The 85,813-nt window shown below is 55.3% G+C and carries 97 protein-coding genes and 2 tRNA genes; 24 read left to right on the forward strand and 75 right to left on the reverse strand.

The annotated features are described in order from the left end of the window. The 6 genes from BUA39_RS05310 to BUA39_RS05335 all read right to left on the reverse strand — a co-directional run. Positions 1-115: transposase (locus tag BUA39_RS05310; RefSeq protein WP_479723333.1), on the reverse strand; the 115-nt coding region annotated here is incomplete at its 3' end. A 982-nt stretch (positions 116-1,097) separates the two neighbouring features. Further along, positions 1,098-1,349, reverse strand: coding sequence for a hypothetical protein (locus tag BUA39_RS16700; protein WP_131814568.1), 252 nt, complete (start codon positions 1,347-1,349; stop codon positions 1,098-1,100). A gap of 724 nt (positions 1,350-2,073) precedes the next feature. Continuing rightward, positions 2,074-2,150, reverse strand: a tRNA-Arg gene (locus tag BUA39_RS05320). Positions 2,151-2,212: 62 nt separating this feature from the next. Beyond that, entirely contained in the window at positions 2,213-3,601 is a 1,389-nt protein-coding gene (locus BUA39_RS05325; RefSeq protein WP_072791765.1) for a sensor histidine kinase, read from the reverse strand. Between the two features lie 17 nt (positions 3,602-3,618). After that, the gene (locus BUA39_RS05330) at positions 3,619-5,037 is read right to left on the reverse strand and encodes a dihydrolipoyl dehydrogenase family protein (RefSeq protein WP_072791766.1); all 1,419 of its coding nucleotides are present in this window, start codon (positions 5,035-5,037) and stop codon (positions 3,619-3,621) included. 12 nt (positions 5,038-5,049) lie between these two features. Further along, positions 5,050-5,772 (reverse strand): TVP38/TMEM64 family protein, encoded by a 723-nt coding sequence (locus BUA39_RS05335; RefSeq protein ID WP_072791768.1) that lies wholly within the window; start codon positions 5,770-5,772, stop codon positions 5,050-5,052. Positions 5,773-6,054: 282 nt separating this feature from the next. Between BUA39_RS05335 and rpmH the strand changes: the two genes are divergently transcribed. Genes rpmH through yidD form a run of 3 tightly spaced genes read left to right on the forward strand, consistent with a single transcriptional unit; the run spans position 6,055 to position 6,904 of the window. Continuing rightward, a complete protein-coding gene (rpmH, locus tag BUA39_RS05340; protein ID WP_072791770.1) occupies positions 6,055-6,189 on the forward strand; it encodes a 50S ribosomal protein L34 in 135 nt (44 codons plus the stop codon). A 23-nt stretch (positions 6,190-6,212) separates the two neighbouring features. Further along, complete coding sequence (rnpA, locus tag BUA39_RS05345; protein WP_072791771.1) at positions 6,213-6,656, forward strand: ribonuclease P protein component; 444 nt, start codon at positions 6,213-6,215, stop codon at positions 6,654-6,656. After that, positions 6,653-6,904: a membrane protein insertion efficiency factor YidD gene (gene yidD / locus BUA39_RS05350; protein WP_084604758.1), complete on the forward strand. Its 252-nt coding sequence runs from the start codon at positions 6,653-6,655 to the stop codon at positions 6,902-6,904. The genes rnpA and yidD overlap by 4 nt, the downstream gene beginning before the upstream one ends. Here yidD and BUA39_RS05355 read toward each other — a convergent pair whose 3' ends face one another. The 3 genes from BUA39_RS05355 to BUA39_RS16705 form a co-directional block, all read right to left on the reverse strand. Further along, a complete protein-coding gene (locus BUA39_RS05355; protein ID WP_072791774.1) occupies positions 6,905-7,642 on the reverse strand; it encodes a glycosyltransferase family 25 protein in 738 nt (245 codons plus the stop codon). A 134-nt stretch (positions 7,643-7,776) separates the two neighbouring features. Next, positions 7,777-8,472, reverse strand: a complete 696-nt coding sequence (locus BUA39_RS05360; protein WP_072791776.1) for a hypothetical protein — start codon at positions 8,470-8,472, stop codon at positions 7,777-7,779. Between the two features lie 326 nt (positions 8,473-8,798). Beyond that, a complete protein-coding gene (locus tag BUA39_RS16705; RefSeq protein ID WP_131814569.1) occupies positions 8,799-9,218 on the reverse strand; it encodes a hypothetical protein in 420 nt (139 codons plus the stop codon). On the opposite strand from BUA39_RS16705, the gene ttcA reads away from it, so the two are divergent. The 9 genes from ttcA to BUA39_RS05410 all read left to right on the forward strand — a co-directional run bounded on the left by ttcA (position 9,177) and on the right by BUA39_RS05410 (position 17,123). Next, positions 9,177-10,049: a tRNA 2-thiocytidine(32) synthetase TtcA gene (gene ttcA / locus BUA39_RS05370; protein ID WP_072792659.1), complete on the forward strand. Its 873-nt coding sequence runs from the start codon at positions 9,177-9,179 to the stop codon at positions 10,047-10,049. The genes BUA39_RS16705 and ttcA overlap by 42 nt on opposite strands. A 90-nt stretch (positions 10,050-10,139) precedes the next feature. Continuing rightward, positions 10,140-10,871 carry a hypothetical protein gene (locus tag BUA39_RS05375; protein ID WP_131814570.1) on the forward strand — a complete coding sequence of 244 codons (732 nt, stop codon included), beginning with the start codon at positions 10,140-10,142 and terminating at the stop codon, positions 10,869-10,871. A gap of 134 nt (positions 10,872-11,005) precedes the next feature. Further along, positions 11,006-12,826: a membrane protein insertase YidC gene (gene yidC / locus BUA39_RS05380; RefSeq protein ID WP_072791780.1), complete on the forward strand. Its 1,821-nt coding sequence runs from the start codon at positions 11,006-11,008 to the stop codon at positions 12,824-12,826. Further along, entirely contained in the window at positions 12,823-13,569 is a 747-nt protein-coding gene (locus BUA39_RS05385) for an MOSC domain-containing protein (RefSeq protein ID WP_072791782.1), read from the forward strand. The genes yidC and BUA39_RS05385 overlap by 4 nt, the downstream gene beginning before the upstream one ends. Next, positions 13,569-14,222, forward strand: coding sequence for a ribosome biogenesis GTP-binding protein YihA/YsxC (yihA, locus tag BUA39_RS05390; RefSeq protein WP_072791783.1), 654 nt, complete (start codon positions 13,569-13,571; stop codon positions 14,220-14,222). Before BUA39_RS05385 ends, yihA begins: the two co-directional genes overlap by 1 nt. A 69-nt stretch (positions 14,223-14,291) precedes the next feature. Continuing rightward, on the forward strand, positions 14,292-15,158 hold the full coding sequence (gene argB / locus BUA39_RS05395; RefSeq protein WP_072791785.1) for an acetylglutamate kinase: 867 nt from the start codon (positions 14,292-14,294) through the stop codon (positions 15,156-15,158). Between the two features lie 56 nt (positions 15,159-15,214). Continuing rightward, entirely contained in the window at positions 15,215-16,009 is a 795-nt protein-coding gene (locus tag BUA39_RS05400; protein ID WP_072791786.1) for a sterol desaturase family protein, read from the forward strand. After that, the gene (locus tag BUA39_RS05405) at positions 16,006-16,638 is read left to right on the forward strand and encodes a hypothetical protein (protein ID WP_072791788.1); all 633 of its coding nucleotides are present in this window, start codon (positions 16,006-16,008) and stop codon (positions 16,636-16,638) included. Before BUA39_RS05400 ends, BUA39_RS05405 begins: the two co-directional genes overlap by 4 nt. Next, the gene (locus BUA39_RS05410; RefSeq protein WP_072791789.1) at positions 16,635-17,123 is read left to right on the forward strand and encodes a SixA phosphatase family protein; all 489 of its coding nucleotides are present in this window, start codon (positions 16,635-16,637) and stop codon (positions 17,121-17,123) included. Before BUA39_RS05405 ends, BUA39_RS05410 begins: the two co-directional genes overlap by 4 nt. Before the next feature lie 87 nt (positions 17,124-17,210). Here the strand turns inward: BUA39_RS05410 and BUA39_RS05415 are convergent, their stop codons facing one another. The 11 genes from BUA39_RS05415 to BUA39_RS05465 form a co-directional block, all read right to left on the reverse strand. Continuing rightward, positions 17,211-18,002 (reverse strand): amino acid ABC transporter ATP-binding protein, encoded by a 792-nt coding sequence (locus BUA39_RS05415; RefSeq protein WP_072791791.1) that lies wholly within the window; start codon positions 18,000-18,002, stop codon positions 17,211-17,213. A 12-nt stretch (positions 18,003-18,014) separates the two neighbouring features. Then, positions 18,015-19,301 (reverse strand): amino acid ABC transporter permease, encoded by a 1,287-nt coding sequence (locus BUA39_RS05420; protein ID WP_072791793.1) that lies wholly within the window; start codon positions 19,299-19,301, stop codon positions 18,015-18,017. A gap of 1 nt (position 19,302) precedes the next feature. Beyond that, positions 19,303-20,535, reverse strand: a complete 1,233-nt coding sequence (locus BUA39_RS05425; RefSeq protein WP_072791794.1) for an amino acid ABC transporter permease — start codon at positions 20,533-20,535, stop codon at positions 19,303-19,305. A 126-nt stretch (positions 20,536-20,661) separates the two neighbouring features. Continuing rightward, positions 20,662-21,681, reverse strand: coding sequence for an amino acid ABC transporter substrate-binding protein (locus tag BUA39_RS05430; RefSeq protein ID WP_072791796.1), 1,020 nt, complete (start codon positions 21,679-21,681; stop codon positions 20,662-20,664). Between the two features lie 208 nt (positions 21,682-21,889). Then, the gene (locus BUA39_RS05435; RefSeq protein WP_072791798.1) at positions 21,890-22,603 is read right to left on the reverse strand and encodes an ATP12 family chaperone protein; all 714 of its coding nucleotides are present in this window, start codon (positions 22,601-22,603) and stop codon (positions 21,890-21,892) included. Between the two features lie 2 nt (positions 22,604-22,605). Continuing rightward, the gene (locus BUA39_RS05440; RefSeq protein ID WP_072791799.1) at positions 22,606-23,277 is read right to left on the reverse strand and encodes an HAD-IA family hydrolase; all 672 of its coding nucleotides are present in this window, start codon (positions 23,275-23,277) and stop codon (positions 22,606-22,608) included. After that, positions 23,274-24,320 carry an RluA family pseudouridine synthase gene (locus tag BUA39_RS05445; RefSeq protein WP_072792661.1) on the reverse strand — a complete coding sequence of 349 codons (1,047 nt, stop codon included), beginning with the start codon at positions 24,318-24,320 and terminating at the stop codon, positions 23,274-23,276. Before BUA39_RS05445 ends, BUA39_RS05440 begins: the two co-directional genes overlap by 4 nt. After that, the gene (gene crcB / locus BUA39_RS05450; RefSeq protein WP_072791800.1) at positions 24,317-24,694 is read right to left on the reverse strand and encodes a fluoride efflux transporter CrcB; all 378 of its coding nucleotides are present in this window, start codon (positions 24,692-24,694) and stop codon (positions 24,317-24,319) included. The genes BUA39_RS05445 and crcB overlap by 4 nt, the downstream gene beginning before the upstream one ends. Positions 24,695-24,813: 119 nt before the next feature. Then, on the reverse strand, positions 24,814-26,133 hold the full coding sequence (locus BUA39_RS05455; protein WP_072791802.1) for a replication-associated recombination protein A: 1,320 nt from the start codon (positions 26,131-26,133) through the stop codon (positions 24,814-24,816). Between the two features lie 2 nt (positions 26,134-26,135). Continuing rightward, entirely contained in the window at positions 26,136-27,518 is a 1,383-nt protein-coding gene (locus BUA39_RS05460) for a trypsin-like peptidase domain-containing protein (protein ID WP_072791804.1), read from the reverse strand. Positions 27,519-27,654: 136 nt separating this feature from the next. Beyond that, complete coding sequence (locus BUA39_RS05465; RefSeq protein ID WP_072791805.1) at positions 27,655-28,980, reverse strand: ferredoxin reductase family protein; 1,326 nt, start codon at positions 28,978-28,980, stop codon at positions 27,655-27,657. A gap of 235 nt (positions 28,981-29,215) precedes the next feature. Here BUA39_RS05465 and BUA39_RS05470 point away from each other — a divergent pair, with 235 nt between their 5' ends. Both BUA39_RS05470 and BUA39_RS05475 read left to right on the forward strand, forming a co-directional pair. Beyond that, on the forward strand, positions 29,216-29,422 hold the full coding sequence (locus tag BUA39_RS05470; protein ID WP_072792663.1) for a hypothetical protein: 207 nt from the start codon (positions 29,216-29,218) through the stop codon (positions 29,420-29,422). Then, entirely contained in the window at positions 29,422-29,877 is a 456-nt protein-coding gene (locus BUA39_RS05475) for a host attachment family protein (protein WP_072791807.1), read from the forward strand. The genes BUA39_RS05470 and BUA39_RS05475 overlap by 1 nt, the downstream gene beginning before the upstream one ends. A 59-nt stretch (positions 29,878-29,936) precedes the next feature. Here BUA39_RS05475 and rplQ read toward each other — a convergent pair whose 3' ends face one another. The 22 genes from rplQ to rpmC form a co-directional block, all read right to left on the reverse strand. Continuing rightward, positions 29,937-30,353 (reverse strand): 50S ribosomal protein L17, encoded by a 417-nt coding sequence (gene rplQ / locus BUA39_RS05480; protein ID WP_072791808.1) that lies wholly within the window; start codon positions 30,351-30,353, stop codon positions 29,937-29,939. Positions 30,354-30,514: 161 nt separating this feature from the next. After that, positions 30,515-31,531, reverse strand: coding sequence for a DNA-directed RNA polymerase subunit alpha (locus BUA39_RS05485; protein WP_072791809.1), 1,017 nt, complete (start codon positions 31,529-31,531; stop codon positions 30,515-30,517). 115 nt (positions 31,532-31,646) lie between these two features. Next, positions 31,647-32,036, reverse strand: a complete 390-nt coding sequence (gene rpsK / locus BUA39_RS05490) for a 30S ribosomal protein S11 (protein WP_058313867.1) — start codon at positions 32,034-32,036, stop codon at positions 31,647-31,649. Between the two features lie 14 nt (positions 32,037-32,050). Further along, positions 32,051-32,419, reverse strand: coding sequence for a 30S ribosomal protein S13 (gene rpsM / locus BUA39_RS05495; protein ID WP_072791811.1), 369 nt, complete (start codon positions 32,417-32,419; stop codon positions 32,051-32,053). Positions 32,420-32,626: 207 nt separating this feature from the next. After that, positions 32,627-32,959, reverse strand: coding sequence for a DUF6693 family protein (locus BUA39_RS05500; RefSeq protein ID WP_072791812.1), 333 nt, complete (start codon positions 32,957-32,959; stop codon positions 32,627-32,629). A gap of 120 nt (positions 32,960-33,079) precedes the next feature. Beyond that, on the reverse strand, positions 33,080-34,945 hold the full coding sequence (locus BUA39_RS05505; RefSeq protein WP_072792664.1) for a cation:proton antiporter domain-containing protein: 1,866 nt from the start codon (positions 34,943-34,945) through the stop codon (positions 33,080-33,082). 159 nt (positions 34,946-35,104) lie between these two features. Beyond that, positions 35,105-35,680, reverse strand: a complete 576-nt coding sequence (locus BUA39_RS05510; protein ID WP_072791814.1) for an adenylate kinase — start codon at positions 35,678-35,680, stop codon at positions 35,105-35,107. Beyond that, entirely contained in the window at positions 35,677-37,041 is a 1,365-nt protein-coding gene (gene secY / locus BUA39_RS05515; RefSeq protein WP_072791815.1) for a preprotein translocase subunit SecY, read from the reverse strand. The genes BUA39_RS05510 and secY overlap by 4 nt, the downstream gene beginning before the upstream one ends. A 110-nt stretch (positions 37,042-37,151) precedes the next feature. Next, positions 37,152-37,625 carry a 50S ribosomal protein L15 gene (gene rplO, locus BUA39_RS05520; RefSeq protein WP_072791817.1) on the reverse strand — a complete coding sequence of 158 codons (474 nt, stop codon included), beginning with the start codon at positions 37,623-37,625 and terminating at the stop codon, positions 37,152-37,154. A gap of 141 nt (positions 37,626-37,766) precedes the next feature. Then, positions 37,767-38,528 carry an HNH endonuclease gene (locus BUA39_RS05525; RefSeq protein ID WP_072791818.1) on the reverse strand — a complete coding sequence of 254 codons (762 nt, stop codon included), beginning with the start codon at positions 38,526-38,528 and terminating at the stop codon, positions 37,767-37,769. A 210-nt stretch (positions 38,529-38,738) separates the two neighbouring features. Further along, complete coding sequence (locus BUA39_RS05530) at positions 38,739-38,954, reverse strand: DUF1127 domain-containing protein (RefSeq protein WP_072791820.1); 216 nt, start codon at positions 38,952-38,954, stop codon at positions 38,739-38,741. A 256-nt stretch (positions 38,955-39,210) separates the two neighbouring features. After that, the gene (gene rpmD, locus BUA39_RS05535; RefSeq protein ID WP_072791821.1) at positions 39,211-39,399 is read right to left on the reverse strand and encodes a 50S ribosomal protein L30; all 189 of its coding nucleotides are present in this window, start codon (positions 39,397-39,399) and stop codon (positions 39,211-39,213) included. A gap of 12 nt (positions 39,400-39,411) precedes the next feature. Further along, positions 39,412-39,975 carry a 30S ribosomal protein S5 gene (gene rpsE / locus BUA39_RS05540; protein WP_072791823.1) on the reverse strand — a complete coding sequence of 188 codons (564 nt, stop codon included), beginning with the start codon at positions 39,973-39,975 and terminating at the stop codon, positions 39,412-39,414. Positions 39,976-40,085: 110 nt separating this feature from the next. Beyond that, positions 40,086-40,445 (reverse strand): 50S ribosomal protein L18, encoded by a 360-nt coding sequence (gene rplR, locus BUA39_RS05545; protein WP_072791824.1) that lies wholly within the window; start codon positions 40,443-40,445, stop codon positions 40,086-40,088. Between the two features lie 11 nt (positions 40,446-40,456). After that, positions 40,457-40,990 (reverse strand): 50S ribosomal protein L6, encoded by a 534-nt coding sequence (gene rplF, locus BUA39_RS05550; protein ID WP_072791826.1) that lies wholly within the window; start codon positions 40,988-40,990, stop codon positions 40,457-40,459. Positions 40,991-41,000: 10 nt separating this feature from the next. After that, positions 41,001-41,393 (reverse strand): 30S ribosomal protein S8, encoded by a 393-nt coding sequence (rpsH, locus tag BUA39_RS05555; RefSeq protein WP_072791827.1) that lies wholly within the window; start codon positions 41,391-41,393, stop codon positions 41,001-41,003. Positions 41,394-41,405: 12 nt separating this feature from the next. Further along, a complete protein-coding gene (rpsN, locus tag BUA39_RS05560; RefSeq protein WP_072791829.1) occupies positions 41,406-41,711 on the reverse strand; it encodes a 30S ribosomal protein S14 in 306 nt (101 codons plus the stop codon). A 17-nt stretch (positions 41,712-41,728) separates the two neighbouring features. Continuing rightward, entirely contained in the window at positions 41,729-42,289 is a 561-nt protein-coding gene (gene rplE, locus BUA39_RS05565) for a 50S ribosomal protein L5 (protein ID WP_072791830.1), read from the reverse strand. Beyond that, complete coding sequence (rplX, locus tag BUA39_RS05570) at positions 42,282-42,593, reverse strand: 50S ribosomal protein L24 (protein ID WP_072791832.1); 312 nt, start codon at positions 42,591-42,593, stop codon at positions 42,282-42,284. The genes rplE and rplX overlap by 8 nt, the downstream gene beginning before the upstream one ends. Position 42,594: 1 nt before the next feature. Beyond that, positions 42,595-42,963: a 50S ribosomal protein L14 gene (gene rplN, locus BUA39_RS05575; protein WP_035248467.1), complete on the reverse strand. Its 369-nt coding sequence runs from the start codon at positions 42,961-42,963 to the stop codon at positions 42,595-42,597. 89 nt (positions 42,964-43,052) lie between these two features. Continuing rightward, positions 43,053-43,283 carry a 30S ribosomal protein S17 gene (gene rpsQ / locus BUA39_RS05580; RefSeq protein WP_072791833.1) on the reverse strand — a complete coding sequence of 77 codons (231 nt, stop codon included), beginning with the start codon at positions 43,281-43,283 and terminating at the stop codon, positions 43,053-43,055. Positions 43,284-43,296: 13 nt separating this feature from the next. Then, positions 43,297-43,497: a 50S ribosomal protein L29 gene (gene rpmC, locus BUA39_RS05585; RefSeq protein WP_058313886.1), complete on the reverse strand. Its 201-nt coding sequence runs from the start codon at positions 43,495-43,497 to the stop codon at positions 43,297-43,299. 299 nt (positions 43,498-43,796) lie between these two features. Here rpmC and BUA39_RS05590 point away from each other — a divergent pair, with 299 nt between their 5' ends. After that, positions 43,797-44,420 carry a TIGR02466 family protein gene (locus BUA39_RS05590; RefSeq protein WP_072791835.1) on the forward strand — a complete coding sequence of 208 codons (624 nt, stop codon included), beginning with the start codon at positions 43,797-43,799 and terminating at the stop codon, positions 44,418-44,420. A 42-nt stretch (positions 44,421-44,462) separates the two neighbouring features. Here BUA39_RS05590 and BUA39_RS05595 read toward each other — a convergent pair whose 3' ends face one another. From BUA39_RS05595 to BUA39_RS05670, 16 genes are all read right to left on the reverse strand, one after another. Next, positions 44,463-45,056 carry an OsmC family protein gene (locus BUA39_RS05595; RefSeq protein WP_072791836.1) on the reverse strand — a complete coding sequence of 198 codons (594 nt, stop codon included), beginning with the start codon at positions 45,054-45,056 and terminating at the stop codon, positions 44,463-44,465. 107 nt (positions 45,057-45,163) lie between these two features. Next, positions 45,164-45,805: a LysE family translocator gene (locus BUA39_RS05600; RefSeq protein WP_072791838.1), complete on the reverse strand. Its 642-nt coding sequence runs from the start codon at positions 45,803-45,805 to the stop codon at positions 45,164-45,166. Between the two features lie 226 nt (positions 45,806-46,031). Then, a complete protein-coding gene (locus tag BUA39_RS16710) occupies positions 46,032-46,472 on the reverse strand; it encodes a hypothetical protein (RefSeq protein WP_131814571.1) in 441 nt (146 codons plus the stop codon). Positions 46,473-46,898: 426 nt separating this feature from the next. Beyond that, on the reverse strand, positions 46,899-47,312 hold the full coding sequence (gene rplP / locus BUA39_RS05610; RefSeq protein ID WP_072791841.1) for a 50S ribosomal protein L16: 414 nt from the start codon (positions 47,310-47,312) through the stop codon (positions 46,899-46,901). Positions 47,313-47,326: 14 nt separating this feature from the next. Continuing rightward, on the reverse strand, positions 47,327-48,034 hold the full coding sequence (gene rpsC / locus BUA39_RS05615; protein ID WP_072791842.1) for a 30S ribosomal protein S3: 708 nt from the start codon (positions 48,032-48,034) through the stop codon (positions 47,327-47,329). Beyond that, the gene (gene rplV, locus BUA39_RS05620; RefSeq protein ID WP_072791844.1) at positions 48,034-48,414 is read right to left on the reverse strand and encodes a 50S ribosomal protein L22; all 381 of its coding nucleotides are present in this window, start codon (positions 48,412-48,414) and stop codon (positions 48,034-48,036) included. The genes rpsC and rplV overlap by 1 nt, the downstream gene beginning before the upstream one ends. A gap of 3 nt (positions 48,415-48,417) precedes the next feature. Beyond that, the gene (gene rpsS / locus BUA39_RS05625; protein WP_072791845.1) at positions 48,418-48,696 is read right to left on the reverse strand and encodes a 30S ribosomal protein S19; all 279 of its coding nucleotides are present in this window, start codon (positions 48,694-48,696) and stop codon (positions 48,418-48,420) included. Between the two features lie 3 nt (positions 48,697-48,699). Then, a complete protein-coding gene (gene rplB, locus BUA39_RS05630) occupies positions 48,700-49,542 on the reverse strand; it encodes a 50S ribosomal protein L2 (RefSeq protein WP_072791847.1) in 843 nt (280 codons plus the stop codon). Positions 49,543-49,735: 193 nt separating this feature from the next. Then, the gene (locus BUA39_RS05635) at positions 49,736-50,404 is read right to left on the reverse strand and encodes a hypothetical protein (RefSeq protein WP_131814572.1); all 669 of its coding nucleotides are present in this window, start codon (positions 50,402-50,404) and stop codon (positions 49,736-49,738) included. 476 nt (positions 50,405-50,880) lie between these two features. Continuing rightward, positions 50,881-51,069 carry a hypothetical protein gene (locus tag BUA39_RS05640; protein WP_072791851.1) on the reverse strand — a complete coding sequence of 63 codons (189 nt, stop codon included), beginning with the start codon at positions 51,067-51,069 and terminating at the stop codon, positions 50,881-50,883. 169 nt (positions 51,070-51,238) lie between these two features. Next, the gene (locus BUA39_RS05645; RefSeq protein WP_072791853.1) at positions 51,239-52,273 is read right to left on the reverse strand and encodes a fatty acid desaturase; all 1,035 of its coding nucleotides are present in this window, start codon (positions 52,271-52,273) and stop codon (positions 51,239-51,241) included. 232 nt (positions 52,274-52,505) lie between these two features. After that, a complete protein-coding gene (locus BUA39_RS05650) occupies positions 52,506-52,802 on the reverse strand; it encodes a 50S ribosomal protein L23 (RefSeq protein ID WP_072791855.1) in 297 nt (98 codons plus the stop codon). Beyond that, positions 52,799-53,416: a 50S ribosomal protein L4 gene (rplD, locus tag BUA39_RS05655; RefSeq protein ID WP_072791856.1), complete on the reverse strand. Its 618-nt coding sequence runs from the start codon at positions 53,414-53,416 to the stop codon at positions 52,799-52,801. The genes BUA39_RS05650 and rplD overlap by 4 nt, the downstream gene beginning before the upstream one ends. Then, on the reverse strand, positions 53,413-54,138 hold the full coding sequence (gene rplC, locus BUA39_RS05660) for a 50S ribosomal protein L3 (protein ID WP_072791858.1): 726 nt from the start codon (positions 54,136-54,138) through the stop codon (positions 53,413-53,415). Before rplC ends, rplD begins: the two co-directional genes overlap by 4 nt. 10 nt (positions 54,139-54,148) lie before the next feature. Further along, a complete protein-coding gene (gene rpsJ / locus BUA39_RS05665) occupies positions 54,149-54,457 on the reverse strand; it encodes a 30S ribosomal protein S10 (RefSeq protein ID WP_072791859.1) in 309 nt (102 codons plus the stop codon). A gap of 270 nt (positions 54,458-54,727) precedes the next feature. Beyond that, positions 54,728-56,038, reverse strand: coding sequence for a tetratricopeptide repeat protein (locus tag BUA39_RS05670; RefSeq protein WP_072791861.1), 1,311 nt, complete (start codon positions 56,036-56,038; stop codon positions 54,728-54,730). Between the two features lie 308 nt (positions 56,039-56,346). Between BUA39_RS05670 and BUA39_RS05675 the strand changes: the two genes are divergently transcribed. Beyond that, entirely contained in the window at positions 56,347-56,820 is a 474-nt protein-coding gene (locus BUA39_RS05675; protein WP_072791862.1) for a fasciclin domain-containing protein, read from the forward strand. 286 nt (positions 56,821-57,106) lie between these two features. After that, positions 57,107-57,310 carry a DUF6980 family protein gene (locus BUA39_RS17090; protein ID WP_072791865.1) on the forward strand — a complete coding sequence of 68 codons (204 nt, stop codon included), beginning with the start codon at positions 57,107-57,109 and terminating at the stop codon, positions 57,308-57,310. A gap of 142 nt (positions 57,311-57,452) precedes the next feature. On the opposite strand, the gene tuf is transcribed toward BUA39_RS17090, so the two are convergent. The 4 genes from tuf to rpsL form a co-directional block, all read right to left on the reverse strand. Further along, positions 57,453-58,628: an elongation factor Tu gene (gene tuf / locus BUA39_RS05690; RefSeq protein ID WP_072791867.1), complete on the reverse strand. Its 1,176-nt coding sequence runs from the start codon at positions 58,626-58,628 to the stop codon at positions 57,453-57,455. A gap of 79 nt (positions 58,629-58,707) precedes the next feature. Further along, on the reverse strand, positions 58,708-60,825 hold the full coding sequence (fusA, locus tag BUA39_RS05695; protein ID WP_072791868.1) for an elongation factor G: 2,118 nt from the start codon (positions 60,823-60,825) through the stop codon (positions 58,708-58,710). A gap of 22 nt (positions 60,826-60,847) precedes the next feature. Beyond that, on the reverse strand, positions 60,848-61,318 hold the full coding sequence (gene rpsG / locus BUA39_RS05700; protein ID WP_072791870.1) for a 30S ribosomal protein S7: 471 nt from the start codon (positions 61,316-61,318) through the stop codon (positions 60,848-60,850). 15 nt (positions 61,319-61,333) lie between these two features. Further along, the gene (gene rpsL / locus BUA39_RS05705; RefSeq protein ID WP_054000841.1) at positions 61,334-61,705 is read right to left on the reverse strand and encodes a 30S ribosomal protein S12; all 372 of its coding nucleotides are present in this window, start codon (positions 61,703-61,705) and stop codon (positions 61,334-61,336) included. Between the two features lie 449 nt (positions 61,706-62,154). Between rpsL and BUA39_RS05710 the strand changes: the two genes are divergently transcribed. The 3 genes from BUA39_RS05710 to BUA39_RS05720 all read left to right on the forward strand — a co-directional run bounded on the left by BUA39_RS05710 (position 62,155) and on the right by BUA39_RS05720 (position 64,354). Further along, positions 62,155-62,364, forward strand: a complete 210-nt coding sequence (locus tag BUA39_RS05710) for a hypothetical protein (protein ID WP_072791871.1) — start codon at positions 62,155-62,157, stop codon at positions 62,362-62,364. A gap of 15 nt (positions 62,365-62,379) precedes the next feature. Continuing rightward, the gene (locus tag BUA39_RS05715) at positions 62,380-63,375 is read left to right on the forward strand and encodes a LuxR C-terminal-related transcriptional regulator (protein WP_072792666.1); all 996 of its coding nucleotides are present in this window, start codon (positions 62,380-62,382) and stop codon (positions 63,373-63,375) included. Between the two features lie 157 nt (positions 63,376-63,532). Further along, a complete protein-coding gene (locus BUA39_RS05720) occupies positions 63,533-64,354 on the forward strand; it encodes a putative rhamnosyl transferase (protein WP_341349536.1) in 822 nt (273 codons plus the stop codon). On the opposite strand, the gene BUA39_RS05725 is transcribed toward BUA39_RS05720, so the two are convergent. From BUA39_RS05725 to rplK, 7 genes are all read right to left on the reverse strand, one after another. Continuing rightward, positions 64,330-65,220 (reverse strand): DMT family transporter, encoded by an 891-nt coding sequence (locus BUA39_RS05725; RefSeq protein WP_072792668.1) that lies wholly within the window; start codon positions 65,218-65,220, stop codon positions 64,330-64,332. The genes BUA39_RS05720 and BUA39_RS05725 overlap by 25 nt on opposite strands. A gap of 148 nt (positions 65,221-65,368) precedes the next feature. Next, entirely contained in the window at positions 65,369-69,619 is a 4,251-nt protein-coding gene (gene rpoC, locus BUA39_RS05730; protein WP_072791873.1) for a DNA-directed RNA polymerase subunit beta', read from the reverse strand. A 110-nt stretch (positions 69,620-69,729) separates the two neighbouring features. Beyond that, on the reverse strand, positions 69,730-73,866 hold the full coding sequence (gene rpoB, locus BUA39_RS05735) for a DNA-directed RNA polymerase subunit beta (RefSeq protein WP_072791874.1): 4,137 nt from the start codon (positions 73,864-73,866) through the stop codon (positions 69,730-69,732). 238 nt (positions 73,867-74,104) lie between these two features. After that, positions 74,105-74,485 carry a 50S ribosomal protein L7/L12 gene (gene rplL / locus BUA39_RS05740; protein WP_072791876.1) on the reverse strand — a complete coding sequence of 127 codons (381 nt, stop codon included), beginning with the start codon at positions 74,483-74,485 and terminating at the stop codon, positions 74,105-74,107. Positions 74,486-74,560: 75 nt separating this feature from the next. Beyond that, positions 74,561-75,079, reverse strand: coding sequence for a 50S ribosomal protein L10 (gene rplJ / locus BUA39_RS05745; protein ID WP_072791877.1), 519 nt, complete (start codon positions 75,077-75,079; stop codon positions 74,561-74,563). 399 nt (positions 75,080-75,478) lie between these two features. Then, entirely contained in the window at positions 75,479-76,177 is a 699-nt protein-coding gene (gene rplA, locus BUA39_RS05750) for a 50S ribosomal protein L1 (protein WP_072791879.1), read from the reverse strand. 1 nt (position 76,178) lies between these two features. Beyond that, positions 76,179-76,628, reverse strand: coding sequence for a 50S ribosomal protein L11 (gene rplK, locus BUA39_RS05755; protein ID WP_072791880.1), 450 nt, complete (start codon positions 76,626-76,628; stop codon positions 76,179-76,181). A gap of 338 nt (positions 76,629-76,966) precedes the next feature. Between rplK and BUA39_RS05760 the strand changes: the two genes are divergently transcribed. Then, on the forward strand, positions 76,967-78,034 hold the full coding sequence (locus BUA39_RS05760; protein WP_072791882.1) for a fatty acid desaturase: 1,068 nt from the start codon (positions 76,967-76,969) through the stop codon (positions 78,032-78,034). 56 nt (positions 78,035-78,090) lie between these two features. Here BUA39_RS05760 and BUA39_RS05765 read toward each other — a convergent pair whose 3' ends face one another. From BUA39_RS05765 to BUA39_RS05790, 6 genes are all read right to left on the reverse strand, one after another. Beyond that, positions 78,091-79,239, reverse strand: coding sequence for an alpha-hydroxy acid oxidase (locus tag BUA39_RS05765; protein ID WP_072791883.1), 1,149 nt, complete (start codon positions 79,237-79,239; stop codon positions 78,091-78,093). A 129-nt stretch (positions 79,240-79,368) separates the two neighbouring features. Next, positions 79,369-79,902, reverse strand: a complete 534-nt coding sequence (nusG, locus tag BUA39_RS05770; RefSeq protein WP_072791885.1) for a transcription termination/antitermination protein NusG — start codon at positions 79,900-79,902, stop codon at positions 79,369-79,371. Between the two features lie 209 nt (positions 79,903-80,111). Next, a complete protein-coding gene (gene secE, locus BUA39_RS05775; RefSeq protein WP_072791886.1) occupies positions 80,112-80,306 on the reverse strand; it encodes a preprotein translocase subunit SecE in 195 nt (64 codons plus the stop codon). A gap of 55 nt (positions 80,307-80,361) precedes the next feature. Beyond that, positions 80,362-82,419 (reverse strand): hypothetical protein, encoded by a 2,058-nt coding sequence (locus tag BUA39_RS05780; RefSeq protein WP_072791888.1) that lies wholly within the window; start codon positions 82,417-82,419, stop codon positions 80,362-80,364. Between the two features lie 126 nt (positions 82,420-82,545). Beyond that, positions 82,546-83,199 (reverse strand): CatB-related O-acetyltransferase, encoded by a 654-nt coding sequence (locus BUA39_RS05785; protein ID WP_072791890.1) that lies wholly within the window; start codon positions 83,197-83,199, stop codon positions 82,546-82,548. Positions 83,200-83,275: 76 nt separating this feature from the next. Then, positions 83,276-83,351, reverse strand: a tRNA-Trp gene (locus BUA39_RS05790). A 456-nt stretch (positions 83,352-83,807) separates the two neighbouring features. Here BUA39_RS05790 and BUA39_RS05795 point away from each other — a divergent pair. The 3 genes from BUA39_RS05795 (at position 83,808) to BUA39_RS05805 (ending at position 85,601) form a co-directional block, all read left to right on the forward strand. Then, positions 83,808-84,047, forward strand: a complete 240-nt coding sequence (locus BUA39_RS05795) for a hypothetical protein (RefSeq protein ID WP_072791891.1) — start codon at positions 83,808-83,810, stop codon at positions 84,045-84,047. A 58-nt stretch (positions 84,048-84,105) separates the two neighbouring features. Further along, positions 84,106-84,345, forward strand: a complete 240-nt coding sequence (locus BUA39_RS05800; RefSeq protein WP_072791893.1) for a hypothetical protein — start codon at positions 84,106-84,108, stop codon at positions 84,343-84,345. A gap of 293 nt (positions 84,346-84,638) precedes the next feature. After that, positions 84,639-85,601: a leishmanolysin-related zinc metalloendopeptidase gene (locus BUA39_RS05805; RefSeq protein WP_165610486.1), complete on the forward strand. Its 963-nt coding sequence runs from the start codon at positions 84,639-84,641 to the stop codon at positions 85,599-85,601. The last annotated feature ends 212 nt before the right edge of the window (positions 85,602-85,813 follow it).

The following is an 85,813-nucleotide window of genomic DNA, read 5'->3' on the forward strand; positions in this document are numbered from 1 at the left end:
TCAGCGTCGACATACCAACACCCAGATCGTCAGCAACCTGCTTGCGCGTCAGCCCACTGGTTAACGCGATGCGCACCGCATCTTTGCGGAATTCGTCCGTCCGTTTCAGTCCCATAGTTCGTCTCCTTTGCTGCAGTAAATGCTATCAAAGGAGCGGCATCAAACCGTGACAGGTCCACCACAGCTGCGACGATTGTACGGCTGGCCTCATCTTCGATCAGCGCGTCAATCGACGGTTCGAGCATCTCCATGGCTCGCTCCGGCGCATTCGCGATCCGAAACCCGGTGATGGCATTCTGAAGAAGCGAGATATGTGTCTTGTGGGCGGGGTTCTCTGTCATGAGCAAGGTCGTCCAAAGATCTGCTAAATCCTCTGCAGCCTCCTCGGCGCGACGCCGAACCTCGGCGACCTGCGCAATGGTCGACGATGTAGCAAGCAGCACTTCCACAGCTTCATCGAGAACGGCTTCAGCGGCGTAGCGTCTGGCAGGGCGCGAGTTGGGATGAGCAGCGATAGTGTCGCGCGCCTTCGATCTCCAGGAGATATCATCACGCGCCCTGAGAACGTTCAACGTGGTAAGCATCAACTGTTCATCGTACCGAACGGAAACCGGCACGTCGTCAAGGTAGGAAAGGTCTGCGCCCATGGCTCCGTTCGCCTGAATGAAGTTAATCCAGTGATGCGGCGTTTCCGGGTATTCATCGATAAGGCCCTGCGCGGTCTGGACCGCCGTCTCCAACTCCTGGCGTATCAAGTAGCCGGCAACGGCATTGCTGCGGATTTTCGGGGAGGCAGGGTCGAGCTCGTAGGCTCGAAGAAACAGAGCGCCCGCCAGATACGCATCCCCAATATGAAGATGGCAGTTTCCTCTCAGCGAAGCGATTTTCGCATGCCACTGAGGGTCGTCCTGTATGGATGGGCCATCTTGCTCCACGGCATCAAAGATCCCAAGGGCCGTGACGTACTTCCGCTCCTCGATCAGTTTGCGCCCTGGCTGGAGAACCAAGTCGCTGAAATCGGTCCTGACTGCTTCAGGGCGTGCGTTTTGCTCGACGATCTCCAGTCTCGTCGAAATACCATTCAGTTACTTGGTGGTTCAGTCTTCGAGTTCAAGATGCCGCCGCTCCTGTTCGGCGATACGTTCAACCTGTTCATTCAGCTTGTCAGAAACATCCGAATGCCATTCGACCGTTTTGCGATCTCGCTCTGACGGAAGGACTTGTCGCCCGATCGCTGCGAGAGGTCCGCCAACCCCCGGAACGGCTGAAACAGCAGCATCCACGGCGTTGCGGTAGCCTTCGGAGGCATTGGTCATTTCCTCGGGTGGGCGAATTTTCTTGCTCGACATGACACTTATTGTTCTTGGTGTATTCAATTGATACTGCGCCTAGCGGCAGCTTTCACGAGTAATAATGGCGCTTTAGCTTAGCTTCGTAGAAGCTGACGAAGGCCTCAGTGACAATCAACACGTAATTGGGAAAATGAAAGCGTCATCGACATGTGCGTCAATTGCGCCAAACAGCGACCTGAAAACGGAGGGTGAAGCGATACAGAAAGTGCTAATGCATTACATGGGCAATTACGCTTCCACAAATATCGCATGTGTTGCGCGGTACTTTTGCATTTTACGTCGTTCCGAATGCACTCGTTTCCCGCGTAAGCGTCGGGCGCTTTCATCAAGTCGATCGATATTCACCCGAACGTCCGCTTTGATCGCGCAGCTACCTAAGTGGCGCCCTTGCAGCGAATGACCACATCCGCCCTCTCTACAAAAAGAGCTAGGGGACTTCGTCCCCACGCGCCTGCAACGCAATTAGACAGAGCCGTGTCTTCGGCTGCGCGTGCGGGCCGCTCCAACCCAGTCGAATTGTATTTCACTTGCTACCCCCCCCAAACCTAGCCGGGAGCAGGTTTTATAGACAAGCTCACTGAAGCGCTTTTCTCAGAACCAGTTTTGAAACTGAAATCGTGACAGACATCATCTCAAGCCATAAAAGGCAAACCTATGCGTCAAAAATGGAAAGGTTCCGTCGCAAAAGGCAGAATAATGTGTCGTTTCACAGAGGAAAAAATGGCGCTCTGGGGAGGATTCGAACCCCCGACCCCTTGATTCGTAGTCAAGTACTCTATCCAGCTGAGCTACCAGAGCGCGGTGTGAGGGGCGGTTTAATGGTAACGCCGAAAGGGCGCAAGGGCAAAATCTGAAAAAAATCAGATTTCTGCAACGTCGCCCTTCGGTAGGCTGATTTCAAAGCTGGTTCCGCTTTCATCGCTTTGCAACAGTGTCAAATTTCCGCCGTGCCCGCGGATCAGTTCAGACGAAATTGCCAGCCCCAGCCCTGTGCCCCCTTTGCGGGCACCGCCTTGAAAAGGTTGAAACAAATGCTCCTTGGCTTTCGGCGGCAGGCCCGGACCTGTGTCTGTGACACGGACTTTCCAACAGTCTGCCATTTCTTCAGCAGAGACCATGATCTCTGCCGGTTTGCCTGCCGTGATTATCGCCTGACGGGCATTGCGCACGAGGTTTGAAATCACGCGATAAAGCTGTTCTGAATCGGCGCGCACCATCAGGTGATCCGGCACGTTGTCGGCAAGGCTCAGATCAAAATCGCCGACCGCGAGTCGTTCAGAATCCAGCACATCTTCGACCAAGTCGGCCAAATGAACTTGTGTAAGACGCGGAGCGGGTTCTTCGGCTTTTCCGAAGGCTAGCGTGCTTTCGCAAAGGTGAACCGCGCGGGTGATCGAATTCACCAGTTTGGGCGCCATGCGTTTGACCGCAGGGTCCTCGGACATTTCGATCCGATCGGTGAAAAGCTGCGCCGAGGTCAGGATGTTGCGGAGGTCGTGGCTGACTTTGGCGACGGCACCGCCAAGCTGGGCGAGCCTTTCCTTTTGGCGCAGCGCCGCAGTCAGTTCGGTCTGCAGGCTTTGCAAGGCTTCTTCGGCTTCGCGCAGTTCGACCACGCCTGAACGCGGTTGAATAATGCGCCGCGCATCTTCAGGAGCGGCCGCGTAGCTTTGCATATAGCCCACCACGCCCTTGATGGGCTTCACGAGGATCATGCGCACTGCAAAAAACAACAATGTCGCCGTAAACACAGAGATCACCGCAGAGAGCCATAAGATGTTCAGCCCGTAGTCGATCATTGCGGACCGCAGGTCCTTGGTCCAGATCGTGACCTCGATCAGCAAGCCGGCCTCGCGCACCGGCGCGCCGATCACGCGGATCACCTCGGGGTTGGGGTTAAACAGCCGCGCCATGGCGTCCATGATCAGCTTGGTGGCAGAGCGTTCCCGCAGGTCAAAAGTTTTGTCAATCGGCGCAGGCATCGGGGAGGACAGCATCAACTGCCGCACCTCATCGCGGCGCAGAACGACGTTGTAGACCTCCGCGTTGCGCAGCAATTCGGCCTCAAGGTCTTCGTCAATCATGTCATCCGCCAGCAAAGCCAGAGAGGCGATCTGCGCGCGCTCAAGGCGTGACAGCAGGTAATCTTCGCGAAAACGGGCGACGGATGGGACAAAGATCAGAACTTCTGCCAGCATCACGAAGATAATGGTCAGAAACAGGAAACGCCCCGATAGTGTCTTCAACATGAACCTTCACCCAGTTCTTACGGCAACCAGCGTTGAACAAACCCAACGATCCGTTTCACCTTAGGGTTCTCAAACAGCCTTGGCGAGAAATATGCACCCGCAGCGCGTTTGTTCAACTCGCCGATGGTTGGGTATGGGGCCACCATATTCGCCACCGCGCTCATCTTGAGTCTATTTGCTATCACCAGCGCCCATAGGTTGATCAACTCCCCAGCCTGATAGCCCGCAATCGAGGCCCCAACCGGGCGGCCTTTGACCACCATGACCTTAATCAGGCCAGCCGTTTTGCGTTCGGCGATGGCGCGATCATTGTGGGTGAAGTGAAAGCGGGCAACCTCTAGTGCGGTGCCGTGTTTCTCCCGCGCCTGCGCTTCGGTCAGCCCCACTTGCGCCAGCTCTGGGTCCGTGTAGGTGGCCCAAGGAATGTGATCTGTGCGTTCTTTGGCGGGCAGACCAAACAGTGCAGACCGAATAATCAGCCCAGCGTGATAGCCCGCGACATGGGTGAATTGCAGCCCACCGGCCACGTCCCCAATCGCATAGACCTTTTTGTTGGTGGTGCGCATGCCGCTGTCTACCTTGATGCCATTGCGGGCGCGTTCAATCCCCGCCGCCTCTAGGTTCAGCTTGTCGATATTGGCTTTGCGGCCAACGGCCATCAAAAGATGCGTGCCCTTGAAAACACGGCCGTCTTTGGTCTCAACCTCGATGGCCCCTGCCCCACCACGGATTTCCTGCGCCAAGGCGTCTTCTTCGATTGCGATGCCTTCTGCGCGCAGGTTTTCCAGCACAATCGCCGCCAGTTCCGGGTCATCCTTGCCCAGCGCCTTCATGCCTTCAATGACGGTGACCTTGCTGCCCAAACGACGATGCGCCTGCGCCATCTCTAGTCCAATGGGGCCGCCACCGATGATCAACAGATGCTCTGGCTGCTCTCGCAGTTCAAACAGGGTTTCGTTGGTTAGGTAAGGCACATTTTCCAATCCGGGGATCGGTGGTACGAGCGGTGATGAGCCCGTCGCAATCACAATCCGGCGCGCGGTGATGATGTGGTCACCGGCCTTCACCTCGGTCGGAGAGAGGAATTCGCCATATTCCTGAATAACACGCACGCCGAGGCCTTCGAACCGCTCAACTGAATCATTGGGTTCGATCTCGGCAATGACATCTGCAACGTGATCTTTGGCGGCGGCGTAGTCGACCTTTGGTGCGACATTCGCAACGCCATATTTCTGCGCATGGCTTTGCCCCCATGCGGCCTTGCCCGAGGCGATCAGCGCCTTTGAGGGCACGCAGCCGTAATTCAGACAATCACCGCCCATCTTGTGGCCTTCCAAAAGGGTCACATCTGCGCCCATTTGAACTGCGCCGGCAGCTACTGAAAGCCCGCCAGAGCCTGCACCGATGACAAGCAAATCCGTTTTGATCTTGGTCATGGGAAAGAGTCCTTACTTGCCACGAAGGGCTTTGATGGCGATGGGCAATGCGGCCAAGGCGCAAAGGCCAAGGATGGGCAGCAGTATCTGCGGCTCAAAGATAATACCGAGATTTGGCGTCTCGCCGCGCTCAAAGACCTCGCCAAGACCCGCACCGACCGAGGTATACACAACGCCGCCCGGAATAATGCCAAGGAAAGTGGACATCGCAAAGCGGCGCAGCGGAACACCCACCAAGGCAGGCACAAGGTTGGCCACGAAGAATGGCACAGCTGGAACCAGCCGGATCAGAAACAGCATCGACCATTGGTTTTCATCGATACCATCTTTGATCTTCTTCACCGCCCCTTCAGAGCCTTCCATCTTGGCGGCAAGCTTTTCTCCCAGACCCCAGCGGGCGGCCATAAAGATCAGCACCGCGCCGATGGTGGCCGCTGTGACGTTAAAGAGCGCGCCCGGGAAGGTCGCGAACAGAAAACCGCCTGTCAGCGTGGCAATGGTTGCCCCCGGCAGGCTGAACGCGACGATGACGACATAGGCCAACATAAAGATACCCACCGTCAGCGCATAGTTGGCATCTCGAAAGGCCAACAGCGACTCGCGGTTGTCCCGAAGGGTTTCAAAACTCAGGTAATCTCGCAAGGTGAAGGCTCCGACGGCGGCCACCAATAAAATGGCGATCAGCGGCAAATTTTTGGTAAACCCGCGTTTGGGAGTGTCAGTCATATCGCTCATCGTTTTATCTCTCGTCCTATCCGGTTTCCCCCAAGATGCGAACGGGCGCAAGAAATGGGTATAGACTTCACGGGCCGTTGATGATCTTCACGACTTCTGTGAACGACAGACGCCGATTGCGACGGTTTTGAAACATATCGCCGGATTCCACCGGATTTTTGTTGCAAAACCCGTTTTGGACGTTTGACTTATCTAAAACCCACCCCTATTAGCAGGGCTTCGAATAGATCACGCACCCGATGTGAGTCGCGGAGCGTTCACAATAAGTACGGAGACGGAGCGATGAAACGCACCTACCAACCCTCGAACCTGGTTCGCAAACGCCGCCACGGCTTCCGTGCGCGCATGGCCACAAAAGCTGGTCGCAAGATCCTGAACGCGCGCCGCGCGCGTGGCCGCAAGGCGCTGAGCGCGTAAGCCTCAGACACTGCGAGTAAGACATGACGCCGCCGGAGGCCCCATTGGATGGCAACGCCAGCCGAAGGGATGTACCTCCGGCGGCTTCGTCGTGTCTGCTTGTCCTTAAGAAACGTTCAGACTTTCTGTTGGCTGCTCGGGCACGTAAACAGGGCGTCGGCTCGATGATGGTTCAGGCGCGCAGGCGTCGTGAGGGTGAAAGCGAAACCCCAAACGCGATCCGCGTTGGATTCACCTGCTCCAAGAAGGTCGGCAATGCCGTGGCCCGCAACCATGCCAAACGCCGCATGCGCGAAGTGGCCCGCGCGGTCCTTCCGACTTTGGGCAAACCCGGCTGGGACTATGTGCTGATCGGACGCGCAGACTCCACTGCTGCGCGCCCGTTCGAAGACCTCAAAAGCGACCTGCGCTATGCATTGAAAAAGCTGCATGCGCCCGCCGCAAAACGCGCGCCAAACCAAAAATGAGCCCCCTCGCCCATATCGTCGCCCTGCCCATTCGGGCATACCGGCTGATCTTTAGCCCTTGGGTCGGGTTCAATTGTCGCTATCAGCCCACCTGCTCTGCCTACGCGCTGGAGGCGCTGGAAAAACACGGGCCGATCAAAGGAACGGCACTGACCGTGAAACGCATCGGGCGCTGCCATCCCTTTGGCGGTGATGGCTATGACCCAGTGCCGGGCGATGACCCAGGGAACGACAATCTCAAAGACTGATCAGCGCAAAGCGGCTTTCGCCCTGAGCGCAAGTCTATACAGTGTCGAAAACGGCGGCGTGCGTTCATACCACCTGGGCGGATGAATGTCTGACAGCGATGGCCTTTGGATCGCGAGTGAGTCCTTCGCTGCATAGGTGACAACATCAGGATGCGCTGCGCGGAACCATGTCAGCGCGCCGTCAAGATGCATGGCGCCGCCGTTCGGATCATTCATCGGGCGCCCATAGATGCCCTGCAAATAAGGCAACGCTTGCCGTGCAGCATCGCCGCTGAACGCGACGAAATGCGTGCATCTGACCCCCACCTCCGGATCGACAAAGCGCAGAGGCCCCGGCGCATCGACCGGCTCAAGCTCGGTCGAATAGCCATAAACCAGGCCCCAGTTTTTTCCGGACAGAAACGCTGCGGCCTCGGGCATCTGCGCCTCAAAACCTCGCGCAAAGTCCGCGTCGTCTTCGATCACCAAAAACCTGTCGTGACCAGCGGCCAGCGCGTCCGTCAGGATCGCAAGATAACTTTCGAAACACCCACGCGTCCCGATGGTCGGGAACTCCCCTGCCTCTCTCGGTTTGCAGGCAGGAAAAAGCGTAATCTTTGGGTGCTCTAGACTCAGACCAACCCGCGCAAGCTGCTGCGCCATCTGCATCCGGCGGTCGCGTCGTTCTGGCAAGTTGAGAACGTAAATCATGTCAAACAATGACAAGAGCGCCTGACCGCCCGCGGTGATTTCAGACATGAAATTGTGTTCTCTCATTTTGACCGAGTGCCAGTGCTTTCGCTGTCTACCTTAAATACATGGGAAGATGTGAAAACAAGTCGCGTGCAACGCATGCGCAGCGCGGCGATGCTTGTGGCCGGACAACAACAACCCTAATGATCAGTCAAAGTTGTGAGCTTTGACCAAGAACCATCAGAAATTTGATATTCAAATAAACGAAAGTCCTTGTCTATCTCAGCTTTCACCAAGACTACATCCTCACCCCAATTCTCGACGAACTCGATGCCTTGTATGTCTTCTAACAATAACTTCTTTTCTTGGTAGTCTGCTGTCGTGACATAGAGCTGTTTTTTGTCCCTACCGGATAGGCGTTGATCATCGTTGGTATCCATTGGCACGACAGTCAGAAAAACAGCGACCACCTGCATTTGTTTCTCATCACCATTGATAGGTCGTCGAGCCCTGTTTTCATCAACGATCAGTTGCGAAAAGTCTTTAAATAGCCACTCTTGCCGGCCATCGCGCCAAATCATCTTGTAGTTAACTGTGTTGCGTGACGTGGATTTGCTATTTCGGATCAGCGAATAGCTTTGCTCCGTATAGAGCGGGGCGACCAATGCTGGACCATTATCATTATCGACAACTTGAAGCCGCCCGTAGGTATAGGTTTCTATAAGAGTTTGATCTTCTGTATCGGTGTTGACCACATTCGACACGTACACGTCACGTGTTGCGTCTTGATACAATTCAAAAGCAATGAGGCCCAAAACCACTATTGTAACCGTTGCGGCACCGGCAATTGCGAATGCATTGTACCGCCACAACCATTTAAAAAAACCACTCTCCATCAGAAAATCCTACTCATCTCACCGCCTCAGAACCACGGCCTCACCACTTACTGTATGGTGGCCCTACTTCTGTACGGAGTACAGAATAGTAGCAACATTGCAACAACCTTACCGGGTATGCATTTCCTGACTTGGCTTTGAACGCCTCATCGTTAGTTTGCCCGCACGTTCAACATCAACAAAGGAGGCACAATATGACATCGTTCAATCACACATGCGCATTTGCGACCTGCCTCCGAACCGCGTTTGTCTGGCGAACCGCCTAGTCTTTCGCACCGGGGCCGTAGTGCCTCATCTCTGAACGTTTCCCAGCACTGTTTTTGACCTCACGGGTGTGATCCGTCTGCAGTGTATTTCACCACTTCAACCTCAAGGGGCCACGCAGCTATGGCGCGTGGAAGATTAAAATGACTCGCAATGACTCTCATCATGCTCTGATCGAGCTGGACATCAAAATCGCCGACCTCGTCGCAAAACTTGGCGTCCGGCGGACGGCGATTGCACTGCTGCGTGGCCTTCTTGCCGCCAGACCTCGGCCGCCGGACGTCGCTGACAGCCTCAGCCCGCATGTAAAGCGGGATATCGGCCTGCCGCCCGATGGGTATGCGCGGCACCGTGATCACCGTTTTTGAAATCGAAAAGGGCAAGACGACATGCACGCTTTGCCCTTTTCCTATTGCCAATTCGATGGCATAGGAACGCGCATGCTTGATGATGATCTCGATGATATCCACCCGCTGTTTCATGGCGCGCCCTCCTCTGCCAGCTTTAAGAAGCTGCGCAAACGGATCGTGCGTTATACGCGTGAGGCGATCGAGCAATATGGCATGATCGAACGCGACGCGCGTTGGCTTGTGTGCCTATCAGGCGGCAAAGACAGCTACACCTTGCTGGCGGTGCTTTACGAACTCAAGTGGCGCGGGTTGCTGCCGGTGGAGTTGCTGGCCTGTAACCTTGACCAAGGCCAGCCGAACTTTCCCGCCACGGTGCTGCCTGAGTTTCTCAAGAAGATGAGCGTACCGCATCGGATCGAATACCAAGACACCTATTCGATTGTGAAAGACAAAGTCCCCGCCGGACGCACTTATTGCGCGCTCTGTTCGCGCCTGCGTCGTGGCAACCTCTACCGGATCGCCCGCGAAGAGGGCTGTTCTGCCGTGGTCCTTGGACATCATCGCGATGATATCCTTGAGACGTTCTTTATGAACCTGTTTCATGGTGGACGTCTGGCGACCATGCCGCCGAAACTGGTGAACGAAGAAAAAGACCTATTTGTCTATCGCCCGCTTGCGCATGTTGCCGAAGAAGACTGCGAAAAGTTTGCCAAGGCGATGAACTATCCGATCATCCCGTGTGACCTTTGCGGCAGCCAAGACGGTTTACAGCGCCAGCAGGTAAAACAAATTCTTGACCAGTGGGAAAAGAACAGCCCAGGTCGCCGTCAGGTTATGTTCCGGTCGTTGATGAACATTCGACCAAGCCACATGTTGGACCCCAAGATTTTCGATTTCGTCGGCCTCATGCGCGAAACCGGAAATTTTGAAGAAAATCAGGCCGACATTCCAAAGCTGCGTTAAGCCGCGCCCTACCCTTTGATGCCTATGCTGCCCGTTGCGGGGCAACCTGTCTGCTGATCTCTTCGGCAGCAGCGCCGCATTGGAGGCACCATGCGGCGGCTATTTCTGACATTTCTATTTCGGACACCATGGATGGGTTGGCGCGTGGGCATGCGCTTGCCAGCATTGCTGCGTCGGTTTTGGCGGATGGAACAAAGTGCGCATTATGAGCCCCATTCGCCAAATGGACCCGCGATGCGACGTGCCCAGCAATTGCTCGCGACCGCGAAGAAAAACGGCCGCAAGACATGCGTATATGTACTTGGGTCCACCAAACCTGAGTCACGGCTCTCGCCAACCGGCGCGCAAAAGCTACGTCATTACCTTCGCCCAAGTGATCTGCTGATCGAGCAAGGCGACGGCACGCTTGTCGTTGTTCAGACGGCTGCAAAACACCTAAGCAAAGATGACTGCGCGCGGCAGGCATCTCGTCTGAAAGTGGCAGCCGCGGCCATCGCATCATCAGACGGCAGACGAGTCGCAGACACCCTCGCAGTTGGCTACTGTCTGAGCGACCACGTTGTGACGTCTGATATCACCGCGCTCGTCTCTGCTGCCCAAGAGGTTTGGCGGGCGACAAGTGACCGCGCGAGGAACAATGTTCATGCGCATCCGCCGCTCACGGTACCGCGAACCAGCCATCTGACTGCAGCTAAATTGCCGATCTATGTCCAGCCGCGCCCTCACCCAACCAGCATTCGCTTTCCCAAATCTATGGAAAACGTGACACCGCCTAGCCGAGACGCCCACATTTCAAGGAATCCTCTTGACCTTTCGGCCTGACCTCTGTTGAACCACCCTGAACAGATCCAGCCCCCAAACCATGGGTGGCACGCATATGGATCAAGGTTTGAAAACGGATGAAGTCAGCGAGGCCCGCCAGTGGACTTGCTGAGACAGACAGGTGGCCCAGCGCAATGGACGACAATAACAAGAACCTCATTCTTGCAACGGTACTCAGCATCTCTGTGCTGGTCGGATGGTTTTATTTCTTTCCACCCCCCGAAGCAGCGCTGACCGACGACCCGAATGCTGTTGCCACCGCGACGGGGGTTTCTCCAACAGCACCCGTGCCGAGCGCAACCGCAACAACCGGCGCAACGGCGTCAAGCGCCCCTGCTGTCGAGGCAAAAGAAGCCACCGACGCACCACGTGTCGCCATTGAAACACCTAGCGTGATGGGTTCCATCTCTTTGCTGGGGGGACGCATTGATGACCTCTCACTGAAAAACTACCGCGAAACCTTGGACGCCGATTCCGACATCGTGCACCTGTTCAAGCCAACCGGCGCACCAAGCAGCTACTATGCGCTTTACGGCTGGGCGCCGGGCGCAGGTCTTGGGCTGGACGCGGTTCCAGGTGCAAACACCGTTTGGACAGCCGCCGAAGGCGCGAAGCTGACCGAGACAACCCCCGTGACCCTGACATGGGACAACGGCGCGGGTCTTGTGTTTAGCCGCGAAATTTCCATTGACGAGAACTACATGTTCTCTGTCAAACAAAGCGTTCAGAACACCGGTGCGGGCACGGTTTCTCTGGCGCCTTATGGTATTCTTGCACGTCATGGCGAACCCGCAGATCTGAAGAATTTCTTCATCCTGCACGAAGGTCTGATCGCCATGTCCGATGGCGAATTGACCGAAGCGTCCTATGACGATCTGGTGGATTACGACTTTAACGCCAACGAAGGTGCAAAGGCCGAAGTTACCCAAGTCACTGAAAGCGGCTGGATCGGTTTCACCGACCACTACTGGATGGCGACCCTGATCCCTGCGCAGACAAGCCCGTTCAAATCCGTTTCCAAATACGATGAACGCCGCAATATCTATCAGACTGAGGCCGTTCTGCCGACACAGACACTGGCCGATGGTCAGTCGGTTTCGGTCGACAGTCAGCTGTTCGCCGGTGCCAAAGAATGGGCGACGATCCGTGACTATCAAAACGAAGGCGGCGTTCAGGGCTTCCTTGACAGCATCGACTGGGGTTGGTTCTTCTTCCTGACCAAACCAATGTTCGCTGTGCTGCATTGGCTGAACACGATCATTGGCAACATGGGTTGGGCCATCATCGGCTTGACCGTGCTTATCAAGATCATCGTGTTCCCACTGGCCTATAAATCCTATGCCTCGATGGCGCGGATGAAAGAACTGCAGCCAGAGATGGAGAAGCTGAAAGAAAAGCACGGCGATGACCGTCAGAAGATGCAGCAATCCATGATGGAGCTTTACAAGAAAGAAAAGGTGAACCCGGCGGCGGGCTGTCTGCCGATCCTGCTGCAGATCCCGATCTTCTTCTCGCTCTACAAGGTGATCTTTGTCACGCTCGAACTGCGTCATGCGCCTTGGGTTGGCTGGTTGAAAGACCTGTCCGCACCTGATCCAACTTCGATCTTTAACCTGTTCGGCGCACTGCCCTACGGCGTGCCAGAGCTTGGGTTCTTTGAAATCTTCTCCCTCGGTATCCTGCCGATCCTGTTGGGTGTATCCATGTGGCTGCAGCAAAAGCTGAACCCGGCCCCAACCGATCCAACCCAAAAGATGATCTTTGCATGGATGCCTTGGGTCTTCATGTTCATGCTGGGCACCTTTGCATCGGGTCTCGTGATCTACTGGATTGCGAACAACACGATCACCTTCATTCAGCAATATTCGATCATGCGCATTCACGGCTATAAGCCGGACGTCTTTGGCAACATCAAGTCAGGCTTCAAGCGCAAATCCAAGGCTGAAGAAAAGTGACAATCTCGGTCGCGGCCCTCTGGCGCCATCCTATTAAGGCTCATGGCCGAGAACCGCTTCAGCGCGTTGCGTTAGAGGTAGGCAAATGCATGCCATGGGATCGCCATTGGGCCGTGACCCATGAAGCCACAAAGGCAGATGGGTCTGAATGGGTCCGCTGCATTAACTTCTCTCGCGGGGCCAGCGCGCCACAACTGATGGCGCTGACCGCGCGGCTGAATGAGGCTGACAAAACCGTCACGCTGTCTCATCCTGACCTCTGGGATCTGACCTTTGATCCCGACGCGGATGCCGCAAAATTCCTAGAGTGGGTGCGCCCGATTATGCCGCCACAAAAGCGGCAGTCGGTGGGGATAGTGAAAGTGCCGGGGGTTGGGCTGACAGATTCCAGCTGGCCCTCGATCAGCATTGTGAATCTGGCGTCAAACGCGGCACTTGGTGAGACCTTTGGCACATCACTCGACATGGATCGCTGGCGCGGCAATATCCATCTGGATGGCTTGCAGCCCTGGCAGGAATTCGACTGGATCGGCCAAACGATCCGCATCGGCACCGCTGAATTCGAAATCCGCGAACGCATCGAACGCTGCAGCGCCACAACCGTTGACCCCGCGACTGGCAACTACGATTGGGACACGCTGAAACACCTGCGTGACCATTTCGGCCACAAGGATTTCGGCGTCAAAGCCTACGTTATCAAAGCCGGCGAAATTGCGCGCGGCGACACAGTAGAGGTGCTGTGATGCAACTCCCCTTCCCTTTGGTTGAAGAACCTGACGACATCAGCCGCGAAAAAGGCCGCAAGCTTTTTGTTGGCAGTAATGCGGACTTCCTAAAAGGCGTCGTCGCCATGAACGGCCTGCCAGGCGATGACCGGATCGAAGTCTGTTTTGCGGGGCGCTCGAACGTTGGTAAATCCAGCCTGATCAATGCTCTGACCGGGCGCAAAGGGTTGGCGCGCGCCTCCAACACGCCGGGGCGCACGCAGGAAATCAACTACTTCACCTTGGCCGAAAGCCACTACCTCGTCGACCTACCCGGCTACGGCTTTGCAAACGCGCCCCTGCCCGTCATCGAGAAATGGCAAAAGCTGCTGAAGCAATACCTGTCTGGTCGCGTTAGCCTGCGCCGCGCCTTTGTTCTGATCGATAGCCGCCATGGCGTGAAAACTGTCGATGAAGAGATCATGTCCCTGCTGGACAGTTCGGCGGTCACCTTTCAGGTCGTGATGACAAAGGCCGACAAGGTTAAGGAAAAAGACCGCGAAAAGATCATGGAACAGGTGCGTAAAGCCCTGGCCAAGCACCCTGCGGCTTTCCCGGAAATCGTCATGACCTCCAGCGAAAAGGGGTGGGGCCTGCCCACCCTGCGCGCGCTCATCGCGAATTTGACCTGACTGTTCGCTTAAGAAGGCTGGAATGCCCGCGGCAAACCCGGTAACAGGATCAGCCAGAGGACCCAGCACATGAAGAAGCAAAACATGAACCGTGATTGGATTGCCACCGCCCGCACCCTGTCTCAGGCCCTGCCCTACCTGCAGCGCTATACGGGGGCGATTGTTGTTATCAAGCTGGGCGGTCACGCCATGGGCAGTGACGAGGCGATGGAAGAATTCGCGCGCGATGTAGTGCTGATGCAGATGGTTGGCATCCACCCGGTTGTGGTGCATGGCGGCGGCCCGATGATCAATGCCATGCTGGACAAGCTGCAGATCAAATCCGAGTTTGTGAATGGCAAACGGGTAACGGATGCGGCCACTGTCGAAGTGGTTGAAATGGTTCTGTCCGGCACTGTTAACAAACGCATCGTTCAGGCGATCAACCGTCAGGGTGGTAAGGCTGTCGGCCTGTCAGGCAAAGACGCCAATCTGATGGTTTGCACCCAGACAAATGCGGACCTCGGGTTTGTCGGCACCCCAAGCAAGATGGACCCCGAAGTCCTGCATGACCTTTTTGCCAAGAACACGATCCCCGTCATCGCACCTTTGGGAGCTGGCGAAAACGGCGAAACATTCAACGTCAACGGCGACACCGCTGCGGGAGCCATTGCGGCGTCCCTCAATGCCGACCGTCTTTTGCTGCTGACAGATGTCGCAGGCGTCAAGAATGGCGCGGGTGAGGTGATGACCGAACTTAAGGCCCAGCAGATCAAAGAGCTGACGGCCGAAGGCGTCATTGCCGGCGGTATGATCCCTAAAACCGAGACCGCGTTGAATGCCATCGAAGGTGGCGTGCGCGCCGTGGTCATCCTCGATGGTCGTGCACCAAACGCCTGTCTGCTAGAGCTGTTCACCGAACACGGGGCCGGGTCTTTGATCCGGGGCGACGCCTAACCGAATTGTGACGGTAAGCCGTTTGACTTGCCGCGCCCTGCGCCTAATCTCGGCGCATGGATAATGAACTCGCAATCCGCCTTGGCGTATTCTTCGGCCTCTTCCTGCTATTGGCAGGGATCGAAGCGGCCGTACCGCGCCGCGCACGGCGGCAACCACGCAAAACGCGGTGGGTCACCAATTGGGCGGTCTCTGTTCTAAACACCGGAACGCTGCAGGTGATGGCGCTCGCCCTGCCCGCGCTGGCCGCAGGCGCGGCTTTTGATGCTGCCCAAAATGGTTGGGGACTGCTCAACCAAATCGAAGCCCCAGTATGGATCGAAGTGATCTTGGCGATCCTGATCTTTGACTTCGCGATCTGGTTGCAACATCTGATCACCCACAAAGTGCCAATCCTTTGGCGTTTGCACCGAGTCCACCACGCTGACCGCGATATGGACGTGACCACCGCCATCCGCTTTCACCCGGTGGAAATTGCGCTGTCGATGCTGCTGAAAATCGCGCTGGTTTACGCGCTTGGCCCCAGTGTTCTGGCGATTGTGCTGTTCGAAGCCCTGCTGAACGGCACGGCCATGTTCAATCACGCCAATATCCGATTGCCGCATGCCGTGGATTCTGTTGTGCGTCGCGTGCTGGTGACCCCAGACATGCACCGCGTTCATCATTCCGTGCATCGTTATGAGCATGACAGCAACTATGGCTTCTCGCTTTCGATCTGGGATCGCCTGTTTGGCACCTATATCGCACAGCCTGAGGCAGGGCATGACGACATGACTGTCGGCCTTCAGTGGCAGGATGAACGCCCCTCAAAACTGGGCTGGACCCTGTCCCTGCCGTTCAAACGAAAATGATAGAGGATGCCCTAAAGGCCGCGGGCCTCACAATCTTTGGTGGGTTTCATCCACACCAAGACCCGTGGTTCGACGACTACCTAACCGCCTTGCTGATCGGCCCCGACGAGCCGCGTTTTTGGCACCATTTCACGCAGCAGCACGAATATCGGGACGGCTTGCCAGACGCGATGGACCGCTATTCCAAGCGCGTTCTGAACGTGATCGCTGCTGAGCACAACGGTAAGGCGCTCTACCCCTCTGATGGGCCGCCCTACCCACCCTTCATTCAATGGGCGCTTTCGTCGGGGTGCGCGCAATCTCCGGTGGGCTTGCTGGTCAGTGATAAGGCAGGTCTTTTTGCGTCATTCCGGGGTATCCTAGCGCTCCCTAACCCGCTCGACCTACCCATTGCAACGCATTCCCCGTGCGCGACCTGCACAGAGCAGCCCTGCCGCACCGCATGCCCCATCGGCGCGCTGACGCCCGCGGGCTACGACGTCGCGGCTTGCAAGGCCTATCTGCGCACAGAGGCCGGCCAGCCCTGTTTGTCCGGCTGCAAGGTCAGATTAAGCTGCCCAGCCTCGCAAAAATTTGGCAGGCTGCAGGCACAGTCGCGATTCCATATGAAGGCGTTTCTTGGCGAATGACAAAACGATTGATCTTAATGCGGCACGCGAAATCGGCTTGGGACCAGCCCGGACCGGATCACGACCGCCCGCTGAATACACGCGGCCAGAACTCTGCCGAGGCTATGGGCAACTGGCTGCGCGAGAACGGGTATGTGCCCGACGCGGTCCTCAGCTCCAGCGCGAAACGCACACGCGAAACCTTTGACCGACTTGGTTTTGATGTCCCCAGCCGGTTTGAGCGGCGGCTCTATTTGCCCACTTCTGAAGAGATGTTGAGCGAACTTAGAAAAGAAAGCGCGGCCTGTGTGCTGATGCTGGGGCACAATCCCGGCATTGCCGAATTTGCAGAGCGTCTGCTGTCCGAAACACCAGAGCATGACCGTTTCTACGCCTACCCGACCTGCGCAACCACCGTGATGGATTTTGACATCGTGGATTGGACGGCGCTGCAATACGGCACAGGCACCGTGGTCAACTTCACTGTCCCCCGCGATTTGACCTAAATGCGTATAGCGAGTTTTCTTCAACCGCTAGGCAAACAAAAAGCCCCGCACAATGGCGGGGCTTTTCTTTGATAACTACGATCAGGCTCAGTGACCCAAAATCTGGCTGAGGAACAACTTGGTCCGTTCGCTCTTTGGATTGTTGAAGAACTCTTCTGGCTCGTTCTGTTCCACGATCTGGCCCGCGTCCATAAAGATCACGCGGTTTGCGACCTGACGCGCGAAGCCCATTTCGTGGGTCACACACAGCATGGTCATGCCTTCCTCGGCCAACTCGATCATGGTGTCCAGAACCTCTTTGATCATCTCCGGGTCAAGCGCAGATGTCGGTTCGTCAAACAGCATGATCCGTGGCTTCATGCAAAGCGAGCGGGCAATCGCCACACGCTGCTGCTGACCACCGGACAGCTGGCCTGGATACTTGTTCGCCTGATCAGGGATCTTCACCTTCTCAAGGAAATGCATTGCCCGTTCGATGGCTTCTTTCTTGGGTGTCTTACGAACCCAGATCGGCGCCAGCGTACAGTTTTCCAGAATGGTCAGATGCGGGAACAGGTTGAAGTGCTGAAAGCACATGCCAACCTCTGATCGGATCTTATCGATATTCTTCAGATCAGATGTCAGCTCTGTCCCATCGACGATGATCTGCCCCTGCTGATGCTCTTCCAAAGCGTTCAAGCAGCGGATCAAGGTTGACTTACCAGAACCGGACGGACCCGCGATAACGATGCGTTCGCCCCGGTTTACAGTCAGGTCGATGTCGCGCAGCACGTGGAACGTGCCGTACCACTTGTTCATGCCACTGATTTGGATTGCGACCTCATCAGAGACCTGCATTTTGGAGCGATCGATTTCGCGTTCAATTGCTAGTTCAGACATTGTGTGAACTCCTTAGCGGTGATCTGTGGCAAGACGACGCTCCAGCCACTGTGAATATTGTGAAATGCCATAGCAGACGACGAAGAACAGGAAGGCGGCAAAGCCCAGAAGTTCCCAATAGACGCCGTTCCATTCGGTGGACGCCAGAATTGGGCCGCGGATCATGCCAACGAGGTCAAACATCGAGATAACAGAAACCAGCGTGGTGTCTTTGAACAGACCCACCGCAACGTTGACGATACCTGGGATCGAGATCTTCAGCGCCTGTGGCAGGATGATCAGGCGCATAGCCTGAGGATAATCCAACCCAAGGCTGTCCGCCGCTTCATACTGACCTTTCGGCAACGCGGCCAAACCACCCCGGATCACCTCGGCGATATAGGCCGCCGAGAACATGGTGATCATGATGACAACGCGCAGGAACAAGTCCACGGTGCTGTCAGGTGGGAAGAAGTAGGCCAGCATCACAGATGCCACGAAGAGCAATGTGATCAGAGGCACGCCACGAACGAATTCAATGAAGACGACCGAAATACCTTTGATCAAAGGCATGTTCGACTGACGCCCCAGTGCCAATGCAATGCCCAATGGCAGGGACAAGGACACACAGGTCACGCCCAACATCAGGTTCAGCATAAAGCCACCCAGATCACGGCTTGGCACGGCGGCCAACAATGAATTCTCAGACGCCGTCTCTGGGATCAGACCGCCTCCGATTATCCAAACCGCAAAGGCTGCGATGATCGCCCCAAAGAAACCCGCTGCGAAGCTTTTGAAGGACAGACGCATGAAGGCAAAGCCGCCCGCAACGAAGCCCAAAAGCGCAACAAGTGGACCCAAGATCGTACCGCCCCAGATCAGCCAGTAGGCCAGGAAAGGATAGATCGCGGTAAAGATCAGCATCTTGCGTGGCAAATCAAAGAACATCACCGGTGCTGCCGCAAAGGCCAACAGGATCAAGGCAGTGTTCGGACGCCAGTAGGAATCGACCGGGTATTTGAATCCATAAAGGATCTGGTTCCACCGTTCACTCAGAACAGAGAAACACGCCCCCGTCTTGCCTTGTAGGACTTCGCGACATTCCGTCAGGGATGACGTGTTCCAGACACCATTGGCCATCCAAGGCACAACCACCATCAAAACCGTGTAGATCAGCCAGATCGTCACGATGGTCAAAATGGTGTTCGGGATGCTCGAAAAGAGGTTATCCTTGATCCATTTTTTCGGACCAATCGCGCTCGATGGCGGCGGTGACGGCGGGATTTGTTCGGTGCGTACAAATGCGAGTTCAGTGCTCATATCAACGCTCCTTCAGCTTCACGGCGTTGTTGTAGGTGTTCATCACGACTGAAATCAGCAAAGAGATCGTCAGATAGAACAGCATCAACAGCAGGACGCATTCAATTGCACGGCCGGTTTGGTTCAGCGTGATACCACCCAAGGTCGCTGTGATGTCGGCATAGCCAACGGCAATCGCCAGCGAAGAGTTCTTGGTGATGTTCAGATACTGAGAAATCAGCGGTGGAATGATCACACGCAGCGCCTGCGGCAGAACCACCAGGTTCATCACGCGGCTTGGACGCAGACCCAATGCAGAGGCAGCCTCTGTTTGACCCTTTGAGATCGCTTGAATACCCGCACGCACGTTCTCCGCGATGAAAGCACCCGTGTAGATCGAAAGCGCAAACCAAAGCGCGATCAGCGGTCCACCAACTTTGATACCACCTGCGAAGTTAAACCCTTTCAAGGCCGGAACTTCCCAAGACAGGCCCATAATCAACATCAACAGGATGACCGGGACAAACCAAATCGCCAGATTGATCCAGAACGTGGATGGCCGAACACCGGTTGCCTCTTGCTTTGCGGTCGCCCAAGCAGAGACGCGACGCGTTGCGAAGAAGGACCCGACCAGAAACGCGATGACCAGCAGCCAATTTTGGACTGCGCTGTCAAACAGGCCGCTTTCAAAGTGCGGGCTTGGGATATAGATGCCGCGGTTCGTGAAGGCAAAAAGATCCAGCACCATGCTGGCGGTTGCATTGTCGCCTCGGAACGCGCGTGGTCCTGGCAAAACCGCGGTCATGATGGTGAAGATGATGATGATCCAGATCAGCACCGGAATGTTGCGGAAGATTTCCACGTAAACCGACATGACCTTGGCCACGAGCCAGTTATTTGACAGTCGCAAAACCCCTGCAATCACCCCGAAGATCGTAGCGGTGATACAGGCAAAGAAAGCGACCAGAAGGGTGTTCAAAATCCCGACGATGGCAGCCCGCAGGTGCGTCGACCGACTGTCGTAGTCAATCAGCACTTGGTTGATGTCATAGCCGGAGGTTTCACCCAAGAAACTGTAAGAAATGTTCAAACCTGCAGCGCGCAAGTTCTGAATCAGGTTGTTCCCCAGAAACCAGAATGAAAGAGCAAGGACAAGCGCAGCGATTACTTGGAATGTAAGCGACCTGTAGCGCGTGTCGTATATCAGCATCGATGGCCGAAACGACTCCTTCGGAGGATCGGTAAGTGTAGTCATATGAGAGTTCCCCGTCATTTCGATCAATATTGTTGGTTATGTCGCGTAAAGCGTGTGATCGAACTTTTTTGGTCGGCAAAGTAGTTGGGGCGCAGGCTGATGCCCACGCCCCCACTTGTTAGGCTATTAGCGTACTGGCGGAGAGTACTGCAGACCGCCTTCGGTCCAGAGCGCGTTCAGACCGCGCGCAAGGCCGATTGCAGATTGGGAACCAAGGTTGCGCTCGAAGCTTTCACCGTAGTTACCAACTGCAGAGATGATGCGAACCGCCCAGTCCGCGTCCAGACCCAGCATCTCGCCCATGCTGCCTTCTTTGCCAAGCAGACGGTTGATTTCTGGGTTGTCGGAGCCGGACTCAGCCAGCGTGCCGATGTTTGCAGAGGTTACGCCCAGTTCTTCGGCTGCAACCAGCGCGTTGTAGGACCAGCGAACAACGTCTGCCCACTCATCATCGCCGTGACGTACTGTTGGGCCAAGCGGCTCTTTCGAAATGATGTCACCCAGGATCACGTGATCGGATGGGTTTTCGAAAGTCGCACGAGTTGATGCCAGCTGGGACGCGTCCGTTGTGAAAACGTCGCAAGAGCCTGCGATATACTGCTGCTGTGCTTCAGCAACGGTTTCGATTGGCACTGGCTCGTAGCTGATGTTGTTCGAGCGGAAGAAGTCCGCCAGGTTCAGCTCGGTTGTAGTACCGGTCTGAATACAAACAGTCGCGCCGTCCAGTTCTTTTGCAGAAGACACACCCAGTTCCTGTGGAACCATGAAGCCCTGACCGTCGTAGTAGTTGACACCAACGAAGGTGAACTTCAGGTCAGCGTCGCGGGACAGAGTCCATGTTGTCACGCGGGACAGCATGTCGATTTCGCCAGCGGAGAGCGCTGTAAAACGTGTTTTTGGCGTGGTTGGAACGAATTCCACAGCAGTGGAGTCGCCCAGAACCGCAGCCGCAACAGCACGACATACGTCGACATCAAAACCTTCCCAAACGCCTTCGGCATTTGGTGCAGAGAAGCCAACGACACCGGTCGTCACACCACAGTTCAACTTGCCACGTGCTTTCACGTCGTCAAGTGTACCAGCGGTGGCGGCGACTGCAGACATGCAAGCTAAAGTCGCGGCGCCATAAATTACGGATTTTTTCATATTTACCTCTTCCTGAGTTGCTGCCCCTTTGCGGAGCAGACCACCGGTTTTGCTTCACCGGCACTTTTGGTCGCTGAATAGGGTCTCGCCCCCCTCAGCGCGGACTAGTGTGGTTCGAAAGATCAAGAAAGGTCAAGGGGGTGGTCACAGATTTTGATTATTTAGTAAGAGAAATCTCAAAATTTGGGCGCCCACCCTTTAAGTCATTTCAATCGCTACATAAATCGAAATGATTGCGCGCCTGCACAAAGGCGGATTTTTTGGTTTCAGCCAGCGCATGTGCCTCTTCATCGCGGCCCCACTGCTCTTCTTGCCATAGCTCGTCCAGCCGAGAGCAATTCCAAAGCTCTGTAACCGGTTTCAAATCTTCGACTGCTGCAAAGCCCAGAATCAGAGAGCCAGAAAGCGACACAAGATCGTGAAAAGCCGCCAATTCGAAATTTGAGAATGCGTGAACCTCTTGCCGAAGCCGCTCGAGCGCGCCAGCGTCCTGCGCTTGAAACATAACGCCGCGCACCGGCACCAGCCGCGCGTTGTAACGTTCTGCGGCCCAGTCAAGAAGCGGGTCCCAAGCCTCTGCTTGACGCGCAACCAGAGCCTCTGGGCTGACGGCGCGGTAGCAAAGCAAATCTGTACCGCCATAGTCCGCCAGCATATCTGCAACCTCCGCATGTTGCAGCGCAACCTTGTCCAATGCGGCATTGGCCCAGCGCATGACCGGCATGGACAGGGGGTCAATCTGGTCGCCCTGCGCATCCCACTCTGCAGCAATCGCTTCGGCAATCTTCGCATTTGGCACAATCACCGCTGTTTTGGCCGGCGTTTTCAGACTGCGCCCATCCAACAGCACGCCAAATCCCGCATCTTGCTCGGACACGCTGACATCTTTCCAAAAGCGTTTTTTGGTGTTCCAGCCGGACATAACTACCCCCAAAAGCCTTTCAAAACGGCAGGTAAATCTTGAAATTTGTCAATGATGACATCCGCTTGGGCCAATTGATCCCGGTCATGGTAGCCCCAGCTGACACCAACCGCATAAAGCCCCGCAGCCTTAGCCATTTCCATGTCATAGGCTGTATCGCCAATCATCACCGCGCGCTCTGCAGCGACGCCCGTGTCGCTGAGACACGCCTGCAACATCGATGGATGGGGTTTTGATGGGTGATGATCTGCCACATGTTCGGTGACAAAGGTCTTGGTCAAGCCGTGGCTCTCCAGAACCTTGTCGAGCCCCCGGCGGGATTTGCCGGTTGCCACGCCCAACAACAGGTCGGGCTGCGCCTGTAGTTCGGCCAATGTCTCTAGCGCCATCGGGAATAGCGGCATGGTATCGCCAACTGTGGACTCCGTCCGCAGCTGCACAAACGCATCCTTGTAGCCCTCGACCAGCGCGCCATGCACGTCTTTGTCAGCTTGCGGTGCAAGCCGTGGCATCATCACGTGCAGCGACAAGCCAACGAGGCCCAACACGGCTTCGCGCGTCGGCACGTCCAAACCAAGGTTAGAAAACGCCAGTGACATGGCGGCCATGATATGGGCCTGACTGTCGACGAGCGTTCCGTCAACGTCAAACACCGCCAGTTTCAGATCGCTCATTGCAACGCCTCAAATGGATCTTCCGCCGCCATATCTGGCGTCCAATCAAAGGTTTCGAACGTATGGGCCATATGATCTGGCAGCGGCGCATGGATCGTCAGGATTTGCCTCGTTGCCGGATGCTCAAAGCTGATGGTGCGCGCATGCAGGTGTAGCTTTTTAGAGATGATGCCGCCCAGTTGCGCGCCCCAGCCATCTCCAAGGTTTTCTTGCCCAGAACCGCCGTATTTGCCATCGCCGATGATCGGATGACCAATCTCCGCCATATGCGCACGCAGTTGGTGTGTGCGCCCGGTGATTGGTTCCATCGCCACCCAAGCCGCGCGGCTCGCGACGCGATAAAGCGTGGCGTATTGTGTGATCGCCCGCTTTGCCCCCGGCGTATTGGAGACATCGCGCGGATGCACCGCCAGCATTTTCTCGCCTTCGCCCTTGCGCCCATGCCCCGGTGCTTTGACCAAACCGTATTTGATTTCGCCCAAATAGGGGGTCGGCACGCCTGCGACCACGGCCCAATAGATTTTGCGGGTCGCGTGGTGGCGGAAGGCTGTGGTCAGGTCCGACGCCATCTTGCGGCTCCGCGCCAGCACCAGAACACCGGATGTGTCCTTGTCCAACCGGTGCACCAGACGCGGCTTTTCTTCATAGCCAAAGGTCAGCGCCTCGCTTAGCCCGTCCACATGACGGGTCTGTTTGCTACCACCCTGCGTGGGCAGGCCCGCAGGTTTGTTCAGAATGATGATGTGATCATCGCGGTAGATCACGCAGTTGCGGATCAGCTTTTCGTCGGCCGCAGAAATCTTGACCTCAGTGCGCGGACCAGCCTCAGGCGCTTTGTCCGGCAAGGGCGGCACGCGCACGCTTTGCCCCTCTTGCAGACGCGTCGCAGGTTTGACCCGCCCGCCATCCACACGCAATTCGCCTTTGCGGCACATTTTTTCGATGCGGATCTGATTGAGCTGCGGGAACTTCGCGCGCAGCCAACGGTCCAGCCGCATCTCGGCATCATCTGCAGTTATTTCAATTGTCTGTACGCCACTCATGCCCATACTCCTCGCGCCAACCAGACGCCAAGCGCCAGGGCCAATATCGACCCTATGACGGATATCAAAACATAGGCCAGCGCCGCCATGTTCTGCCCTTTTTCAATCAGCGTCACTGTTTCCAGCGAAAAGGCTGAGAAGGTCGTAAAACCGCCCAGCACCCCCGTCAGGATCAGCGGGTTCAGATGGTCAAACCCGCGCTTAGCCGCCATGACCACCAAGAGCCCCATCAGGAACGACCCAAGGATATTCACCGTGATGATCGCCAAAGGAAACCCACCGCCTGCCAAACGCAGGACTCCAAGCCCGGTGACATAGCGCAATACAGCACCCACCGCACCGCCAAAAGCGACGTATATCAGGTTGATCATCATCGGCTGTCTCTCACCCGCGCCACGTCAATTGTCAACCGCAGCCGCCGCTTCACCTTTGAACAAATACTCTTACAAATAGTCTGTGGTGACTGGCGAAACGCGCAAGAGGGGCGAAGCCCCTAGGTCTCGTCCTGCCGCTTCGCGCGCAGCTTGTTGAAATAGGCCACACGCTTTTGCAAATCGCGCTCAAATCCACGTTCAACTGGCGCGTATAACGCCGGGCGCTCCATGTCTTCGGGGAAATAGTTCTGCCCTGAAAACCCGTCTTCGGCATCATGGTCATAGGCGTAGCCTGCGCCATACCCTTGGTCTTTCATCAGACCGGTTGGCGCATTCAGAATATGTTTGGGCGGCATCTGCGACCCGGTTTTGCGTGCCATACGTCGGGCGTCTTTGTAGGCCGTGTAAATCGCATTGGATTTCGGGGCGAGCGCCAGATAGACCAAGGCCTGCGCGAGCGCCAACTCGCCTTCGGGCGATCCAAGCCGTTCATACGTCTCCCAACCCTGCAGACACACCGACTGCGCTTGCGGGTCCGCGAGCCCGATATCCTCCACCGCCATGCGCGTGATGCGACGCGCCAGAAACCGTGGGTCCTCGCCCCCTTCCAGCATCCGCGCAAACCAATACAGTGCCGCGTCTGGGTCCGACCCGCGCACGGATTTATGCAGCGCCGAAATCAGGTTGTAATGCTCTTCGCCCGATTTGTCGTATTTCGCTGCGCGTTTCATTAGGCGCTTGGAAAGTTGCTCGGAGTTAAGCGCTGCGTCGGTTTTCCAGGCCGCGATCTGCTCGATCAAATTCAGCAGCGCGCGACCATCCCCATCCGCCATCTCAAGCAAGGCCGCTCGCGCAGCCGTGTCCAAAGGCAACGACTTGGCCAGCTCCGTCTCTGCCCGTTGCGCCAGCTTTTCGAGTTCCGTCGTCGAGAGCCTCTCCAGCACCAAAACCTGCGCACGGCTAAGAACCGCAGCGTTCAGTTCGAAACTCGGGTTTTCGGTTGTGGCCCCGACCAAAAGGATCGTGCCGTCTTCCATATGGGGCAGAAAGCCGTCTTGCTGCGCCTTGTTGAAACGGTGAATTTCATCAACGAACAACAATGTGCCCTGCCCGTTCTGCCGCCGTATCTTGGCGGCTTCAAAAACCTTCTTTAGATCCGGCACACCCGTGAAAATCGCGCTGATCTGAACGAAATGAAGATCCGTTTCCTGTGCCAGCAACCGGGCAATTGTGGTTTTCCCCACGCCGGGCGGTCCCCAGAAGATCAAGGAACTAAGCGAGCCAGACGCCAGCATCACCCCCAAGGGCGCATCCGGCCCAAGCACTTGATCCTGACCGATCACCTCTGACAGTGTTTTGGGCCGCAAGCGATCCGCCAGCGGGCGCGGGGCGTTGTCGGGCACCGCTTTGGGTGTGTCATCTGCAAATAGGTCAGCCATGGCTACAGTCTAAAGCGCAATGTCACGCGACGCGACCCACGTTCGACCACTATGCTGACACGGCGCGGCGTTTCCCGCAGTGCAGTTTCCACATCTGCCGGTGTGTTGATCAGCCGGTCATTGATGGCCAATAGGATATCACCAGCCCGCAATCCCGCGCGTTGACCCAATGGACCCGCTGCCTCCACCACAATGCCTTCGGCATTAAGAGGCAGGCCCATCTCGGCAATCAAAGCAGGGTTCAGGTTTGACACCCGCACCCCCGGCAATATTGTCTGGCGCGAGGTTTCAACCGTATCCCGCGCGGGGACCTCGGGCGGCAGCATAAGGTCCACTGTGACAGTGCCCGGTTCTCCGCCAAAGATACCGCCGATTTCAGCTTCATCGCCGACGCCTGCAACGGACATGCGGAAAATCATCTCGGCGGCGTTGGTCACGGCTTGCCCGTCAACGGTCAGGATCACATCACCAGGGCGCACACCCGCCGTGCGAAACGGGCTGGCCTCATGCAGTGCCGAGATCAAGATGCCGCCGGGGCGATCCAACCCGAGGCCTTCGGCGATATCAACATCCACAGGCTGCCCCGTCGCCCCAGCCCAGGGTGTTTCAAACCGCGTATTACCCGCTTTGGCTTGCTTAACGAATTCCGCAACCAGATTGGCCGGGATGGCAAAGCCAATCCCATTGCTGCCACCCGACCGCGTCAGAATGCGGGTGTTGATCCCGATCAATCGCCCATTCACATCAATCAATGCGCCGCCAGAGTTGCCCGGATTGATGGGCGCGTCGGTCTGGATGAAATACCCCTGCCCGACCCCCGCCGCAGCCCCAGTGCGCGCCAGCCCCGACACAATCCCGCTGGACACCGTTTGCCCGACCCCGAAGGGGTTGCCGATGGCCAGCACCAATTCTCCGACTTCGACACTGTCGCTGTCCCGAAGGCTAAGGGACGGGAGTTCCTCTGGCGCAGTCATTTGCAACACCGCAAGGTCATTGCCTTCGTCCGCCAGCAATACCTCTGCCGAGAACTCACGCCCATCATTCAGTACAATGCGAATATCCGTGGCCATGCCAACAACATGGTAGTTGGACACAACAATCCCGTCAGAGGACAGGATGACGCCAGACCCAAGCGAATTCTGCACCTGCGGGCGCTGCGAGCCGAAATCACGAAACAGGTTCTGAAAGAAGGGATCACCCCGGAATGGGCTTTCCCGCACGGCAACCACACGTTTGGCATAAATGTTGACCACAGCCGGGGCTGCTTCTTTCACGAGCGGCGCAAATCCCAAAGAAACTTCCGCCTGACTGGTCGGCACGCGGGTCTCGGCCCCTGCTGCTGCTGCCAAACCCATGCTGATTGCTATAATCGCCGCTCGAAACATCTGGCCTCCGGTACTTTCCGCTCTGATCTTTGCGGGATATGCGAAGGACTGGCGCGTTTTGCAACCCGGCCAAGGGGCTTTGCCCCTCAGCGCGATGCGCTTTCACCCCAGAGTATTTTGGCAAAGGTGAAAAGGATCAGCGTTGCAACGGGTTCTTGATCTGCTCTGGCAGGGCAATCCGGTTGAACAGGGCGTTCGCCAGCGTTTGCAAACCGACGCCGGTGCGGATTTCGAACTCTTCGTATTTAAAATGACGTCCTGAAACGCCCTCTTTGGCAAACCCATCTTTCAGCGCCGCGCGCATGGGTTTTGGGCCACAAAAGGCCACGGTCAATTGGCTTGGGTTCTGCCCGGTCAGCGCAAGCAAGGCTGCGGCATCCAAGCGGCCTTGCGTTGTGGAGCTGTGAATATGCAGCGTCAGGTTCGGCTTGGTATGTGCGAGGGTCTTAAGTTCATCCAGATGCGCCGCCGCTGCCTCGGATTTCACGCAGTAGATCAAATGCACCGGGCTATCCTCTGCCCCAAGCGCCTGTGCCCAGGCGAGAAAGGGCGTGATGCCGACGCCTGCGCCGATCCAAAGCTGTTGTCGACCGTTGTCGCGGTATTCGAAATGCCCAAACGGCCCTTCGACAGCCACCTGCGTACCAACGGCAAGATTGCGATGCAGGCGCGTTGTGAAATCCCCCAGCCGCGCCACAGAAAACCGCAGATGGCCATCGTCCGAGGGCGCTTTGGAGACCGTAAAGGGGTGCGGCTCTGCGCCGTGAAAGCTTGCAAAGGCAAACTGCCCGGCGCGGTAGCGCATTGGGCGGCTTTCCGGTTTCAGAGTGATGGCCTGAACCTGTCCAGTGCTTTCGATGCTTTCCACCACATAGCGCCGCGAAGGGCGCAGGCGCGCGGGCAAAAGGCGATAGCTGAAACAGATGATCCCCAACACACAGAAGCCTGCCGTATAAAGGCCAATGGGGTCGCTATTGTCGAAGGGTTTCAGAATGAACAGAAAATGCGCCGCCCCGGCCACAAAGAAGAACCCCATCAACCGATGGGTCCAGCGCCAAAGGTGATAGGGAACGAAGGTCGCAACCGTGATCACAACAAGGATTAACAGGCCATAAAGGCTGAATTCGCCCAGCGTTTCGGCCAGTTCTTCCAATAGATTCTGCCCGCCAAGGTGGCGCATGTCGGCATCAATGGTGTCATGCAGCAGAATGAATGCCATGGCCGATATCCCCAGCCATTTATGAAACACATAGGCCTGATCCAGCCCGCCAAAGACCCATTCCACAATCCGCCAGCGCGTCGCGATCAACTGCACAATCGCCATCGCAATCAACGCCGCCATGCCCATGTATTGGCTGAACAGCGCCAGCGCGTCACCGCCGTGGTTCAGTGCTGGCAGCCACATGATTGGGGTCAAAATCGCGACCACGGTTGGAATAAGACCAATTGGATTTAGGCGCATGAACGTCCCTCAGAGCTGGCCCGTTATGGTCCGGGCAATTGGGGCATAGGTCTGAGGAGTGAGGGTATTCAAGTCAACAGCACATGAGCAAAAAACAGGAAACAAAGGCTATACTCTGTGGATTGTCCCGCCCATTGAGCAGGGCCTGCCCCCGTCGGTGCATTGACGACGGAACTCACCACAGCAGAGACGCGTTAATCCCGTAGAGTTGAATGTCAGATAAGAGGATCAAATGATGGCAGAACGACATCGTTCCAAAGACGGGAAACGCGAAACCGAGGACTACCTTGATGACGCCGCGACACCAAGACATCACGGCCGCGCACAGGGCAATCTCGAACGCAAAGTGGGAACCCGTGATATGCTGAAACGCGCAACACAAGATCGTCCGGGTGCGACCCGTGTACGCAAATCTGACGAAAAGACCGGAAAGGCAAGCTGATGGCACGTTTGAAGGAAGGCACTTGGGTTGTGGTAACAGACAGCGAAAAAGCGCTCTTTATTCGCAACCTCACGGATCATCAGGATCCAAATTTCGAGGTGCTGGGCGAAGAAGCGCAAGAGAACCCGTCAGATATCGAACAGTCCGCCAATCGTCCCGGGCGCATGCATGATGGGGGTCCGGGGCACCGCTCGGCGATGGATGACACAGATTGGCATGAGTTGGCCAAAGAGCGCTTTGCTAAGGATCTGTCAGACATACTTTATGAGAAAGCGCATAAAGGTGCCTTTGACCGACTGGTGATTGCGGCCTCTCCGCAAGTCTTAGGCGTGTTGCGCGCTGAGATGCACAAGGAAGTGACGGACAAGATCATTGCTGAAATACCGAAAACCTTGACCAATCATCCGATGGAAAAAATCGAAGAGATCATCAAAGCTGAACTTGTTGATCAATAAGAAAAACCCCGCCTACTTCTAGGCGGGGTTTCTAACTCAATCGCAAGAGAGAGCGCGGATTATTCCGCGTCTTCGACCTCTACGATACGTGCTTTGTCAGCTGCGCCTTTGGCGTCAACGTCACGCTCAACGAATTCGATGATCGCCATTGGCGCCATGTCGCCGTAACGGAAGCCCGCTTTCAGAACGCGGATGTAACCACCGCTACGTTCTGCAAACCGAGGGCCGAGCACTTCGAACAGTTTCGCTACATGCTTGTCTTGCTTCAGCTGTGCAGCAGCCTGACGGCGCGCGTGCAGATCGCCGCGCTTGCCCAGCGTGATCAGTTTTTCAACGATCGGGCGCAGTTCTTTTGCTTTTGGCAGAGTTGTTTTGATCTGTTCGTGTTCGATCAGAGAGCCTGCCATGTTGGCGAACATCGCTTTGCGGTGTTCGTGTGTACGGTTCAGGCGGCGGTAACCACGTGCGTGACGCATTTTCTATATCCTTCTTTGGTGCCCTTGGTCAGGCGATACTTTGTCTGGCTTCCGATGCGTGTCGGTTGCTCTCCTTGGGGCAGGATTGCCCTTGCTTTCCTCGCTAGTGCGAGCATGTGGCGGGCCATCTACATGCCCCGCCAGAATTTTTCAAGACGCTCTTAGAAGGCGTCTTCGAATTTCTTTGCCAGATCTTCGATATTGTCTGGTGGCCAGTCGTCCACGTCCATGCCGAGGTGCAGACCCATGCCGGACAGCACTTCTTTGATCTCGTTCAAAGATTTGCGGCCGAAGTTCGGGGTGCGCAGCATTTCTGCTTCGGTTTTCTGGATCAGATCGCCGATGTAAACGATGTTGTCGTTCTTCAGGCAATTCGCAGACCGTACGGACAGCTCCAGTTCGTCCACTTTCTTCAGCAGAAGTGGGTTGAACTCAAGACCATCGTCCTCGTCCTGACGACCAGCCGCTTCTGGCTCGTCGAAGTTCACGAAGATAGACAGCTGGTCCTGCAGAATGCGCGCTGCGTATGCAACCGCGTCTTCTGGTGTGATAGAGCCATCTGTTTCGATCTTCATGGTCAGCTTGTCATAGTCCAGAACCTGACCTTCACGGGTTGGCTGAACGTCGTAGGACACGCGCTTGACCGGAGAGTAGATTGCATCGATTGGCATCAGGCCAATAGGTGCATCTTCTGGCTTGTTTTTGTCCGCAGACACATAGCCTTTGCCGGTGTTGACGGTCAGTTCAACGAAGAGGTCCGCGCCGTCATCCAAGTGACAGATCACGTGATCTTTGTTCAGAACTTCAATGCCTGCAGAGTCAGAGATATCAGCCGCAGTCACAGCACCCGGACCCTTTGCATTGATCGAAAGACGCTTTGGTCCTTCGACTTCCATGCGCAGCGCAACCTGCTTGAGGTTCAGGATGATGTCGGTGACGTCTTCACGCACACCCGCCACAGAAGAGAACTCATGCAGAACGTTGTCGATTTGCACAGACGTGATGGCCGCACCTTGCAGCGAGCTCATCAGAACGCGACGCAGCGCGTTGCCCAATGTCAGACCAAAGCCGCGTTCCAGCGGTTCGGCGACGACAGTCGCTTGGCGTGCAGGGTCATTGCCCGGCTTAATTTCAAGCTGGGTTGGCTTGATCAATTCTGCCCAGTTTTTGTGGATCATGCGTCCCTCCATTCTTGTCAAACCCCCATGATCAATCAGGGTTCGACTCCCGAGGTTTCAAAATGACGAACTGGGGCCGTGACGAAATACGCGGCCCCAGGTACCAATACTTAGATTAAACGCGGCGGCGCTTTGGTGGGCGGCAGCCGTTGTGTGCGATTGGGGTCACGTCACGGATAGATGTGATATTGAACCCAATGGCAGCCAATGCGCGCAGTGCGGATTCACGACCGGACCCTGGACCTTGAACTTCAACTTCCAGAGTTTTTACGCCGTGATCCTGTGCTTTTTTGCCAGCATCTTCCGCAGCCATCTGAGCCGCATATGGGGTAGACTTACGGGAGCCTTTGAAACCCATGGTGCCAGCAGAGGACCAAGAAATTGCGTTACCCTGAACGTCAGAGATCAGGATTTTTGTGTTGTTGAACGAAGAGTTCACGTGAGCAACACCAGCGGCGATGTTCTTACGTTCTTTGCGCTTAGGCGCTCTCTTATCGCGTGCCATCTAATCAGCCCCCCTTATTTCTTCTTACCAGCAATGGCCTTTGCAGGACCTTTGCGAGTACGAGCGTTGGTGTGGGTACGCTGACCGCGAACCGGTAGGTTACGACGGTGACGCAGACCGCGGTAGCAGCCCAGGTCCATCAGACGTTTGATGTTCATCTGAACTTCACGGCGCAGGTCACCTTCAACGGTGAAGTTTGCGTCGATGTGTTCACGAACGGCCAGAACTTCTGCGTCGGACAGTTCGTTTACGCGGCGAGTGGCGTCGATACCAACTGCTTCGCAGATTGCTTTTGCAGAGGTGTGGCCAATGCCAGTGATATAAGTCAGGGCGATCGGGACCCGTTTGTGGGTCGGGATATTAACGCCGGCGATACGTGCCAAGTGTCTTAGTCCTTCATTGTTGCGGTTCCGTAGCTCCAGAACCTTTTTTCACAACATAAGCCCGAGGCGTTTAGGGCCATCGGGCTATAGCTGATCAGGTGATCTGTTTCGCGGGCGCGACCCGAAAAACAAGAATTTGATTCTCTTAAAGAGATAGGGGTGCATACGGGGGAATTGGGGGTGGGTCAAGTGGCTGAACCCTGCCAATCATAATTCAGTAGTTTGCACCGAATTCAATAAACGTTTGATCACCGCTGGCCAGTAAATCAGGTAGGCGAGCCCAAGCGTAACGATTGAAAGTAAGAGCCAAACAAGCGCATGACCCAAAATATCGACAAACGCTACCTCAACATTCAGTTTGGCTATCTTACTACCAGCTCCATCGACAACATAAGTCCGATTAATTGGTGCCTTTAAAAAATAGTATGGCAGAACAAAAAGAGCCAAGCCAAAGGTCACCACTGACAGAATGATCCAAATTACGAGTTGTCCGATTGCCTCGCCAACACTGAATTCGCACTTAAGATTTTTGCCAAGCATTTCCGCATCCAATTTCTACTTAAAATTGAACTCTCAATACTGAGTTATGCCTTGTTGGGCAAGAGAGCTAATTCTGCTGCGTGCAGTTAGTCCGCCAAGCAATAATCAAGGACTTTGCCCCTACCCCTTCTCCGCCATAATCTCCCCGGCGCGCTGCGCCATTTCGGCCTCCCACTCTGCACGACGATCTTGGATCGAGGCCAAATAAGCCTCGTTCTCTGTCGCGGGAATGGACGGATCGTAATGTTCGGCCACGGCCAACATCCCCTTGCGGTCCACCTCGGCAAAGACATCGGCGATCCGCTGCGCCTGATCGCGGGAATAGCCCAGCCCTTCGAAGGCCGACCGGCCCATGCGCAAAGAACTGTCGTAGGTCTCGCGGATAATGTCGCGGCATCCCAGTGCCCAAAGGTCATAGACATGGTTCCGGTCCATTGCGCGGGCAACAACGTGCACGTCTGGATAGTGGCTTTTCAGATAGTGAACGAGTTCTGAAATCTGATCTTTTTCATCAATCGCCACCACAACGAGTTTCGCGTGTTCAATCCCTGCGGCGTGCAAGAGGTCAGGTCGCGTCGCGTCACCGTAATAGGCCTGCACCCCAAACAGTTTCAGCATCTCTAGCTGGCGCGCACTATAGTCGATCACCGTCGGGTTCAGCCCGGCCCCACGGAGCATCCGCGCAACAATCCCGCCCACACGGCCATGGCCTGCAATGATGATATCGTTCTCCTCGGCGATCTCATCCATCTCGCGTTCTTCGGCTTCCGAGAACCGGGGGGCCACGACACGGTCGTACAGAATAAACAGCGCGGGCGTTAGCAGCATCGAGAGCGCCACGACCAGCAACAAGCGATCTGCAAGGTCAGCGGGGATCACCGCATTGCTGACTGTGAACGAGAGCAGCACAAACCCAAATTCCCCCGCCTGCGCCAAGCCCAGCGCGAAAAGCCAACGGTCCGCGCCCTCGATCTTGAAAATCACCGCCAGCACCAACAGCACCGCCGCCTTCAGCACCATCAAGCCAAGCGTCAGCACAACGATCAGCGCCAGATTGTCAAACAGCAGACCAAAGTTGATGCCCGCGCCCACCGTCATAAAGAACAAGCCCAGCAGCAGCCCTTTGAACGGGTCAATATCGCTTTCCAACTCGTGGCGGTATTCACTGTTCGCCAGCACAACACCCGCAAGGAAGGTGCCAAGCGCCGGAGAGAGACCGACCAGCGACATCAATAAGGCAATGCCGATGACCATCATCAAAGCGGTCGCCACAAAGAGTTCCCGAAGATTCGCCCCGGCGATAAACCTGAATATTGGGCTGGTCAGGAACATCCCGCCGCCAACCACAGCCGCGATTGAGCCAAGCGTCACAAGTGCAACGCCCCACCCCGGCAGCCCGTCAACCAGGCTGAGCGACGCGCCATGATGCGCATCATCCCCGTGGGATGCATGCGACATCGCCTCGACCAGGTCCGGCAACGCCAGCAAAGGCACCAGCGCCAGCATCGGGATCACCGCGATATCTTGAAACAGCAAGACCGAGAAGCTCGACTGCCCGCCGTCGCTTTTCATCAGGCCTTTCTCGCCCAGCGTCTGCAAAACAATCGCTGTCGAGGAGAGCGCAAAGACCAGCCCAATCGCCAAGGCAACGGTCCAAGGCTGACCAAACAGCATCGCAACCGCCATCACCAAAGCCGCGGTGATCCCCACCTGCCCACCGCCCAGGCCCAGCAATTTCGCCCGCATGGACCACAGCAGCTTAGGCTCCAATTCCAGCCCTACCAGAAACAGCATCATCACAACGCCGAATTCCGCAAAATGCTGGATCGACACCACATCCACATGCAGCCATGCAAGGATCGGGCTAATGACAATACCCGCGATCAGATAGCCCAGCACCGACCCCAGCCCGAGCCGCGAGGCAATTGGCACAGACACAACGCCAGCCACCAGAAATACAAAAGCTAGCAAAAGAAAATCGGTCATCGTCCGCGCGTCCTCACAAAATGTCTCTGCCCCAAGCATTCACAGCGACATGCCCAAAGTAAAGAAAATGCTGCGCCCACGTCCCGACAAAGACCCAGACAAAGAAAAACGCCCCACCGGTGACCGATGGAGCGTCCTGAAACTTCGATGTGGCGTGACTTAGTCGAGCGCAGCCGCGATCTCGGCCTGAACGTCTTTGATCGGCGCAAGGCCATCAACCCAGATCAGGTTGCCCTTGGCGTGGTAATAGCCGATCAGCGCGTTGGTCTTTTTGTAGTATTCCATCAAGCGCACTTTCAGGCTCTCGGCATTGTCGTCCGCACGGGCGACGCCACCTGCAGCCACAGCCTCTGCCGCACGACCGACGATGCGATCGACCAGAACCTCATCGTTCACGGCCAGTGCGATCACAGCGTCCAGCTTTTCGCCGGTCTCTTTCAGAAGCTCTTCCAGAGCGTCTGCTTGAGTCAAAGTGCGTGGGAAGCCGTCAAAGATGAAACCACCTTTTTTGTCGCCTTCCAGCTTTTCGCGGATCAGGCCGATGACGATCTCATCTGTGACCAACTCGCCTGCGTCCATAATGGCCGCAACCTTTTTGCCCATCTCAGAGCCACTGGTCTTTGCTTCACGCAGCATATCGCCAGTGGACAGTTGGATCATGTCACGGGTTTCAACCAGATGGGCCGCTTGTGTGCCCTTACCTGCGCCCGGAGGGCCTAGGATAATAATATTCATCGACGAGCAGCTCCCTTTCTCCCGCGCTTCTTGGAACCCTTTCCACGCAGCTGCGATTTTTCAATCAGGCCTTCATACTGGTGTGCCAGCAGATGGCTCTGAACCTGCTGAATGGTATCCATTGTCACAGACACAACAATCAGCACCGAAGTCCCGCCAAAATAGAAAGGAATTGCCAGTTGGCCACGGAGAATCTCTGGTAGGAGACAAACTGCCGCAAGGTAACCTGACCCCAGGACCAGAATACGCGTCACAACGTACTCAAGATACTCCGCCGTTTTCTTACCGGGGCGAATACCTGGCACAAAACCGTTTTGGTTTTTCAGGTTGTCCGCTACTTCGTCGACCTTGAACGACACGTTGAAGGTGTAGAAGAAGGCGAAGAAGACGATCATCGCTGTAAAGAACAACAGATACAGCGGCTGACCCGGACCGAAATAGGCCAGAATGGTCGACATGATCGGGCTGGTCTGGTTGCCAGAGAAGGTCGAAATCGTTGTCGGCAGCAGCAGCAGAGAACTTGCAAAGATCGCCGGGATCACGCCTGCTGGGTTTACTTTGACCGGCAAGTGGCTGGAGCCACCGTCATAGACTTTCATGCCCACCTGACGGCGCGGGTATTGAATGTGGATCTTGCGCAGCGCGCGCTCCATGAAGACCACGAAGGCGATGGTCGCAACAACCATGACAATCACGCCCACAATCACCGCCGGGCTGATCGCGCCAGAGCGGCCAGAGGCAAAGAATTGTGCCAGTGCCGCAGGCACTTCGGCGATGATGCCGACGAAGATGATCAATGAGATACCGTTACCGATGCCACGTGCGGTGATCTGCTCACCCAGCCACATCAGGAACATGGTGCCACCCACCAGCGTGACCATGCAGGATACGATAAAGAACAGCCCCGGTTGGGTCACAAGGTCGCCAGACTGCAAAGACACGGCCAAGCCATAGGACTGCAGCGTCGCCAACAATACCGTGCCATAGCGGGTGTATTGGTTGATCTTCTTGCGGCCCTGCTCGCCTTCTTTCTTCAACTGCTCCAAAGCTGGAACCATTGATGTCAGAAGCTGCACGATGATCGAGGCGGAGATGTAAGGCATAATGCCAAGGGCAAAGATGCCCATCCGGCCCAATGCACCCCCTGTAAACATGGTCAGGATGCCGCCAATACCCTGCGCCGCGCCTTCCATAAATTCACGCAGCGCATTCGCATCAATGCCCGGCACCGGAATATAGGTGCCCAAGCGATAAACGATCAAAAGCGCGATGGTGAACAGAATGCGGTTGCGAAGATCGGTCGCTTTACCAAGCGCGGCCCAGCTTGTGTTGGCCGCCATTTGTTCTGCTGCAGATACCATTCGGATCTCTCTTCAAATGACAACGCCGCCAAGAGCGTTTTCCAGCTCCGGCGGCGTTAAATAGGAAAACTAGAGTGTATGTAAGCGGGTTGCCCCCCGCTCACAACCTCTTATTCAGCCGCTGGCGCGGAAGTGACCTTTAGGGAGCCACCTGCTTTTTCAACAGCTTCAACGGCAGATTTGGACGCGCCGGTAACTTCGATGTTGGCTTTCGCGGTGATTTCACCTTTTGCCAATACACGAACACCGTCTTTCACGCGACGGATCAGGCCAGAAGCAACCAGTGCTTCTTCGGTGATCGGCGCGGAAGCGTCCAGTTTCTTTTCGTCGATGAATTTCTGAATCAGGCCCAGATTTACAACCGCGAAAGCCTTGCGGTTTGGCTTGTTGAAGCCACGCTTAGGCAGACGTTGGTACAAAGGCATTTGGCCGCCTTCGTAACCCTTGATCGCAACACCAGAACGGGATTTCTGACCTTTGATACCACGGCCACCCATTTTACCTTTGCCGGAACCCGGACCACGTGCAACACGTGTACGTTTCTTGGCGGCACCTGGGTTGTCGCGCAACTCATGCAGTTTCATATCGCTTCTCCTTGCCGGAACTGACCCCTGAAGCGTAAGCGGGCCAAACACGGCTTTTCTTGATTTGTGATTCTGTGGCGTTTGAGGCCACTGGGGGCGTATAGGCGTAGTCTTTAAGGGAATCAAGTGGACTCAGTTCATTCAGCCATTCACCCATCCAACCCGGGGGTTTTTCATCAGGTAATTGGGGAACTGAACCAGCATATTTGAAGCGCCGTAATCTATTCCACCGCCGCAATTCTTGATGGTACAACCGCTCATCGCTAGCCCCCCAACATTAGTTGAGCTTTCGCTGAAAACAAACCGCTCTCCGCCGATGACAATATTGCCGGTGACTTTTGCATGCTCTCCTGAAAGATCTATTGTAAAAAAATTCTCGCCATGCCGCTTTCTAATTTTAAGATAATCGGCCCTGAACTCCACGTCCCAAAGACCTTGAGTATGAACCAGCACATCATTGTTGACTATTTTCAGCTCCGGCCAAAAGTCGTCTCTTGGTAGATAAACGCTGATCAAGCTTTGATTATCACGGACTGAATAACTGATTATGGATTGACCATAATAGCTGACTATGTTGGGCGTATTGATGAAGGTATTGGAGCCCAGAACAAACGAAGACTTTTCGCGATCAGTACCGAGCTCACCTCTTAGTTTTCCTTTGCCTTTATTCTCCGGTGCGGATTTTAACTCGTATTGTCGGTCTCTGTGCCATTTCGCCACTATTCGATGACATGTTGGACATAGTGCGATCATATCTTCAGGCCGGTTATGATGCTCTTCTTGCCAAGGTACGATGTGGTGATAGTCCAAAATTGGATTTCCACATTTCGCGCAGCCAAAAAATGCTTCTTGCCTTAATTGGGTCCGCACCGGCAGAGGAATGTATCTATGTTTTTCGGTCAATGCTCATCTCCTAAAATCAGCTGATAGAATAACCGATTTAATCAACTAAAGAAGCCCGGCACCGCCGGGCAGCGCCCGACCGCCCCCATGGGCGGGCGCTTTGCTTCCGCCCGCGGTCAAGCGATGCCCTCAATTCAGAAACCACATCCCCCAAAAAACAAAACGCCCCCCAAATGGGAGGCGTGAAAATCTCAAATGGTATGTCTCGGCTTATGCGCCGTAGACGTGCTCGCGTGCCAGATAGTGGATATCGTAACGAGAGATACCCAGATCGGACAGATCACGGTCAGACAGATCGCTCAACTCGCGTACGGTTGCGGCGTATTTTGCACGCAGCGCGCGGGCGGCTTTGAAGTCTGCGAAAGCCACACGAATGCGGTCTGCAAAGCTGATGGCGTTGTAAGATGTTGTTGCTACGGTTGCCATGTTCACGTTTCCTTAAAAGAGGACCAGGACCTATTTCCCGGTGATTTCACTTTGTTTCTCCTCGTGAGCCACAGATAGGCCGAGGGGTTAGCGCAAACAACTGACAATAAGGTCTGGCCGTTATGCAGTTGCAGCATGGCTGTTTTCAGGGCGTTCGTAGTTGCAGCATCGCCCCGAAAAAACTGCACAAAAAAACGCCCCCGGAAAAACCGAGGGCGTTTTGAAACCTAAGACCGGGCCAAAACCCGGCGCGGGCTTATTCTTTCTCTTCGATGATCTCAACAAGATGCGGGATCTTGTTGACCATGCCGCGCACGGAAGGTGTGTCTTCCAATTCGCGGGTGCGGTTCATCTTGTTCAGACCCAGACCGATCAGCGTTGCGCGCTGTTCTTGTGGGCGACGAATCGGAGAACCGATCTGCTTTACAACGATAGTCTTAGCCATTGTCCGCTCTCCTTACGCTTCTGCTTCCGCAGGCGCTTCGTCCTTGCGCAGGATGTCAGCAACTTTTTTGCCACGACGTGCGGCAACCTGACGTGGGCTCGCTTCGCCCTTCAGGCCGTCCAAAGTGGCGCGGATCATGTTGTATGGGTTCTGGGAACCGATGGACTTGGAAACCACGTCCTTCACACCCAGCATTTCGAACACGGCACGCATTGGACCACCGGCGATGATACCGGTACCTTCAGGTGCTGTGCGCATGATGACCTTGCCTGCGCCGTGACGACCTTCGACGTCGTGGTGCAACGTGCGGCCCTCACGCAGAGGAACACGGATCATCTGGCGTTTTGCTTGCTCAGTCGCTTTGCGGATCGCCTCAGGGACTTCTTTCGCCTTCCCTTTGCCGAAGCCAACGCGGCCTTTTTGGTCGCCGACGACAACCAGAGCAGCGAAGCCAAAGCGCTTACCACCTTTTACGGTCTTGGAAACGCGGTTGATCGCAACCAAGCGATCTGCGAATTCAGGTGTTTCGTCTTCGCGGTTACGACCGCGGCCACGACGATTTTCACGTTCTGCCATTTGGCATTCCTTCATATTCTGGCGCGCCTAGCGCCGTTAAACCAATCCTGGTGCCACGCCATTCAGCCCAGCCCGGATCATCGGGGGGACGCGAACGTCCCCCTCAAGTCTTAGACTTTCAAGCCACCTTCACGCGCGGCGTCGGCCAGGGCCTTCACTTTGCCGTGGAACAGGCGACCGCCACGATCGAAGTACGCTTCGGTGTGACCCGCTTTGACTGCACGTTCTGCAATCGCCGCGCCAACCTTGGCAGCTGCTTCGATGTTGTTTTTGCCAACAACGCCCAGATCTTTTTCCAGAGAGGAAGCCGATACCAGGGTGACCCCTTGAACGTCGTCGATCAGCTGAGCGCTGATGTTCTTGTTCGAGCGGTTCACGGACAAGCGAAGCTTGCCAACGTTGACCTTGCGAAGTTTGTTCCGGACGCGCAGGCGGCGCTTTAGGAACAGTTCCCGTTTGCTGTTTGCCATTTTGCTGGTCCTTACTTCTTCTTACCTTCCTTGCGGAAGATATACTCGTCTTTGTATTTGATGCCCTTGCCTTTGTAAGGCTCCGGCTTGCGCCATTCGCGGATGTTTGCCGCGACTTGGCCGACGAGTTGTGAATCGGTGCCTTCAATGATGATCTCAGTTGGCTTCGGTGCGGTGACCGTTACGCCTTCTGGAACTTCAAAGTTGACGTCGTGTGACAGGCCCAAAGACAGCTTCAGGATTTTGCCTTGTGCTTGTGCACGGTAACCAACACCAACGATCTCCAGCTCTTTTTTGAAGCCTTCGGTTACGCCGGTGACAAGGTTTTGCACAACAGTGCGGGACATGCCCCACTGCTGACGCGCGCGCTTGGACTTACCGCGAGGAGTAACGACAACAGCGTTCTCTTCAACGGACAGTGTCACATCGTCGGTTGCGGTGAAGCTATGGGTCGCTTTTGGACCTTTCACTTCGATGGTCTGGCCGGAGACAGAGGCAGTTACGCCGCTGGGCAGCTCGACCGGTTTTTTACCAATACGAGACATCAGCTTCTCCCTAGAAGACCGTGCAAAGCACTTCGCCACCAACATTGTTGGCACGAGCGTTTGCGTCCGACATCACACCTTTAGAGGTGGAGACAATCGACACACCCAAGCCCTGACGGACGGTTGGGATGTCATTGACAGCCATGTAAACGCGACGGCCAGGTTTGGAAACCCGCTTCACTTCACGAATAACAGGGGTGCCTTCGTAGTATTTCAGGCTGATTTCCAACGCCGGATGGCCGTCGGAACCAGTCGTCTTCTCGTAGCCGCGGATGTAGCCTTCGTCAGCCAATACATCCAGAACCCAGCCGCGCAGTTTCGATGCAGGCGAAGACACTGTGGACTTGCCGCGCATTTGACCGTTGCGGATACGGGTCAGCATATCACCGATAGGATCGTTCATAGTGTGCTCTCCTTACCAGCTAGATTTGACCATGCCTGGGATTTGGCCATTGGAGCCAAGTTCCCGAAGCGCGATACGGCTGACTTTCAGCTTACGGTAGTAAGCGTGCGGACGGCCGGTCAGTTGGCAACGGTTGTGCAAACGAGTTGCAGAGCTGTTGCGTGGCAATTTCGCCAGTTTCAGACGCGCTTTGAAGCGCTCTTCCATTGGCTTGCTTTCGTCGTTTGCGATCTCTTTAAGCTCGGCGCGTTTGGCAGCGTATTTAGCAACCAAAGCTTCGCGCTTTTTCTCGCGTGCGATCATAGATTTTTTAGCCATGATTTCCTCTCCCGCGCTTAAGCGTTGAATGGCATGTTGAAGTGTTTCAACAGGCTCTTTGCTTCCGCGTCGGTGTTAGCGTTGGTTGCAATTACGATGTCCATGCCCCAGTTCTCATCAACTTTATCAAAGTCGATTTCTGGGAATACGATGTGTTCCTTCAGGCCCATGGCAAAGTTGCCACGACCGTCAAAGGATGGCTTCACACCGCGGAAGTCGCGGATGCGAGGCATCGCGATGGTGATCAGACGATCCAGGAATTCGTACATACGTTCGCCGCGCAGAGTCACCTTTGCGCCCATCGGCATGCCGTCACGAACACGGAAGCCAGCGATGGAGTTTTTCGCAACTGTGGTCAAAGCTTTTTGACCCGCGATCAAAGTCAGATCAGCCTGAGCGGATTTGGCTTTCTTGGAGTCTTTTACAGCCGCACGACCGCAACCGATGTTCAGAACGATTTTCTCCAACTTAGGGATCATCATGTCGTTCTTATAGCCGAACTCTTCTTTCAGAGCGGCACGGATGCTGTCTTTGTACAGAGACTGCAGACGTGGAGTGTAGTCAGCGTTATCAAGCATCGATCACATCTCCTGTGGTTTTTGCGTAGCGCACTTTTTTGCCGTCTTCGACTTTGAAGCCAACGCGTGTCGCTTTGCCGTTTGCGTCCAGGAATGCCAGGTTGCTCAGTTGGATCGGCATAGCTTTTGGCTTGCGACCACCTTGATCAGTCTGGGATTGCTTTGTGTGACGGATCGCCATGTTCACGCCATCCACCACTGCTTTGCCCGCCTTAGGATCAACAGAAGAGATTGTACCCTCTTTGCCTTTGTCCTTGCCGGCCAGAACGACGACCTTGTCGCCTTTTTTCAGCTTAGCAGCCATCTTACAGCACCTCCGGCGCGAGTGAGATGATTTTCATGAAGTTCTTTGCACGCAGTTCACGAACAACTGGGCCAAAGATACGTGTACCGACTGGCTCACCTGCGTTGTTCAGGATCACTGCAGCGTTGCGATCAAAACGGATCGCTGTACCGTCTTCACGACGAACTTCTTTTGCGGTGCGCACGACAACGGCCTTACGGACGTCACCTTTTTTAACGCGACCACGTGGAATGGCTTCCTTAACTGAGACGACGATAACGTCACCTACAGATGCGTATTTACGCTTGGAGCCACCCAGAACCTTGATGCACTGAACTCGGCGAGCGCCAGAGTTGTCAGCAACATCCAGGTTTGTTTGCATCTGGATCATTTGGTTTCTCCCGACCTTTGGGAACGGCGATGCGTGCCATATGTTCCCAGGGTTTCGACTTTGTTAAGTCGTTCGGGAAGCTTGTTTGATTAAGCTTCCAGAACTTCCCAACGTTTCGTTTTCGACTTTGGTGCGCACTCAATGATTTTGACTTTGTCACCAACGTTGAAAGCGTTCTTCTCATCGTGAGCCCGGTATTTCTTGGACTTACGGATGGTTTTCTTCAGAACTGGGTGTGTAAAGCGACGCTCTACAGATACAGTTACGGTCTGTTCGTTTGCGTTGCTTGTGACAACGCCGCGAAGAATACGTTTAGGCATATCTCAAAGCTCCTTATTCTGCGGCTTGCGCGGCTTTTTCGTTCAGGATGGTTTTCACACGAGCAGCATTGCGGCGCGCCGCTTTGATGCCTGCAGTGTTTTCCAGCTGACCGGTTGCCTGTTGAAAGCGCAGATTGAAGCTTTCTTTTTTCAGGTTTGCGAGTTCTTCACGCAGTTGATCTGCGGACTTCTCGCGAAGTTCATTGGCGTTCATGTCGCCTCTTCCTTTCTTACACCAGAGGGCGCCTGACGATATGTTCAGGGTGACCCTTTGATCTGGTGGACCAAAACAAAACACACGAATCCCGTCGCCGGGAATCCGTGAGATGTGGCTCTATACGGGTGGCACAGGGTTAGGGCAAGGGAAAGATTCGGTTTTCTTGAGAAAAACAAGATGTTTGCGCGTGCTCTTGCGCGCTGCCCTCTGTGTAAAGCCGGGGCTGCGAAATAGGGAACAAACATACACCCAATCCACAACTTCCCCGCCCTGCCCGCGCGCGGTATAGACTCCGCATGTCACAGATTGAATCACTCTTCGTCACCCGCCTCTATCGCGCACCTTTATCCGAGTATGCTCCGTCCGTTGATGCAAAGGAACTGGAAACCTCTTGCATTGTCATCGCTGATGACGACGAGGCCGGCCAGGAATGGTGCGAGGAACAGGGCTATCCGGGCTATACATCCTATGCGTCCCTCACAGACCTGCCGTGGCGGTTCCCGATCTTTGCCGATCTCGTAAAGGTGCTTGATCAGCATGTCATGGCCTTTGCCAAAGACCTCGAATTCGATCTGGGCGAGGGCAAGCTGGTCCTCGAAGACCTCTGGATCAATATCCTGCCCGAAGGTGGCTCGCACGGCAGCCACATTCACCCGCATTCGGTCATTTCCGGCACGACCTATGTGTCGATGCCCGAAGGCACCAGCGCCCTAAAACTCGAAGACCCGCGCCATGCGATGATGATGGCCGCCCCGGCCCGCGTGAAATCCGCGCGGCGCGAGATGCAGAATTTCATCTATATGAAACCAGACGTCGGCGATGTTCTGCTTTGGGAAAGCTGGCTGCGCCATGAGGTCCCCATGAACATGGCCGAAGACGAACGTATCTCAGTCAGCTTCAACTACAAATGGGCTGAGTGAACCTGCCGGGCAAAACGCCCGACATTTCATTATCCAAGGGGCTTACCCAGAATGGCTCATCAATTCTTCGCCATTCAACATCAGCCGAGAACGCCACGGGATCGGGTTGCGCAGCGCGAAATGCGCCATGCAGGCATTTTCGGCTTCTTCCATCAGGTCCTGAATGCGCTCTGCTGGCTCATCACTCTCAATCAAAACATGGGTTTCAATGCCCTGCATCTTGCCGGTGGTTGTATGCCCAAGTTGACGCATGTTTGATAGGTTGGTTTCAAACCCGACCTTCTGTTCAATCTTCATCGACTTAATGTTGATACCCCGCGCCGTGTAGATATCCGTCAGATGGGTCATCAAACAGAAGCCAATCCCAGCACACATATAGGCCAAAGGCGGCGGCGCCGTGTCATCGCCAATCGGCGTCTGCTCATCGCAATAGAGCCGCACTGACGAAAACCCCGGAATATTCACCTGCACCACCCCGGTCTTTTTCTGTCGCTCTGTCGCTTCGGCGGTGAGGACGACCTCAAACTCCAGTGGCTCCGGCGGCTTGGCTTTCTTAAAGGGCTTGGAGTCAAATTGCGTCGGCTGCGGCAACGCGTCGTTGCGCTCTCCGACATGGAAAAACGTTTCCTCGCTCACGGGTCACTCCTGTCTGGTCTGAATTCCTGCGCCCTAGGGGCACAGCCCCACCTTTGCAGAGCACAGAGCGATTGGAAACCGGCCGAATATGAAGACCCGGCGAAACCCTATGCGCGCCGCAACGCGGCAGATGTGGCCTCGGCCAAGATCAACGACCCTGCCCCGCCAATAAACGCAGCCGCAAACCGGTTCAGCCGTTTCAGCGCCTTTGGCTGAGTCATCAAAGTCCGCGCCTTGGACGCCAACAGCATGTAGGGTGCAAGCGCAGAAAATATCACAAGGATCGTCAGCACGGACAAAATGGCCCATTGGGTCACGTGCACATTGTTCAAATCCAGCACCGTCGGCAAAAGCGCCAGATAGAACACAATGGTCTTTGGATTGCCCAGCGTCACGAAATAGCCTGCCAGAAAGGATTCGCCGTCAGACTGCGCGCGCGCCCTCTTTACATGGGTCAACGCGCCTTCGCTCGTCCAGAATTTGTAGGCGAGATACAGCAGATAAGCCGCGCCAAGGAATTTGATCACGATAAAGGCGCTGGCAAAGGTCTTGGCGATGGCCGCAAGGCCAACTACGGCCACCGTCAAATAGGTCACATCCCCAAGCGCAATCCCCGCCAAAAACATCGTCGACGCGCGCTGGTTCCCCCCAAGCGCCTGCCCGACCAAAGCGGCAATCCCCGGACCGGGAATGACAGCAGCAATGCCAAGCGCAGCGATATATGCAAAATAGGGCGCGAGAGTTTCCATGGTGGATGTCCTTTGGTCAGTAGGGCACAAAAGCACGCACCGTCTGTTCGCTCAAGCCCTTCTATTTCTCAGATTGCAAAATCAAAGATTTTGCAGCGCCCGAACCGCCCCCGTCAAACCATAGGTTTGCCTACGGCAAAGCGCGGGCACTTCGCTTCCACCCCGCGGTTCGGTCGTTGGGTTACTGAAACGCTCGGAATTCGTGCGGCACCCAAGTAGCACCATTTCACTTTCTTTCTTGGGCATGTTCAGGAAAAAAAGTCGTGTCTCTGTCTATTGGGTCTCGCGTCATTGAGTTCTCTCGCACGATTTGACAAACGAGTTCCCAAACCGGATCAAAGTCTGGATTTGACTTAGCCTTTGCTTTCACCAAATCATAAGGTTCACCTATCGTTTCCAGATCTGAAGCTTCATCGTCCGTTAGCTTGAGGTCGAAAGCCCTCTCTATTGCCTCCAGCAAATCTACATCATCCCCGTCACCAACAAGATCGACAGTATTCAGGCGCTCTGTCTTTCTCGGTTTCGAATATTGAATCAAAAAGATAATTGTCAGAACCAGAACGATAACGTTCAGGACCGGCCAAGCGCGGCATCCTTCCGCAATAGCGGCTAAAGCAACACCGTCACTTGGCCAAAGCACACCTGCAACATTCAAGACAGCGGTCATACCGAAAAGCGCCGCGGCACTCCATGAAAGCCACCGTTTCCTGAAATAGATTGCGAGTGCAAGCACAGCGATCAAAACCAACCCGAATGGGCTTGTGAAAAAGAAATAGAGTTCCCCGAACTGATCTACGACACCATCGTTAGGACTCCACCTTGGCCTAACCTTATCGCAAACTTCAGCAGCTGCTGACGATGCCAAACACGTAAATGCCTGTATGAACGGCCAAGCCTTGAACTTTAGGAGCATAATTAGTTCACTAAATATTTGATTGGTAAGTTAGAATACTCCTCGAAGTTATCTGACTTTGCGTAATCCATGCAAATCAAACATGCATTGGTGGTTGGAGCATCACAAAACAAAAAACCCCGTCGCTTGCGCGCCGGGGCTAATCTCATCGTAGGGTGGGGTTTCACCCCACCGCCACTTTTACCAGTCTTCGCGCAGAACGACGCGGGTTTTCACCGGGAGTTTCATCGCGGCCAGACGCAGCGCTTCACGCGCAACTTCGTCAGAAACACCGTCGATTTCAAACATCACGCGGCCAGGCTTCACCTTGCAGACCCAACGGTCCACAGAACCTTTACCTTTACCCATACGAACCTCGATCGGCTTTGCCGTCACTGGTACATCTGGGAAGATGCGGATCCATACGCGACCCTGACGTTTCATGTGACGGGTCATCGCACGACGTGCCGCCTCAATCTGACGCGCGGTGACACGCTCTGGGGTGGTGGCTTTCAGACCATAGGAACCGAAGTTCAGGTCAGACCCGCCCTTCGCCAAACCTTTGATCCGGCCTTTGTGCGCCTTGCGGAACTTTGTACGCTTTGGTTGCAGCATAACTTATGTCTCCCTTAGCGACGACCGCCTGCACCGCGAGGTGCTGGGCCGTCCTGGAGTTCTTGTGCTTTACGGTCACGCGCCGCTGGATCGTGCTCCATGATCTCACCTTTGAAGATCCAGACCTTGATCCCGATGATACCGTAAGGCGTCATCGCTTCGGAGTGTGCGTAATCGATGTCAGCACGCAGAGTGTGCAAAGGCACGCGACCTTCACGGTACCATTCGGTACGCGCGATTTCCGCGCCGCCAAGACGGCCTGCTACGTTTACGCGGATGCCCAGGGCACCCATGCGCATTGCGTTCTGAACAGCCCGTTTCATCGCACGGCGGAAAGAGACACGGCGCTCCAGCTGCTGAGCGATCGACTCGCCAACCAGCTGAGCGTCAAGCTCTGGCTTACGTACTTCAACGATGTTCAGGTGCAGTTCGGATGCGGTCATCGCAGCAATTTTCTTGCGCAGAACTTCGATGTCCGCGCCTTTCTTGCCGATGATCACACCTGGACGTGCAGTGTGGATTGTCACGCGGCACTTTTTGTGCGGACGTTCGATGATCACACGTGCGATGCCAGCTTGCTTGCACTCTTTTTTGATGAACTCACGGATTTTCAGGTCTTCAAGCAGAAGATCACCGTAATCTTTGGTGTCCGCGTACCAGCGGCTGTCCCAAGTACGGTTGATCTGCAGGCGCATGCCGACCGGATTGACTTTATGTCCCATTAGGCTTGCTCCTCTACTTGACGCACCTTGATGGTGATCTCAGCAAATGGCTTGATGATCTTGCCGAAACGGCCACGTGCCCGAGGGCGACCGCGCTTCATGGTCAGGTTCTTACCAACGTAAGCTTCTGCCACGATCAGCTCGTCGACGTCGAGGTTGTGGTTGTTTTCAGCATTGGCGATGGCGGACTGAAGACATTTCTTCACATCCTGAGCAACACGCTTGTTGGAGAAAGTCAGATCGGTCAGCGCCCGTTCCACTTTCTTGCCGCGGATCATGCCAGCAACCAGGTTCAGTTTTTGCGGGGAAGTCCGGAGCATGCGCAGTTTTGCCATTGCTTCGTTATCTGCCACGCGGCGGGGATTCTTTGCCTTGCCCATGACTTACTTCCGTTTCGCTTTTTTGTCAGCGGCGTGACCGTAATAGGTGCGAGTCGGGGAATATTCACCGAACTTCTGACCGATCATGTCTTCCGTGACGTTGACAGGGACGTGTTTCTGACCGTTGTACACACCAAATGTCAGGCCAACGAACTGTGGCAGGATGGTGGAACGACGGGACCAGATTTTGATCACTTCGTTGCGGCCGCTTTCGCGGGCAGCTTCTGCCTTTTTGAGGACATAAGAGTCAACAAAAGGGCCTTTCCAGACTGAACGAGACATAGATTAACGTCCCTTCTTCTTGGCGTGACGCGAGCGGACAATCAGCTTTTGCGACGCTTTGTTCTTGTTGCGAGTGCGCTTACCCTTGGTCGGCTTACCCCATGGTGTCACTGGGTGACGACCACCAGAGGTACGACCCTCACCACCACCGTGTGGGTGGTCGACCGGGTTCATAACAACACCACGAACGGACGGGCGGATGCCTTTGTGGCGCATACGACCGGCTTTACCGTAGTTCTGGTTGGAGTTGTCAGGGTTGGATACCGCACCAACGGTTGCCATGCATTCCTGACGGACCAGGCGCAGTTCACCTGAGGACAGGCGGATCTGAGCATAGCCACCGTCACGGCCTACGAACTGAGCGTAGGTGCCGGCTGCACGTGCGATCTGACCACCTTTGCCAGGCTTCAGCTCGATGTTGTGCACGATGGTACCGATAGGCATGCCAGAGAACGGCATTGCGTTACCTGGTTTGATGTCTGCCTTTGCAGACGCGACGACCTGATCACCTTCGGCCAAGCGCTGAGGCGCGAGGATGTAGGCTTGCTCGCCGTCTTCGTATTTGATCAATGCGATGAACGCGGTCCGGTTCGGGTCGTATTCGATCCGCTCTACAGTTGCCGCGACATCAAACTTGTTGCGTTTGAAATCAACGATCCGGTACAGACGCTTTGCGCCACCGCCACGACGACGAGAAGTGATCCGTCCGGTATTGTTCCGGCCGCCCGATTTCGTCAAACCCTCAGTAAGGGATTTGACTGGACGTCCTTTCCAAAGCTCCGAACGGTCGATCAGAACCAGCCCACGCTGGCCCGGCGTCGTCGGTTTATACGACTTGAGTGCCATGTTTACTGTCTTCCGTTTAGCAATGCGAGCTTGCCCTTATGATGGGTCAATCCCGCGATGTAAGCCCCCCACCTTGGAAAAATGGGTGACCGTATGAAGGGCCCCGAAGGTCCCGGTAAAAAAGGCAATCAGCCCCAGAACGAATCTGAGGCCGAATGCGATGGCTGCGTTTAGCAGGGATGGGGTTGGGTGTCTATTGTTCTTCTTCGGATATCAGAATTTTCAGGTGTTTCTTCAGATGCCCTATCGCTCTTTCCATAAAGAAGTGGAAACGAAGCTCACTTTGTTCTTCGCTAGATAAGCTTTCAAACTCCCATAGCATTGCTTTTACGGATAAATACTTTTCATCACCTTCTTTGGTGCGCTTAGTAAAGCTGTAGGGAACTGCCCCAAGAACAGCTATCGTCGTGGCAGCAATTGTTGTCGTGAAGGGGTCTACAATAAGATTGCGCCCCTCAAGCTCTCGTAGCTCTTCTGTCAGCCGCTCTTCTGCAACGGGTATCTTAAGCTTCTTGACAGGCGTGCCGAAGTTCTTTCGTATAGCCTGAAAAGAGCCAGGCTTGGCGCGTACGTACTGACTACCCGCATTTGAAAAATCTACAGGGTTACTTTTTAAGAATTCGGACATATGCCGAGAAATATACTCATTTATGTTTCGCAGCTCTGCCTCATATTGAGGCCCTTTTCTCTTCTTCTCCTGCAAATGCCAAACGTATGCAGCAAACACCAAGGGCCAAACGTATACAGACTTCCCAGTTACAAGGCAGGAAAATTCGTCACATTCAGGTTCATTTGGTCGTTCATGCGGATTGGTTAGAGAAAGAAGTCCGTAGGAAAATGGACTGATATCTGGGATTTTCATTATATCTATACCGTCAAATTCTTTTGTAAGATTAAATGTCCAGCAAACAGAAAAAGCCAGCGCTAATTCCGCCTTCGTTTGCCCACTTCACCAAAGAAAACTCGAACACCTTTTCTCGGTCACGCAAATAAAGATAACCTATTCGCCTGGCGGAACGCCGGGCAGCCCCCGACCGCCCCGGTTTCCCGAAGGCAAACCTTCGGTTTGACGGCGGGGGCTTCACCCCCACCCGCGGTCGGGAGCAGCCCTTGGTGATCGATGGCACTGTAGGGTGCGTGTTCACACGCACCGCTCCACCCAAGCCAAACGCAACATCGGTGCGTGAAATCACGCACCCTACCCTCGTCCGTAGGGTGGGGTTTCACCCCACCAACCCAAAACCGACGTAGGCCGGGCTTCAGCCCGGCTATCCCAACACCACCAATAAAAAAGCCGGGCTGAAGCCCGGCCTACGTGTTGCGACGTTGTGTTTGCTGCTACTGCACCATCGTGGGCGGGTTGGGGATAAGATGGCTCATGTCCATGCTCATGCCGGACAGACCTACATAGGCCACACCACCCAGCACGGCGACCATGGTGCCAAAGACGGCAACGGACAGCAAAACGCGCTGCAGCGCCTTTGCGTTGCGGTTGCGTTCCATTTCGTCCAGATGAGACATATACATAGGGCGATCCTCTATCCCGGGCTGTGTCCCTTTCTGTCTGGTCCTGAAATGTGGCGAATTGGGGGCGGCAACCCGTCGATTGCGAGGCGGCTGCAGATTTCAACCAAAGCGCGAACACCGTAGGCCGGGCTTCAGCCCGGACTACCAAATCAAAACACAGCTTCGGGTTTCACCCCACCAAATCCCGTGCCTCTTTGTAAGACAAGAGCCGCTTCCCATCCTCGTCCCACAGATGCAGCTTTGCTGTCTGCAGGCTTTCGCGGATCGTCAACCGCGCGCCCACGGCCAAATCTTTATGATCCCGCAGAACCTCCGGCAGCCGGTAAAACGGAATGCGGCTTTGCAGGTGATGCACGTGATGGATGCCAATATTTGCGCTGAGCCATTGCAACAGTGGCGGCAAGACATAATGCGAGCTGCCATGCAGCGCGGCTTCGTGCATGTCCCAGTCGTGTTCGTTTTCCCAATGGGCATGCTCAAACTGGTGCTGGACGTAGAACAGCCAGACGCCAATCGACGCGGCGAAAATGGTCGATGGCAGGAAAATCAGCAAGATCGGAGCCCAACCTCCGACCAAATAGATCGGACCGAGCAATGCCAGAAGGCCAAGGTTATTACCCATAGCGCTGATCCAGAACTTGCGTTGATCCATAAAGCCAAAGGGCAAGCGGTTCACCAGAAGGAACAAGATCCCCGGCGCGATGAGGAACGTCATGATCGGATTGCGATAGATGCGATAATACAGCCGCTCGAGCGTGCTAGCCTCATTATATTCGCGCACCGTCATCGTGCGGATATCCCCCAGCCCACGTCGATCCAAGTTGCCTGACGCGCTATGGTGAACGGCATGCGCGTGGCGCCACATTTCATAAGGCGTCACGGTCAGCACACCCAAACAACGCCCGATCCAATCGCCAAACTTTCGGTTTTCCACAAAAGACCGGTGCCCGCAGTCATGCTGGATCGCAAAGAGCCGCACCAGAAACGGACCGTTCAGCAAGGCAATCGCGACCGCCAGCCCATAGCTGATCGACATCGCCGCCCAGGCCAAGGCCCAGATCGTCACAAAGGGTACAAGAGTTGCGACCAGTTCAAACAAGCTGCGCGAGAGCTTCGGTGTGCGATACTTTGACAATATCCTAACCCACTCCTTTGCAGAGGTGGGCGTGGCCACTGACGATGATTTAGAGGTCAGATCAAACATGCGCTCGCTTCTTTGTCGTAACATCCAGCGACGCGATCATTGGCGTGTGCCAACTTAGGCGACTGACCCCCTCGGACGGCGTCCTGATGGCCCAGTAGGAAGTCAGAATATCGTTATCTGCAACTCAGCACGAGAGGCGTCCGCCCCATTTACGTTTTGGTCACAGTCTTGGCTCGAAAAACAAAAGCCCCCGCTTTCGCAGGGGCTTTCATAGAGTTTACCAACGCACCAATCAGAGACCGGTGGAGACGTCGATTGTGTTGCCCTCTTCGAGCGTCACATATGCTTTTTTAACGTCCTTGCGTTTACCCATGGTACCACGGAAACGCTTGGTTTTACCTTTGGTGATTGTGGTGTTCACAGCTTTAACCTTTACACCAAACAGCGCCTCAACGGCCTCTTTGATCTGTGGTTTGTTGCTGTCGATTGCCACTTCAAACACGATCGCACCGTTTTCAGACGCCATTGTCGCCTTTTCGGTGATGACCGGCTTGCGGATCACATCGTAGTGTTCTGCCTTCGCGCTCATTTCAGTCGAGCCTCCAGTGCTTCGATACCCGCTTTGGTGATCACCAGAGTGTCACGCTTCAGGATATCATAAACGTTTGCGCCCATTGTCGGCAGGATATCCAGACCTTCAATGTTGCGGGATGCCTTCAGGAAATCCTGGTTGGCTTCCGCACCGTCGATGACCAGCGCGCGTTTCCAGCCCAGGTTCTTCACCTGTTTCGCCAGAGCAGCGGTTTTGCCTTCGGTGGACGCGTCTTCGATCACAACCAACTCACCTGCTTTTGCTTTCGCAGACAGAGCGTGCTTCAGACCAAGCTTGCGGAACTTCTTAGGCAGGTCGTGGCCGTGAGACCGGACAACTGGGCCTTTGTAGATACCACCACCGCGGAAGATCGGCGCGTTACGGTCACCGTGGCGAGCGCCACCGGTGCCTTTTTGGCGATAGATCTTTTTGGTGGAGTAAGAAGTTTCAGACCGTGTCTTAACCTTGTGCGTACCCGCCTGCGCGTTGTTACGCTGCCAGCGCACAACACGGTGCAGGATGTCCGCACGTGGTTCCAGACCGAACAGATCTTCTGACAGCTCAACGGAACCCGCTTTGCCGCCGTCCAGTTTGATGACGTCTAGTTTCATGCTTCACCACCTTCCGCAGGTGCTTCTTCAGCAGGTGCTTCAGTTGCAGCAGATTTCAGGCCTGCTGGGAACGGAACGTTCTCAGGCAGTTTCTTTTTCACGGCGTCTTTCACTGTGACCCAGCCACCTTTGGAGCCAGGAACGGCACCTTTGATGAACACAAGACCACGGTCCGCGTCAGTTTTGACGACTTCCAGGTTTTGTGTCGTCACGCGAACCGCACCCATGTGACCCGCCATTTTCTTACCTTTGAAAACGCGGCCTGGGTTCTGACACTGACCGGTCGAACCGTGGGAACGGTGAGAGATGGACACACCGTGAGACGCACGCAGACCGCCGAAGTTGTGGCGCTTCATCGCACCGGCAAAACCTTTACCGATAGATGTGCCCGCAACGTCAACTTTCTGACCTTCAACAAAGTGCTCTGCAGAGATTTCTGCACCGACTTCGATCAGGTTTGCTTCGTCAACGCGGAATTCTGCAACCTTGCGCTTAGGCTCAACATTCGCTTTCGCGAAGTGACCACGCATGGCTTTAGATGTACGCTTTGCTTTGGCAGAGCCAGCACCCAGCTGAACAGCTGTATAGCCGTCACGATCATTGGTGCGCTGATCTACAACTTGCAGACCGTCGAGAGAAAGAACGGTTACAGGGATCTGCTTGCCGTCTTCCATGAACAAGCGGGTCATGCCCACTTTCTTTGCGATAATACCGGAACGCATATCAGACCCCTTATACTGAGATCTGTACGTCAACGCCCGCAGCCAGGTCGAGCTTCATCAGCGCGTCCACGGTCTGTGGGGTTGGGTTTACGATGTCGAGCAGACGCTTGTGCGTGCGGATCTCGAACTGATCGCGAGATTTCTTGTCAACGTGTGGACCACGCAGAACTGTGAATTTCTCAATTTTGTTTGGCAGTGGGATCGGGCCACGCACGTCAGCGCCTGTGCGCTTTGCGGTGTTTACGATTTCCTGAGTGCTTGCATCCAGCACGCGGAAGTCGAATGCCTTCAGCCGAATGCGAATGTTTTGACTTTGCATTTCGTCAGCCTTTTTTGGCGTCGGAGTTGAGAGGAGGACCAGCGACCACCGCAAACCCTCATCGAACCCAAAAGGCGGGAATCACCCCGCCTTGACGTTCCCAATAGGAACTCGGGCCGTATACGGGCTGTAACCCTAGGTGACAAGAGGTTTCGCGCGCGAAACGTGTTGTTTTATGGGCGTTCGGCGGGCTTGGGGTTTGTTAAGGTGCGTGGTCGGTGGGCGATGACGACGCCACAAATGCAAAATCGAAGATTTTGCAGCGTCCCCCTACTCAATCGCCTTGCCAAACTCCGCCGCGCGTTTGAATTCGCCTTTGGCCACCATCTCTTTGGCAAGGACAGACACTTCGCCAAGAGGCAATCCACGTAAAAGCGCCTCTTTGAAACGGGCTTGGGCTTCCTCAAATCTGTCCTCGCGGATCAATATCCTTGCGTCCACCAGCATGGCCCAAGGCAGCCACGCCCCTTCGGTCATCAGCGCGGGACCGACCGCCAGCCGTGCTTTGGGTGTGTCATCCTGCGATAGTGCAATTTCCGCCCGCAATTTGTGGAGGTACCCATCCGCGTCATTGTTGTGTTTGATCCCCTCGGTCGCATCCCAAGCAGGGTCAAATTGCTGATCCGTGTATAGAATTTCGGCCAGCCAATAGGTCACGTAATACTGATCGGCCTCATCGACCTTTGCTTCCGAGAGGACCGATACCGCCTCTTTCACACGCCCCATATCGCTGAGGATGCGGGCGCGCATGACATAGCCAGTGCTGCGATCAGCATAGTGTTCCATCAGGAAATCTGCGTCTTTCAAGGCCTGCCGGTAACGTCCAAGCGACCACAGACCAAAGCTGCGCCGTTCGTGAAACCAATGCAGCGCCGGGTCATCGTGATCAGTCAAGGCGATGGCTTCGCTTGCGTGATGAACAGAGCCAGTAAAATCTTCGAGTTCGTAAAGCGCGTTGGAAAGCCCGTAGTGGGCATTGATATCCTCATCCCAATTCTCCAACGCCTTTTTGAAACTGCTGCGCGCGGTGGCGAAATTCCCGGCATCATGGTTGATCCAGGCATGTTCGCGCAAAATCCAATTGGCTTCTGGGGCCATGATGATCGCCGTGTCGAAATAGGCGTTCAAATCCTCAAGCGACAGCGCGTCGATCCGGTACTGCGCTGAGGCCATGCCAGCGAGGCGAAAACCCGAAGGGTCCGCGCTGACGGAGTGTTCAAACGCCGTTGCAGCGGCAGCATAATCGTCCTGCGCAAAGGCGACCCAGCCCAGCCCTTCCTGTGCTGCGGCATCCCCCAAGACGAGGCCCATCATGCTTTCATATGCCGCGCGCGCCTCTTCCCACTGGTTCAAATCGCGATAGCTGTCGCCAATCACTTCAAGCAGATCGTGGCGCACCTTTTTAGAAAGATTGGCGTCTTCTAGGGCTTTTCGGCAGCCCTCAATCAGGCGTTCAGAGGTATCCTCCCGATCTTGGCAGAAGGTGACGTAAGTATTTTCGGAATCTGTGATCAGGGGTTTTGCCAAGACAGGGCTGCAGAAACACAGCACTGCTAGGACGAAATAAAGAGAACGTGGCATAAGTTTTATTTCCAAATTGATACCGCCAGATACCACGGACAAGAGTTTCAGAGCAATCCGCGCTGGTCGAGTTGTGCGCACTGTTTCCACAAGTCAAACCCCCTGGATCAGGCTTTGATCATAACAAATCTGTGATTGGAAAATCGCAAAGGCCCGGGCTTAGCGCGCGGGTCAGGGTTTTCAAGCCGCTTCCGAGCGCATTTTAGGCATCAACCCTCTGATCCAAATGCGCGACTCCCCCGTATCGCTCCTGATGTTTGACACATCGTGTTGAGACCAATGATGAAACCAAAGAGGAGACCTCATCTATGATCCGTGCAACAAGCTTTGCCCTGGCCCTGATGGCCGCCCCTGCCTTTGCAGGCGGAAATTCCAAAGACATCGTCGATACGGCTGTCGGCGCCGGAGATTTCGGCACTTTGGTTGCTGCAGTGCAGGCTGCGGGCCTCGTGGAAACGCTGAAAGGCGACGGCCCATTCACTGTATTTGCCCCAACCGACGAAGCCTTTGCCGCCCTGCCTGAGGGTACGGTTGAGAACTTGCTGAAGCCCGAAAACAAGGACCAGCTGATCGCGATCCTGACCTACCACGTGGTGCCGGGTAAAGTGATGTCGACAGATCTGTCTGACGACATGAAAGCGGCGACCGTACAGGGTGGCGAGATCACCATTGATCTGGACAATGGCGTGATGATCAACGACGCCAGCGTCGCAGCGGCGGATATCGTCGCGAGCAATGGCGTGATCCACGTGATCGACAAGGTGATCCTGCCGGACAGCTGATAGCTCTTTGTGCTTTTGAAGACTGGAAAGGCCGCTCATTTGAGTGGCCTTTCTTGGTTTGGTGGGGTGAAACCCCACCCTACGGATGGCTTTTCATCCGCATTGCTTCGCCAATACCAAATGCAAAATCGCAAATTTTGAAACGCCCGAACCGCCCCCGTCAGACCGAAGGTTTGCCTCCGGCAAAACGCGGGCGCTTTGCGCCCTTCCCTCGGTTCGTGCGCGGGATTTATTGGGCATCTCGCGAAATTTGCATCAACTAAGCAATGATTAAACGGAAAATATTATGAGCTGCCAGAACGATTACTGTTGCACACGATTGAAGTCCGATTTGGAACAGACATGCGCGTTGCACGCCGACAGATTTGAATGCCCAGATGCACTAATCAACAAATCTAAATACGGCTACGGCATCATCATTCACGATGGCGGCAGTAGTTCAATTTCGATTAGCTTCTGCCCTTGGTACGGCACTAAACTAGACAAATGAACGAACCATCTGTGTAATACTGTTCGTAGTCGGTGGGCTAAAAGCCCACCCTACGGGTGTTACCAAAGAGAGAAGGCCCCCCTTTCGGGAGGCCTTTCCGTAAGTCTTGCGTAAGGTGGGGTGTTACCCCACCGTCTGCGATTTACTCAACGATCTTGGAAACAACACCGGAACCAACGGTGCGGCCGCCTTCGCGGATCGCGAAGCGGAGGCCTGCTTCCATCGCGATTGGTGCGATCAGTTCAACGTCGAACTTCAGGTTGTCGCCTGGCATAACCATTTCTGTACCTGCTGGCAGGTTCACAGTGCCGGTCACGTCGGTTGTCCGGAAGTAGAACTGTGGACGGTAGTTCGCGAAGAATGGGGTGTGACGACCACCTTCTTCTTTGGTCAGAATGTAAGCTTCCGCTTCGAACTTGGTGTGTGGGTTCACGGAACCTGGCTTACACAGAACCTGGCCACGCTCAACCGCTTCACGGTCAACACCACGCAGCAACGCGCCGATGTTGTCGCCCGCTTCACCGCGATCCAGCAGTTTGCGGAACATTTCAACACCGGTACAGGTGGTTTTCTGCGTGTCTTTGATGCCGACGATTTCAATCTCGTCGCCAACGTTGATCACGCCACGCTCAACACGGCCGGTCACAACAGTACCGCGACCAGAGATCGAGAACACGTCTTCGATTGGCATCAGGAACGGCTCATCAACAGCGCGTGGTGGCTGTGGGATGTACTCGTCAACCGCCGCCATCAGTTCTGCGATTTTCTCGGAACCGATTTCTGGGTTACGGTCTTCCAGCGCCGCCAGAGCGGAACCTGCGATCACAGGGATGTCGTCGCCTGGGAATTCGTACTCAGACAGCAGCTCGCGGATTTCCATTTCAACCAGCTCAAGCAGCTCGTCGTCGTCAACCTGGTCCACTTTGTTCATGAAAACAACCATCGCAGGGATACCAACCTGGCGGCCCAGCAGGATGTGCTCACGAGTCTGTGGCATTGGGCCGTCAGCCGCGTTCACAACCAGGATCGCGCCGTCCATCTGCGCTGCACCGGTGATCATGTTTTTCACGTAGTCAGCGTGGCCTGGGCAGTCAACGTGTGCGTAGTGACGTGCTTCGGTTTCATATTCCACGTGCGCGGTGGAGATGGTGATGCCGCGTGCTTTTTCTTCTGGTGCGCCGTCGATTTCGTCGTAGGCTTTGAAGTCACCAAATTGCTTGGTGATCGCTGCGGTCAGCGTAGTTTTACCGTGGTCAACGTGGCCGATTGTGCCGATGTTGCAGTGCGGTTTGGAACGTTCAAACTTTTCCTTAGCCATGATGGCCTCCTATTTGGGGATGCCGGGCTGAAGCCCGGCCTACAGTGGGTGGGTAGGGCGGGTTTCCCCGCCGCCCCCGTTAAGCAAATTTCGCCTGAATTTCTTCAGAGATGTTGTTTGGCACTGGGTCGTAGTGGTCAAACTGCATGGTGAACTGCGCGCGGCCAGAAGACATCGAACGCAGTGTGTTGATGTAGCCGAACATGTTCGCCAGAGGCACAAATGCGTCGATCGCAACCGCGTTACCACGTGGTTCCTGACCGGACACTTGACCGCGACGGGATGTCAGGTCGCCGATGATGCCGCCGGTGTACTCTTCAGGAGTGATCACCTCGACCTTCATCATTGGTTCCAGCAGTTTCGCACCCGCCAGTTTCATACCTTCACGCATACACATACGCGCTGCGATTTCGAAGGCCAGAACGGAGGAGTCAACGTCGTGGAACTTACCGTCGATCAGAGCAACCTTGAAGTCGATCACTGGGAAGCCTGCCAGAGGGCCGGAGTCCATGACAGACTGGATGCCTTTTTCAACACCCGGGATGTATTCCTTCGGAACAGCACCACCAACGATGCGGCTTTCGAAAGAGTAACCCTCGCCCGGCTCGGTTGGCGTGATGATGAGTTTGACCTCAGCATACTGACCAGAACCACCAGACTGTTTCTTGTGGGTGTAGGTGTGCTCGACTTCGTGGCCGATGGTTTCACGGTATGCAACCTGTGGTGCACCGATGTTCGCCTCAACCTTGAATTCACGCTTCAGACGGTCAACCAGGATGTCCAAGTGCAGTTCGCCCATGCCCTTCATGATGGTCTGACCGGATTCCAGGTCAGTTTCCACACGGAAGGATGGATCTTCGGCTGCCAGACGCTGCAGACCCTGAGACATTTTCTCTTGGTCGGCTTTGGTCTTTGGCTCAACTGCGATCTCGATCACCGGATCTGGGAAGGTCATGGTTTCCAGAACCACAGGATCGTTGACAGCGCAGAGCGTGTCACCGGTTGTGGTGTCTTTCAGACCTGCCAGCGCGATGATGTCACCGGCGAATGCTTCGGTGATTTCTTCACGGTTGTTGGAGTGCATCATCATCATACGACCGATGCGCTCTTTACGGCCTTTGGTGGAGTTCAGCAGCGTGTCGCCTTTGTTCAGCGTACCAGAGTAGATACGTGTGAAGGTCAGGGAGCCAACGAACGGGTCGTTCATGATTTTGAACGCCAGACCAGAGAAGGCCATGTCGTCATCCGCGCGGCGCGCGATGTTACGAACTTCGTCTTCGTCGCCTGGTTTGAAGCCCATGTAATCAACAACGTCCAGTGGGGACGGCAGATAGTCGATCACAGCGTTGAGCAGTGGCTGAACACCTTTGTTTTTGAACGCAGAACCACCCAGAACCGGCACAAATGCCATTTCCAGAGTACCTTTACGCAGCAGTTTGCGCAGGGTTGGAACGTCAGGCTCTTCGCCTTCCAGGTAAGCTTCCATCGCGTCGTCGTCCATTTCGACGGCCGCTTCGATCATCTTACCGCGCCATTCTTCGGCCATGTCTTTCAACTCGGCACGAATTTCACGCTTGTCCCAGGATGCGCCCAGATCTTCGCCTTCGTAGACCCATTCTTGCATGGTCACGAGGTCAACCAGACCTTCCAGCTCGGTTTCAGAACCGATAGGAATGCCAACAGGCACGGCAGTTGCGCCTGTGCGGTCTTCGATCATGTTAACGCAGTTGAAGAAGTCCGCGCCGATCTTGTCCATTTTGTTAACGAACACGATACGTGGAACTTTGTAGCGGTCAGCCTGACGCCAAACGGTTTCAGTCTGAGGCTCAACACCTGCGTTTGCGTCCAGAACACAAACCGCACCGTCGAGAACCGCCAAGGAACGTTCAACTTCGATGGTGAAGTCAACGTGGCCCGGGGTGTCGATGATGTTCAAGCGGTGCTTAGGAGTGTCGGCAGTAACGCCGTCCTCTGTGCGTTCCCAGAAAGTGGTGGTTGCAGCAGAAGTGATGGTGATACCACGTTCCTGTTCCTGCTCCATCCAGTCCATGGTCGCCGCACCATCGTGCACTTCGCCGATGTTGTGGGATTTACCTGTGTAATACAGGATGCGCTCGGAACAGGTGGTTTTACCCGCATCGATGTGCGCCATGATACCGAAGTTACGGTAGTGGTTAAGGGTATAGTCGCGTGCCATTGGTCAAATAAGCCTTTTGGGATTACCAGCGATAATGGCTGAAAGCTTTGTTCGCTTCGGCCATCTTGTGAGTATCTTCGCGCTTCTTCACGGCAGTACCGCGAGAGTTTACGGCGTCCAGAAGCTCACCTGCGAGGCGCTCTTCCATGGTGTTTTCGTTGCGCTTACGGGACGCGGTGATCAGCCAGCGGATGGCCAATGCTTCGCGGCGCTCTGGGCGCACGTCAACAGGCACCTGGTAGGTCGCACCACCCACACGACGAGAGCGAACCTCGACGGATGGTTTGATGTTGTCCAACGCTTCGTGGAACACTTCGACAGGCGCGCGTTTTACTTTTGCTTCAACGCGATCCAGCGCGTTGTAAACGATTTTTTCTGCGACGGATTTTTTGCCATCGATCATGAGGTTGTTCATGAACTTGGACAGAACGCGGTCACCAAACTTTGCGTCTGGCAGGATTTCGCGTTTTTCAGCAGCGTGACGACGAGACATCTATAAATATCCTTCTTACTTAGGACGCTTCGCGCCGTACTTGGAGCGACGTTGCTTACGGTCTTTAACGCCCTGAGTATCCAGAACACCGCGCAGGATGTGGTAACGAACACCTGGAAGGTCTTTTACACGGCCGCCACGGATCAGAACCACAGAGTGTTCCTGAAGGTTGTGGGATTCACCTGGGATGTAAGAGATGACTTCGTAACCGTTGGTCAGACGAACCTTCGCAACTTTACGCATCGCGGAGTTCGGTTTCTTCGGTGTGGTGGTGTAAACGCGTGTGCAAACGCCGCGTTTCTGTGGGCACTGCTCCAAGTGCTGCGACTTGGAGCGCTTGATTTTAGGCTGACGCGGTTTGCGGATCAGCTGTTGGATCGTTGGCATAGGGGCTTCCCGTTTCCTAACTCATTCTGCATGGGTTGCCCCACACGGTTCTCATATTCTGCCGCCACGCGTTGCCACATAGCGAAAAGCCGCAAATGTTCCCATTCCGAGGCGAACATCGCGGTTAGTTTCCAGAGGGTGCACGCTTCAAAGTAGCGCGGACCTTAGCCACTGAAATTTTGATTTCGGCGCAAGGCGCACTACGCCCATGACCGGATAGGCGCGCGTATAGGGGGAGTCGGGAGGGTTGTCAACCGGAGGTAGCCGATCCCGCAGGTAGTGAACGGCCCAAGATTAGACCACTTTCTAGTAGGCCCGCTACCAAATGCCCTTCGCAAGTGCTGGCAGAAATCGCCCTTACCTAACCTGTGGTCATTTCACATGACAACAGGGTTGCCCTGACAGGTCTAAGCTGACCCTTAATTCGCCCCCTTCAAAGGAGACCCAGCATGGATCCGACATATATTTTAACATCCGGGATCAACGCCACACCTCAACAGTCAGGCCACTCTGCCGCTGAAATTGATGAGTTCTACAAGCGCCACGGGGTCGCGTGGTACACTGTGCTGATCGCCCCTGTCAGCAAGATTCGCGCCGCCTTACAAAGGCGTCGGCCCGAGGCAAATGCCGTTGGAGATTTGGCCCATGAGCCACGATAGTTTAAGATGAACCCGATGTATGAACTCTCTGGCCAAAGCGCCCTTTCCAGAATTGACGGCGACCCTCAAGCCGAAATCATGGCGGTCATTTGTGACGAAACACAGGCCTTTATTGACGATGACTACGCTGCCTGGGCGCGCTGCTGGCTGCAATCGGAACAGGCCACGATGATTGCTGTCACATCGACGACAGGTGTGGATGCGACATACGGCTGGTCGGCCATTTCGACAGAAATGCAAACAGTCATGAACAACGGCTATGGCTGTGACATGGTGACCTACGAAAACTCGGACTGGCGCATTCATATCGCTGAAGATGTGGCTTGGGTGACCTACCGACAGTTTGCAACCAACCGCAGCGGTGAAAGCTGGAGATCATTTGAAACGCGTTTTCTGCAACGCCAGAGCGATGGTTGGAAAATCGCCTACTGCGCCTTTGTCGGGCAAGAGCGCGCTATTACCGGGCAACGTGTTTTGTCCGTCGACCCAAAAGGTCAGATGCTTTGGGCAAGTAAGGATGCTTTGGCCGCCATCGCATCGCACCCTATTCTGACACTGTCAGCGGGTCGCCTGCGGGCACGCAGGCTGGATTGGGATAAAGCGCTGCAAGCGGCGATTTCACGTGCGGGTAAGTTTCACAATTTTTACCAGCTTCGACATTTTGAGGACGAGACCGGAGGCCCGTTTCGTTACCCAGCTGTATTGGGGGAGACCGATGAGGGCGGTGTCGCGGTTGTCATGGTCAGCGTCCGTGATGGCGTGACTTACATAGATTTCGATGTCACCCAGACCATTTATTGCAAGCTTACGGTCGCACAGGCTGTCTTTGGCCTGTCTGACGCCCAAACCAAAGTCGCGCAACACATCGCCGAAGGGTTGGGGCCGAAAGGTGCCGCGGAAAAGCTAGATATCAGCATCAACACCGCCCGCACCCATCTGACCCGTTTATATGAAAAAACCGGCGTCAACTCGCAGGCGGCACTGGTTCGCATTTTGCTGAGCGTTGGCTAAGAGCACTTAAATACAGCCGGCGACGCCAGCCAGCCCCCGACCCTCCCCACGGGAGGGGGCTTTACCCCCACCCTAGGGTCAGAGGCTGGCCTTCTTGCTATTCGCATGCCCCGCTGACATGTTGAGAAAAACGGCAGCAAACACAAAGGGCAATCAGATGCGGGCAAGCGACATGCAAGTCATCGGACTTTGCCGGTTTTCTTACCCTGCGCTCGGCGGTTTTCAGGTTGAACATGAGACCATAGATGAACGTCGCGCGTTTCTTTATGCGCCTGCGCGGATGGAAGAGCGGCTGCGCACTTTTGAAACCATTGCCCTGCCCGGCCTCAAGGCACAGACCGACCCGAAATTTGACTTTCTGATTGTCGTTGGCACCTGCCTGCCCGCGGCGTATCGAGCGCGGCTTGAGGCGATGATTGCCGATATGCCGCAAGCGAAGATTGTCGCCGAAGAACCGGCGCAGCATCGGCCGATCATGAAAAAGATCATCAACCGCCATCTGCGCGATGGGGCGACCCTTCCGAGCCTGCAATTTCGCCATGACGACGATGACGCCGTGGCTGTGAACTTTGTTCAACGGTTCCGCGAAGCGGCTGATGATAGCAGTGGATTACTGGCCAAACACGCGATGGTGGCGATTGATTTCAATCGCGGTTTCACGGCAGAGGCCACGCCCGAAGGCATCATGGCGACGCCCTCTTTCATGCCCTATTACGGCGTTGCTTTGGGCATGGCCGTTGCGCCGTTTGAAAAGAAAACGATCATGAATTTCAACCACACGAAGCTCAATCAGGCGATGCCGACGGTGACCTATTCGGATGAAGACATGTTCCTGCGTGGGCACAATGCGTTCAATGACTCTCGTCAAAAAGCCAATGTGAAACAGGTTGCCCTCGCACCTTTGGACCGCGCGGGCGAAGCGCATTTTAAGGCGCGCTTTGCCATCGACAATGATCAGATCCGGCGCAGTTTTGCCTGACGGGCTTTGGCACGGGTCTCTCGGTAGAGGGTGAAAAGCCCCGTCGCGACAACGATCCCGGCGCCGATCAGCGTCAGCCCATCAGGCCATTCGCCAAATATCAGCAAGCCAACGATCAGCGCCCAGACGAGGCTGGTGTAGCGAAAAGGCGCAATGAAAGCGATTTCGCCGACCCGCATGGTCATCACAGAACAGAGGTACGCGCCGCCGATCAGGAAAGACGACGCGACGATCAACCCAGCCTCATGCCCGCTGACCGGGGTCCATTCGATGTTCAGCGACATCAGCGCCGCAAAGGCCGTCACCCCGATCGCTGCCGTGAAGGCCCCCATCAACGAGGGCACGCGTTTGGAAATCTTCCGGGTCGACAGATCCCGCAGCGTCACGAAGGCAACCGCGATCAAGACAGAGATACTTTCTGGCGTGAACCCCGACGGGCCGGGCCGCAAAATCAAGAGGATGCCGATAAACCCGATGAAAATCGCAAGCAATCGGCGCCAGCCGAGCGGCTCTTTGAACAGCAAAGCAGCCCCCAGCGCCACCGTCAGCGGCAGCGCCTGCAGCACTGCGGTGACATTTGCAATTTCCATTTTGCGCAGCGCTTCAATGAAATAATAGGCCGCACCGACTTCTCCAGCGGTGCGCAGGAACAATAGCCCCCAGTCGCGCCGTGCAATATCAAAGCGCAGAACGCCCAGTTTCCATGCCAGTAGCGCGATCATGATGCTGGTCAGTGCCCCTCGTAATACCAGCAATTGCGACAACGGCATGTCTGACCCAATGGCTTTGATACAGGCATCGTTGAAAGTGAAAAACGCCATGGAGCCCATCATCAAAAAGGCACCGCGCAGATTGTCAGAGATCATCGCTGCCTCCCATGTGTCGGCATTTGTCCCGGCGACTTTAGCCGCGTCCAAACGCGGGGCAAGCCACATTTTGTGATGGGCGTGATCAGCAACAAAAACCCCGGCGCGATGGCCGGGGTTCTTTCAGTTTTTTTTTGAAACGCGAAGATTACTCGTCGCGGCTTTCAGGTGTGTCCACAAATGGGCTTTCGAACACGTCTTCGGCAGAGAAGCCATCAGAGGAAGACGGTGCTGCAAGCGCCGCTGCCTGTTCTGCTTCTTCGCGACGGGCTTCGATCACCACGTTGTCACGGGCTTGCGCAACCTGACGCATCGCCTGTGTCGCGCCACCGGTTCCGGCTGGGATCAGACGGCCCACGATGACGTTTTCTTTCAGGCCAACCAGCTTGTCTTTCTTACCTTGGACAGATGCCTCGGTCAGAACACGCGTGGTTTCCTGGAAGGACGCCGCCGAGATGAACGAACGAGTCTGCAAGGACGCTTTGGTGATACCCAAGAGGATCGGCTCACCCTGAGCAGGACGTTTGCCGCGCGCCAGAGCTTTCTCGTTCGCTGCGTCGAACTCTTGCTTGTCGACATGTTCGCCCTTGAGCAATGTGGTTTCACCTGAGTCCAGGATCTCCCACTTCTGCAGCATCTGACGCACGATGACTTCGATGTGCTTGTCGTTGATCTTCACACCTTGCAGGCGATAGACCTCTTGCACCTCGTCGATCATGTAGTCAGCCAGTGCCTCGACACCCATGATGGACAGGATGTCATGCGGCGCTGGGTTGCCGTCCATGATGTATTCACCCTTCTGGATGAAGTCACCTTCGGCAACTGGGATGTGCTTGCCCTTTGGCACCATGTATTCCACTGGCTCCATGGACTCATCCGCTGGCTCAATCGAGATACGGCGCTTGTTCTTGTAGTCGCGGCCAAAGCGCACGTAACCATCGATTTCAGCGATGATCGCGTGGTCTTTTGGACGACGTGCTTCGAACAGTTCCGCAACCCGTGGCAGACCACCGGTGATGTCCTTGGTTTTGGTGCCTTCACGCGGGATACGCGCGATAACATCACCTGCTGCGATGTCCTGACCGTCTTCGATAGACAGGATCGCGTCCACAGACATCGGGTAATGTACCGGGTTGCCTGCATCGTTGCGTACCGGTTCACCATCTGCATCCACCAGAATGATCTCTGGCTTCAGCTCGTTGCCCTTCGGCGCGGAACGCCAATCGGTCACGATTTTCTGGGTCATGCCTGTTGCATCGTCGGTCACGTCGCGCACAGCGATACCGGACACGAGGTCCACGTATTTCACTTTACCCGCTTTCTCGGCGATGATTGGCAGCGTGAACGGATCCCATTCAAACAGCTTCTCACCGCGACCGATGGTCTGGCCGTCCGTGACAAAGAGCTTGGAGCCGTAGCTGAGCTTGTGCGTTGCACGGACATCGCCGTTGCCGTCGATGATTTCCAGCTTGGTGTTGCGGCCCATCACCATGATCTCGCCTTGCGCGTTCTCAAGGGTGTTTTGGTTCTCGATGCGCACGGTGCCTTCTTGGCTTGCTTCCTGGAAGGACTGCTGACCACCCTGGGCAACACCACCGATGTGGAAGGTCCGCATCGTCAGCTGCGTACCAGGTTCACCGATGGACTGCGCCGCGATGATGCCGACAGCCTCGCCTGTGTTCACCAGCGTACCGCGTGCAAGGTCACGACCGTAACACTGCGCACAAACGCCTTCTTCTGCCTCACAGGTCAGTGGTGAGCGGATGCGTGCAGAGGCAACGCCTGCGTCGTGGATGGAGTCGGCCATCAGTTCGTCGATCAACTGACCCTCGGCAACCAGCACCTCTTCGGTGCCCGGACGCAGAATGTTTTCTGCAGCCACACGGCCCAGAACACGTTCTGCCAAGGTTGCGACAACCTCACCGTCGTTGACCGCTGCTTCTGCAGTGATCGCACGCTCGGTGCCACAGTCGTTCATGCGAACGATGCAGTCCTGCGCAACATCAACCAAGCGACGTGTCAGGTAACCGGAGTTCGCTGTCTTCAACGCCGTATCCGACAGACCCTTACGGGCACCGTGGGTGGAGTTGAAGTATTCGAGAACGGTCAGACCTTCTTTAAAGTTCGAGATGATCGGAGTCTCGATGATGTCGCCATTCGGCTTCGCCATCAGGCCGCGCATCCCGCCCAGCTGTTTCATCTGAGTGACCGAGCCACGCGCACCAGAGTGAGCCATCATGTAAACAGAGTTTGGTTCCATTTCAGCACCAGACTCATCGGTCTTCGCGGCGGAGATGGTGTTCATCATCGCCTCGGTGACCTTGTCGTTACATTTGGACCAAGCATCGACAACTTTGTTGTACTTTTCGCCCTGAGTGATCAGGCCGTCCATGTACTGTTGTTCGAAATCCTTAACCTGCGCACGGGTTTCATCAACGATGCCCCATTTGCTGTCAGGGATAACCATGTCGTCCTTGCCGAAGGAAATGCCGGCTTTGAAGGCTTCTTTGAAACCCATGGACATGATCTGGTCACAGAAGATAACCGACTCTTTCTGACCGCAGTAGCGGTAGACGGTGTCGATGACTTTCTGAACGTCTTTCTTCCGAAGAAGGTTGTTCACCAGGTCAAACGGCGCCTTGGCGTTTTGTGGCAGCAGTGCACCCAGCTTCACGCGACCTGGAGTGGTCTCATAACGCTTCATCACTTCCAGACCGTTTTCGTCGATCTGTGGGATACGCGCCTGGATTTTTGAGTGCAGATGAACTTCGCCAGCGTCCAGTGCGTGCTCTACCTCTTCGATGGAAGAGAAGACCATGCCTTCACCCTTCATGCCATCGCGGGCGATGGACACGTAATAAAGGCCCAAGATCATATCCTGAGACGGAACGATGATCGGTGCACCATTGGCTGGCGACAGAACGTTGTTGGTAGACATCATCAGAACACGCGCTTCCAACTGAGCCTCAAGGCTCAGAGGAACGTGAACCGCCATCTGGTCCCCGTCGAAGTCCGCGTTAAACGCAGAACAGACAAGCGGGTGCAGCTGGATGGCTTTACCTTCGATCAGGGTCGGTTCGAACGCCTGAATGCCCAAACGGTGCAGCGTGGGCGCACGGTTCAGCATCACTGGGTGTTCGCGGATGACCTCATCCAAGATATCCCAAACTTCTGGACGCTCTTTTTCCACCAGTTTCTTGGCTTGCTTCACAGTGGAAGACAGGCCTTTGGCTTCAAGACGGCTGTAGATGAACGGTTTGAACAGCTCCAATGCCATCTTCTTGGGAAGACCACACTGATGCAGTTTCAGTTCCGGACCGGTCACAATGACCGATCGACCAGAAAAGTCGACGCGTTTACCCAAAAGGTTCTGACGGAAACGACCCTGTTTCCCTTTCAGCATGTCGGAAAGGGATTTCAGAGGGCGTTTGTTCGCGCCAGTGATCACGCGGCCGCGACGGCCGTTGTCAAACAACGCGTCCACAGATTCCTGCAGCATCCGCTTTTCGTTGCGAACGATGATGTCAGGCGCGCGCAGTTCAATCAGACGCTTCAGACGGTTGTTCCGGTTGATCACACGACGATAGAGATCGTTCAGGTCAGACGTCGCGAAACGACCACCATCCAGCGGCACCAGCGGGCGCAGTTCTGGTGGGATCACTGGGATCACTGTCAGAACCATCCACTCTGGGCGGTTGCCGGATTCCAAGAAGGATTCCACAACTTTCAGACGCTTGATGATCTTCTTCGGCTTCAATTCGCCAGTCGCCTCGGCCAGTTCGGCGCGTAGGTTTTCGGCTTCGGCCTCAAGGTCGATCATCGACAGCATTTCACGGATTGCTTCCGCGCCGATATTGGCGGTGAATGCGTCCATGCCGTATGCGTCTTGCGCATCCATGAACTCTTCTTCGGTCAACATCTGGCCGAATTGCAGGTCGGTCAGACCCGGTTCGATGACCACATAGTTTTCGAAGTAAAGTACACGTTCCAGATCACGCAGTGTCATGTCCAGCATCAGGCCGATGCGGGATGGCAGCGATTTCAGGAACCAGATGTGTGCAACAGGGGCTGCCAGTTCAATGTGGCCCATACGCTCGCGACGTACTTTTTGAAGCGTAACTTCAACACCACATTTTTCGCAGACAACGCCGCGATATTTCATGCGCTTATATTTGCCGCAGAGACATTCGTAGTCTTTGATTGGGCCAAAAATACGCGCGCAGAACAGGCCGTCACGCTCTGGTTTGAACGTACGGTAGTTTATGGTCTCTGGCTTTTTGATTTCGCCATAAGACCAAGACAGGATCCGCTCTGGGGACGCCAAGGAGACTTTGATTTCATCAAAGACCTTTGGTGGTGTCAGCGGGTTAAACGGGTTGTTCGTCAGTTCCTGGTTCATTTCATAACCTCATATTTTAGAGGGTGCGGGGGTCAAGCATGTGCCGGGCTGAAGCCCGGCCTACGCCGGAGATAATCGGTAGGCCGGGCTTCAGCCCGGCAATCTGCCGTTTATTCCTCAACCTCCGCATCCAGGAGTTCCATATTCAGGCCGAGACCGCGGACTTCTTTCACGAGAACGTTAAAGCTCTCTGGGATGCCCGCTTCGAAGTTGTCTTCGCCCTTGACGATGCTTTCATAGACCTTGGTCCGGCCCGCGACGTCGTCCGACTTAACGGTGAGCATTTCCTGCAGGGTGTATGCAGCGCCGTAAGCTTCCAGAGCCCAGACCTCCATTTCCCCGAAACGCTGACCACCGAACTGCGCTTTACCGCCCAATGGCTGCTGAGTAACCAGCGAGTATGGACCAGTGGAACGCGCGTGGATTTTGTCATCCACAAGGTGGTGCAGTTTCAGCAGGTATTTCACACCCACAGTCACAGGACGTGCAAACTGTTCACCGGTACGACCGTCAAACAGGATGGACTGACCGGATTGGTCAAAGCCAGCACGGACCAGAGCGTCATTAACGTCGCCCTCTTTCGCGCCGTCAAAGACCGGTGTCGCGATTGGCACACCACGGGTCACGTTGCCCGCTGCTTCGATCAGCTGACCTTCTTCCATGCCCGCGATGCCTTCGTTGTAGACATCTTCGCCATAGGCATGCGCCATGGCTTCGCGAACCGGGGTCAAATCACCTGTGCGGCGGTAGTCCTGCAGAGCGTCATCGATCTTGATCCCCAGACCGCGGGCTGCCCAGCCCATGTGGGTTTCAAGGATCTGACCAACGTTCATACGGGACGGAACGCCCAGTGGGTTCAGACAGAAGTCAACAGGTGTACCGTCTGCAAGGAACGGCATGTCTTCCATCGGTACAACCTTGGAAATAACACCTTTGTTCCCGTGACGACCCGCCATCTTATCGCCCGGCTGCAGCTTACGCTTCACCGCGATAAAGACTTTGACCATCTTCATCACACCCGGAGGCAGATCGTCGCCACGGCGGACTTTTTCGACCTTGTCTTCAAAGCGCGCGTCCAATGCACGTTTCTGTGCTTCGTACTGTTCGTGCAGCGCTTCAACGATCTGAGCGTCGCTTTCGTCTTTCAACGCCAGCTGCCACCATTGACCGCGTGTCAGCATAGACAGCAGGTCCTCGGTGATTTCAGAGTTCGCCTTGACGCCTTTCGGGCCTTTCACAGCAACTTTGCCGATGATCAGATCGCGCAGACGGGCATAGATGTTGCGATCCAGGATCGCCAGCTCGTCGTCACGGTCACGCGCCAGTGCTTCCACTTCTTCGCGCTCGATCTGCAGCGCACGTTCGTCTTTTTCAACGCCGTGGCGGTTGAAAACACGCACTTCGACAACAGTCCCGAAGTCACCTGGCTTCACACGCAGAGATGTGTCGCGCACGTCAGAGGCTTTCTCACCAAAGATGGCGCGCAGAAGTTTTTCTTCTGGCGTCATTGGGCTTTCGCCCTTCGGTGTGATCTTACCGACCAGAATGTCGCCCGGCTCTACGTCCGCGCCGATGTAAACGATGCCCGCCTCGTCGAGGTTGCGCAGCGCTTCTTCACCGACGTTTGGAATGTCGCGCGTGATTTCCTCTGGCCCAAGTTTCGTGTCACGGGCTGCGACTTCGAATTCTTCGATGTGCACAGAGGTAAACACGTCGTCCCGCGCAATGCGTTCAGAGATCAGGATGGAGTCTTCGTAGTTGTAGCCGTTCCAAGGCATGAAGGCGACGACAACGTTTTTACCAAGCGCCAGTTCACCCATATCGGTGGACGGACCATCAGCAATGACTTCGCCTTTCACAACAAGGTCACCCACTTTCACCAGCGGACGCTGGTTGATGCAGGTGTTCTGGTTGGAACGCTGGAACTTGCGCAGACGATAGATGTCAACGCCAGCGTCACCCAATTCCAGATCGGAGGTTGCGCGGACAACGATACGCTGCGCATCCACCTGGTCGATGATACCAGAGCGTTTCGCCTGGATCGCCGCACCGGAGTCGATCGCCACTTTGCCTTCGATACCTGTCCCGACCAGTGGTGCCTCTGCGCGCAGCAGCGGAACCGCCTGACGTTGCATGTTCGAGCCCATCAGGGCGCGGTTCGCGTCGTCGTTTTCAAGGAACGGGATCAGGGATGCCGCGACGGACACCAACTGCTTTGGCGAAACGTCAATCAGGTCAACGTTGCCAACGGCTGCCATGGTGTAATCGCCCGCCTGACGGGTGTTCACCATTTCATTCACGAACTTGCCGTCTTCGTCGAGCTGCGCGTTCGCCTGAGCGACGGTGTGGCGCATCTCTTCGGTTGCGGACATGTAGTTCACCTCATCGGTGACCTGACCGTCAACAACCTTACGATAAGGTGTTTCGATGAAGCCGTATTTGTTGACACGCGCAAAGGTCGCCAGAGAGTTGATCAGACCAATGTTTGGACCTTCCGGCGTTTCAATCGGACACATACGACCGTAGTGGGTTGGGTGCACGTCGCGCACCTCAAAGCCAGCACGTTCGCGGGTCAAACCGCCTGGGCCAAGCGCCGAAAGACGACGTTTGTGCGTCACCTCAGACAGCGGGTTGGTTTGGTCCATGAATTGAGACAGCTGCGAAGAGCCGAAGAATTCACGGACAGCCGCCGCTGCTGGTTTCGCGTTGATCAGGTCCTGCGGCATGACCGTGTCGATCTCAACAGAGGACATACGCTCTTTGATCGCGCGCTCCATGCGCAACAGGCCCACACGGTATTGGTTTTCCATCAACTCGCCAACGGAACGCACACGACGGTTGCCGAGGTGGTCGATGTCGTCGATGTCGCCCTTGCCGTCGCGCAGTTCCACCAGCGCCTTGATGCAGGCAATGATGTCTTCTTTGCGCAGGGTACGCTGGGTGTCTTCTGCATCCAAAGCCAGACGCATGTTCATTTTCACACGGCCGACCGCAGACAGGTCGTAACGCTCGGAATCAAAGAACAGCGTGTCAAACAGCGCAGAGGCCGCTTCGACGGTGGGTGGCTCACCCGGACGCATAACGCGGTAGATATCCATGAGCGCGGTTTCGCGGTTCATGTTCTTATCTTGCGCCAGCGTATTGCGGATGTACGGACCGACGTTGACGTTGTCGATGTCCAGAACTGGGATTTCGGTGATGCCCGCATCCAGCAGTTCTTTGACGCTACCGCCAATGATGTCGCCCTCTTTGTCGTATTCGAACGTCAGCTCATCGCCCGCTTCGACATAGATCGCGCCGGTTTCTTCGTTGATGATGTCTTTCGCAACAAATTTGCCAACGATCTGATCGTAAGGCAGCAGCAGTTCAGTGACTTCGCCCGCTTCGATCAATTTCTTGACCGCGCGCGGTGTCACTTTCTTGCCCGCTTCAGCAATCACTTCGCCGGATGCTGCATCAACCAAGTCATAGGCTGGACGCGTGCCGCGCACGCGCTCTGGGAAGAACTTGGTGACCCAACCTTTGTTCTTGTCCAGTTTGTAATCAACGGTGTCATAGTAGGCATCGCAGATGCCTTCCTGATCCAGACCCAGCGCATACAGCAGGGTTGTCACAGGCAGTTTACGGCGGCGGTCGATACGTGCGAACACGATGTCTTTGGCGTCAAACTCGAAGTCCAGCCAAGAGCCGCGGTATGGAATGATGCGGCAAGCAAACAGCAGTTTGCCGGACGAATGGGTTTTGCCCTTGTCGTGGTCAAAGAACACGCCAGGCGACCGGTGCATCTGAGAAACGATCACGCGTTCGGTGCCGTTCACGACAAAGGTGCCGTTTGGCGTCATCAGAGGCATATCGCCCATGAACACGTCTTGTTCTTTGATGTCTTTGACGGATTTCGCGCCGGTATCTTCGTCGATATCAAACACGATCAAACGCAGAGTGACCTTCAGCGGCGCTGAATAAGTCATGTCGCGTTGCATACATTCTTCGACGTCATACTTCGGCTTTTCCAGCTCGTAGTTGACGAATTCCAGAATGGAGTTTTCGTTGAAATCTTTAATCGGGAAAACCGATTGGAACACACCTTTGATGCCTTCGCCATCAAGGGGCATTTCTGCATCGCCGGAGCGAAGGAAAAGATCGTAAGAGGACTTTTGAACCTCAATCAGGTTCGGCATCTCCAGCACTTCGCGGATTTTGCCGAAATACTTGCGCAAGCGTTTCTGGCCAAGAAAAGTTTGAGCCATGTTCGATGACACCTTTCAATTTCTCATCGGGTCAGCATGCCGTCGGGCCCCGGCACCGTTCCCTTTCGAGACAGACGATTGGATCAATTCCCGGCCCTGTCCCACCAGAGGCCTCCCGATCCGTAAACCTCGTCCTAGAAAAACCCCTTCCTCGAAAGGGCCTTTCTAAGACAGGTTCGGCAGGGCACGGAAATCCGTGCCCTGCCTCACATCATTTCCGGGATTACCCCGGAATTGATTACTTAAGCTCGACTTCTGCGCCAGCTGCTTCCAGCTTCGCTTTGATGTCTTCTGCTTCTGCTTTGTCGACGCCTTCTTTAACGGCTTTGCCGCCTGCTTCGACCAGCTCTTTTGCTTCTTTGAGGCCCAGGCCAGTGATGCCGCGGACTTCTTTGATGACGTTGATTTTCTTGTCGCCTGCGGCTTTCAGAATGACGTCAAATTCAGTTTTCTCTTCCTCAGCTGCGCCACCTGCGTCGCCTGCTGCGCCCGCTACCATAACAGCGCCACCAGCAGCCGGCTCGATGCCGTACTCGTCTTTGAGGATGGTTTTCAGTTCTTGTGCTTCCAGCAGGGTCAGACCCACGATGCTTTCTGCAAGTGCTTTCAGATCAGCCATTTTAGACTCTTTCCGTTATAAGATGTGTGTTCCAACGTTCAGGCAATTACCCTCACGCGGCTCTCAACAAGTTGCTTACGCAGCTTCTGCCTTTTCTTCGATGGTAGACAGAATGCTCGCGATGTTCGAAGCAGGTGCGCCAATTGCGCCAGCGATGTTTGCAGCAGGTGCGCCGATGCAGCCCACGATAGAAGCAATGAGCTCCTCGCGAGATGGCATCTTGGACACAGCTTCAACGCCAGCACGATCCAGAGCGTTCTCACCCATTGCACCACCGAGGATCTCGTAGGTGCTGTTCTCTTTTGCGAAGTCTTCTGCAACTTTAGCCGCTGCAACAGGATCTTCAGAGTAGGTCAGAACGGTCATACCCGTCAGGTATTCGCTCATGCTTTCGCAAGGCTTTCCTTCTAGGGCGATTTTGGCGAGCCGGTTCTTGGCAACGCGAACTGCAGCACCATTTTCGCGAGCTTTCGCGCGCAGGTTCTGCATGTCAGCAACAGTGAGACCCGCGTAGTGAGCAACCACTACAACGCCAGAGCTTTCAAAGATTTGGCCGAGTTCCTCGACTACCTTCTCTTTTTGTGCTCTATCCACAGTTTCACTCCAAATTTGGAAGACTTACGTCCTCCGGCTCATATTTGCCGGACATCAGCCCGGCGTTCAGGTCCGCAACACGGGGCTGAGCCAAAATCACCCGAGGAAACACCCCGGAATAATCTGGTCTTTCCCGTCTCAGGCAAGAAATTAAGTGGGCAACCCACACTCACCGTCTTGGACGAAATACAAAACAGCGCACGAAGAATCGCACGCTGGTCTGTAGGGGTGTCATTTAGTGGGGAATGGAAGTGAGGGCAAGAGGCAACTGGCGCAAATTCGCCCATTGCCGCAGCGTGTTCACTTTGAGCGCTCAGTTAGCTTAGAACAATTGTCCTCATCTGAACAGAAAAGGCGCCCGCGATGCGGACGCCTTCTCGAATTCCTAATGCATGCAGCTTACTGCGCTGCTGCGTTGTCCACGTCGATGGAGACGCCTGGGCCCATTGTAGAGCTCAGGGCAACTTTCTTGACGTAAGCACCTTTTGCGCCGGTTGGCTTGGCTTTCAGGACCGCTTCCATGAAGGCGCGGACGTTTTCGACCAGCTTGTCTTCACCGAAGGACGCTTTGCCAACGCCTGCGTGTACAACACCGGCTTTTTCAGCTTTGAACTGAACTTCGCCGCCTTTGGCCGCTTCGACAGCCGCCTTCACGTCCATTGTCACGGTGCCAACTTTTGGGTTTGGCATCAGGTTGCGTGGGCCAAGCACTTTACCCAGACGGCCAACGATTGGCATCATGTCTGGGGTCGCGATGCAGCGATCAAATTCGATCTTGCCGCCCTGAATGGTTTCCATCAGGTCTTCTGCGCCAACGATGTCGGCACCTGCTGCTTGCGCTTCTTCTGCTTTTGGGCCGCGAGCGAAGACTGCAACGCGCACGGATTTACCGGTGCCGTTTGGCAGGCCAACCACACCGCGCACCATTTGGTCCGCGTGACGTGGGTCAACACCCAGGCACACTGCGATTTCTACAGTCTCGTCGAATTTTGCTTTTGCGTTGCCTTTGACCAGCGCCACCGCTTCTTCAACAGAAACGTTGTGCTTGCCAGAAAATGCTTCGCGGGCTGCGCGGGTACGTTTACCGAGTTTCGCCATCTTATTTCACCTCGATGCCCATGGAGCGTGCAGAGCCCATGATGATCTGCATTGCTGCTTCAACGTCGTTTGCGGTCAGGTCTTTCATCTTCGCTTCGGCGATTTCACGAACCTGTTTCACGGAAACGCTTGCAACGGTTTCACGGCCTGGGTTTTCTGCACCACGAGGACGGTTCCGCTTACCAACTGGCTTCAGGCCAGCCGCTTTTTTCAGGTAGTAAGACGCAGGAGGCGTCTTGATGTCCATGGTGAAGGACTTGTCCTGATAGTAGGTGATGACGGTTGGGCAAGGCGCACCTGATTCCATCTCCTGCGTCTTGGCGTTGAACGCCTTGCAGAATTCCATGATGTTGATTCCGCGCTGACCCAGCGCTGGACCCACAGGTGGGGATGGGTTTGCTTTGCCTGCAGGAATCTGCAGCTTCATTGTACCAGCAAGCTTCTTAGCCATTTGGTTTTCCTTTCAACTGAGACGGAACGCGTTCCGCCCGGTTTATGTTGCGTGGTCCGACCGAAGATCGCGATCTCCGAATCTCCCACGAGAGACTCTCGCCCTAAGACGATGGCGGGGCTTTAAACCTGCCAGAAGCGTTTGGCAAGTGCCTGAGAAATAAACAACCAGAAAAAGAAATGGGCACACGACAGGGTTGCAGGATACAACAAGCTAGGCCTGCAGCGGAACAGGCACTTTCAACCTGGGGGCGGGCTGAGCGCACAATTTTCCGCAAATTGGGCGCTTTTGGGCGTCCGTCACGTGTGCTTGGTCTCCCGAAATAGAGGATCAGACCATTGAACGATCTGAACAACGAGCGCGCCGCATTCATTTCAATGCAGGATGCGACATCAATTGAAACGCAATCTCATCAACCAAAACGCCGCTACAAACGTGGATATGACACCCGGCATCTGCCTGCCGAGGTGCGCGCAACGTTAAAAGAAGCCGAGGCTTGCCGCCCCTTTCAGCGCATGCGGGAAGCGGCGCTGACCGTGGCAAGCATTCCCGCCATCGGCGCACTGACAGTTGCCGCCATTCTTTCCGTCCAGAGTTCCGCCCTGCCCGCTTTTGCGCAGACGGTGTTGAGCGTTCTTCTGTACCTTATGGCTTGTATCGCCATTGCGCGGCAGCTGCGCGGGATTGAGATCATGGTGCACGACGCCTCGCATCTGACCTGGGTCCGTTCCAGACCGCGCCTGAACAATTTCTTAGCTGACATCTTTGTTGGCGCGCCAGTGCTGAGTTCTGTGACATCCTATTGGCGCTCGCATCGTGTGCATCACGGCCATTATGGGTCGCATAGTGATCCGTGCCGACAACGGTTCGCGGCGATGGGTATTTCGGACATTGACCTGTCGACCCATTGGAAAATCACCCGCGCCGTCATCCGTTGGCTGCCCGGCTACAACGCTGCCTATTACAAAGAAATCGGTAGCCAATCGATCATTCAGTGGGCGATCTTTATCTCGTGGCACAGCTTGGTTCTTGTCACGCCGCTGTCTTGTTTGCTGGTGCTGGGCATGGGCTTCACGCTGAAAACCGGCATGGCGCTGGCCGTCTTTGGCTGGGTGCTGTTCTGGGTTCTGCCAGCGATGGTCTTTTTGCCGGTGATCCGGTCGATCGCGGAATCCGAAGAACATGATTACGAGGCTGGCGGCACGGAATTTGAAACCACCTACACCAACGATGGTTGGCTACACCGCCTGCTGATCCACCCCAAAAATGACGCATATCACGTCATCCATCACCTGTTTCCGAACATCCCGGAGGCCGAGCACAAATGGGTGCATGACCTCTTGATGCGACATGATGAGAAATACCGAAACGCCCTGCGACGCGAGAAGCTGCTGAACGTGGCTTAATTCCGCATCGTACAAAACAACAACGCGCCAAAACAGGAATGGCGCGTTGTCTTACTTTAGCGGTAGCGCAGGTTCGCGCGCGACAGCTGATCTAGGCTAGTGACCCCCATCAGCTTCATGTCGCGCTCAATCTCGGTGCGCATATTGCCAAGCACCCTTTCGACGCCAGCTTGCCCTGCGGCCGCAAGGGCATAAAGATACATACGCCCACCGGAACAGGCTTTGGCCCCAACGGACAGCGCTTTCAGCACGTGCGTGCCACGCTGGATGCCGCCTTCGCAAATCACGTCGATCTTGTCGCCCACGGCGTCACAGATTTCAGCAAGTTGATCGAAGGGCGCGCGGCTGCCGTCCAACTGACGCCCGCCGTGGTTTGATACCATGATGCCTGTGCAGCCAATGTCGACGGCGCGTTTGGCGTCCTCGACACTCATAATGCCCTTCAGCGCAAATTGACCGTTCCATTTGGCGCAAAGCTTTTCGGCATCGTCCCAGTTCATCGACTGATCCAGCATCGAGCCGAAATAGTCACCGATCGACATCGCAAGGTTGGTGCCAGCGCTGACATGGCCCGACAGATGCGGCATGTCGAATTTTTCTTTGGTGAAATAGTTCCACGCCCAGCCGGGGTGTAGTGCATAGCTGATCGCCGACGCTGGCGTGATGCGGGGTGGTGATGTGAACCCCGTGCGCAGGTCACGTTCCCGGTTGCCACCGGTGATGGTGTCGACGGTCAGTGCCATGACTTGGAAGTTTGCGGCCCTTGCGCGTTCCAGCAAAGCGTCATTTAAACCACGGTCTTTATGGAAATAGAATTGAAACATCTTGGGACCGGGTGCCAGCTTTTCGATCTCTTCCACAGAAACCGTTGCCAAGGACGACACGCCAAACATCGTGCCGTGTTTGGTCGCAGCGCGAGCCACGGCGCGCTCGCCTTCATAATGGAACAACCGCTGCAAAGCCGTTGGGGCGCAGTAAAGCGGCATGTCCATCTTCTGCCCCATCACCTCGACACTCATGTCGACGGTTTCGACACCGGCGAGGACATTAGGCACCAGATCAACGTCGTCGAAGGAACTTGTGTTGCGCCGATAGGTGATCTCATCGTCGGCGGCCCCGTCGATGTAATGAAAGACCGGCGATGGCAGGCGTTTCTTTGCGAGGCGGCGGAAGTCGCCAAAGTTGTGGCAGTCGGTCAGGCGCATGAATCCTCCATATTGGTAACTTTACTTTACCAATTTTGGGTTTTACACACTTCCACAGGCGGCACAACAAAAAAAGCCGCCCGGGAAGGACGGCTTTGTCAAATTCTGCAGCAAGTGCGCTTGGCGATCTTAGCCCTGCTTGGACACCTGCGTGTATTCCAACTCAACCGGCGTTTCGCGGCCAAAGATGGAAACGGTGACTTTCAGGCGCTGGTTGTCGTCGTCCACCTCTTCAACCATACCGTCAAAGCCTTCAAACGGACCGTCGTTGACCTTGACCTTCTCGCCCACTTCGAAACGGATCATCAGCTTCGGTGCTTCTTCGCCCTCTGCCACGCGGCCCAAGATCGCCTGAACTTCGGCGTCGCGCATCGGCATTGGACGGCCCTGTGGACCAAGGAAGCCGGTCACGCGGTTGATGGAGCTGATCAGGTGATAGCCTTGGTCGCTCATTTCCATGCGGACAAGAACATAGCCCGGCATAAAGCGGCGTTCGGTGGTGACTTTCTTGCCGCGACGTACTTCGATGACCTCTTCGGTCGGCACAAGCACTTCTTCGATCTGATCCTGAAGGCCGCTTTCTTCGGCGGACTGGCGGATCTGCTCGGCGATCTTCTTCTCAAAATTTGAGAGGACGCTAACAGAGTACCAACGCTTTGCCATATGATCGTTCTTTCCCGTCCAATCGGCCTATTGCCGACATTCTTTTAACATTTTGGGCGTCATCGCGTTTCCGAATGCGCCCCCTCCGAAACAAAAAATCGGCGCGCAAAACGAATCGCCGCGCGCCTCTTCGAAAGTACCGTGTGACCTACCGGGGACGGCGGGCGAATTCAAGAGCTTTGTCGGAGAGCCCTGCCCGCCTTGTGGTCTTAGAAGGCGTTCAGGATCGCCTCAAGCGCGCTGCGGATTCCAATGTCTACCAAAGAAAAGAAAATCGCAGTCAGTGCAGCCATAATGAAGACCATGATGGTGGTCAGGATAACCTCGCGACGGGTTGGCCAAACGACCTTAGAGATCTCCGCGCGGGTCTGCTGAATAAACTGAGCTGGGTTGGTACGGGCCATGATGTGTCTTCTTTGATAGGATCAGGGGCTGACATACGCCGCAAAACGCCTGATTTCAAGAGTAGCTTTTGCGGCTCTCTTCGCGGGCAATACGTGCCATGCGGTTGGCATAGGCACATTCCGCGGCGGCGCGTTCTTCATCGGTCTGGAATTGCGGCAGGTGTAAGCCTTGCGTCCAGCGCGACGGTAGGCGGTCAGCCACGGCCTGCCAGCGTTCCAGCCGGTCCATGGCTTTGTTGCGCAACTCCAGCGCCTTTTCGGGCCGCTTGCGTTCATACCGTTTCCACCCAAGTTCTGCGTAGTGATGAATGCGATCAGGCCCCATCAAGATGCCGATAAGGCTGCCAAAGAATAGGGCCAGAACGAGGACCGTTGGAAAGAACCAAGGTTCGATGATGACCGAGAAAAGGATCAGCGCAACGGCCACACGACGCGGTGTGCAGACGCGGATCAGGGTTTCATCATCAGGAATGATCTGCAGAATCTTCGCCCACAGACGCCTTGCTTGGCGCGAGACAAACAATGACAGACGGCTTGGCTTTTTGACCTTAATCTTATCTTCGGTCAGCACAGCGGATACGGTGGCTTCGACGTTTTCCGTCGCGAGGGTTTCCTGTCCCGCCTTCTCAGTGTCTGTGATAGATGGCTTTTCTTCATCGAGCGCTGGGTGCTCTGCGATCAAGCCATGAACGGCATCTTCGATCTCTGCGTCCGACCCTGCATCGCTTGTCGGTATGTTGGCGCGCTGCGCGTTGTTTGCAGGTTCTTCGATGACTTCGGCGGCAGCAAAAATGGCTTTCTCGGCTGTTTCAGCATCCGACACAGATTGATCTTCGAATTCGCCGAAATTGTTGGCTGCCAAATCGCTGACATTCTTGATGTCATCCGGAGCCGCGTCCTCAGGCGCTCTGGGAGCCTCTACGACCTGCGGTTCGATCACTGTGGTCGTCTCAGCAGTTTCGACGGTTTCGGGTTCTGGCTTTAGTAACTCTGCACTTGACGTCTCAAACTCATCCGCAGGGGCGGCCTCGCTTTCACTGTTCTCAACAGGGTTAGGCTCTGGCTCAGCCGCGTTTTCAGCGACCGCTGTGCTATTGTGCGCCGTTTCAACTTCCGATTCTGGAACGATTTCCACCTCAGGTGCGAGGTCCAGTTGGACCTCTGGCTCTGGCTCTGGCTCTGGCTCTGATTGAGAGTCAACACAAGCTTCGAACTCTGCAATATCGAAACCCCAGTCGCCTTGATCATCGACCGTCTCAAACTTTACTTCCTGACCGTCATCCTGTGCCGAACCTGGCTTGGCCGGCTCAGCGACTTCGACAGAAGTCGTTTCAGGATGATCTGTCTCCGTGTGAAGGGGAACTTCTGAGAAAGTCTCCGTCACGGACACGGGCCCAGAGACGTCTGCCTGATTGTCAGCTAGGGGCTCAGACGCTGTCGCTTCATCCGCATCGTCGCGGGGTTCTTCCTGAATGGCCGTATCAGACGGCAAGAGTGGCCCAGCCACAAGGGCCCCTTCGTGCGGAACGACATCCAACACGACATTCCGGTCCGTCGAGGGCTTTGCTTTCAGTCGCGGTTTTGGCTGCGGTTCTGGCGTTTCATTTCCTTTGGAGTCCAAAGACACCGGCTTCTGCGAGGCGCTGTGCAGCAAATCGTCTGCGGGCACACCCGTTTCAGGCAGAGCGGCAGCCGCAGGTTTTTGAGGTGCGGGCTTTTGCGGCGCAGGCTTTGGTGCCGTTTTTTCCGCAACAGTGACTTCGCTGACCGGCTGCGGCTCAGGAGGACGCAAGCTGGCTGGCTCTTTCGGCGCAAACCGCGCGCCTTCTTGTTTGGCCTGCCAAGCGGGACGCTTGTGGTTTGACACGCCATGCACGGGCGGCGCTGCCAGAGGTGGCGGCGGCGGAGGATTGCTTGATTTTGGGATGACAGGCTCTTTGCCCTGAACAATCGCCTTGATTGCCAGGAGCGTATCTTGACTCAATTCTCTGTCCAACATCGGAGCCGGGTGTGACAGCTCCTCGTCTTGATCCTTCATCGAAAATCCCAGTTCAATATCCCAGTCTGCTCTCAGATCGCCCAACAGACGCGCGCGCGGAGACGCGCGAGACATTGCATAACTCTAAGACTCAGTTGGCCCGAAATAGGGAGGAAAGATGGCGGTTTTGGGCCACTGCCCACACGGCCAAGCGGCACCCCAAGAAAAGCGCCATGAATTGTTGACGCTTGTCGCTGGGGATTAACGCCCCACGGCCTCTAGCGCAGACAGATCTGTGCCACAGATTTCCACCTCATGCTGGGTGATCACGTCAATCGGCCAATCCCACCAAGCAATGCGCTGCATACGCGTTGCGTCCGCATCATCTAGCCTGCGCCGTATCACACGGGCCGGGTTGCCGCCGACGATGCTGTAGGGTGGCACATCTCGCGTCACAACCGCACCCGCAGCAATGATCACGCCATCGCCGATGGTCACACCTGGCATGATCTTGGCACCGGTTCCCAGCCACACATCATGCCCAACAACCGTGTCTTGACCGGGCTCAGGCATGCTCGCCCGCCCCTCCCAGCCACCGCCGAACACCAAGAAAGGAAAGGTCGACAGCCCGTCCATGCGGTGATTGGCCGAGGCGGTGATGAACTCCACGCCATGCGCAATCTGACAGAATTTCCCGATCACCAGTTTCTCTGGTGCAAAGTCCCAAAGATAAGGCGCAAGCCTCTGGGCGATGTCGCTTGGGTCGATCAACGGCTGATGCGCGGACATATAGGTATAGTCACCCACTTCAATGCGCGGATGTTCCAACGCCGCTTTCAGAAACACTGTGCCCTTATGGACGGTGCCATCTGGGAGTTTGATCGGGTGAAAAGTATCGGGGGAAGGAAAAGGCATGATAACGCTCCGTTCAGAATTTAAGGAAAATTCGATCAGATCGTAATAATCAAGGTCCTTACTCCGAAGAAGATATTGGCAGGGGCAGCAGGGTTCGAACCCGCGACCTACGGTTTTGGAGACCGTCGCTCTACCAGCTGAGCTATACCCCTAAGGTGACGCTTGGATTAAGAGAGACTCAGTGCGGGTGCAAGGTAAAAATCACATAGACCCCGAATTTCACTCACGAAATGGTCACGCCGGAACACGTGACGGCCTACTTGCGCTTTCGGTTCCGTGAGTGGGCTGAAACAATAGCTGACAATCGGCGGTGCACATTTTTGTGACGCACATATTTCAGCTTGAAAATTGCCCCTGAAACTCGCGGAGAACTCGCGTCAAGACACGCCGCTGAGCGCTGCTTTCCCCTTTGTTTTATGACGCGCACAGCGCCCTTGCAGCAATGCACAGACACCTGTTTCGATATATCTCCTTTCAAGGCAGAAATGCGTGATCCGCCGTGTGCAATTTCGTGAATTCAAACGGCTCTGCGGCATCCCTAATTTGCTTGGTGTCAGCACGACAGCTGACGACGACACACATGAAACACAGACCTGAAAGGGAAAGAAATGAAACGCATTATCGCAACTTCCGCAGCCGCACTTGTTGTTCTGACCGGCGCAGCCTCCGCAATGGGCGCAGCCTCTGCATATGAGAACACCATCAAACAGTTCGCACCAGAAGCAGACCTGTCCGGCTACTCTGACGCAGCAATTGCCCACATCGTGAACACCATCAACGACGATGGCGATGACAGCTTTGTGCAAACCCAAGCGCAGGTTCGTTCGCTGCTGAAGCACCTGAACTAATCCCCCCTCCCCTAAGACTGAAATCCAAACTGAAAACCGACTGAAAAGGAAAATCATTATGAAACGTATTCTCGCAACCTCCGCAGCCGCTCTTGTCGTTCTGACCGGCGCAGCTTCTGCAATGGGCGCAGCCTCTGCATATGAGAACACCATCAAACAGTTCGCACCTGAAGCAGACCTGTCCGGCTACTCTGACGCAGCAATTGCCCACATCGTGAACACCATCAACGACGATGGCGATGACAGCTTTGTTCAAACCCAAGCGCAGGTTCGTTCGCTGCTGAAGCACCTGAACTAAGATGACCTGCCCATAACCCGCGCTTTCTCTCCTCCCAAGATAGCGCGGGTCCATAAAAGAAGGCGGCCCATAGGCCGCCTTTCTTGTGTTTCGCGGTGTTGGTTTTTCATATATCCGCGATGTCGTCCCCCGACTTGTTTCCTTTTTCGAAATAGTCTTTCCAGAGGAACAGCGCGCATTCGCTATATTTTTGCCATTTTTTCACCACAATTTTGCCGCAGGTGTTACGCCCCAATTGCAACACACCCTTGCACATGACTATGCTTGCACAAGCAGAACCAAAGGAGCCTCAGATGAGCGCGGCAAACTCGAGCGATTTTGTAACTTTCGTAAGCAGCGGCGGCGGAAATGGTGCAGTGCTGCAGGGCCATGAGAGCAATGCAGGCACAGGACAATTCTCTGCTCCGCATGACTATACGGTCATAGACAAGTCATTGGATGCGAAGGGCGGAAATGGCAAGGGAAAACCGGGCGGCGATACGGGCGACGGCGGCGGCACACCAACGGTGACCGACACCTATACCAGTGGCGACCCAAACGTAGACGACAGCCAAGAATACAACATCACCATCGAGTTTGTCGGTGAATGGCCCGACAACCTGAAGGCAGCGTTCATTGCATCGGCGGACTACCTTTCCACAGTGATCGCAGGTGACCTAGCCGATGTGACCTACAACGGTGAACTGATCGACGATGTCGTGATCCAAGCAAGCCTCGCCGACATCGACGGCACAGGCGGTGTTCTGGGACAAGCGGGTCCAACAGTCGTGCGCACCGCAAATTATCTCCCGATCGAAGGCATCATGGAGTTTGATGTTGCGGACGCCCAAGCCTACGATGCAAACGGCTACTTTGACGATATCGTGCTGCATGAAATGCTGCACGTCCTCGGCTTTGGCACATTGTGGGACTACAATAATCTCGTGCAGACGGTTGTCATCGATGACAATGGAACAAAACGCCCAATCGATGATATTATTGAGAGCCTCTATGTGGGCGAAAACGCCCTTGGTGAATATGGTGATGCTTTCCTGTTTGTCGAAACCGACGGCGGGGCTGGCACAGCAGGCGGCCACTGGGACGAAGAAACCTACATGCTGGAATTGATGACAGGCTATATCGGGTATGAAGACCCCGAAACCGGCGTCTGGTCTGGCGCAAATTATCTGTCAGACTGGTCTCTGGCGTCGCTTGCTGACATTGGCTATGTGCTCGACCCCGCCTTTGTGGGTTTGGACACGATCAACTTCGCCTAAACCGCTGCGAGGACGTAACCTCTACGAAAGGCCGCTCATTTGAGTGGCCTTTTTGCTTGGTGGGTTGGCGGTTGTTTGGTGGGCTAAAAGCCCACCCTACAGGTTTACCAAAGCAAAAAGGCCCCCCTTTCGGGAGGCCTTTCCGTAAGTCTTGCGTCGGGTGGGGTGTTACCCCACCGTCTGCAAATTACTCAACGATCTTGGAAACAACA

This window comes from Cognatishimia maritima, assembly GCF_900129685.1.
GTDB lineage: Bacteria > Pseudomonadota > Alphaproteobacteria > Rhodobacterales > Rhodobacteraceae > Cognatishimia > Cognatishimia maritima.

What these genes read in the sequence shown, in the direction of transcription:
- BUA39_RS16700 (WP_131814568.1), bottom strand. Translation starts at nt 1,349, where the DNA reads ATGTCGAGCAAGAAAATTCGCCCACCCGAGGAAATGACCAATGCCTCC.
- BUA39_RS05325 (WP_072791765.1), bottom strand. Translation starts at nt 3,601, where the DNA reads ATGTTGAAGACACTATCGGGGCGTTTCCTGTTTCTGACCATTATCTTC.
- BUA39_RS05330 (WP_072791766.1), bottom strand. Translation starts at nt 5,037, where the DNA reads ATGACCAAGATCAAAACGGATTTGCTTGTCATCGGTGCAGGCTCTGGC.
- BUA39_RS05335 (WP_072791768.1), bottom strand. Translation starts at nt 5,772, where the DNA reads ATGAGCGATATGACTGACACTCCCAAACGCGGGTTTACCAAAAATTTG.
- rpmH (WP_072791770.1), top strand. Translation starts at nt 6,055, where the DNA reads ATGAAACGCACCTACCAACCCTCGAACCTGGTTCGCAAACGCCGCCAC.
- rnpA (WP_072791771.1), top strand. Translation starts at nt 6,213, where the DNA reads ATGACGCCGCCGGAGGCCCCATTGGATGGCAACGCCAGCCGAAGGGAT.
- yidD (WP_084604758.1), top strand. Translation starts at nt 6,653, where the DNA reads ATGAGCCCCCTCGCCCATATCGTCGCCCTGCCCATTCGGGCATACCGG.
- BUA39_RS05355 (WP_072791774.1), bottom strand. Translation starts at nt 7,642, where the DNA reads ATGTCTGAAATCACCGCGGGCGGTCAGGCGCTCTTGTCATTGTTTGAC.
- BUA39_RS05360 (WP_072791776.1), bottom strand. Translation starts at nt 8,472, where the DNA reads ATGGAGAGTGGTTTTTTTAAATGGTTGTGGCGGTACAATGCATTCGCA.
- ttcA (WP_072792659.1), top strand. Translation starts at nt 9,177, where the DNA reads ATGCTTGATGATGATCTCGATGATATCCACCCGCTGTTTCATGGCGCG.
- BUA39_RS16705 (WP_131814569.1), bottom strand. Translation starts at nt 9,218, where the DNA reads ATGAAACAGCGGGTGGATATCATCGAGATCATCATCAAGCATGCGCGT.
- BUA39_RS05375 (WP_131814570.1), top strand. Translation starts at nt 10,140, where the DNA reads ATGCGGCGGCTATTTCTGACATTTCTATTTCGGACACCATGGATGGGT.
- yidC (WP_072791780.1), top strand. Translation starts at nt 11,006, where the DNA reads ATGGACGACAATAACAAGAACCTCATTCTTGCAACGGTACTCAGCATC.
- yihA (WP_072791783.1), top strand. Translation starts at nt 13,569, where the DNA reads ATGCAACTCCCCTTCCCTTTGGTTGAAGAACCTGACGACATCAGCCGC.
- argB (WP_072791785.1), top strand. Translation starts at nt 14,292, where the DNA reads ATGAAGAAGCAAAACATGAACCGTGATTGGATTGCCACCGCCCGCACC.
- BUA39_RS05400 (WP_072791786.1), top strand. Translation starts at nt 15,215, where the DNA reads ATGGATAATGAACTCGCAATCCGCCTTGGCGTATTCTTCGGCCTCTTC.
- BUA39_RS05405 (WP_072791788.1), top strand. Translation starts at nt 16,006, where the DNA reads ATGATAGAGGATGCCCTAAAGGCCGCGGGCCTCACAATCTTTGGTGGG.
- BUA39_RS05410 (WP_072791789.1), top strand. Translation starts at nt 16,635, where the DNA reads ATGACAAAACGATTGATCTTAATGCGGCACGCGAAATCGGCTTGGGAC.
- BUA39_RS05415 (WP_072791791.1), bottom strand. Translation starts at nt 18,002, where the DNA reads ATGTCTGAACTAGCAATTGAACGCGAAATCGATCGCTCCAAAATGCAG.
- BUA39_RS05420 (WP_072791793.1), bottom strand. Translation starts at nt 19,301, where the DNA reads ATGAGCACTGAACTCGCATTTGTACGCACCGAACAAATCCCGCCGTCA.
- BUA39_RS05425 (WP_072791794.1), bottom strand. Translation starts at nt 20,535, where the DNA reads ATGACTACACTTACCGATCCTCCGAAGGAGTCGTTTCGGCCATCGATG.
- BUA39_RS05430 (WP_072791796.1), bottom strand. Translation starts at nt 21,681, where the DNA reads ATGAAAAAATCCGTAATTTATGGCGCCGCGACTTTAGCTTGCATGTCT.
- BUA39_RS05435 (WP_072791798.1), bottom strand. Translation starts at nt 22,603, where the DNA reads ATGTCCGGCTGGAACACCAAAAAACGCTTTTGGAAAGATGTCAGCGTG.
- BUA39_RS05440 (WP_072791799.1), bottom strand. Translation starts at nt 23,277, where the DNA reads ATGAGCGATCTGAAACTGGCGGTGTTTGACGTTGACGGAACGCTCGTC.
- BUA39_RS05445 (WP_072792661.1), bottom strand. Translation starts at nt 24,320, where the DNA reads ATGAGTGGCGTACAGACAATTGAAATAACTGCAGATGATGCCGAGATG.
- crcB (WP_072791800.1), bottom strand. Translation starts at nt 24,694, where the DNA reads ATGATGATCAACCTGATATACGTCGCTTTTGGCGGTGCGGTGGGTGCT.
- BUA39_RS05455 (WP_072791802.1), bottom strand. Translation starts at nt 26,133, where the DNA reads ATGGCTGACCTATTTGCAGATGACACACCCAAAGCGGTGCCCGACAAC.
- BUA39_RS05460 (WP_072791804.1), bottom strand. Translation starts at nt 27,518, where the DNA reads ATGTTTCGAGCGGCGATTATAGCAATCAGCATGGGTTTGGCAGCAGCA.
- BUA39_RS05465 (WP_072791805.1), bottom strand. Translation starts at nt 28,980, where the DNA reads ATGCGCCTAAATCCAATTGGTCTTATTCCAACCGTGGTCGCGATTTTG.
- BUA39_RS05470 (WP_072792663.1), top strand. Translation starts at nt 29,216, where the DNA reads ATGGCAGAACGACATCGTTCCAAAGACGGGAAACGCGAAACCGAGGAC.
- BUA39_RS05475 (WP_072791807.1), top strand. Translation starts at nt 29,422, where the DNA reads ATGGCACGTTTGAAGGAAGGCACTTGGGTTGTGGTAACAGACAGCGAA.
- rplQ (WP_072791808.1), bottom strand. Translation starts at nt 30,353, where the DNA reads ATGCGTCACGCACGTGGTTACCGCCGCCTGAACCGTACACACGAACAC.
- BUA39_RS05485 (WP_072791809.1), bottom strand. Translation starts at nt 31,531, where the DNA reads ATGATCCACAAAAACTGGGCAGAATTGATCAAGCCAACCCAGCTTGAA.
- rpsK (WP_058313867.1), bottom strand. Translation starts at nt 32,036, where the DNA reads ATGGCACGCGATAAGAGAGCGCCTAAGCGCAAAGAACGTAAGAACATC.
- BUA39_RS05500 (WP_072791812.1), bottom strand. Translation starts at nt 32,959, where the DNA reads ATGCTTGGCAAAAATCTTAAGTGCGAATTCAGTGTTGGCGAGGCAATC.
- BUA39_RS05505 (WP_072792664.1), bottom strand. Translation starts at nt 34,945, where the DNA reads ATGACCGATTTTCTTTTGCTAGCTTTTGTATTTCTGGTGGCTGGCGTT.
- BUA39_RS05510 (WP_072791814.1), bottom strand. Translation starts at nt 35,680, where the DNA reads ATGAATATTATTATCCTAGGCCCTCCGGGCGCAGGTAAGGGCACACAA.
- secY (WP_072791815.1), bottom strand. Translation starts at nt 37,041, where the DNA reads ATGGTATCTGCAGCAGAACAAATGGCGGCCAACACAAGCTGGGCCGCG.
- rplO (WP_072791817.1), bottom strand. Translation starts at nt 37,625, where the DNA reads ATGAAACTGCATGAGTTGCGCGACAACCCAGGTGCCGCCAAGAAACGT.
- BUA39_RS05530 (WP_072791820.1), bottom strand. Translation starts at nt 38,954, where the DNA reads ATGGCAACCGTAGCAACAACATCTTACAACGCCATCAGCTTTGCAGAC.
- rpmD (WP_072791821.1), bottom strand. Translation starts at nt 39,399, where the DNA reads ATGGCTAAGACTATCGTTGTAAAGCAGATCGGTTCTCCGATTCGTCGC.
- rpsE (WP_072791823.1), bottom strand. Translation starts at nt 39,975, where the DNA reads ATGGCAGAACGTGAAAATCGTCGTGGCCGCGGTCGTAACCGCGAAGAC.
- rplR (WP_072791824.1), bottom strand. Translation starts at nt 40,445, where the DNA reads ATGGCAAACAGCAAACGGGAACTGTTCCTAAAGCGCCGCCTGCGCGTC.
- rplF (WP_072791826.1), bottom strand. Translation starts at nt 40,990, where the DNA reads ATGTCTCGTATTGGTAAAAAACCGGTCGAGCTGCCCAGCGGCGTAACT.
- rpsH (WP_072791827.1), bottom strand. Translation starts at nt 41,393, where the DNA reads ATGAACGATCCTATCGGTGATATGCTGACCCGTATCCGCAACGGTCAA.
- rpsN (WP_072791829.1), bottom strand. Translation starts at nt 41,711, where the DNA reads ATGGCTAAAAAATCTATGATCGCACGCGAGAAAAAGCGCGAAGCTTTG.
- rplE (WP_072791830.1), bottom strand. Translation starts at nt 42,289, where the DNA reads ATGCTTGATAACGCTGACTACACTCCACGTCTGCAGTCTCTGTACAAA.
- rplX (WP_072791832.1), bottom strand. Translation starts at nt 42,593, where the DNA reads ATGGCTGCTAAGCTGAAAAAAGGCGACAAGGTCGTCGTTCTGGCCGGC.
- rplN (WP_035248467.1), bottom strand. Translation starts at nt 42,963, where the DNA reads ATGATCCAGATGCAAACAAACCTGGATGTTGCTGACAACTCTGGCGCT.
- rpsQ (WP_072791833.1), bottom strand. Translation starts at nt 43,283, where the DNA reads ATGCCTAAACGTATTCTTCGCGGCGTTGTCACAAGCAACGCAAACGAA.
- rpmC (WP_058313886.1), bottom strand. Translation starts at nt 43,497, where the DNA reads ATGAACGCCAATGAACTTCGCGAGAAGTCCGCAGATCAACTGCGTGAA.
- BUA39_RS05590 (WP_072791835.1), top strand. Translation starts at nt 43,797, where the DNA reads ATGTCACAGATTGAATCACTCTTCGTCACCCGCCTCTATCGCGCACCT.
- BUA39_RS05600 (WP_072791838.1), bottom strand. Translation starts at nt 45,805, where the DNA reads ATGGAAACTCTCGCGCCCTATTTTGCATATATCGCTGCGCTTGGCATT.
- BUA39_RS16710 (WP_131814571.1), bottom strand. Translation starts at nt 46,472, where the DNA reads ATGACCGCTGTCTTGAATGTTGCAGGTGTGCTTTGGCCAAGTGACGGT.
- rplP (WP_072791841.1), bottom strand. Translation starts at nt 47,312, where the DNA reads ATGCTGCAACCAAAGCGTACAAAGTTCCGCAAGGCGCACAAAGGCCGG.
- rpsC (WP_072791842.1), bottom strand. Translation starts at nt 48,034, where the DNA reads ATGGGACATAAAGTCAATCCGGTCGGCATGCGCCTGCAGATCAACCGT.
- rplV (WP_072791844.1), bottom strand. Translation starts at nt 48,414, where the DNA reads ATGGGCAAGGCAAAGAATCCCCGCCGCGTGGCAGATAACGAAGCAATG.
- rpsS (WP_072791845.1), bottom strand. Translation starts at nt 48,696, where the DNA reads ATGTCTCGTTCAGTCTGGAAAGGCCCTTTTGTTGACTCTTATGTCCTC.
- rplB (WP_072791847.1), bottom strand. Translation starts at nt 49,542, where the DNA reads ATGGCACTCAAGTCGTATAAACCGACGACGCCGGGCCAGCGTGGGCTG.
- BUA39_RS05635 (WP_131814572.1), bottom strand. Translation starts at nt 50,404, where the DNA reads ATGAAAATCCCAGATATCAGTCCATTTTCCTACGGACTTCTTTCTCTA.
- BUA39_RS05640 (WP_072791851.1), bottom strand. Translation starts at nt 51,069, where the DNA reads ATGTATATGTCTCATCTGGACGAAATGGAACGCAACCGCAACGCAAAG.
- BUA39_RS05645 (WP_072791853.1), bottom strand. Translation starts at nt 52,273, where the DNA reads ATGTTTGATCTGACCTCTAAATCATCGTCAGTGGCCACGCCCACCTCT.
- BUA39_RS05650 (WP_072791855.1), bottom strand. Translation starts at nt 52,802, where the DNA reads ATGAGCGCGAAGGCAGAACACTACGATGTGATCCGCAAGCCGGTCATC.
- rplD (WP_072791856.1), bottom strand. Translation starts at nt 53,416, where the DNA reads ATGAAACTAGACGTCATCAAACTGGACGGCGGCAAAGCGGGTTCCGTT.
- rplC (WP_072791858.1), bottom strand. Translation starts at nt 54,138, where the DNA reads ATGCGTTCCGGTATTATCGCAAAGAAAGTGGGCATGACCCGCTTGTTC.
- rpsJ (WP_072791859.1), bottom strand. Translation starts at nt 54,457, where the DNA reads ATGCAAAGTCAAAACATTCGCATTCGGCTGAAGGCATTCGACTTCCGC.
- BUA39_RS05670 (WP_072791861.1), bottom strand. Translation starts at nt 56,038, where the DNA reads ATGCCACGTTCTCTTTATTTCGTCCTAGCAGTGCTGTGTTTCTGCAGC.
- BUA39_RS05675 (WP_072791862.1), top strand. Translation starts at nt 56,347, where the DNA reads ATGATCCGTGCAACAAGCTTTGCCCTGGCCCTGATGGCCGCCCCTGCC.
- BUA39_RS17090 (WP_072791865.1), top strand. Translation starts at nt 57,107, where the DNA reads ATGAGCTGCCAGAACGATTACTGTTGCACACGATTGAAGTCCGATTTG.
- tuf (WP_072791867.1), bottom strand. Translation starts at nt 58,628, where the DNA reads ATGGCTAAGGAAAAGTTTGAACGTTCCAAACCGCACTGCAACATCGGC.
- fusA (WP_072791868.1), bottom strand. Translation starts at nt 60,825, where the DNA reads ATGGCACGCGACTATACCCTTAACCACTACCGTAACTTCGGTATCATG.
- rpsG (WP_072791870.1), bottom strand. Translation starts at nt 61,318, where the DNA reads ATGTCTCGTCGTCACGCTGCTGAAAAACGCGAAATCCTGCCAGACGCA.
- rpsL (WP_054000841.1), bottom strand. Translation starts at nt 61,705, where the DNA reads ATGCCAACGATCCAACAGCTGATCCGCAAACCGCGTCAGCCTAAAATC.
- BUA39_RS05710 (WP_072791871.1), top strand. Translation starts at nt 62,155, where the DNA reads ATGGATCCGACATATATTTTAACATCCGGGATCAACGCCACACCTCAA.
- BUA39_RS05715 (WP_072792666.1), top strand. Translation starts at nt 62,380, where the DNA reads ATGTATGAACTCTCTGGCCAAAGCGCCCTTTCCAGAATTGACGGCGAC.
- BUA39_RS05720 (WP_341349536.1), top strand. Translation starts at nt 63,533, where the DNA reads ATGCGGGCAAGCGACATGCAAGTCATCGGACTTTGCCGGTTTTCTTAC.
- BUA39_RS05725 (WP_072792668.1), bottom strand. Translation starts at nt 65,220, where the DNA reads ATGATCTCTGACAATCTGCGCGGTGCCTTTTTGATGATGGGCTCCATG.
- rpoC (WP_072791873.1), bottom strand. Translation starts at nt 69,619, where the DNA reads ATGAACCAGGAACTGACGAACAACCCGTTTAACCCGCTGACACCACCA.
- rpoB (WP_072791874.1), bottom strand. Translation starts at nt 73,866, where the DNA reads ATGGCTCAAACTTTTCTTGGCCAGAAACGCTTGCGCAAGTATTTCGGC.
- rplL (WP_072791876.1), bottom strand. Translation starts at nt 74,485, where the DNA reads ATGGCTGATCTGAAAGCACTTGCAGAAAGCATCGTGGGTCTGACCCTG.
- rplA (WP_072791879.1), bottom strand. Translation starts at nt 76,177, where the DNA reads ATGGCGAAACTCGGTAAACGTACCCGCGCAGCCCGCGAAGCATTTTCT.
- rplK (WP_072791880.1), bottom strand. Translation starts at nt 76,628, where the DNA reads ATGGCTAAGAAGCTTGCTGGTACAATGAAGCTGCAGATTCCTGCAGGC.
- BUA39_RS05765 (WP_072791883.1), bottom strand. Translation starts at nt 79,239, where the DNA reads ATGCGCCTGACCGACTGCCACAACTTTGGCGACTTCCGCCGCCTCGCA.
- nusG (WP_072791885.1), bottom strand. Translation starts at nt 79,902, where the DNA reads ATGGCAAAGCGTTGGTACTCTGTTAGCGTCCTCTCAAATTTTGAGAAG.
- secE (WP_072791886.1), bottom strand. Translation starts at nt 80,306, where the DNA reads ATGGCCCGTACCAACCCAGCTCAGTTTATTCAGCAGACCCGCGCGGAG.
- BUA39_RS05780 (WP_072791888.1), bottom strand. Translation starts at nt 82,419, where the DNA reads ATGTCTCGCGCGTCTCCGCGCGCGCGTCTGTTGGGCGATCTGAGAGCA.
- BUA39_RS05785 (WP_072791890.1), bottom strand. Translation starts at nt 83,199, where the DNA reads ATGCCTTTTCCTTCCCCCGATACTTTTCACCCGATCAAACTCCCAGAT.
- BUA39_RS05795 (WP_072791891.1), top strand. Translation starts at nt 83,808, where the DNA reads ATGAAACGCATTATCGCAACTTCCGCAGCCGCACTTGTTGTTCTGACC.
- BUA39_RS05800 (WP_072791893.1), top strand. Translation starts at nt 84,106, where the DNA reads ATGAAACGTATTCTCGCAACCTCCGCAGCCGCTCTTGTCGTTCTGACC.
- BUA39_RS05805 (WP_165610486.1), top strand. Translation starts at nt 84,639, where the DNA reads ATGAGCGCGGCAAACTCGAGCGATTTTGTAACTTTCGTAAGCAGCGGC.